95 protein-coding genes and 1 riboswitch (1 of these 96 running past the window's edge) are annotated in these 115343 nt (G+C 70.8%); of the genes, 45 read left to right on the top strand and 50 right to left on the bottom strand.

Going from position 1 to position 115343, the window contains the following annotated elements; genetic code table 11:
* Positions 1 to 2: 2 nt before the first annotated feature.
* A complete protein-coding gene (locus IPJ78_12085; protein ID MBK7907290.1) occupies positions 3 to 1694 on the top strand; it encodes a hypothetical protein in 1692 nt (563 codons plus the stop codon).
* On the opposite strand, the gene IPJ78_12080 is transcribed toward IPJ78_12085, so the two are convergent.
* The gene (locus IPJ78_12080; GenBank protein MBK7907289.1) at positions 1691 to 2476 is read right to left on the bottom strand and encodes a HAMP domain-containing histidine kinase; all 786 of its coding nucleotides are present in this window, start codon (positions 2474 to 2476) and stop codon (positions 1691 to 1693) included. The two genes, IPJ78_12085 and IPJ78_12080, sit on opposite strands and share 4 nt — an antisense overlap.
* Before the next feature lie 221 nt (positions 2477 to 2697).
* On the opposite strand from IPJ78_12080, the gene IPJ78_12075 reads away from it, so the two are divergent.
* From IPJ78_12075 to IPJ78_12065, 3 genes are read left to right on the top strand one after another with little or no spacing between them, the layout of a single operon-like run.
* A complete protein-coding gene (locus tag IPJ78_12075; GenBank protein ID MBK7907288.1) occupies positions 2698 to 3408 on the top strand; it encodes a TonB family protein in 711 nt (236 codons plus the stop codon).
* Between the two features lie 55 nt (positions 3409 to 3463).
* Positions 3464 to 3838, top strand: coding sequence for a cupin domain-containing protein (locus tag IPJ78_12070; protein ID MBK7907287.1), 375 nt, complete (start codon positions 3464 to 3466; stop codon positions 3836 to 3838).
* Positions 3839 to 3840: 2 nt separating this feature from the next.
* Positions 3841 to 4629 (top strand): SDR family oxidoreductase, encoded by a 789-nt coding sequence (locus IPJ78_12065; protein MBK7907286.1) that lies wholly within the window; start codon positions 3841 to 3843, stop codon positions 4627 to 4629.
* Between the two features lie 13 nt (positions 4630 to 4642).
* Here IPJ78_12065 and IPJ78_12060 read toward each other — a convergent pair whose 3' ends face one another.
* Entirely contained in the window at positions 4643 to 6040 is a 1398-nt protein-coding gene (locus IPJ78_12060; protein MBK7907285.1) for an alpha-L-fucosidase, read from the bottom strand.
* Positions 6037 to 8613, bottom strand: a complete 2577-nt coding sequence (locus IPJ78_12055) for a glycoside hydrolase family 3 C-terminal domain-containing protein (GenBank protein ID MBK7907284.1) — start codon at positions 8611 to 8613, stop codon at positions 6037 to 6039. The genes IPJ78_12060 and IPJ78_12055 overlap by 4 nt, the downstream gene beginning before the upstream one ends.
* 187 nt (positions 8614 to 8800) lie before the next feature.
* Between IPJ78_12055 and IPJ78_12050 the strand changes: the two genes are divergently transcribed.
* From IPJ78_12050 to IPJ78_12025, 6 genes are all read left to right on the top strand, one after another.
* The gene (locus tag IPJ78_12050) at positions 8801 to 9478 is read left to right on the top strand and encodes a hypothetical protein (protein MBK7907283.1); all 678 of its coding nucleotides are present in this window, start codon (positions 8801 to 8803) and stop codon (positions 9476 to 9478) included.
* A gap of 253 nt (positions 9479 to 9731) precedes the next feature.
* Positions 9732 to 10676: a c-type cytochrome gene (locus IPJ78_12045; protein MBK7907282.1), complete on the top strand. Its 945-nt coding sequence runs from the start codon at positions 9732 to 9734 to the stop codon at positions 10674 to 10676.
* Positions 10677 to 10685: 9 nt separating this feature from the next.
* Positions 10686 to 11972 (top strand): sulfite dehydrogenase, encoded by a 1287-nt coding sequence (soxC, locus tag IPJ78_12040; protein ID MBK7907281.1) that lies wholly within the window; start codon positions 10686 to 10688, stop codon positions 11970 to 11972.
* Between the two features lie 2 nt (positions 11973 to 11974).
* On the top strand, positions 11975 to 12565 hold the full coding sequence (locus IPJ78_12035; protein ID MBK7907280.1) for a cytochrome c: 591 nt from the start codon (positions 11975 to 11977) through the stop codon (positions 12563 to 12565).
* Between the two features lie 23 nt (positions 12566 to 12588).
* Positions 12589 to 13122 carry a YeeE/YedE family protein gene (locus tag IPJ78_12030; protein ID MBK7907279.1) on the top strand — a complete coding sequence of 178 codons (534 nt, stop codon included), beginning with the start codon at positions 12589 to 12591 and terminating at the stop codon, positions 13120 to 13122.
* Between the two features lie 2 nt (positions 13123 to 13124).
* Positions 13125 to 13667 (top strand): YeeE/YedE family protein, encoded by a 543-nt coding sequence (locus IPJ78_12025; protein ID MBK7907278.1) that lies wholly within the window; start codon positions 13125 to 13127, stop codon positions 13665 to 13667.
* 112 nt (positions 13668 to 13779) lie between these two features.
* Here the strand turns inward: IPJ78_12025 and IPJ78_12020 are convergent, their stop codons facing one another.
* Complete coding sequence (locus IPJ78_12020) at positions 13780 to 15099, bottom strand: outer membrane protein transport protein (protein MBK7907277.1); 1320 nt, start codon at positions 15097 to 15099, stop codon at positions 13780 to 13782.
* A gap of 55 nt (positions 15100 to 15154) precedes the next feature.
* Positions 15155 to 16210: a hypothetical protein gene (locus IPJ78_12015; protein ID MBK7907276.1), complete on the bottom strand. Its 1056-nt coding sequence runs from the start codon at positions 16208 to 16210 to the stop codon at positions 15155 to 15157.
* Positions 16211 to 16337: 127 nt separating this feature from the next.
* Between IPJ78_12015 and IPJ78_12010 the strand changes: the two genes are divergently transcribed.
* Entirely contained in the window at positions 16338 to 16700 is a 363-nt protein-coding gene (locus IPJ78_12010) for a helix-turn-helix transcriptional regulator (GenBank protein ID MBK7907275.1), read from the top strand.
* Here IPJ78_12010 and IPJ78_12005 read toward each other — a convergent pair.
* The 6 genes from IPJ78_12005 to IPJ78_11980 form a co-directional block, all read right to left on the bottom strand.
* Positions 16678 to 17751 (bottom strand): oxidoreductase, encoded by a 1074-nt coding sequence (locus IPJ78_12005; GenBank protein MBK7907274.1) that lies wholly within the window; start codon positions 17749 to 17751, stop codon positions 16678 to 16680. The genes IPJ78_12010 and IPJ78_12005 overlap by 23 nt on opposite strands.
* A gap of 55 nt (positions 17752 to 17806) precedes the next feature.
* A complete protein-coding gene (locus IPJ78_12000) occupies positions 17807 to 20230 on the bottom strand; it encodes an ABC transporter permease (GenBank protein ID MBK7907273.1) in 2424 nt (807 codons plus the stop codon).
* Positions 20231 to 20312: 82 nt separating this feature from the next.
* Positions 20313 to 20903 (bottom strand): N-methyl-D-aspartate receptor NMDAR2C subunit, encoded by a 591-nt coding sequence (locus tag IPJ78_11995; protein ID MBK7907272.1) that lies wholly within the window; start codon positions 20901 to 20903, stop codon positions 20313 to 20315.
* A gap of 46 nt (positions 20904 to 20949) precedes the next feature.
* Positions 20950 to 22212: a hypothetical protein gene (locus IPJ78_11990; GenBank protein MBK7907271.1), complete on the bottom strand. Its 1263-nt coding sequence runs from the start codon at positions 22210 to 22212 to the stop codon at positions 20950 to 20952.
* A gap of 1 nt (position 22213) precedes the next feature.
* The gene (locus IPJ78_11985; protein MBK7907270.1) at positions 22214 to 24421 is read right to left on the bottom strand and encodes a carbohydrate binding family 9 domain-containing protein; all 2208 of its coding nucleotides are present in this window, start codon (positions 24419 to 24421) and stop codon (positions 22214 to 22216) included.
* The gene (locus IPJ78_11980; GenBank protein ID MBK7907269.1) at positions 24418 to 25188 is read right to left on the bottom strand and encodes a dimethylargininase; all 771 of its coding nucleotides are present in this window, start codon (positions 25186 to 25188) and stop codon (positions 24418 to 24420) included. The genes IPJ78_11985 and IPJ78_11980 overlap by 4 nt, the downstream gene beginning before the upstream one ends.
* Positions 25189 to 25314: 126 nt before the next feature.
* Between IPJ78_11980 and IPJ78_11975 the strand changes: the two genes are divergently transcribed.
* From IPJ78_11975 to IPJ78_11945, 7 genes are all read left to right on the top strand, one after another.
* The gene (locus IPJ78_11975; GenBank protein ID MBK7907268.1) at positions 25315 to 26649 is read left to right on the top strand and encodes an aminotransferase class III-fold pyridoxal phosphate-dependent enzyme; all 1335 of its coding nucleotides are present in this window, start codon (positions 25315 to 25317) and stop codon (positions 26647 to 26649) included.
* The gene (locus IPJ78_11970) at positions 26646 to 28124 is read left to right on the top strand and encodes an aldehyde dehydrogenase family protein (GenBank protein MBK7907267.1); all 1479 of its coding nucleotides are present in this window, start codon (positions 26646 to 26648) and stop codon (positions 28122 to 28124) included. The genes IPJ78_11975 and IPJ78_11970 overlap by 4 nt, the downstream gene beginning before the upstream one ends.
* Before the next feature lie 53 nt (positions 28125 to 28177).
* Entirely contained in the window at positions 28178 to 28975 is a 798-nt protein-coding gene (locus IPJ78_11965; protein MBK7907266.1) for a CoA transferase subunit A, read from the top strand.
* Positions 28972 to 29709: a CoA-transferase subunit beta gene (locus IPJ78_11960; protein ID MBK7907265.1), complete on the top strand. Its 738-nt coding sequence runs from the start codon at positions 28972 to 28974 to the stop codon at positions 29707 to 29709. The genes IPJ78_11965 and IPJ78_11960 overlap by 4 nt, the downstream gene beginning before the upstream one ends.
* A gap of 100 nt (positions 29710 to 29809) precedes the next feature.
* Positions 29810 to 30823 (top strand): hypothetical protein, encoded by a 1014-nt coding sequence (locus IPJ78_11955; protein ID MBK7907264.1) that lies wholly within the window; start codon positions 29810 to 29812, stop codon positions 30821 to 30823.
* A gap of 104 nt (positions 30824 to 30927) precedes the next feature.
* On the top strand, positions 30928 to 32265 hold the full coding sequence (locus IPJ78_11950; protein MBK7907263.1) for an acetyl ornithine aminotransferase family protein: 1338 nt from the start codon (positions 30928 to 30930) through the stop codon (positions 32263 to 32265).
* Positions 32262 to 33599 (top strand): amino acid permease, encoded by a 1338-nt coding sequence (locus IPJ78_11945; protein ID MBK7907262.1) that lies wholly within the window; start codon positions 32262 to 32264, stop codon positions 33597 to 33599. The genes IPJ78_11950 and IPJ78_11945 overlap by 4 nt, the downstream gene beginning before the upstream one ends.
* 49 nt (positions 33600 to 33648) lie before the next feature.
* Here the strand turns inward: IPJ78_11945 and IPJ78_11940 are convergent, their stop codons facing one another.
* Entirely contained in the window at positions 33649 to 35199 is a 1551-nt protein-coding gene (locus IPJ78_11940) for a M20/M25/M40 family metallo-hydrolase (GenBank protein ID MBK7907261.1), read from the bottom strand.
* Positions 35200 to 35252: 53 nt separating this feature from the next.
* A complete protein-coding gene (locus IPJ78_11935; protein MBK7907260.1) occupies positions 35253 to 36584 on the bottom strand; it encodes a DUF3472 domain-containing protein in 1332 nt (443 codons plus the stop codon).
* A gap of 70 nt (positions 36585 to 36654) precedes the next feature.
* On the opposite strand from IPJ78_11935, the gene IPJ78_11930 reads away from it, so the two are divergent.
* Both IPJ78_11930 and IPJ78_11925 read left to right on the top strand, forming a co-directional pair.
* Positions 36655 to 38712, top strand: coding sequence for an FAD-dependent oxidoreductase (locus IPJ78_11930; GenBank protein MBK7907259.1), 2058 nt, complete (start codon positions 36655 to 36657; stop codon positions 38710 to 38712).
* Positions 38713 to 38728: 16 nt separating this feature from the next.
* Positions 38729 to 39304, top strand: coding sequence for a DUF1211 domain-containing protein (locus tag IPJ78_11925; GenBank protein MBK7907258.1), 576 nt, complete (start codon positions 38729 to 38731; stop codon positions 39302 to 39304).
* A gap of 18 nt (positions 39305 to 39322) precedes the next feature.
* Here IPJ78_11925 and IPJ78_11920 read toward each other — a convergent pair whose 3' ends face one another.
* Together IPJ78_11920 and IPJ78_11915 are read right to left on the bottom strand one after the other, a co-directional pair.
* On the bottom strand, positions 39323 to 39751 hold the full coding sequence (locus tag IPJ78_11920) for a hypothetical protein (GenBank protein MBK7907257.1): 429 nt from the start codon (positions 39749 to 39751) through the stop codon (positions 39323 to 39325).
* A gap of 53 nt (positions 39752 to 39804) precedes the next feature.
* Positions 39805 to 42297, bottom strand: coding sequence for a GcvT family protein (locus IPJ78_11915; GenBank protein ID MBK7907256.1), 2493 nt, complete (start codon positions 42295 to 42297; stop codon positions 39805 to 39807).
* Between the two features lie 100 nt (positions 42298 to 42397).
* Here IPJ78_11915 and IPJ78_11910 point away from each other — a divergent pair, with 100 nt between their 5' ends.
* From IPJ78_11910 to IPJ78_11895, 4 genes are all read left to right on the top strand, one after another.
* Entirely contained in the window at positions 42398 to 43876 is a 1479-nt protein-coding gene (locus tag IPJ78_11910) for an NAD(P)/FAD-dependent oxidoreductase (protein ID MBK7907255.1), read from the top strand.
* An 86-nt stretch (positions 43877 to 43962) separates the two neighbouring features.
* On the top strand, positions 43963 to 45771 hold the full coding sequence (locus IPJ78_11905) for a M28 family peptidase (protein ID MBK7907254.1): 1809 nt from the start codon (positions 43963 to 43965) through the stop codon (positions 45769 to 45771).
* Between the two features lie 108 nt (positions 45772 to 45879).
* Positions 45880 to 47019 carry a PAS domain-containing protein gene (locus IPJ78_11900; protein ID MBK7907253.1) on the top strand — a complete coding sequence of 380 codons (1140 nt, stop codon included), beginning with the start codon at positions 45880 to 45882 and terminating at the stop codon, positions 47017 to 47019.
* Positions 47016 to 47387: a response regulator gene (locus IPJ78_11895; GenBank protein MBK7907252.1), complete on the top strand. Its 372-nt coding sequence runs from the start codon at positions 47016 to 47018 to the stop codon at positions 47385 to 47387. The genes IPJ78_11900 and IPJ78_11895 overlap by 4 nt, the downstream gene beginning before the upstream one ends.
* Here IPJ78_11895 and IPJ78_11890 read toward each other — a convergent pair.
* Entirely contained in the window at positions 47347 to 49551 is a 2205-nt protein-coding gene (locus IPJ78_11890; protein MBK7907251.1) for a M28 family metallopeptidase, read from the bottom strand. The genes IPJ78_11895 and IPJ78_11890 overlap by 41 nt on opposite strands.
* Positions 49552 to 49629: 78 nt before the next feature.
* Here IPJ78_11890 and IPJ78_11885 point away from each other — a divergent pair, with 78 nt between their 5' ends.
* Positions 49630 to 51399 (top strand): CocE/NonD family hydrolase, encoded by a 1770-nt coding sequence (locus IPJ78_11885; protein MBK7907250.1) that lies wholly within the window; start codon positions 49630 to 49632, stop codon positions 51397 to 51399.
* Here IPJ78_11885 and IPJ78_11880 read toward each other — a convergent pair.
* Together IPJ78_11880 and IPJ78_11875 are read right to left on the bottom strand one after the other, a co-directional pair.
* Positions 51396 to 52403 carry a site-2 protease family protein gene (locus tag IPJ78_11880; GenBank protein ID MBK7907249.1) on the bottom strand — a complete coding sequence of 336 codons (1008 nt, stop codon included), beginning with the start codon at positions 52401 to 52403 and terminating at the stop codon, positions 51396 to 51398. The genes IPJ78_11885 and IPJ78_11880 overlap by 4 nt on opposite strands.
* Position 52404: 1 nt before the next feature.
* Entirely contained in the window at positions 52405 to 53058 is a 654-nt protein-coding gene (locus IPJ78_11875; protein MBK7907248.1) for a hypothetical protein, read from the bottom strand.
* 260 nt (positions 53059 to 53318) lie between these two features.
* Between IPJ78_11875 and IPJ78_11870 the strand changes: the two genes are divergently transcribed.
* From IPJ78_11870 to IPJ78_11860, 3 genes are read left to right on the top strand one after another with little or no spacing between them, the layout of a single operon-like run.
* Entirely contained in the window at positions 53319 to 56546 is a 3228-nt protein-coding gene (locus IPJ78_11870; GenBank protein ID MBK7907247.1) for a glycosyl hydrolase, read from the top strand.
* The gene (locus tag IPJ78_11865; protein ID MBK7907246.1) at positions 56543 to 58036 is read left to right on the top strand and encodes a hypothetical protein; all 1494 of its coding nucleotides are present in this window, start codon (positions 56543 to 56545) and stop codon (positions 58034 to 58036) included. Before IPJ78_11870 ends, IPJ78_11865 begins: the two co-directional genes overlap by 4 nt.
* An 8-nt stretch (positions 58037 to 58044) precedes the next feature.
* Positions 58045 to 58437 carry a hypothetical protein gene (locus tag IPJ78_11860; protein ID MBK7907245.1) on the top strand — a complete coding sequence of 131 codons (393 nt, stop codon included), beginning with the start codon at positions 58045 to 58047 and terminating at the stop codon, positions 58435 to 58437.
* Positions 58438 to 58473: 36 nt separating this feature from the next.
* On the opposite strand, the gene IPJ78_11855 is transcribed toward IPJ78_11860, so the two are convergent.
* Together IPJ78_11855 and IPJ78_11850 are read right to left on the bottom strand one after the other, a co-directional pair.
* Positions 58474 to 59907: an amidohydrolase family protein gene (locus tag IPJ78_11855; GenBank protein ID MBK7907244.1), complete on the bottom strand. Its 1434-nt coding sequence runs from the start codon at positions 59905 to 59907 to the stop codon at positions 58474 to 58476.
* A 2-nt stretch (positions 59908 to 59909) separates the two neighbouring features.
* On the bottom strand, positions 59910 to 62918 hold the full coding sequence (locus tag IPJ78_11850; GenBank protein ID MBK7907243.1) for an amidohydrolase family protein: 3009 nt from the start codon (positions 62916 to 62918) through the stop codon (positions 59910 to 59912).
* Between the two features lie 247 nt (positions 62919 to 63165).
* A riboswitch (cyclic di-GMP riboswitch) is annotated at positions 63166 to 63256 on the top strand.
* An 80-nt stretch (positions 63257 to 63336) separates the two neighbouring features.
* Here IPJ78_11850 and IPJ78_11845 point away from each other — a divergent pair.
* A complete protein-coding gene (locus IPJ78_11845) occupies positions 63337 to 64845 on the top strand; it encodes an Ig-like domain-containing protein (protein ID MBK7907242.1) in 1509 nt (502 codons plus the stop codon).
* A gap of 80 nt (positions 64846 to 64925) precedes the next feature.
* Here IPJ78_11845 and IPJ78_11840 read toward each other — a convergent pair whose 3' ends face one another.
* Together IPJ78_11840 and IPJ78_11835 are read right to left on the bottom strand one after the other, a co-directional pair.
* Positions 64926 to 67010, bottom strand: coding sequence for an aryl-sulfate sulfotransferase (locus IPJ78_11840; GenBank protein MBK7907241.1), 2085 nt, complete (start codon positions 67008 to 67010; stop codon positions 64926 to 64928).
* On the bottom strand, positions 67007 to 67660 hold the full coding sequence (locus IPJ78_11835; protein MBK7907240.1) for a hypothetical protein: 654 nt from the start codon (positions 67658 to 67660) through the stop codon (positions 67007 to 67009). The genes IPJ78_11840 and IPJ78_11835 overlap by 4 nt, the downstream gene beginning before the upstream one ends.
* 92 nt (positions 67661 to 67752) lie before the next feature.
* Here IPJ78_11835 and IPJ78_11830 point away from each other — a divergent pair, with 92 nt between their 5' ends.
* Together IPJ78_11830 and IPJ78_11825 are read left to right on the top strand one after the other, a co-directional pair.
* Positions 67753 to 69615 (top strand): ABC transporter ATP-binding protein, encoded by a 1863-nt coding sequence (locus tag IPJ78_11830; GenBank protein MBK7907239.1) that lies wholly within the window; start codon positions 67753 to 67755, stop codon positions 69613 to 69615.
* A gap of 79 nt (positions 69616 to 69694) precedes the next feature.
* Positions 69695 to 70348, top strand: a complete 654-nt coding sequence (locus IPJ78_11825) for a hypothetical protein (GenBank protein ID MBK7907238.1) — start codon at positions 69695 to 69697, stop codon at positions 70346 to 70348.
* A 58-nt stretch (positions 70349 to 70406) separates the two neighbouring features.
* Here the strand turns inward: IPJ78_11825 and IPJ78_11820 are convergent, their stop codons facing one another.
* From IPJ78_11820 to IPJ78_11795, 6 genes are all read right to left on the bottom strand, one after another.
* Entirely contained in the window at positions 70407 to 72524 is a 2118-nt protein-coding gene (locus tag IPJ78_11820; protein MBK7907237.1) for a TonB-dependent receptor, read from the bottom strand.
* A gap of 84 nt (positions 72525 to 72608) precedes the next feature.
* Positions 72609 to 73571 carry a hypothetical protein gene (locus IPJ78_11815; GenBank protein ID MBK7907236.1) on the bottom strand — a complete coding sequence of 321 codons (963 nt, stop codon included), beginning with the start codon at positions 73569 to 73571 and terminating at the stop codon, positions 72609 to 72611.
* A 44-nt stretch (positions 73572 to 73615) separates the two neighbouring features.
* Positions 73616 to 74380, bottom strand: coding sequence for a DUF1080 domain-containing protein (locus tag IPJ78_11810; GenBank protein ID MBK7907235.1), 765 nt, complete (start codon positions 74378 to 74380; stop codon positions 73616 to 73618).
* 68 nt (positions 74381 to 74448) lie between these two features.
* The gene (locus IPJ78_11805) at positions 74449 to 75192 is read right to left on the bottom strand and encodes a response regulator transcription factor (GenBank protein ID MBK7907234.1); all 744 of its coding nucleotides are present in this window, start codon (positions 75190 to 75192) and stop codon (positions 74449 to 74451) included.
* A 16-nt stretch (positions 75193 to 75208) separates the two neighbouring features.
* Positions 75209 to 76261 carry a histidine kinase gene (locus IPJ78_11800; GenBank protein ID MBK7907233.1) on the bottom strand — a complete coding sequence of 351 codons (1053 nt, stop codon included), beginning with the start codon at positions 76259 to 76261 and terminating at the stop codon, positions 75209 to 75211.
* Positions 76258 to 76878 carry a hypothetical protein gene (locus tag IPJ78_11795; GenBank protein ID MBK7907232.1) on the bottom strand — a complete coding sequence of 207 codons (621 nt, stop codon included), beginning with the start codon at positions 76876 to 76878 and terminating at the stop codon, positions 76258 to 76260. Before IPJ78_11795 ends, IPJ78_11800 begins: the two co-directional genes overlap by 4 nt.
* Before the next feature lie 143 nt (positions 76879 to 77021).
* Between IPJ78_11795 and IPJ78_11790 the strand changes: the two genes are divergently transcribed.
* Both IPJ78_11790 and IPJ78_11785 read left to right on the top strand, forming a co-directional pair.
* On the top strand, positions 77022 to 77732 hold the full coding sequence (locus IPJ78_11790; GenBank protein ID MBK7907231.1) for an ABC transporter ATP-binding protein: 711 nt from the start codon (positions 77022 to 77024) through the stop codon (positions 77730 to 77732).
* The gene (locus IPJ78_11785; GenBank protein ID MBK7907230.1) at positions 77725 to 80085 is read left to right on the top strand and encodes an FtsX-like permease family protein; all 2361 of its coding nucleotides are present in this window, start codon (positions 77725 to 77727) and stop codon (positions 80083 to 80085) included. The genes IPJ78_11790 and IPJ78_11785 overlap by 8 nt, the downstream gene beginning before the upstream one ends.
* A 199-nt stretch (positions 80086 to 80284) precedes the next feature.
* On the opposite strand, the gene IPJ78_11780 is transcribed toward IPJ78_11785, so the two are convergent.
* The 11 genes from IPJ78_11780 to IPJ78_11730 form a co-directional block, all read right to left on the bottom strand.
* Positions 80285 to 80467 carry a transposase gene (locus tag IPJ78_11780; protein ID MBK7907229.1) on the bottom strand — a complete coding sequence of 61 codons (183 nt, stop codon included), beginning with the start codon at positions 80465 to 80467 and terminating at the stop codon, positions 80285 to 80287.
* Positions 80446 to 81516 carry an IS256 family transposase gene (locus IPJ78_11775; protein ID MBK7907228.1) on the bottom strand — a complete coding sequence of 357 codons (1071 nt, stop codon included), beginning with the start codon at positions 81514 to 81516 and terminating at the stop codon, positions 80446 to 80448. Before IPJ78_11775 ends, IPJ78_11780 begins: the two co-directional genes overlap by 22 nt.
* 544 nt (positions 81517 to 82060) lie before the next feature.
* The gene (locus IPJ78_11770; protein ID MBK7907227.1) at positions 82061 to 82447 is read right to left on the bottom strand and encodes a RidA family protein; all 387 of its coding nucleotides are present in this window, start codon (positions 82445 to 82447) and stop codon (positions 82061 to 82063) included.
* A gap of 245 nt (positions 82448 to 82692) precedes the next feature.
* Positions 82693 to 83712, bottom strand: a complete 1020-nt coding sequence (locus IPJ78_11765; protein ID MBK7907226.1) for a hypothetical protein — start codon at positions 83710 to 83712, stop codon at positions 82693 to 82695.
* A 198-nt stretch (positions 83713 to 83910) separates the two neighbouring features.
* Positions 83911 to 85371, bottom strand: coding sequence for an NAD-dependent succinate-semialdehyde dehydrogenase (locus IPJ78_11760; protein MBK7907225.1), 1461 nt, complete (start codon positions 85369 to 85371; stop codon positions 83911 to 83913).
* A 10-nt stretch (positions 85372 to 85381) separates the two neighbouring features.
* The gene (ggt, locus tag IPJ78_11755) at positions 85382 to 87097 is read right to left on the bottom strand and encodes a gamma-glutamyltransferase (GenBank protein ID MBK7907224.1); all 1716 of its coding nucleotides are present in this window, start codon (positions 87095 to 87097) and stop codon (positions 85382 to 85384) included.
* Between the two features lie 66 nt (positions 87098 to 87163).
* Positions 87164 to 88447 (bottom strand): hypothetical protein, encoded by a 1284-nt coding sequence (locus IPJ78_11750; protein ID MBK7907223.1) that lies wholly within the window; start codon positions 88445 to 88447, stop codon positions 87164 to 87166.
* Positions 88448 to 88450: 3 nt separating this feature from the next.
* On the bottom strand, positions 88451 to 89551 hold the full coding sequence (locus IPJ78_11745; protein ID MBK7907222.1) for a hypothetical protein: 1101 nt from the start codon (positions 89549 to 89551) through the stop codon (positions 88451 to 88453).
* A gap of 144 nt (positions 89552 to 89695) precedes the next feature.
* Positions 89696 to 92461, bottom strand: coding sequence for a TonB-dependent receptor (locus tag IPJ78_11740; protein ID MBK7907221.1), 2766 nt, complete (start codon positions 92459 to 92461; stop codon positions 89696 to 89698).
* A 58-nt stretch (positions 92462 to 92519) separates the two neighbouring features.
* Positions 92520 to 93494, bottom strand: coding sequence for an S-adenosyl-l-methionine hydroxide adenosyltransferase family protein (locus IPJ78_11735; protein MBK7907220.1), 975 nt, complete (start codon positions 93492 to 93494; stop codon positions 92520 to 92522).
* Positions 93494 to 94078 carry an oxidoreductase gene (locus IPJ78_11730; GenBank protein ID MBK7907219.1) on the bottom strand — a complete coding sequence of 195 codons (585 nt, stop codon included), beginning with the start codon at positions 94076 to 94078 and terminating at the stop codon, positions 93494 to 93496. The genes IPJ78_11735 and IPJ78_11730 overlap by 1 nt, the downstream gene beginning before the upstream one ends.
* A gap of 97 nt (positions 94079 to 94175) precedes the next feature.
* Here IPJ78_11730 and IPJ78_11725 point away from each other — a divergent pair, with 97 nt between their 5' ends.
* The gene (locus IPJ78_11725) at positions 94176 to 95522 is read left to right on the top strand and encodes an alpha-L-fucosidase (GenBank protein MBK7907218.1); all 1347 of its coding nucleotides are present in this window, start codon (positions 94176 to 94178) and stop codon (positions 95520 to 95522) included.
* Here the strand turns inward: IPJ78_11725 and IPJ78_11720 are convergent.
* Both IPJ78_11720 and IPJ78_11715 read right to left on the bottom strand, forming a co-directional pair.
* Positions 95506 to 96147 (bottom strand): lysoplasmalogenase, encoded by a 642-nt coding sequence (locus IPJ78_11720; protein ID MBK7907217.1) that lies wholly within the window; start codon positions 96145 to 96147, stop codon positions 95506 to 95508. The two genes, IPJ78_11725 and IPJ78_11720, sit on opposite strands and share 17 nt — an antisense overlap.
* A complete protein-coding gene (locus IPJ78_11715) occupies positions 96144 to 97415 on the bottom strand; it encodes an alpha-hydroxy-acid oxidizing protein (protein ID MBK7907216.1) in 1272 nt (423 codons plus the stop codon). The genes IPJ78_11720 and IPJ78_11715 overlap by 4 nt, the downstream gene beginning before the upstream one ends.
* Positions 97416 to 97503: 88 nt before the next feature.
* Here IPJ78_11715 and IPJ78_11710 point away from each other — a divergent pair, with 88 nt between their 5' ends.
* From IPJ78_11710 to IPJ78_11700, 3 genes are read left to right on the top strand one after another with little or no spacing between them, the layout of a single operon-like run.
* Positions 97504 to 99222 (top strand): D-aminoacylase, encoded by a 1719-nt coding sequence (locus IPJ78_11710; GenBank protein MBK7907215.1) that lies wholly within the window; start codon positions 97504 to 97506, stop codon positions 99220 to 99222.
* Positions 99219 to 100730, top strand: a complete 1512-nt coding sequence (locus IPJ78_11705) for a D-aminoacylase (GenBank protein MBK7907214.1) — start codon at positions 99219 to 99221, stop codon at positions 100728 to 100730. Before IPJ78_11710 ends, IPJ78_11705 begins: the two co-directional genes overlap by 4 nt.
* A gap of 18 nt (positions 100731 to 100748) precedes the next feature.
* A complete protein-coding gene (locus IPJ78_11700; GenBank protein MBK7907213.1) occupies positions 100749 to 101870 on the top strand; it encodes a beta-lactamase family protein in 1122 nt (373 codons plus the stop codon).
* A 22-nt stretch (positions 101871 to 101892) separates the two neighbouring features.
* Here the strand turns inward: IPJ78_11700 and IPJ78_11695 are convergent, their stop codons facing one another.
* Positions 101893 to 102453, bottom strand: a complete 561-nt coding sequence (locus IPJ78_11695) for a Uma2 family endonuclease (GenBank protein ID MBK7907212.1) — start codon at positions 102451 to 102453, stop codon at positions 101893 to 101895.
* Between the two features lie 94 nt (positions 102454 to 102547).
* Positions 102548 to 103444, bottom strand: a complete 897-nt coding sequence (locus IPJ78_11690; GenBank protein MBK7907211.1) for a dienelactone hydrolase family protein — start codon at positions 103442 to 103444, stop codon at positions 102548 to 102550.
* A 139-nt stretch (positions 103445 to 103583) separates the two neighbouring features.
* On the opposite strand from IPJ78_11690, the gene IPJ78_11685 reads away from it, so the two are divergent.
* The gene (locus IPJ78_11685; protein ID MBK7907210.1) at positions 103584 to 105926 is read left to right on the top strand and encodes a carbohydrate binding family 9 domain-containing protein; all 2343 of its coding nucleotides are present in this window, start codon (positions 103584 to 103586) and stop codon (positions 105924 to 105926) included.
* Between the two features lie 3 nt (positions 105927 to 105929).
* On the opposite strand, the gene IPJ78_11680 is transcribed toward IPJ78_11685, so the two are convergent.
* Positions 105930 to 106328 carry an ACT domain-containing protein gene (locus IPJ78_11680; protein ID MBK7907209.1) on the bottom strand — a complete coding sequence of 133 codons (399 nt, stop codon included), beginning with the start codon at positions 106326 to 106328 and terminating at the stop codon, positions 105930 to 105932.
* Positions 106325 to 106819, bottom strand: a complete 495-nt coding sequence (locus tag IPJ78_11675) for an asparaginase (protein ID MBK7907208.1) — start codon at positions 106817 to 106819, stop codon at positions 106325 to 106327. The genes IPJ78_11680 and IPJ78_11675 overlap by 4 nt, the downstream gene beginning before the upstream one ends.
* A gap of 122 nt (positions 106820 to 106941) precedes the next feature.
* Here IPJ78_11675 and IPJ78_11670 point away from each other — a divergent pair, with 122 nt between their 5' ends.
* The 3 genes from IPJ78_11670 to IPJ78_11660 are packed head-to-tail and all read left to right on the top strand — an operon-like array spanning position 106942 to position 108719.
* Entirely contained in the window at positions 106942 to 107124 is a 183-nt protein-coding gene (locus IPJ78_11670) for a hypothetical protein (GenBank protein MBK7907207.1), read from the top strand.
* Positions 107125 to 107128: 4 nt separating this feature from the next.
* A complete protein-coding gene (locus IPJ78_11665; protein ID MBK7907206.1) occupies positions 107129 to 107644 on the top strand; it encodes an RsmD family RNA methyltransferase in 516 nt (171 codons plus the stop codon).
* Between the two features lie 40 nt (positions 107645 to 107684).
* Complete coding sequence (locus IPJ78_11660; GenBank protein MBK7907205.1) at positions 107685 to 108719, top strand: amidohydrolase family protein; 1035 nt, start codon at positions 107685 to 107687, stop codon at positions 108717 to 108719.
* 9 nt (positions 108720 to 108728) lie between these two features.
* Here IPJ78_11660 and IPJ78_11655 read toward each other — a convergent pair whose 3' ends face one another.
* A complete protein-coding gene (locus IPJ78_11655; protein MBK7907204.1) occupies positions 108729 to 110342 on the bottom strand; it encodes an amidase in 1614 nt (537 codons plus the stop codon).
* 72 nt (positions 110343 to 110414) lie between these two features.
* Between IPJ78_11655 and IPJ78_11650 the strand changes: the two genes are divergently transcribed.
* Both IPJ78_11650 and IPJ78_11645 read left to right on the top strand, forming a co-directional pair.
* Entirely contained in the window at positions 110415 to 111359 is a 945-nt protein-coding gene (locus IPJ78_11650) for a ring-cleaving dioxygenase (protein MBK7907203.1), read from the top strand.
* Positions 111360 to 111366: 7 nt separating this feature from the next.
* Complete coding sequence (locus IPJ78_11645; GenBank protein ID MBK7907202.1) at positions 111367 to 112020, top strand: phospholipase; 654 nt, start codon at positions 111367 to 111369, stop codon at positions 112018 to 112020.
* A 22-nt stretch (positions 112021 to 112042) separates the two neighbouring features.
* On the opposite strand, the gene IPJ78_11640 is transcribed toward IPJ78_11645, so the two are convergent.
* Both IPJ78_11640 and IPJ78_11635 read right to left on the bottom strand, forming a co-directional pair.
* Positions 112043 to 112297 (bottom strand): zf-HC2 domain-containing protein, encoded by a 255-nt coding sequence (locus tag IPJ78_11640; GenBank protein ID MBK7907201.1) that lies wholly within the window; start codon positions 112295 to 112297, stop codon positions 112043 to 112045.
* A complete protein-coding gene (locus tag IPJ78_11635) occupies positions 112294 to 112890 on the bottom strand; it encodes a sigma-70 family RNA polymerase sigma factor (protein ID MBK7907200.1) in 597 nt (198 codons plus the stop codon). Before IPJ78_11635 ends, IPJ78_11640 begins: the two co-directional genes overlap by 4 nt.
* Before the next feature lie 82 nt (positions 112891 to 112972).
* Here IPJ78_11635 and IPJ78_11630 point away from each other — a divergent pair, with 82 nt between their 5' ends.
* Together IPJ78_11630 and IPJ78_11625 are read left to right on the top strand one after the other, a co-directional pair.
* Positions 112973 to 113683: a sulfite exporter TauE/SafE family protein gene (locus tag IPJ78_11630; GenBank protein MBK7907199.1), complete on the top strand. Its 711-nt coding sequence runs from the start codon at positions 112973 to 112975 to the stop codon at positions 113681 to 113683.
* Positions 113683 to 114201 (top strand): TlpA family protein disulfide reductase, encoded by a 519-nt coding sequence (locus IPJ78_11625; GenBank protein ID MBK7907198.1) that lies wholly within the window; start codon positions 113683 to 113685, stop codon positions 114199 to 114201. The genes IPJ78_11630 and IPJ78_11625 overlap by 1 nt, the downstream gene beginning before the upstream one ends.
* A gap of 66 nt (positions 114202 to 114267) precedes the next feature.
* Here the strand turns inward: IPJ78_11625 and IPJ78_11620 are convergent, their stop codons facing one another.
* Together IPJ78_11620 and IPJ78_11615 are read right to left on the bottom strand one after the other, a co-directional pair.
* Positions 114268 to 114987: a molybdopterin-dependent oxidoreductase gene (locus IPJ78_11620; protein MBK7907197.1), complete on the bottom strand. Its 720-nt coding sequence runs from the start codon at positions 114985 to 114987 to the stop codon at positions 114268 to 114270.
* A protein-coding gene (locus IPJ78_11615; GenBank protein MBK7907196.1) for a cytochrome b/b6 domain-containing protein crosses the window boundary here: on the bottom strand, positions 114984 to 115343 show its end. The gene runs 411 nt beyond the window's last position; only the last 360 of its 771 coding nucleotides appear in the window; its start codon lies off the right edge, out of view — the gene reads right to left on this strand; its stop codon occupies positions 114984 to 114986. Before IPJ78_11615 ends, IPJ78_11620 begins: the two co-directional genes overlap by 4 nt.

Raw genomic sequence — 115343 nt, 5'->3', positions numbered from 1 at the left:
TGATGGACGCCCGGCTCGAACGACTCCACGCGCTGCGCGGGACGTTCGGGCCGGCGAGCGCGCGCGAGCGCGGCGCACTGCTGCGCGCGCTCGCCCGGACACGATGGACGCGCGCCGACGCGCTCGCTGCCTGGCACGACGAGCTCCTCTTCGTCGCCGCCTTCCCTGACACCGCGACGAACCTCCGCCTCGCCCGCGCCGCGCTCGCGCGGATCGCGACGCGCGTACGGGCGCTCCCCGCGCGACAGCGCGACGCGCTGGCCGACTCGGGGATCGCCGGCACGGTGACGAGTCACACGTTCATGTATGGTGCCGCACGCTGGCTCGCGGCACACGACGAGGATGTCGCCTTCGCCTGGGAGCGTCCGGCGGACGCCGAGGCGATCGATCCGCTGCTGCGCGCGCAGCTGACGCCGGTCGAACAGGACCGCTTCGATTCGACCGAGGTCTCCACGCTCGACTGGCTCGCCGAGGCGTCGGGCGTGCGCGGCCCGGAGGCACCGGGGGCGGGGCGCGCGATGGCACGCTGGCTCCTGCGCGACCCCGGGGCCGGTGATGCCGCGCTGCTCCGCACGCTGTACGACGACGCCGCCCCGCCGCTCCGCTGGAGCATCGGCGACTCGCCGCGGTCGAGCTCGCGCGGCCATCTCGACGTGCGTCCGGTGCTCCGCCACGGGTTCCGCGCGCTGCCGCGGGATCCCGTCGCGCTCATCGCGACGCCGCTGCCGGGGATCCGTCGCGCGCACGGCGCGGAAGCGGCGCGTTGGCACGACGCCGCGCTCGCCGCGCTCCTCTCGCGCACGCGCGAGGTCTTCCCCACCATCTACGCGAACCACGCCGAGATCATCCTCGCGCCGCTCGGCGAGGGCGTCACGCTCTGCCTCCTCGGCGCCGCGCGCGAGGACCGCTCGGCGCTCGAAGCCAACTACGGCTACGTCATGTTCTCCAACGGCGTGCCCATCGGCTACGGCGGGGTCACGCCGTTCGGCGCGCAGGCCAACACGGGAGCGAACGTCTTCGAGAGCTTCCGGCGGAGCGAGGCGCCGTTCCTGTTCGCGCAGGCGCTGCGCGCGTTCCGCACCCTCTTCGGCGTGACACGGTTCGTCGTGAACCCGTACCAGTTCGGCGCAGGGAATGACGAGGCGATCGCGTCCGGCGCGTACTGGTTCTACGACCGGCTGGGCTTCCGGCCGCAGTCCCCGCGGCTCGCGACGCTCGCGGCGCGCGAACGGACGGCGATCGCCGCGGACCGGACGCACCGCTCGAGCGTGCGGACGCTGCGCGCGCTCGCGAGCGACGACGTGATCCTCACGCTGCCAGACGCGACGGGCGATGGTCCGCTCCCCGAGCGCCTGCTGATCGACGCCGGACGGCTCGCCACGCACGCGCTGTCGGGTGTGACCGCGGGCGAGCGCGCCGGTTGGCTCGAGAATGAGGCGCGCGCGCTGAAGTCGCGATGCGGCGGGGGCGCGGCGCCCCTCACGCGCGCGGAGCGGCTCGGCGCGATGCACCTCGTGCCGTTGCTCCTCGCGCTCGCGCCGCGCATCGCGCGGTGGTCATCGTCGGATCGTGCCGCGCTGTGGGCACTCGTGGCATTGAAGGGCGGCGCGCAGGAACGCGACTTCGCGCGCGCCGCGGCGCGCCTGCCCCTGCTCTGGGACGCGCTCGCGCGCGCCGTGCGCGCGGCGCGCTAGGAGCGGAGGACGCCCGCCGGCCAGGGCTGTTCGGCCGCGATGGGGATCGTCACGCGAACGAAGCAGCCATGGGCGGCGTTGCGGCCCAGCGTGAGCGAGCCGCCCAGCGCCTGCGACGCGAGCGCGGTGAAGGCGAGACTCAATCCGGAGTCGCTCGCGGCAGCGCTCGCATCGGTCCAGTCGAGCGGCGTGTCGTAGCGCGCGTAGAGCGCCGGCTCGAAGTCCACGCCGGCGTCGGCGACCGTCACCGCGAGCATCGCGGGCCCTTCCGCCTCGAGCCGCACGACGATCGCGCTCTCGCGCGGGGCGCGCCGGATCGCGTTGGCGAGCAGGTTGTCCACGATGCGGCGCAGGAGCCGATGATCGAGGCGCACGCGCAGCGCGTCGCTCGGGAGATGCATCGCCAACTGGAGGTTGCGCGACTTGGCGATGAGCGCCTGCGCTGCGACGGCTTGCTCGATGGCCTCGGCGGGATCGTCCAGCTCCGACGACGTGACGAGCCCGCCGCGCTCGAGCTCGCTGAAGCGCGAGAGCGTGTCGATCATGCTCTCCATCCGCTCCGCCGCCGCGCCGATCAGGTCCACACGCCGGCGCTGCACCGACGGGAGCTCCTCGGTCCGCAGCAGGTCGGTGGCGAGCATCATCGTGGCGAGCGGATTCCCGAGGTCGTGCACCGTGAGGCGACGCATCGTCTCGGAGGCCGAGAGCGCCGTGTGATACCGATCGGTCCGCTCGCGTTCGCCGCGGATCTCGCGAGCCACTCCCACCATGTCATTCAGCACGTTGCCTCCGAGGTGATGCGTTCAGCTCCACTGTCTGAGACCTAAGCAATGGCGGTCCGCCCGGTGGCGCCACTCACCCGCCACAGAGTGACATCAAGTCCTAATGTGGGCGTGAGCGAAGCTTCATCCGGCCGTCATGGTGGCGAAGGGTGGCGATGCTAGCGTGCTCCTCGAGAGGCACGACGGACCTCCCGTCGCGCGCCCAGACCCTCGGAGGAACCATGCTGAGACAGTTGCTCGAATCGCGGCCGCAGCGGACCCGCACGCGCTCGGCGGCCATCCTGTCCCTCGTCGTGCACGCGACGATCGTCGGGTCGGCGGTGGCGGGCACCGCCACCATGGTCCAGCCGTCCCCCGACGCGACCATCATCGAGGACATCATCTTCGTGCCGCCGCGTCCGGAGCCCGCGAAGCCGAGCGCGCCGCGGCGTCCGACGCCGCCGGTCGCGCCCGATGCTCCGCAGGTCCCCGGCCCGGTGGTCGTCGCGCCGGTGGAGGTGCCTGACGGCGTCGTGCCGCAGGACCCCGCCACGCCGACCACGGGCGAGCCGGTCTTCCAGGTGCCGAGCCTCGGCGGTGACGGCGGCACCGACTCCACCGCGTTCGATGGGACGGTCGGTACCGGGAACGAGCCGTACTTCGCCGACGAGGTCGAGAAGGCCGCGCGTCCGCTGGGCCGCCAGCGCGAGCCGCGCTACCCCGACCTGCTGCGCACGCAGCGCGTGGAGGGGCAGGTGATCGTGGCCTACGTGGTGGACTCGCTCGGCCGCGTCGAGCCCGCGTCGGTCCGCGTGGTGGAGTCGGCGCATGCGCTCTTCGAGCCGGCCGTGCGACAGGCGGTGTTGGCGACGCGGTTCCGGCCGGCCGAGTGGCGGGGGCGGAAGGTGCGGCAGCTCGTGCAGCAGTCCTTCGTGTTCACGCTCATGCGGTGAGGTGCGGGTCGGTGGGTGGGATGTGGCGCGTGGCCGGATGGGCTACATTCGGCGCATGACCACTCCCACCCACCAGTACAAGCGCTGGAGCGAGGTCCCGCTCGAGACGGTCACCGACCAGATCTCGCGGAAGCTCGTCACCGGCCAGGGCATGATGCTCGCGCAGGTGTTCCTGAAGAAGGGGGCGATCGTGCCCAAGCACCAGCACCACAACGAGCAGTTCACGTACATCCTCGAGGGCGGTCTCCGCTTCTACATGGGCGATGACGGCGCCGAGGTGATCGACGTGATGGCGGGCGAGGTGCTGCACATCCCGTCCAACGTGTGGCACAAGGCGGAGGCGCTCGAGGACACGCTCGACGTGGACATCTTCAACCCGCCCCGCGAGGACTGGCTGAACCACACCGACAACTACTTCCACAAGAAGTAGCGATGGATCTCGGACTCCGCGGCCGCGTCGCCTTCGTCGCGGCCGCCTCGCAGGGACTCGGGCGCGCGATCGCCGAGGAGCTCGCGCGCGAGGGTGCGCGCGTGGCCGTCTGCGCGCGCACCGAGCGCATCCATGAGGTCGCCGCGGCGATCGCGGCGGCGCATGGGGTGGAGACGTTCGCCACCGTCGCCGACGTCTCGGTCCCCGCGGACGTGACGCGCGCGGTGGGCGAGGTGCTCGCGCGCTTCGGGCGGATCGACGTGCTGGTCACCAACGCGGGCGGCCCGCCGCCGGGTCCGTTCGAGTCGCACGCGCCCGAGGCGTGGGCGAAGGCCGTCGCACTCAACCTCGACAGCGTCGTCAATCTCGTGCGCGGCGTGCTCCCGGGGATGAAGGAACGGCAGTGGGGCCGCATCCTCAACGTCACGTCGATCGCGGTGAAGCAGCCGGTGGATGGGCTGATCCTCTCCAACAGCGTCCGCGCCGCGGTCACGGGCTTCGCGCGCACGCTGGCGAACGAGGTCGCGCCCTTCGGCGTGACGGTGAACAACCTGCTGCCGGGTTACACGCGCACCGAGCGGCTCGATGGGCTCGCCGAGCACAACGCGAAGGCGAAGGGGATCACCCGCGCGCAGGCGTTCGACGCGTGGGAGCAGCAGATCCCGATGGGGCGCGTGGGCGAGCCGGCGGAGTTCGCGGCGCTCGCGGCCTTCCTCGCGTCGGAACGGGCCAGCTACATCACCGCGCAGAGCATCGCGGTGGACGGAGGATGGATTCGCGCGCTGCTCTAGCGGCGCGCGGAGATCACGTTCCGGCGTAGCAGCGGAGCGAGACCGGCTCGGGGAGTTCGGTCCAGTCCTCGAGCGTGAGCCGGAACCGCGCCACCCGCTGCGGCGCGATGCGCACCAGACGCTTGTACCCGATGGTCGTGCCGCGCGCGACCTCGCGCCACCCGTCGCCGTCGTGCGCGTCGAGCCGGTACAGCGCGACGCGCTGTCCGTCGGCGACCGGTTCGGCGAGCTCCACCACGCCGACGGTCGCCGGTGCGCGCAGGACGTGCTCCTGCATGCGCATCCGCAGCGCCTCCTGGCGCGTCGTCACGCGCGCACCAGCCGCGAGATCCCGCGCGAAGAGCGCATCGAGTCGCGTGCGCATCCCGCGCAGCGCCGCGACATCGGCGTCCGCGAGCAGCCCGCGCCGGTCGGGCGGGACGTTGAGCAACAACTTCGAGTTGCGGCCCACCGACGAGAAGTAGAGCTCCACCAGGTTCTCCGGCGTCCGCACCCTCGCGTCCTCGGCCGGATGGTAGAACCAGCCGGGACGGATGGAGACATCGGTCTCGCCCGGGCGCCACACCGCGCCTTCACGGTCTCCCGACGTGAGCGAGCGCATCACGTCATCGCCGGAGACCCCGGGACGCGTGACGATGCGCGGATCGACCGTCGACCAGTTGGTCGTGCCGGCGACACCGGACTCGTTGCCGATCCAGCGGACGTCCGGCCCCGCGTCGGAGAACATCACCGCCTGCGGCTGCAACTCGCGCACGAGCGCCCAGGTGCGCGGCCAGTCGTACTCCTGCCGCTTCCCGTTGGGCCCTTCGCCGTTCGCGCCGTCGAACCAGACCTCGTCGATGCGGCCGTACTGCGTGAGCAACTCGGTGAGCTGCGCGTAGTAGACCGCGTTGTAGCGCGGCGTGTCGCCGTAGGTGGGGTGGTTGCGATCCCAAGGCGAGAGATAGAGCCCCGCGCGCAGCCCCTCCGCGCGGCAGGCGTCGACGAACTCGCGCACCACATCGCCCTGGCCGCCACGCCACGGGCTCGACGCGACCGAATGCGCGGTGGTCTTGGTGGGCCAGAGGCAGAAGCCGTCATGATGCTTCGCGGTGAGGATCATCATCCGGAAGCCGGCGGCCTTGGCGGTGCGCGCCCACTGCCGCGCGTCGAGCGCGCTCGGCGCGAAGATCCGCGGGTCCTCGGTGCCATCGCCCCACTCGCGGTCGGTGAAGGTGTTCACACCGAAGTGCAGGAAGAACGCGAGCTCGTCGCGCTGCCACTGCAGCTGGCTCGCGGTGGGCCGTGGCCGCGGGGACTGCGCGAGCCCGGTCGCGGCCGGACGTGGCGCGGTCGCGCGCGCGGCGCGCGGCAGGCCCAGCGCGGCGGCAGCGAGCGTGGACTTCAGCAGATCGCGACGATCGATGCTCATGGCAGCGTGAACTCCCCTCGGAGACGGATGTCCTTCGATGATGCACCGACCATGACGCGGAAGAGGCCGGGTTCGACCATCCAGCGCATCGACTCGTCGAGCAGGCGCAGGTGCTCGGCGGTGAGGACGAACTCCACCTCCTGCGTCGCATCGGGCTCGAGCGTGACCCGCGTGAATCCCTTCAGCGCGATCAGCGGCTGCGAGACGCTCGTGAGCACGTCGCGCAGGTAGAGCTGCACGACCTCGCTGCCGGCACGGTATCCCACGTTGCGGATGCGCGCCCGCACGCGGACACGCGCCGAATCGCCGGTGCCGGTCGCGTCGATGCGCAGGTCCTCGTACGCGAAGCGCGTGTACGTGAGTCCATGCCCGAACGGGAAGAGCGGCTGCCCGGTCAGGTCGAGATAGTCATCGCCGCGGCCCGTCGGCTTGTGGTCGTACGTGAGCGGCAGCTGGCCTTCCTCCATCGGGAAGGTGATCGGCAGGCGTCCCGACGGATCGGCGTCGCCGAAGAGCACGCTCGCGACGGCCGGTCCGCCCTGCTCGCCCGGGTACCAGGCCATGAGCACCGCTCCCACCTCCTCGAGCCAGGGCGACATCGTGACCGCGCTCCCGCCGATGATCACGACCGTCGTCGGGACGCCGGTCGCCGCGACGGCGCGGATGAGCGCCTCCTGGTGACCGGGCAGCGCGAGGCGCGCACGATCGCGGAACTCACCCTCCTCGATGCCGGCGACGATCACCGCCACATCGCTCGTGCGCGCGATCGCGACCGCCTCGGCGATCCGCGCCGCATGGTCCTGCGGTACGCCCGCGTCCCAGACGAGCTTCACGCGCGCATTGCCAGTGCTCTCGAAGTAATCGAGCCGGATGGCGTGCCGGCTACCGGGTGCGAGCGTGATGGGCACGAGCCGCGCGCCGAAGGAGCGCTTCTCCCAGGCATCGATCACCAGGTGGCCATCGATCCAGAGGCGGTAGCCGTCGTTGCCCTCCACGCCGATCCGCGTGAGCCCGCTCGCGGGCGCGATGAGGGTGCCGGTCCAGCGCACCGAGTACCAATCATATGGTATGCCCTGTCCGGGCGAACTGAGCGTCCACCCGAAGTCGACGCGCTCGTCGGTGCGGGTGATGCGCGGCGCGCCGGTGAAGGCGTTGTCGGCCCAGTACTCGCCTTGGAGCCCACGCCGCGTGGTGGTGCCATCCTGCCACTCGAGATTCGCGGACGGCACTACCATATGAGTGGGAGCGAGTCTCGTCGCGCCGCGGGCGAAGCGCACCGCGGTCTCCCGCCCGGCCCGTTCGCGGATCGCATCGAGCACCGAGACCGGCGCGATGCCGGTCCCGGAGTAGCCGCCGAAGCGCACGGTGTCGGCGTCGGACCCGATCACCGCGATCCGGCGGATGCCCTGCTCTATGGGGAGCGTGCGCGGCGTCCGCATGTCGACCGTGGCGGGCACGCCGCCGCTGCGTGCTGCGGGACCTTGCCCCGCGAGCGGCGCGTTCCGCAGGAGCACGAGCGACGCCAGCGCCGCCTCACGCGCGATGGTCCGATGCTCGGCGCTGTTGGCCCAGTACGCCGCCGACTCGGGGTGGATGCGCGCGTCGTCGAAGAGCCCGAGGGCGATCTTCTGCCGCAACACGCGCAGCACCGACGCGTCGAGCAGGCTGTCCGGGACCACGCCGTTGGTGATGGCACGGAGATACGGACGATGCTCGGGATACGACGACTGGAAGATCACGTCGAGGCCGGAGCGGAAGGCGTGCGCCGTGGCGGTCGCGGTGGACGCCTCGGTGCGCGCGAGGACCGTCGCCCCCGCCGTCGCCGCCGCGTCGGAGATGATGAACCCCGGGAATCCCCACGCGCCCTTGAGCACGTCGGTCATGAGCATGCGACTCTGGGTCGCCGGTGACCCATCGACCGTGTTGTACGCCGTCATCACGGACCGCGCGCCCGCCTGCTGCACGAGCGACCGGAAGGGCGGGAAGAGCCGTTCTTCGAGGGCGCGCGGACTCGCCTCGATGGGATACGAGTCGCGCCCGCCCTCGCCGACGTTCGCGATGAAGTGCTTGGGCGTGGTGATGATCCCCATCGTCTCGAACGCGCGCACATGCTGGCGCCCCATCACGCCGGTGAGGTGCACATCCTCGCCGAAGGTCTCCTCCGTCCGCCCCCAGCGCACGTCGGTCGCGAGGTTCACCACCGGCGAGAGCACCATGCGTATGCCGCGGCTCCGCGTCTCGCGCGCGGCGGCATCGTGCACGCGCCGCACGAGCGCCGAGTCGAACGTGGCGGCGAGGCCGATCGCCTGCGGGAAGACCGTGGCGCCTTCACGCATCAGCCCGTGCAGGGCCTCGTCGAACGGGATGATGGGGATCCGGAGGCGCGACCGTTCACGGAACCAGCGCTGGATGGAGTCGACGCGTGCGGCATGCGCGCGCGCCGCGTCCCGCGCCGGGATGCCCGGCCGCGCACCGATCTGCAGCCCGAAGATCCCGCGCGAATAGTCGTACGACGCCGAGTCGAGGTCGCCGGGGATCATGAAGAGCTGCCAGAACTTCTCCTCGCGCGACATCTCGGCGAGGAGGGCGCGGGCATCGCGACCCTGCGCCGCGAGAGGGGCGCCGGCGGCGAAGAGGACCAGGAAGAGGGCGCGGATCGTGGCAGGACGCATCGCGGGAATCTGCCCGCTGGGGGCACACCTTGCCACACCGGGGGTAGGAGGCGAGCGTATTGGTCGCCATCCACCCTTCGGAGGTATCGTGCGTCTCCCCGCTCTCATCTTCACCGCGGCACTCATGGCATCCGCCGCGGCGCCGCTCCAGGCCCAGGACGCCGATCGCTCCGTCGCCAACGGCGGCATCCGCGTCGCCGGCTGGCAGGGTCGCGTCGACCGCCGCCCCACCTCGCAGGGCAAGACCATCAATGACTCCCGCTTCGCCTCCGAGAACGGCGCCTTCCGCATCTCGGTCGGCCCGGCCGGCAACTTCTGGAACCCGGCCAACACCGCGCGCGGCGACTACGACGTGATGGCGACGTTCAAGGAGCACAAGATGGCCGCGAGCCATCCGCACTCGTACGGCATCTTCATCGGCGGCGCGGACCTCACGTCGGAGACCGAGACGCTCATGTACTGCATCGTGTACGGCAACGGCACGTACGCGATCAAGACCTTCCACGGTGCGAAGGTGACGGAGCTCGTGAAGCCGACGGCGCATGACGCGATCCACAAGGCCGATGCGAATGGCGAGTCGACCAACTCCGTCGGCTGGCGTGTGCGCGGGGGCCAGGCCTCCTGCCTGGTGAACGGACAGGTCGTGAAGACCCTCGAGCGCGCCGAGTTCGTGGCGGCGGACCGGTTGACGTCGACGGACGGCGTGTACGGGATCCGGGTGAGCCACAACCTCGAGCTGACCGTGTCGGGCTTGATGAAGCACTGAGATCGGCGGCGCTGCGGTTCGGGCGATTCCGTTCCGCATGACCAGCACGACCGGCACGACGACAGGGGCACAGGGAACACGGGGGCACATCTCCCTGAGCTCCCTGTGCCCCTGTGGTTCCAGCCGACGCCGTCGCCGCGTCCGTCGTGGTCGGCCACTCACGCCTTGCCCAACCCGGCTCCAAGTATTACCGTATCGGAGTATAGAGGATTGAACCCGCCCCGCTCTCCCCCCCGAACGAGCAGGAGCTCCTGTGCGCGCCCGTCTCCTCATTGTCCTCGCGGCCGTCACCACCGCCGCCTGCGGCCCCAAGGCCGCCGAGACCCCCGTCGTCGCCGACGCCAAGGCCGTCACCTTCGTGGAGTCCGCCTGGACACCGCTCCGCGAGGCCGACATCCCCAACGATTCCATGGGGGCCTCCATCAAGCGCGGGCTCTACCTGCTCCGCTTCAGCCCGGAGAGCCTGCCCGCCTACGCCACCGGCAGCCTCCGCTGCACGAGCTGCCACCAGGATGACGGCCTCAAGCTCACGGCGGCGCCGCTCACCGGCTCGCATGCGCGCTTCCCCAAGTACATGCCGCGCTCCGGTGCCGTCATCGCGCTCGCCGATCGCGTGAACTACTGCTTCACGCGCTCGCTCGCCGGCAATGCGCTCCCGGTCGAGAGCCGCGAGATGACCGACATCCTCGCGTACCTCGCGTTCATCTCGAAGGACATCCCGGTGGGCACCAAGATCGCCGGCGCCGACGGCCTCATCTCCGAACCCGACACGCTCGCCGGCGACGCGGCCCGCGGTGCGGCGCTCTACACCAGCAAGACCTGCATCACCTGCCACGGCGCGACGGGGGCCGGCAACGGTCCCATCCCCGCGCTCTGGGGCCCCGGCTCCTACTCGGTGGGCGCCTCCATGACGCGCCTCGAGCGTGCCGCGAGCTTCATCCGGCACAACATGCCGCAGACGGCGCCGGGGACGCTCACCGCGCAGGAAGCCTTCGACCTCTCGGCCTACATCAATTCGCAGCCGCGCCCCGACTCGCCCGGGAAGGAAGGCGACTGGCCGATGGGCGGCGCCCCCGCGGACGTCCCGTACGACACGAAGGGCCACAAGGCGTTCAATCCGCCGCCGCTCCTCCCGCGCGCGAATCCGCGGGGTGCACTCGTCCCGAATCCGCCTGTCGTCGGCCGCTCGAATCGGTAGGTTCTCCCGATGACCGACTCCCTCCCCCCAGAGGACGCGCGCACCGCGCCCCTCCCGCTCACGCGCCGCGACCTGCTCGCCGGTGCCGTGGGCACGCTCGGCGGCGCCGTGCTCGCCGGACTCCCGCTCACGCTCGACGCACAGGGCGCCACCGAGGCCGCGGCGCGCCCCGTGGTCCCCGCGGACGCGACCAAGCTGCAGGGTGGCGCAACGACGCCGCTCGGCGCACGCAGCGCCTTCGAGACGCCCACGCGCGCCCCGTACGGCGAGACCACGGGCTCCTCGCTCACGCCGTTGCAGGACCTCGCCGGCTCCATCACACCGAGCGACCTGCATTTCGAGCGGCATCACGCCGGGATCCCCGCCCTCGATCCGGCGCGGCACACGCTCACCATCCACGGACTCGTCGACAAGGCGCTGACCTTCACGCTCGACGACCTCAAGCGGTTCCCGCAGGTCGTGCGCCCCTACTTCATCGAGTGCTCGGGCAACGGCCGCGCATCGTTCCGCGATCCCAAGCCCGAGATGACCGCGCAGAAGGTCGCCGGCATGGTCAGCACCTCGGAGTGGACCGGCGTGGCGCTCTCGACGCTCTTCCGCGAGTGCGGCGTGAAGCCCGAGGCCAAGTGGTTCCTCGCCGAGGGCGGCGACGCCTGTCTCATGACGCGCTCGGTGCCGATCGAGAAGGCGTTCGATGACGCGATGATCGTGTGGGCGCAGAACGGCGAGCCGCTCCGCCCGGCGCAGGGGTACCCGATGCGCCTCCTCCTCCCCGGTTGGGAGGGGAACATCAACGTGAAGTGGATCCGTCGCCTCGAGCTCGGCACGCAGCCCTGGATGACGCGCTGGGAGACCTCGAAGTACACCGACCCGCTCCCCAACGGCACGGCGCGCCGTTTCACGTTCGAGCTCGATGCGAAGTCGATCATCACCACGCCGTCCGCCCCCGACAAGGTCACGAGCCGCGGCTGGCACGCGGTGAGCGGACTCGCCTGGAGCGGACGCGGTCGCATCACGCGCGTGGAGGTGAGTGCCGACGCCGGGAAGAACTGGCGCGACGCGGAACTCCTCGGCCGGTCGGAGCCCAAGTCGACCGTGCGCTTCCAGCACATGTGGGAGTGGAACGGCGGCGAGTCGGTGCTGCTCAGCCGGGCGACCGACGAGGCCGGCTACGTGCAGCCGACGCGGCGTGCGCTCATCGCCGAGCGCGGACTCGGCACCGACTACCATTTCAACCAGATCGTGGGTTGGAAGGTCGCCGGCGACGGCACCGTCACCTTCCACGGGGAGACCTGAGCATGCGCGCTTCGCTCCTCCTCACGCTCCTCGCGATCGCGGCCTGCGGTGGCGGCACCGCGGAGCGGTCCGCGACGACGTCCGCGGTCGACACGGGCCGACGCTACGGCATCGGTCGCCCGGCATCCGATTCGCTCGTGCGGGCGATGGACACCGACATCGGCGCCGATGGCGCCGAGCTTCCTCCCGGCAAGGGCACCGTCGCCGAGGGCGGCGTCCTCTACAAGGCGCAGTGCGCCATGTGCCACGGCCAGAATGGCGAAGGGATGGCCCCGGCCTTCCCGCAGCTCACCGGGCGCCCCGCGGCGGCCGAGGAATTCCGTTTCGCCAACGACCCCAAGCTGCCGCACACGATCGGCAACTACTGGTCGCACGCGACGACACTGTTCGACTACATCAAGCGCGCGATGCCGCACACCGCGCCCGGATCGCTCACCGACGACCAGGTCTATGCGCTCTCGGCGTACCTGCTCGCGGTGAACGACGTGATCGCCGACGATGCGACGCTCGATGCGGCGGCACTGCGCGCCGTGAAGATGCCCTACGCGGACCGTTTCGTGCCGGATGATCGCCGGCCCGGCGCCGCGCGATAGACTCCCCCAAGCAGGAGCTCCTCATGCAGTCCGACGCACCAGTCGCGATCCCCGTCGCGCCCAAGACCCCCTGGGTCTTCTACGGGGTCCTCTTCGGCATCCTCGGCGCCATCTCCATCATCGTCTGGGGACCCATCGGCGTCTCAGGCACCTACCCGCGCTTCATCGGCGCGCTCTTCCAGGTGCTCGACCCGAGCTACGCCGAGGCCAATCCGTATCTCAAGCGGATGGGGTCGCTCTTCAAGCCGGAGAGCTTCCTCGTCGTGGGCCTGCTGATCGGCGGGTTCCTCGGCGCGCGGCTCAACCGCGAGAAGGCACCCAAGTGCGAGATGGCGCATCCGGGCGAGACCACCAAGGCCAAGCGCTATCGCGATGCGTTCATCGGCGGGTTCCTGATCGTCTTCGGCGCCCGCGTGGCCGGCGGCTGCACCAGCGGCCACATCATCTCCGGCATCACCCAGCTCTCGGTGAGCGGGTTCATCTTCGCCATCGGCGTCTTCGCGACCGGCATCCTGTCGGCCAAGATGCTCTCGGGCCGCCGCGCGGCAGGAGCCTGACCATGCTCATCCCCATCCTCTCCATCCTGATCGGCGTCGGCATGGGCTTCTTCATCCAGCGCGTGAAGGCCTCGAGCCCCGCGATGATCACGAAGAACCTGCGCCTCGAGAACCTCTCGGTCATCAAGTTCATGGCGCTCACGATCGCCGTGGGCATGATCGTCACGTATGGCATCTCGACCTTCGCCCCGCAGATCCTGCACCTCGACGTGAAGCCGACCTTCGTCGTCGGCGTGCTCCTCGGCGGCCTCATCTTCGGCGTGGGCTTCGGCATCGGCGGCTACTGCCCGGGCACCTGCGTCGTCGGCATCGGCGAGGGGCGCACCGATGCGATCGCGGCGATCGGTGGCGGCGTGGTCGGCGCGCTCGTCTTCACGCTCGTCTACACGACGCTCATCGATCCGATCGTGAAGATGGCGAACTTCGGGAAGATCACCCTCGCGGACGTGCTCCACGTGAACCCGTTCGTGATGGCGCTGATCGTCGGCGCGATCTTCCTCACGGTCATCAAGCTGCTGCCGACGGACGTCAAGAAGGCCGGCTGACCCTCGCGCGCCGACCGGCGCCAGCACGTCGCACGAGCACGAAGCGCCCGGCGGATCGCTCCGCCGGGCGCTTCGACGTTCCCTGCCGGGGGTCCGGCGACCGCTCAGCGCCTCACTTCGCCGGCCGGAAGGTGAAGCCGACGAGGAGCGACGTCTCCGACATCGCGCTCTTCACCGTCGTCCCCGGCACCGCGGTCGGGCGATACATCGCGCCCTCGATCGAGTTCTCGAGCGCCTTGTAGGCCGAGATGTTGAGCTCGACGCCATTGGCGATGGCGAATCCGATGCCACCCGTCAGGTGGTGCTGCACGACGGCGGGCGCCGGGATGTTGAACATCGACTGCTCGTCGGGGATGGGATTGCCCGAGTAGTTGTATCCGCCGCGGAGCGTCAGCCGGTCGCTCGGCTTGAACTGCAGGCCGGCGGCCACGACGGCGATGTCCTCCCAGCCGAAGCCCCGCACCGACCCGTCCGCGTCGTATCCCTTCTCCTCGAAGCCCTTGGTGCTGCCGTACGTCACGTACTTCGCATCGAGGCCGAACTCGAGCCGGTCGCTCGGACGCAGGGAGACGCCCACACCGTAGATCGCGGGCACGTCCATGCGGAAGGCGACGGTGCGCGCCGTGCCGTAGTTCGGCAGGTTCGGGTTCGCGTGCGTCATGGTGAACTCGAAGTCGCTGAACATCTGCGGCGACGTGTAGGCGAGGCCGAGCGCCACGGTGGGCGTGAGCGCGTACTGCAGGCCGGCCTGGAACCCGAAGCCGAACACGGCATCGGCGGCGGCCGCGCTCGGATAGAACGACCGGTCATCGGCGGTGCCCGGCGTGAGGTCCACGCCCGGATCGTAGTCCGGCGCGGCGATCGGCATCGGATCGACGGCGAGCGACGACCAGTCGATGTTCGCGGCGAGACCGATGCTCAGCTTCTCGCCCGCCTTCCACGCGATCGCCGGCGAGATCTTCATGAGCTGGAAGTTCGAGTAGACGCTCCCGAAGCCGTTCGGCCGCGGCATGAGGATCGGGTTGGCCGGGTCCGCCGCGTAATTCACGCCGAATCCGCCGATGCCGAGCCCCGCGAGCCCGATCACGACGCCGTTGTCGAGGCGCGTGCTGAAGCCGAAGGCGGGGATGGGCGTCCAGTCCGCATCGCTCGTGGTGCTGCCGCTCATCGGGCCGAAGCTCGACGAGACGGTGCGCTCGGGCTTCATGAGCTCGAAGCCCATCTCCAGGTTGGTGCCGTCGAACGCGGCCAGGCCGGCCGGGTTGGTGAAGAAGGAGCCGAGGAGGCTCTGGTTGGAGGCGATGCCGATGCCGCCGAGCGCCGAGTTCACGGCGCCGACGCCATGGAGGAGATGCCCGTCGGTCGCGCGCGCTTCGCGCGGCACGGTGACGAGCGTGAGGGCTGCGAGGGCCAGGATCGATGGGAACCGCATGTGTCGGACCTCCTGCTGCCGGAACGGCGTGAATGGGAGGGAGCCGATGGCGCTCTCAGGGGCCACCGGGAGAGTGAGCGAGTCGCTTGAGTTCGCGCGCGAGTGCCGCGGCGAACGTCTGGTCGGGCGGGAAGTGACGATCGAACTCCGCGTCGAGGCCTCCGTCCGCGGTCGTCGCGGCGCGCGCATCGACCCGACGGATCCAGAACGCCCGATACGCCGCGGCACGCGACGGCAGGCGCACGTCGAGGAGCGCGGCGCCGCAGCGTACCGCGGCGAGACTCGCGCGCCGCGCGGCGCGCGGGTCGCGCGCATCGAGGCGCGCCGCCTGGGACGCGCGCGTCACCGCGGGAAAACAGATCTCACGCGTGAAGGCATGGAGCGGGGCCGCCGGATCGGCATCGTCGGGGAAGCTGCCGACCGCGACGAGATTGTCGCGGCGGTCCGCCGTCGCCGCGAAGATCCGCCCTTCGGGGCCGATGCCCGGCGCGATGATGAGCCGGCCGTCGTCGAGCGATTCGAGGCGGAGCCATGGCGCGAGCGCCGGGCCGAACTCGTCGTCGAACAGCCGTTGCCAGCTCGCGAGTCGCGCCGCGTCCGGCACGGCCGGGACGGCGCGCCGGAGCGCATCGGCCAGCGGCGGCAGGAGGTCGCGGCGCCTCGCGGGCGTGAACGCGCCCCGGAGCGCACCGGTGAGGAGCGTCGCGCGCGCCGACGGCGCGCCGTCACCGGCCGCGCCGAGGAGGGCGGCCGCGAGCGCGGCCCGATCGGCCGACGGATGGTAGAGCGGAACGAAGTGGAGGATCTCCCCGTCGCGAGTCCCGGCGAGGGCGAGTGCGAGCGCGCGGAGCGGCGCGGACTCGCGGGGAGCCGACGCGCGCGATGCGGTGAAGTCGAGCGCGCCGGCGCCCCCGAGCCGCAGATCCGCGAGGAGCGCGAACCAGGCGAGCGCCGCATCCGGTGCCACTACCGTCCAGCGGGGAGCGATCGATCGCGCCGTCGCGCCCGCGGAATGCTCCTGCGCGACCGCGGGCGCGGGCGCGGCGGCCGCCACGGCGCCGCAGACGATCGCCGCACCAGGGAGACGCAGGAGGAAGTCTCGGATTACCATATGCCCTATACTGCATACAATCAGGAATCCGGGCCGGCAATGGTGGAATGACCGACATCCGCAGGGGGAAACCTCCCCGGCGCCGCTACCTCGCGCCTGCTACCCCGCCCCCGCTACCTTACGAGCCATGGCCCTCAAGGTCCGCCCTTCCGTCAAGCGCGCCGCGACCCCCGAACTCCTGGCGATGATCGCCGGCCGGTTCCGCGCCCTCGCCGAACCGGCACGACTCGGCATCCTGCACGCCCTGGAGCATGGGCCGCTCACGGTCACCGAGCTCGTCGCCAAGACGGGACTCGGGCAGGGGAACCTCTCCAAGCACCTCCAGCAGCTGCACGCCGCCGGGTTCCTCTCGCGCACGCGCCGCGGGCTGTTCGTGCACTACGCCCTCGCCGACGACGACGTGCTCGCCCTCTGCGAGATCATGTGCGGGCGGCTCGAGGACGACCTCGCCTCCGCCCGCGACACGCTCACCAGCCGTCGAGGCGCGTGACGCGACCCTGCGTGCCGACCGCCCAGCCGGTGCGGCGCGAGGAGAAGCCGACCGACCAGTAGTTGAGCGTGTCGATCGCGACCCACGTCCGCCCGTCGTCGCGCGTCCACGCGCTCCCGCTCGGACCGACCGCCACCGCCGTCGGAGTCCGAGCCGCCGGGACCCAGCTCCCGCCCCACGTCCCGACCTTGAACGCCGGCGCGCTGCGCGGGACCCAGGTGTCGCCGCCGTCCTCCGTCACCGCGATGAGCGTGTCTCCCTGCCGGACCTGGTAGCCGCCGCCAAGCACCATCCCGTGGCGCGCATCGCGGAAGATGACCGACTGCGTGCCGCTCCCTTCCCGCGTGGTGATGGGGAGAGTCTCCAGCGCCCAGGTGCGTCCGAAGTCCACGGTGCGGATGAGTCGCGAGGCGGCCGGGCTGTTCATCACGATCCAGGCGCGCCCTGACCCGTGCATGGCGATGCAGGTGCCGCTCGCCGCGAAGCTCCCCTCGTTCGCCTGCGCCCGCGGCAGGCTCGACGGCGCGATGCGCGTCCAGTGCGCGCCGCCGTCGTCGGTGCGCAGCACCGCCATCTCGGTGCCGATCGCGTCCCCGATCGCGAGGCCGCGGCGCGCATCCCAGAACTCGAGGCAATCGTAGAACGCGTTCGGGTCGGGATTGGTGAACTGCCGCGTCCAGGTCGTGCCGCCGTCATCGGTTCGATAGATGCGGGACATTGCCCCATTGCCGATGCTCAGCACCCAGGCGGTGCGCGCATCGACGGCGTGGACGTCGCGGAACTGGAGCGAGTCGGCGCCCGGCACGCGCATCGCGGTCCAGTGCGCACCGCCGTCCGTCGTGCGGATCACCGTGCCGCGCGCGCCGCTCGCCCAGACGACCGAATCGTCCACCGCGTGCACGGCGATGAGCAGCTGCGTGGTGCCGCTCGACTGCGCGGTCGCCGCGACGGTGATGGGCGCGGCGGTGGCGGCGGGGCGGGAGCAGGCGACGCCGGACGCGGCCCAGAGGGCCGCGGCCAGCAGTCGCGCGGAAATCGGTCGGAGGGACATGCGGGGCCTCGAGTGGTGGCCCGGCAAACTTACTCCCTCCCGCCGCCCGACGCGGCTATTCGGCGCGCATCGCGTCCGAGGGATCGATGCGCGTCGCCCGCCGCGCCGGCAACAGGCAGGCGAGCGTGCCCGTCGCGGCGAGCGTGAGCGCCACGCCGCCGAACACGAACGGATCGTGCGGCTCGACGCCGAACAGCACCACCTGCATCAGGCTCGCCACGGACCAGGCGAGCACGAGCCCGATCGTCAGGCCGACGAAGAGCTGGCGGAACCCCTGCCCGAGCAGCAACGCGACCACGTCGCGCGCCGTCGCGCCGAGGGCCATGCGGATCCCCACCTCGCGCGTGCGGCGGCCCACGGAGAACGACATCACCGCATACAGCCCGATGCTCGCCAGGAACAGCGCGACCGCGCCGAACAGCATGAACATCGTCCCGAACACCCGCACGAACCAGAGCGGTTCGGCGACCGCCGCGTCGAGCGTCATCGGCCAGTAGATGGGGAGATCGGGATCGAGCGACGCCACGGCCTCGCGTACCGGGTCGGCGAGGACCAACGGGTCTCCGCCGGTGACACGCGCTGCGACGTACGCGAAGCTCGACGGCGCCTGCGCGAACGGGCGGAACACCACGGACGGATATCGGTCCTCCGGGTCCCCGCTGAAGACGTTCGGCACGACGCCGACGATCGTCAGCCACGGATCGGTGGTCTCCGCACCGCCGAGCCGGATCCGCGCGCCGAGCGCCGGCCGTCCCTCGAGATGCTGCTCGACGAACCGCTCCGTGACCACCGCGACCGGGAGCGCCTCGAGGCGGTCGCTCGCCTCGAACAGTCGGCCCTGCCGGAGCGGGATCTCGAGCGCGCTGAAGAAGCCGGGCGAGACCGCGCCGACATCGACGACGGGTCGATCGCGATCGGTGGCGTACTCCTTCCCCTCGACGGAGAGCCGGTTGCCGTTCAGGCCCTGCTGCGCCCCCGGGAGCCCTGACGCGATCGCGGCCGCTTGCACGCCGGGCATGCCGGCGACCCGCTCGCCGAGCTGCTCGAAGAACTGCCGCTGCCGGATGGTGTCGGTGTACGCGGCGGGGAAGCCGACGCGCGCGGTGAAGACGGAGGCCATCGTGAAGCCGGTGTCCATCGTCCGCGTGCGACTGACGCTCTTGGTCATGAGGCCCGCCGCGACGAGCAGGCCGCAGGAGAGGGCGATCTCGAACACGATGAGCGCCTTGCTGATGCGGCCGATCTGGAACGACGACGCGCCGCGCGACTCGTCCTTGAGCACCTCGGCGATGTCCGGCCGCGAGGCCTGGATGGCGGGGATGAGCCCCGAGAAGAGCGTCGCGAGGAGCGCCACGCCGATCGCGAACGCGAGCACGGGCGGGTGGAGGCCGATGGAGATGAAGAACGGCGGCTGCGTGCTCGCGATGGCGCGGTTGAAGCCGTCGATCCCGAGCTTGGCCACCACGATGCCCAGCGTGGTACCGAGCAGCGCGAGCACGAACGCCTCGGCGAGGAAGATCCGGACGATCGCGCCGCGCGACGCGCCGAGGGCGGCGCGCACACCGACCTCCTTGGACCGATGCGCTGCCCGGTCGAGCAGCAGGTTCGCGACGTTCGAACAGGCGATCAGCAGCACGAAGAAGACGGCGCCGAGCATCGTCCACAGCAGCTGCCGCGGCTCGGGTCCGATGAAGAAGTCGGTGAAGGGCGCGACGATCGCCGCGTGCCCCTTCCCCGTGGCCGGATAGGTCTCGCCGAGCCGCTGGAGGATGGTGTTGAGTTCGGTCTCGGCCTGCGTGCGCGTCACGCCCGGCTTCAGCGTACCGGCGACCTGAAGGGAGAGTCCCTCGTCGCGCCCGCCGACGAGCGGATCGGTCTGCATCGGCAGCCAGAGCTGGTCATTGTTGGGCCAGGCGAAGCCGTCGGGCATGACGCCGACCACCTCGAACGGGACGCCGTTCACGCGGATGGTCGTGCCGAGCACGCCACGGTCGCCGCCGAAGCGGGTCTGCCACATGTCGTAGCCGAGCACCGCGACCTTCGCGCCGGTGGGCGTGTCCTCTCCCGGCAGGAATTCGCGACCGAGCAGCGGGCGGACACCGGGCATCGCGAACGCCTCCACGGTCACCCACGACCCCGAGTACCGCTCGGCGCGCTCGGTGCCGCTCACGTTCATCGTGCCGCCGGTGTAGCCGCCGAATCTCTCGAACGAGGTCTGTTGCGCGGCGAGGTCGCTGAAGTCCGCGAGGTCGAACGGGGCGCGGTTGATCTCGCGCTCGGGATTCCGGAGCGCGACCGCGACGATGCGGTCGGCGTCCTCGAAGGGCAGGCCCTTCAGCATCGCGCCGTAGATGATGGAGAACATCATCGTCGTGAGGCCGATGCCGAACGTCAGCGCGATGGTGGAGACGAGGACGAGACCGGGGGACTTCCGCAGGGTGCGGAGGCCGAGCTGGATGTCGCGGGTGACCTGGGCCATGCGGCGGACCGGAGAGGGTGTGCCTCCGGTACGGTCGGCCCCAGGGGCCGGGTTTCAGCTGTGGCGAACGGACACGAACGGATCAGAGTCGCGAGAGCGACCGCGCGAGGTTCTCGCGCGCCAGCTGCTCATCGTGATCGAACGCCCCGCTCACATAGATGCGCGGACGGGCGAGGAACGCCTCCAGCACGGCGCGTCGCTTGCGCCGGAACAGCGGACCGGGGACCCATGCGTACTCCTCGCGCACCTGTCGTTCGTACTCGTCGAACCGCGCCTGCGCCGCCGCGAGGATGCCCAGATCGACGTCGACGAGCAGCGCCTCATCCGGCGTCGCCGGCGGCTCCACGTGGCGCGTGGCGAGGATGAGGGCGCGCACGCGCGCGATCGCGTCGGCGGGGACCGCGTGCGCGCGCATCGCCTCCTCGGCGAGGTCGGCGCTGCGCGCCTCGTTGTCGGCGGCGAGCGGGTCGTAGACGGCGTCGTGGTACAGCAGCGCGAGTTCGACCTCGTCGGCCCGCTCGGCGCGGGCGCGGACCGCCGCGAGGCGCGCCAGGCATTCATCCAGATGCTGGCGTGTGTGATAGCGCCGGTGCGGTTCGTCGTAGCGCGCGAGCAGCGCGATCAACGCGGCCGACCAGTCCTGTCCCATCGACTCCATTCGCGCTCCCTCCACGCAGCCTCCGATCCGGATCCGGCGATGGCGCGCCGGCGCGCGTGGCTCAGCGATGCCGTTCGTGACTCCGCCGGATGAGCGGTCGCGACACCCAGGTCCCGATCACGACGCCGATGACCGCGACGCCGACGAACAGTGCTCCCGTGTCGCCGGGGAACGCCAGCGAGGCGACGCCGAGCGTGGCGAACAGACCGGAGGCGATCAGCAGGCCACGCCGCTGCGTCCCCGGCGCGCACGCGAACCCCGCGGCGGTCGTCAGGCTCGTCAGCCCTACCGCGGCCGCTGCCCCGAGCGCGGCGCCCCACGGCGCGAGCAGTCCGGTCGCACCGAGGAGGAGCGCGACGCCGAGGGTCGCCCCCACGGCGAGCGCGCCGCGTCGCTCGTCGCCGCCGATGAGCCGGCGGCCCTCCGCCTTGGTGAGCAGGGCGAGATTGAGCAGCGGGTCCGCGAGCCAGGTGAGGAGGACGAAGCCGAAGTAGAGCCAGATGACCGGCGTGATGAACGGCGCGAGTGACGGATCGGCCTGCGCGACGCCGCGCAGCACCCGCGTGCCGAGCACGCCGCCGATCAGCACCGCCGTCTGGGTCCCTGGCGGGAGCGACTGCAGCCAGAAGAAGAACCGCAGCAGCAGCGTGTAGCCCGGGTACCGTGCCTTGAGCGCGAGGACGAGTCCCTCCTTGGCCCACGGATCGGACGGGTCGAGCGCGAGCGCATCGCGGAACTCGTGCTCCGCCTGCCGCGCCCGGCCGCGGTGCAGCAAGGTCCACGCGCGACCCGCGCGCGCCGTCGCGATGTGCGGGAAACGCTCGGCGAGCTGGTCCCACTCGGCCGGATCGAGCCGCGCCGAGCCCTTGGCGCGGGACTCGAGCGCGGCGATCCGGAGAAAGGCCGCTTCGGCGTTGTGCGGATCCTCCGCGAGCACGTACTCGGCGCGGGCGATGACCTCGTCCCATTGGCCGAGCAGCGCGCGGGCCCGCGCCTCGATCACGACCGGCTCGTGGTCGTCCGGCGCGAGCGCATGGGCGGCGCGTGCTCGGGCGATCGCCTCGGTCGGCTCACCCGCCGCGAGCGCCACCCGCGCGAGTGCCAGCAGCGGCAGGTGGTCCTCGTCGTCGAGCGCGTGCGCGAGCTCGGCCGCGCGCTGCGCGTCGGCGAATCGGCCAGCCTCGAGGAGGAGGAAGGCGCGCAGCGCGTGCAACCGCGGTTCGTCGTTCACCTCGGCCAGCACGAGGTCGAGCGCCGCGAGGGCCTCGGTGGTACGCCCGTCCTGCGCCATCTCGATGATGCCGTCGATCCCCTGGTGTTCCACGTCAGAGCCGCCGCAGGTAGGTCACTTTGAGTCGCAGGCCCCGCGCCTGCAGGCGCGAGAGTGACGTCGGGTCGCCGCGCGACTCGTTGAGCACGAGGAAGAGGTCGCTGCCCGGCTTGAAGATGTACTGGAAGCGGATGTTCGCCGAGACGTCGCGATCGAGCCCGCTGTACTGCACGAGCGCATTGAGGAACATCTGCGTCGTGAACGCCCAGCTCACGCGGGTGGAGAAGAGGTCGGCGACGAGCGCCCCCGAGGGGACGTCCACCCAGCTGCGCGTGGCGCTGAGGTTGACCCCGAGGTGCCGCCCCGCGCGAGCGGTGACACCGGTCGTGATCCGGCTGAGCGTGCCGCCGAACGTCTCGTTTCGTTCCCCGTCGACGTTGAAGGTCACCGGGAGCCCGGGGTCGCTGATCACGAAGAAGCCGGTGACGTTGTCGTCATAGTCGCCCGCGGGCACGGCCAGCGAGTCCGCGAGGTCGAACTCCTCGTCGATCCGCGTGAAGCCCTGCCGTCGGTAGACGGTGATGTTCTCGCCGCTCCGGAAGACGAGGTCGATCGCGTTGGCGAAGCGCCAGTCCTGCAGCACCGCGTCCGTGCGCGCGATGTAGTCGCCGAAGGTGAGCCAGTTCACGTTGCGCAGCCCGAGCGCGGTGGGGCGCCAGGTGACACGCGTGTTGCCGCCCGTCTGCTGGATGCCCGTGCGCGTGATGAAGCCGAGCTGCGCGTCCGCCTCGGGGTCGATCCGCAGGTGCTGCAGGTTGAAGCCGTAGCGCCCCGTGTTGGTGCTGGCCGCGAGGCGCTGGGCACCGCCGTCCCCGCCGGGACCGAAGGTGGTCGTCTGCGCCGCGAACCCTTGCAGGTTGAGCGCCTGCGTGGGCCAGAAGCTGAAGTCCACGCCGCCGACCGTGTTGTAATCGGAACCCATCCGTCGGTCGGTGAGCATCCCGCCGATGTAATTGTTGCCGCCGATGTCGCGCTTGGCGCGCAGGACGTTGTAGGTCGTGCGCCCCTGGTCGAAGGCCGAGTCGGTCATCATGGTGAGGAGACCGACGGTCTGGTCCCCCACGCGCCCGGTGAGGCGCGCGCCGCCGAGCACCGGCACGGGCCCGTCCTCGGCGATGCCGATCTGCCGCGAGAAGAACATGAGGAAGGGCGGCGGGCCGAAGAGCTCGCGCGCGCCGAACTCGAAGACGCCGGCGTTCTCGAGGAAGAACTCACGCTTCTCGGGGAAGAAGAGGGAGAAGCGCGTGAGGTTCACCTGGACGTTGTCGGCCTCGACCTGCGCGAAGTCGGTGTTGACGGTCGCGTCGAGGACGAGACCGCCCGTGACCTGCGCCTTCAGCTCGCCGCCCACGCCGCGCCGCGGCGTGTCGCCGAACGCGCCGGAGAGCGAGTCCCGTTCGGTGTCGTTGCCGAGGAGCACGTACGGCCGCAGCTCGACGTTGCCGCCCGGTTTCGGGAGCCCCTCGAGACCCTGCAGATGGCCGGCGAGCGAGACGCGGGCGAAGCCGCCGCCCGCGCGCGTCCATCCCCGCCAGAGGACCTCCTCGTTCTTCCGGCGGATCATCCGGTAGATGTTGAAGCCCCACTCCGGCTCGCCCGGTCGGTAGCGCAGCGAGCGGAAGGGGATCGCGAACTCCGCCGTCCATCCGTCGGCCGTGCGCGTCGCCGCGACGCGCCAGATGCCGCGCCAGTCGACGTTGAACTCGCGTCCCTCGTCGGTGAGCAATGCATCGAACTCGGCGCCGTTCGCGTTCGTCGCGAGCACCATCGCGTTGCGATGGTCGTGCATCCCGTCGAAGAGCAGCGCCACGGCGTCGTCGCCGGCGAACTGCGGCGTGCCGTCGAAGTCGGCGGACATGACCCTGTCGCGCTCGAGCATGCGCGCCACGACCGCCGCGGGATCGGAATCGTAGGCGTGCACCGCCACATAGAGCGTGAGTGCGTCGTACACGACGCGCACCTCGGTGCGCTCCGTCGCCGCGACGCCCTCGAGGGGTTCGCGCTGGCGCAGGTCGTCGATGGGCGTGGCGAGACGCCAGGCCGCGTCGTCGAGCCGGCCGTCGAGCGCGGGGCCAGGCGACCCGTTCGGGATCCGCGCTGCCGACAATTCCGGCGTGGTCCCCGGCGCGCCCGCAGGCCCCTGCGCAGCGAGACCGGTCCCGGCGAACAGCGCGGCGCAGACCGCGCGCAGGACCGATCTCACGCGCGCAATACCAGCGAGCAGCAGGTCACCGCGCCCTCGGCCTTCGCCAGCTCCGATGCCTCGACCGTCGTCACGTCGGCGCCGTGGGCGCGCAGGCGCGCAAGGGTGCGCGGATGGTCGGCACCGTACAGGAGCCGCTCGCCGATCCGCAGCACGTTGGCCCCCATCGGCTCCGTCGGATCCACCATGATCACCGCCGCCGGCGCGAAGGCCGCCGCGTCGACCCACGCCGGGTTCACGAGCACGGTCGTGTCATCTATCGCCGTCACCGCGGTCTTGAGGTGCAGGCAACCGGTCACGTCCACCGCGGTCACGGTGTAGCCGTGCGGCGCGAGTGCCGCCTGCATCTGGCCGATCCCCTCGTCGTTGGTGCGCCCCGTGCGCCCCACGAACACGCGGCGGCCGACCACGAGCACGTCCCCGCCATCGAGCGTCCCCGGCGCGACGATCCGCGCCAGCGGACGCAGGCCGGCCAGCGCGCCCGCCACCGCGTCGGTCTCGGCGCGCCGCGACTCTGCCCCGGGGCGCGTGATCACCGCGACCTCGTCGAACACCACCGCGGTGTCCTCGATGAAGACCGAGTCGGCGTGCTCCGGCGCGGGCTCCACCCGGCGCACGTCGCAGCCGAGCGCGCGCAGCGTCGCCTCGTACGCCTCGTGCTGCGCCTCGGCGCGCGGGACGCTGATCGGCGTCCGGTCGAGGTGCGTGAGTTCGCACTCCGCCAGGCGGGGCGAGATGGCGCGGGTGAGCGCGATCCGGGTGGTCATCAGCGGGGGGCGGCGCAGGGCATCGGGCCAAGCTAGGCGGGCCGGGATGCCCCCGCAACGCGCGCGCACCGTCGCTGCGCGACGGGACAACATGGCCGCCCGCACGACGCGCCGTATATTCTCGGCATGCACTCCCGTCTCCCCGAACGCGAGACGGTCCTCCACAGCTGGACGGTGCAGGACCGGTGGGACGCGCCGACCGTCGTCGGGGGCGAGGGCGCGCACTTCATCACCGCCGATGGGCGGCGGATCCTCGACCTGAGCAGCCAGTCGGAATGCTGCCATCTGGGGCACCAGCATCCGCGCGTCGTGGCGGCGATCAAGGCGCAGGCGGATCGCCTCTGCTACATCGCCAATGCGTGGGGCTCCGAGCCACGCGCGCGCCTTGCCGAACTGCTCCTCGAGAAGAGCGGCTTCGCGGGCGGCCGCATCTTCTTCACGCTCGGTGGCGCCGACGCCAACGAGCACGCGGTGAAGTTCGCACGACAGGTCCGCGGGCGACCGCACGGGCTCGTGATCGCCCGCGATCGCTCCTATCACGGCGCCAGCTACGCGACGATGGCGCTCTCCGGCGATACGCGGACGCGGGCCCTCGCCGATCCGGCGGCGCATCGCGTGATCCATGCGCTGCCGCCCTATGCCTACCGTTGCCCCTTCGGCACCCACGACGACGATGCGTGCGGGCACGCCGCGGCGGCGCACGTGGGCGAGCTGATCGCGCGCGAGGGCGCGCACGAGGTCGCCGCGGTGCTCATGGAGCCGGACTCGGGCACCAACGGCATCGTGCCGCCGGACTCGTACTGGCCGGCGTTGCGCGCCGTCACCCGCGCGCACGGCGCGCTCCTCATCGCGGACGAGGTGATGAGCGGCTTCGGGCGCGTGGGCGAGTGGTTCGCCTGGCAGCGCCATGGGGAAGCGGGCCGACCGGACCTCATGACGCTCGCCAAGGGACTCACCGGCGCGCACCTCCCGCTCGGGGCGGTCGTGCTCTCGGCCGACGTCGCGCGGGCACTCGAGCACGAGATGCTCTACACCGGGCTCACGTACTGCGGCCATCCGCTCTCGTGCGCCGCAGGGGTCGCCGCCGTGCAGGCGTACGAGGACGAAGGGCTCATCGCGCGCTCGCGCGCCTTGGGACGCACGATGTTCGAGTCGTTGCGGGCGCTGCAGCGGCGGCACGCGGTGATCGGCGACGTCCGCGGCGGGCGGGGCCTCTTCGCGGTCGTCGAGCTCGTGCAGGACCGGGCGACGCGCGCGCCGCACGCCCCGTGGCCGGGCGCGCCCGCCCCGCTCGCGGCACTCGTACGCGAGGGTCTCGAGGCAGGGGTCGCGTTCGCCACACGAGGGAATCTCCTCCTCCTCGCCCCCCCGTTCGTCATCGCCGAGCGCGACCTCGCCGACGCGCTCGCGCTGCTCGACCGCCTGCTCGCCCGCCACTTCCCGTCCGCGGAGGCCGCATGACCCCTGATGCATCGTCCGACGCCTTCGTCCGGCCGCTCTCGGCGGCGGAGAATGCGAAGTTCGACGCGGCGCTCGCCGACGTGCGGAAGCGCTTCGGCAGCAGCTACGGCCTGATGATCGGCGGCGAGGACGTCGAGACGCACCGCGCCCGCACGAAGCACTCGCCGAGCGACCGCGGGCTCGTGCTCGGCCACTTCGCCGCCGCGACCGAGTACGAGGTGGATCTCGCCATCGCCGCGGCCTCGGCCGCGTTCCCCGCCTGGGCAGCGACCGCCGAGTCGGAGCGGCGCGGCGTCGTCCGCCGCCTGCTGGGCAAGATCGAGGCCCGCGCGTTCGAACTCGCGGTGATCGTGGCGCTCGAGTCGGGGAAGACGCGTCGCGCCGCGATCGAGGAGGTGTGGGGGGCCGCCGAGGTGATCACCGCCTACTGCGACGAATGGGCGAGCCACGGGTTCCTCGCGCCGGGTCGCACGCCCAGTGCGCCGCCGCGTCCGATGGTGCCGCACGGGGTGTGGACCGTCTTCTCCCCGTCCTACCATCCGTTCGGGCTGGCCGCCGGGCCTGTCGCGGCCGCACTGCTCGCCGGGAACACCGTCGTGCTCAAGACCGCCGAGGAGACGCCGTTCTCGGCGCGACTCCTCGCCGAGATGCTCCGCGCGTGCGGCGTGCCCAAGGGCGTGTTCAACCTGATCTCCGGCGCGCCCGAGGACATGGGCGACGCGATGTTCAACGACCCGCGCATCGACGGCACGACGTACGCCGGGGCGCGCCGGGCCGGAGAACGACTGACGACGATCATGCACGTCTCGCATCCGCCGCGGCCGATCGTGGCCCGGCTCAACAGCACCGCGGTGCACATCGTCACCGCACACGCCGACCTCGATGCCGCGGCGCGACGGATCACGATCGCCGCGTTCGGCCTCGGCGAGGACCGGGCGCACGCGCCGACGCATCTCTTCGTTCATCAGGACATCGCCGACGCGCTCATCGAGCGCCTGACCGCCGCGGCCGCGCGGGTCCGCATCGGCGACCCGCTGCTCCCCGACACCGACATGGGGCCGATCCCCGCGGCCGAGGACTACGCCGACTTCCGCACGGTGACGCACAAGCTGCACGCGTACGGCGCGCGGGTCCTCTTCGGCGGGCACGTGCTCCACGAGGGTGGCCACGGCGCGGGCAACTTCGTGGCGCCCACGCTCGCGGAGGTGCCGACCAACGAGCACCCCTGCTGGTCGAGCGAGGTGCTGCTTCCCGTGATCATGCTGCGTCGCTACCGCATGCCGGACCGCGCGGTGGCGACGATCGCCGAGCTGCCCGGCACGCCCACCGTCGAGGTGCACGGCGACGCGGGCGAGGTCGCCACGTTCCTGACCTCGGTCGCCAACACCACCAAGCGCGAGTATCCGCCGCCGGTGCTGTCGTTGCATGCGGAGCTGGCGCAGTACCTGCACCCGGCACCGCAGGATCCCGCGTGACGGCGGCGCTGGTCCCGTTGCGCGAGGCGATCGCCCGGCACGTGCAGGATGGGATGACGGTCGCGCTCGAGGGCTTCACGCACCTCATCCCCTTCGCGGCCGGACACGAGATCATCCGGCAGGGGCGCCGCGACCTCACGCTCGTTCGCATGACCCCCGACCTCATCTACGACCAGATGATCGGCATGGGATGCGCGAAGGCGCTGACCTTCTCGTGGGGCGGGAATCCCGGCGTCGGGTCGCTGCATCGCCTGCGTGATGCGATCGAGCACGCGTGGCCACACGCGCTCGCGATCGACGAGCACAGCCATGCCGGGATGGCGGTGCGCTACAGCGCCGGCGCGGCCGGCCTGCCGTTCGGCACGCTGCGCGGCTACACCGGCACCGACCTCCCGGCGGCCAACGCGACGCACATCAAGTCGGTCACCTGCCCCTTCACCGGCGAGGTGCTCACGGCGCTCCCCGCGCTCACGCCCGACGTGACGATCCTCCATGCGCAGGCAGCGGACCGCGAGGGGAACGTGCTGCTCCGCGGGATCGTCGGCGCGAGCCGCGAGGCGGCGATGGCGGCGCGCACGCTCGTCGTCACGGTCGAGCGAGTGGTGGAGACGCTCGACGCGCCGATGAACGCGTTCGTGATCCCCGGCTGGCAGGTGGCCGCGGTGGCCGAGGTCCGCGGCGGGGCGTATCCGTCGTATGCGCTCGGGCACTACGCGCGGGACAACGCCTTCTACCAGGCGTGGGACGAGATCGCGCGGTCGCGCGACACCTTCACCGCCTGGATGACGCGACACGTGCTGGGCACGGCGACGCATGCCGAGTTCCTGCGGAGCGTGGGGGTGGCGGGATGAGCGCCTACACGCCCGACGAGATGATGACCATCGCCGCCGCGCGGCGGCTCGGGAACGGGGCCGTCTGCTTCGTGGGGATCGGCCTGCCGAGCGCGGCGTGCAACCTCGCGCGCCTCACGCACGCGCCGGACCTCGTGCTCATCTACGAGAGCGGCACCGTGGGGACGCGGCCGACGGTGCTGCCGCTCTCCATCGGCGACGGCGAGCTCGCCGAGACGGCGCGGAGCGTGATCCCGTTGCCCGAGATCTTCACGCACTACCTGCAGCGCGGGCGCGTGGACGTCGGCTTCCTCGGCGCGGCGCAGGTCGATCGCTTCGGCGACCTCAACAGCACCGTCATCGGGTCGTACGATGCGCCGACGGTCCGCCTGCCGGGATCGGGTGGCGCTCCGGAGATCGCGGCGCATGCGAAGTCGGTGTACGTCGTGATGAAGCAGTCGGCGCGGACGTTCGTCGAGCGGCTGGACTTCAGGACGAGCAAGGGCCGGACGCGGGCGCTCATCACCGACCTGTGCGTGATGGAGCCGGAGGCCGCGTCGGGCGAGCTGGTGGTGACCGCGACCTATGAAGGGACGACGGTGGAGCAGGCGCGGGCGGCGTGCGGGTGGCCGCTGCGAGCGGCGGCGGCGGTGGGGACGATCGCGCGGCCGACCGACGAGGAACTGCGCGTGCTGCGGGACCTGCAGGCGCGCACGAAGGCCGCGCACGCGGTGTCGGTGCGACTGACGCTCTGACGCGATCGACGGATCCGACCGAAGGACGGTTCGTCCCGCGCCCTGTGCTGGTCGGCCCGGCGCCCGCACGCGCCGAGCGCGAGCGGTCATACCGTACGCGATGCGCGCTGCGTCGGGATCCTCGCCCGTCCGTATCGGTCTCGCGACGACCGTGATCCTGCTCGTGGCGTGCGACGCGCCGACGAGACTCGACGCGCCTTCGCCGCCGCTGCCGTACGGGCAACTGGAACCCCGTGGCATCGTGCGGCTCGCCGCCGGCGACTCGGCGCGGTTCACGTTCGTTCGGATCGATCCGACCGACGGCAGCCGCACCACGATCGCGGGCGCGGCGTTCGCAAGCTCCGATCCCGAGGTCGCGACCGTCGACGCGCTGGGTCAGGTGCGATCCACCGGCGAGGGATACGCCCGCATCGTCGCGCGCACCGACTCCTTCGCCGACTCGGTCTGGGTGCACCGGGCGCTCGAGACGGCGCCGGCGGAGGTGTTCGACCTCGAGTTCGCACCCAGCGTCCCTGAAGCGCGCCGTCGCAACGCTCGACGCGCGGCGCGGCGTTGGGCAGAGCTCCTGCACGACTCGCTCACGACCGTTTCGCTCGACGTTCCGGGCGGCACGTGCGGCTCTGGCGTGACGTGGCCGACCGACATCCGCGACGAGGCGCGACGCCTGCGCGTCCTCATCATGACGTCACCGATGTCCGTGGCCGCGGGCTCCAGCGTGTGCGTCCGGCGCGCCGTCGGCATCCCCGCACTCTCATTCATCCTCGTGAGCACCGACCCGGTGAACGCCGTCATCGACGACGCCTGGTGGGACCGGATCTTCCTGCACGAGTTCGGGCATGCGCTCGGGCTGGTGGCCGACCTGACCGTCCCCCCGGGTGGTCAGCTCGCAAGTCCGGCCATGCTCATCGGATTCCGCCACGACCACGGGCGAAACGGCGTCCTCTCGTACGATCAGCGGGCACACTGGATCGGCTTGCGGGGGGACATCATGGACGGCGAGACGGGGACCAATGCGGCGGTGATCGGACGGACCACCCTGGGGCGACTGTTCGACATGGGCTATGCGGTGCGCCTCCAGCAGAGCGGACCGCTGGATCTCGCGCGCATCCCCTGAGCCGGCGAGCCAGCGCCCGCTTCGGCGCCCCGGGACTGCTGGTGAAGCGCGGCTGGGCGCGCCACCTTTCCGCCGAGGTCCAACCGTTCTCCCGGACGCCCCGCATGCACTCCCCGCATATCAAGACCGAACTCCCCGGCCCCAAGGCCAAGGCCCTCATCGCGCGTGACGCGGCCGTGGTCTCGCCGAGCTACCCGCGCGACTATCCCTTCGCGATGTCGCACGGCAGGGGCGCCGAGGTGTGGGACGTCGACGGCAACCGATTCCTCGACTTCGCCGCCGGCATCGCCGTCTGCTCCACGGGGCATTCGCACCCGGAGGTCGTGCGAGCGATCACCGAGGCGGCGCAGGGCTTCCTCCACATCTCCAGCGACTACTGGCACGAGAAGCAGGTGCGGCTCGCCGAGCGCATCGCCGAGCTGAAGCCGATGGGCGACGAACCCGTGCTCAGCTTCATGTGCAACTCCGGCACGGAGTCGGTCGAGGGCGCGCTCAAGCTCGCGCGCTACGTCACCGGGCGTTCGCGCTTCATCGGCTTCCTCGGGGGCTTCCACGGTCGCACGATGGGCTCGCTCGCCTTCACGAGCAGCAAGTACACGCAGCAGCTCGGCTTCTTCCCGACCATGCCCGGCGTGACACACGTGCCGTACCCCAACAACTATCGGCCGATCTACGTCGGGGACGATCAGGGGAAGGCGACGCTCGACTACATCGAACACGTCCTCTTCACGCACAACGTGCCGGCGAAGGAGGTGGCGGGGATCCTCATCGAGCCGATGCAGGGCGAGGGCGGCTATGTGGTCCCGCCGCCGGGCTTCCTCCAAGGGCTCCGTGCACTCTGCGACCGGCATGGCATCCTGCTGATCTTCGACGAGGTCCAGTCGGGCGTGGGGCGCACCGGGAAGATGTTCGCCGCGCACCACACCGGGGTCGTCCCCGACATCATGACCCTCGCCAAGGGGCTGGGCTCCGGCATGCCGATCGGACTCGTCGTCGCGAAGAAGCGCCACATGGAGCAGTGGAAGCGCGGCGCGCACGGCAACACGTATGGTGGGAATCCCGTGTGCTGCGCGGCGGCGATCGCGACGCTCGACCTCGTGGAGCGCGAGTACATGGCGAACGCCGCCGATGTCGGCGCGTACTTCATGCGCCGCCTGCGCGAGTGGCAGTCGCGCGAGCCTCGCATCGGCGAGGTGCGCGGACACGGGCTGTTCATCGGCATGGAGCTCATCGCCGGCGCGGGGGACAAGACGCCCGCGCGCCAGCTCTGCGACGACCTCGTCACGCGCGCCTATCACAACGGCCTGCTCCTCCTCTCGTGCGGCGCGAGCACGCTGCGCTTCATGCCGCCGCTGCTCATCACGCCGGGCGACGTGGACGAGGCGATGACGATCCTCGAGGCGAGCCTCGCCGAAGTGACCGCCGCCGGGACGCGCGCATGAGCACCGCGGCCGGCGCGATCCCCTCGACGCCGGTGCGCGCCCGCAAGATGGGCATCTGGACCGCGACGGCACTCGTCGTCGGCAACATCGTCGGCGCGGCGATCTTCATGCAGCCGGCCTCGCTCGCGCCCTACGGCTGGAACGCCGTCACCGCGTGGATCCTCAGCCTCAGCGGGGCGCTCTGCCTCGCGTGGGTCTTCGCGAAGCTCGCCGCGCGCTTCCCCACGGTCGGTGGCGCGCACGCCTTCATGGAGATGGGCGTCGGCAAGGACCTCGCCTTCCTCGGTTCGTGGGGCTACCTCGTCTCCATCTGGGCGGCGAACGCGGCCATCTGCATCACCGGCACCTCGTACCTGACGCGGCTCATCCCGGCGCTGCGAGCGATCCCGGGGGCTGAGCTGGTCGCGAGCCTGTCGCTGCTCGTCGCGCTGACGTGGAGCAATGCCCGCGCGATGGGCGGCCGCATCCAGCTCGTCTCGTCGGTGATCAAGCTGCTGCCCTTCGCGGCGGTGATCGTGCTCGCGGCCTGGACGCTGTTCGACCAGGGCTTCGCCGCGGTCACGCCGGTGACCGCGGTGCCGGTGACGCCGGCGACGACGCTCGCGGCGATCGGCATCACCTTCTACGGGATGCTCGGGCTCGAGAGCGCCGCCGTCCCGGCCGACGCGGTCGACAAGCCCGAGGTCACCGTCCCGCGCGCGACGATGATCGGCACCACGCTCAGCGGCGTCGTGACGATCTTCTCCACCTGCGCGGTCGCGTTGATGCTCCCGCTCGATGTGGTGGTGAACTCCAAGGCGCCGGTCGCCGACTTCATCGGCGGCTTCATGGGGAACGGCGCGAGCCTCTTCGTCGCCTTCTGCGCCGTGGTGAGTTGCTACGGCTGCCTCAACGGCTGGATCCTCATCGGCGGGGAGATGCCGGCGGCGATGGCGGCGCGCGGGGCGCTCCCGCCGTGGTTCGGGGCGCGGAACTCGCTCGGCGTGCCGTCGCGCGCCCTCATCCTCGGCGCCGCGATCACCGGCGTGCTGCTCGTGCTCGCGAACTCGCGCGCGGGGGTCGCCGCGTTCAACTTCGCCGCGCTGATCGCGACGGCGACGAACCTCGTGCTCTACCTGTTCTGCGCCATCGCCGCGATCCGTTTCATGGGCGACGGCCGGCTCGCGCGCACGCCGGGACTGGTGCTGTGCGCGGCGGGCGCCGTGCTCTTCGCGCTCTACGCGCTCTACGGCAGCGGCTGGGAGCCGCTCGCCTACGGCACGGGATTGATCGCGGCGGGGTGGCCGCTGCACCGGCTGTCGCAGCGGCTCGCCCGCCCGGTGACCACCGCCTAGCCGTAGGTCGCGGGTCGCCTCGCCGCCCCTCCCCTGCCCGTGGCGCGGGCTACGGCCGGCCCTTCCGCGGGATGCGCTCCGCCGCCATCGCCGCATGATAGACATACGACGCCATGATCGTCGCGTTCTTCATGAGGTCCTCGGGCTGGATCCCCTCGAGGTAGTCGAGGTTGGTGTGCCCCGCGGTGCCCGGCGTGCGGTCCTGCAGGAACTGGAATCCCGGCAGTCCCGCGTCGTCGAAGGGGATGTGGTCGGTGCTGCCCACGCTCTGGTTGGAGACGGTGGTCATCCCCAGGTCGCGGAAGGGCGCCATCCACGCGGTGAGCATGGCGCGCGCCGCCTCGTTCCCTTGCAGGTAGATGCCGCGGTACTGTCCGGCGCCGTAGTCCTGGTTGAAGTACGCGGACAGCAACTCGTGATCCGCCTTCACGCCCACGCGTGGGTCGCGCGGGTCGCCGAAGTGCTGCCGCACATAGGCGCGAGAGCCGAAGAGCCCCTGCTCCTCGCCAGACCAGAGGGCGATGCGGATCGTGCGGCGGGGCCGGACCCCGAGCGCTTTCAGGATGCGCACCGCCTCGAGCGCGACGGCGGTCCCCGACGAGTTGTCGCTCGCGTTGGGGCTGCCGTGCCAGGTGTCGAAGTGCGCCCCGAGCATCACGACGCCGGCCTTGGGATCGGTGCCGGGGATCTCGCCGACGAGATTCACCGCCTGCTCCACGCGGTCGCCGATGCGATTGCGGATCTCCACCTCCACCTTCACGGGAAGGCCACGCTTGAGGAGGCGGTACATCCGGTTGTAGTGCTCGGGCGTCACTGCGAGGAGCGGCACCGAGGCACGCATCCCCTCGGCGCTCCAGCCGTCGTCGCGCGAGCCGGGGCGCGAGTAGCCGGGGACGATCGCGAGCCGGTTGCCGTCGGTCTGCATCGCGACCGCCACCCCCTCGCTCTTGAGGAAGGCCATGCGCTCCACCGCGGTGATGAGCGCCGCGTTGCGGATCGCCCGCGCCGGCGCGGGGCGCACCGGGACGATCGCGACGCGCTCGAGGGCGGCGAGTTGCTCCTCCGTGTAGCGCGGGACGCCGTTCGTGAGCGTCGCAAGGTCGATGACCGCCGGATTGGAGATGAGCACGGCCTTGCCGCGCAACGTCCCGCGGACCGCCTCGAGGTCGTCCCGCGTCTGCAGGTCGACGATCGTCGCCTCGGCCGTCACCTTGCCGGCGGTGCCGGAGGTGTGCGCGACCGGGTACGCGGTCAGCGGCGTGTAGTCGGGTTCGAGCAGATGCGCGGAGACGTATTCGTTGTCCCAGGTGACGCCGTAGTCCATGTACGGCTCGCTCGCCACGTTCGCGAGCCCCATGCGCTTCATCTCGTCGAGCGCCCAGGCCTGCGCGCGCTGCATGTCGCGCGACATGGTGAGACGCGCGCCGAGGACATCGACGATGTACGACTCGTACTCCATCACCTTGGAGCGCTGGAGCCCTTCCTCACGGATGCGGGCGACCATCGGCCAGTCGACGGGGACGGTCTGCGTGAAGGCGGCGAGGAGCGCGACGAGCGCGATGGCCGCGGCGAGGCGGAGGGGCTTCGGGGTGCGTGGCATGCGGGGAAGGTCGCGCACCCCGTCGCCCGGCGGAAGCGGATGGCGATCGTCGATCAGCGCGGCAGGTCGATCGCCGGCGGCGCGCCGGTCGCGGGACGCGTGAAGGCCGCGCCGGGCGGCGTCGCGCCGGAGACGAAGCCGCCGTGGCGGAGGAAGAAGCGGCCGTCCTCGACTCCCATGGTTCGGTCGAAGCGGTCCGCGCGCCCCGTCACGTCATGGCTGAACGTCGCCGTCGTCAGCTCGCGCCACTCGCCGCTCGCCAGGCGGATCCACGCCGGCCCGAAGCGCGCCTTCCGTCGCAGGTGCCCCGTCTCGCCGCCGAAGTTCTCGCTGAACGAGTAGAGACGCCGCAGGCCCTGGCCGTCCTTCGGCGCGCGGAAGCTGGCGATGAGCATCCACCGCTGTCGCTCGGGGTGGAACCAGTAGCCCGAGTAGATCGTGTGCGTCCCGTGCAGTCGCGCCGTCACGAAGAACCGCTGCGTGGACCCGGTCTGCCAGTCGTACACGAGATGCGAGTGGCCCCCGGTCCCCTCGTTGCCGAACACCTCGGCCACGACCCCGTCGCCCTTCCCGAGCAACTGTGTCTGGTCGTCCGCGGCGACGGTGCTGCGGTCATCGGCGTTGGTGCCGTTGCCGGCGTCCCAGACCGAGAAGATGATCCGTCGCTCGGTGGGGGAGTTCACCTGCATGCCGAAGTAGCCGCGCGCGAAGCCGGTCGCCATGTAGTACGTCGTGACCGGGTCGTCGACGGCGATGATCTCGTTGTAGAAGCCCGTGATCACCTCGGCACTGTCCACCGGGTAGCGCAGATGCACGCTCGCCGCGTTGCGCCGCGGCACGAGGTTGAACTGTGCCGAGTCGGCGGGGGCGCCCTCGAGGAGGAGCGCGAGGACCTTCAGGTCGCGCGTCGTGGCGGGCTGGCGCACGGACAAGGCGAAGCGCACGTAGCCCGGCGCCCCCACCGGGAGCGCTCCGACCGACACGCGCGCTGCCGCGCCCGTCCCGCGGACCGTGATCTCACGGGCGGTTCCCGCGGCGCGCGGCCACGCGCCATCGGCGGGCTCGTCGGTCGCCTCGAGCCGCAGGGTGACCTCCTGGCCGGCGGGTGCCTGCAGTTCCAGCGAGGCTGTGACCGTCCCCGCGCTCGTGAACGCGCCGAACCACTGCAGGCTCGTGCCCGCGCGCGCGAACGGCGCGACCTCGCCGTTGCGGGGGAACCGCACCGACCCCGGATCGGGCGCGATGTACGCGGTGGCGGCCGGCACGCGGATGGTGCCGGCGGTGGGCGCGGCCGCGAACACGGAGGCGAGCGCCGCTGCGACGAACGCGACGCCGAGCACGCGCTTCGCGACGCGCGCCGGTGGGAGGACGAGGGGGTTGGCCATCGGATGCAAGGTGCGACGGGACGGCGCTGGGCGGAAGCGGTACGCCGGTGCGGCGCCTATCTTCTCCCCCATGCCGCGCGACCCTCGCTACGACATCCTCTTCGAACCGGTGCGCATCGGGCCGGTGACCGCGCGCAACCGCTTCTTCCAGGTGCCGCACTGCAACGGCATGGGGCACCAGATGCCCGCGGCCCACGCGGCCATGCGTGAGGCGAAGGCCGAAGGTGGCTGGGCGGTGGTGAGCACCGAGGAATGCGAGATCCATCCGAGCAGCGACCTCACGCCGTACGTCGAGGCGCGACTCTGGGACGATGCGGACATCCCGGCGCTCGCACTGATGTGCGAGAAGGTCCATCGGCATGGCGCGCTCGCCGCGCTCGAGCTCACGCACAACGGCCCCACGGCGAGCAACCTCTACTCGCGCGAGGTCGCGCTCGCCCCGTCGCACCAGCCCCTCAAGTACCATCATCCGCATCAGGCGCGGGCGATGACGAAGCGCGACATCCGCGAGTACCGGCGCTGGCACCGCGAGGCCGCCCTCCGCGGGCGCACCGCCGGCTTCGACATCATCTATGTGTACGCCGCGCACGATCTGCCGCTGCCCATGCACTTCCTGCAACGGCGGCGCAATCAGCGCACCGATGAGTACGGCGGGTCGCTCGAGAACCGCGCGCGCCTGCTGCGCGAGGTGATCGAGGACACGCGCGATGCGGTCGGGGACCGCTGTGCCGTCGCCGTGCGCTTCGCGGTCGAGGAACTCCTCGGCGCCGACGGCATGTCGGTCGCCGAGGCACAGGAGGTGTTCCACCTGCTCGGCGAACTCCCCGACCTGTGGGACGTGAACGTGGCCGCCTGGTACAACGACTCCATCCCGTCGCGCTATGCGAAGGAGGGACATCAGGAGCCGTACGTGGGATGGGTGAAGCGCTTCACCACCAAGCCCGTCGTGGGGGTCGGTCGCTTCACGTCACCGGACACGATGGTGGACCAGGTGCGGCGCGGCGTGCTGGACCTCATCGGTGCCGCGCGCCCGAGCATCGCCGACCCGTTCCTGCCGCGGAAGATCGAGGAGGGACGACTCGACGACATCCGCGAGTGCATCGGCTGCAACATCTGCGTGAGCGGCGACATGACGATCACGCCCATCCGCTGCACGCAGAATCCGACGATGGGCGAGGAGTGGCGGAAGGGGTGGCATCCCGAGGTGATCGCGCCACGACGCCAGGAGGCTCGGGTGCTGGTGGTGGGCGCCGGCCCCGCCGGGCTCGAGGCCGCGCGCGCCCTCGGGCAACGCGGGCTCGACGTGCATCTCTCCGAGGCAGACCGGGAGCTGGGCGGACGGGTGCTGCGTGAGGCACGGCTGCCGGGGCTCGCCGAGTGGATGCGCGTGCGCGACTGGCGCGTGTCGCAGATCGAGAAACTGCGAACAGTGACCGTCTATCGCGAGTCGCCGATCACGGAGGCGGAGGTCTTGGAGTTCGGCGCGTCGCACGTGGTGCTCGCAACCGGCGCCGTCTGGCGACGCGACGGCTTCGGACGATCGAACGGCGGTGCGATCCCCGGGTTCGCCGAACGAGCCCTCACGCCCGATGACCTCATGGCGGGCAGGGTCCCGACCGGCGAGGTCGTCATCTTCGACGACGATGCGTTCTACATGGGCAGCCTGATGGCGGAGCTGGTCGTGCGCGCCGGCGGCACCGCCACGATCGTCACCCCGGACGACACGGTGGCGACCTGGTCGTCGAACACGCTGGAGTACCGCCATCTGCAGAAGCGCCTGCATGCGCTGGGTGTCCGGCAGGTGGTGTCGAGCAACGTGCGTGAAGCGATGGCCGGCTCGGTCACGCTGGAGCACGCGTGGACGGGGGCGCACCTGCCGCTCGCCTGTGATGCGCTCGTGAGCGTGACCGCGCGCCTGCCTCAGGACGCGCTGCATGCCGCGCTGCTCGCGCGCGAGCACGATTGGACGGCAGCGGGCGTCCGGTCGGTGGAGTGCATCGGCGATGCGCTCGCCCCCGGCCTCATCGCCCACGCGGTGTATGCAGGCCACCGCTACGCGCGCGAGTTCGGCGAGCCCGTGCGCGACGTGCCGTTCCGGCGCCACCTGCCGGTCGCGACCACGGACTGACCCCGGAGGAGGATCGATGGAGAGCAACCGACTCGAGGCGTTCAGCGATGGCGTGCTGGCGATCATCATCACGATCATGGTGCTCGAGCTCAAGCCGCCGCACGGCGCGGACTGGGCGGCGCTGACGCCCCTGCTGCCGGTGTTCACGAGCTACGTGCTGAGCTTCGTCTATGTCGGCATCTACTGGAACAACCATCATCACCTGATGAAGGCGACCGACCGGATCGGCGGGGGCGTCCTCTGGGCCAACCTGCACCTGCTCTTCTGGCTCTCGCTGGTGCCGTTCGCCGCGGGCTACCTCGGCGAGAACCACTTCGCCGCCGCGCCGACGGCGTTCTACGGGATCATCCTGCTGATGTCGGGGCTCGCGTACTCGATCCTCGTCCGCTCGCTGCTCGGGCACCACGGCGCCGATTCGGCGCTCGCGCGGGCGATCGGCCGGGACCGCAAGGGCATGCTCTCGCTGTTGCTCTACGCCATCGCGGTGGCCGTGGCGTTCCTCGCGCCCCTCGTCGCGAACCTGATCTACGTCGCCGTTGCGATCATCTGGCTCGTGCCGGACACGCGGATCGAGCGCGAACTCACGCGCTGACGGACGCTGCGCGGCAGGTCACGCCAGCCAGTACTGGTACCACCGCCGGAAGTCGCAGGTCGGCTTGGGATCCTGCCCCCATCGATGCGAAACGCGGCAGCGGTTGGGCGACCGGCTCGCGTACGCGACCTCGGCGTCGAACCCGGTCTCCGTCTCGCGCATGTAGCGCAACTCGACACCGCGGGTGAACGGGAAGTCGCCATCGTGCGCGAGACTGTCGAGGAAGTAGCCATGCGCGGTGCGTTGCGACTCCTGCATCTTCACGATCTGCCTGAGTTCGACCCGCATGGCGACACGGTACATGTCCTGCACGGTCTGGCAGGCGCAGGTATCGCGGGCGGTCGCGAAGAGGAGCAGAAGCAGGAGTGGCAAGCCGAGGAGCGCCGGTCTCACGAGCGGTGAGACGACGGCGTGCACCAGGTCGGCGACGTCCCTGAGGATCCGCATACGACCCACAGGAGGAGCAACTCGCGTGCCGCGCGGCTCCGCGCGCCGTACCGCTACGCCCGGATCCGCTCCATCGCCGGGTCATACATCGGCTTGAGCGACGCGACCATCGGGTAGCGCGCTCCGGCGATCTCGACGTCCCAGGTGCCCGCGCGCAGCCACTCCTCGGTGATCGGCTCCGCGGCGCGCTCGATCATGGCGAGCCCCACCGCCCCGCCGAGGGTGTGCCCGTACGACGCCGCGCGCACGTACCCCATCTCGACGCCATCCCGCCGCACCACCTCGGCGTGGAACAGCAGAGGCTCCGGGTCCTTCACCAGCACCTGCACCAGCTTCTTCCGGACGCCCGCCGCCTTCTTCGCCAGCACCGCCGACTTGCCGATGAAGTCCGGCTTCGTCAGGTCCACCGCGAATCCCAGTCCCACCTCGAGCACGCTGTCCGTGTTGTCGATGTCGTGCCCGTAGTCGCGGTACGCCTTCTCCATGCGCAGGCTCGCGAGCGCCTTCAGTCCGGCGTGGCGCAGCCCATGCGCCTTCCCGGCCTCGACAACGAGATCGTACACGTGCACCGCCTGCTCGCTCGGGATGTAGAGCTCGTAGCCCAGCTCGCCCAGATAGGTGATGCGCACCAGCAGGACGCGGGCGAACCCGAGGTCGATCTCGCGCGCCGTGCGGAAGGGGAAGGCCGCGTTGGAGAGGTCGGCCGTCGTCAGCGACTGGAGCAACGCGCGCGAGCGCGGCCCCTGGATGTTGATCTGGGCGTACGCGCTCGTCACGTCGGTGACGAAGCAGTGCGCCTCCGGGGGCGTGTGCCGCCGCATCCAGGTCTCCACGTGCCGGTGCGCGTTGTCGGCCGCGACCACGAGATACTGATGCCCGACGTTCCCCGCGCCGAAGGTCGGGTCGAGCTTGGTGACCGTGAGGTCCGCCTCGAGCGTGCCGCCGTCGTTCAACCACTGCGTGTAGGTCGTGCGGCCGCTCTCGCCGTCCACCGACCCGGCCGAGATGTGGTCGAGCACGCGCCCCGCATCGCGTCCCTGCACGAGGAACTTCGACATGAACGACATGTCCATGAGGATGACGCCCTCGCGGCACGCGTCGTGCTCGGCCTTCCAATTCGCCCAACTCGCGGGACGCCCGAACGTGAACGGTTCCTGGCCGGGCGTCGACCCGTCGGGCGTGTACCAGTCAGCCCCTTCCCAGCCACTCACATCCTTGAACCAGGCGCCGCGCGCCACGAGGCGCTCATGGATCGCCGAGCGCTTGGCGCCGCGCGCGGTGAGCATCGAGCGGTTGGGGTAGTGCGTCTGGTAGACCATGCCGAGCGACTCGACCGTGCGCGTCCGGCGGTACTCGGGATTGGCCTGGTACTTGTGCAGCCGATCGAGATGGAAGCCCGTCATGTCGCAGTCGGGCCGCCCCGTGAGCATCCAGTGCGCCATCGCGCGCCCGACGCCACCGCCGGTCAGGATACCGATCGAGTTGAGCCCCGCGGCGACGAAGTAGTTGCGGAGCTCCGGCGACTCTCCGAGGCAGGGGCGCAGATCGGGCGTGAACGATTCGGGCCCGCAGAAGAGCTTCTTGACGCCGGTCTGCATCGAGATCGGCACGCGCTTCATCGCGGTCTCGATGTACTGGCCCACGCGATCCCAGTCGGGCGGGATCTCGCCGAAGGCGAAGTCCTCGGGCACCCCCTCCAGCTTCCAGGGCGCGCAGATCGGCTCGAACAGCCCGATCATGAGGCCGCCGCCCTCCTCGCGGAAGTAGCCGTAGGAGGCCGGATCCTCCAGCACCGGCCACGACTTCGACACGCCCGCGATCTCCTCCGTCAGCAGGTAGTAGTGCTCGGCCGCCTGCAGCGGGATGGTCACGCCCGCCTCGGCGCCGAGCTGTCGCCCCCAGGCGCCGGCGCAGTTGATCACCATCTCGCACGCGATATCGCCCTGCGCGGTGCGTACGCCCGTCACGGCGCCGTGTGCGCGCAGCAGGCCGGTCGCGGCCACGCCCTCGAGGATCGTCGCGCCCTGCTGCTTCGCGCCCCGCGCGAGCGCCATCGTCACATCCACCGGATTGACGCGCCCATCCTCCTTCACGTAGAAGCCCGCGAGGATGTCGTCCGTCCGCGCGACGGGGAAGAGCTCCTGCACCTCGCGCGCCGAGATCTCGTGGACGTCGACGCCGCAGTAGCGATTGAAGGTCGAGACGCGACGATACTCCTCGAGACGGTCCGCATCGATCGCGCACTCGATGAACCCGACCGGCATGAAGCCGGTCGCCTGTCCCGTCTCGGCCTCCAGTCGCGCGTAGAGGTCGCGGGTGTACTTCCGGAACTCGGTCGAGGTCTCGGAGGTGGACCCGAACGTCACCATGAGGCCCGCCGAGTGCCAGGTCGTGCCCGCGGTGAGCTGGTGCCGCTCGAGGAGCACGACGTCGCGACAGCCCATGTGCGCGAGGTGGTAGGCGACGGAGCAGCCGATCACCCCGCCGCCGATGACGACGACGCGGGCGTGCGAGGGAACGGACGACGCGGGAGCGGAGGACGACATGAACTGAGCCTCGGACGGCGGGGGCGGGATGGCGTGCCTGATGCTACGCGAGGCGGGAGGACCTGACCAGTGCCCCGTGGTGTGGCATCTTTCGGCGCACATGCCCACCCGCCCCGCTCACCCGTCGCGCGACCACCGCGTCCTCATCATCGGCAGCGGGTTCGCCGGCATCGCCATGGCGGTGGCGCTCCGCCGCGCCGGGCACGAGGACTTCGTGATCCTCGAGCGCGCCGCCGCGCTCGGCGGCACCTGGCGCGACAACCGGTATCCGGGCTGCGCCTGTGACGTGGAGAGCGCGCTCTACTCGCTGTCGTTCGCGCCCAATCCCGACTGGTCGCACACGTTCGCGCGCCAACCGGAGATCGAAGCGTATCTCGTGCGCGTCGCGACGGAGCACGGGATCCTGCCGTTCATCCGGTTCGACGAGGAGGTCACCGGCGCGCGCTGGGACGCCGCGGCGGAGCGCTGGGTCGTGACGTCGACGAGCGGCACCTGGCAGGCGCAGTCGGTGGTGATGGCGAACGGCGCGCTGAGCGACCCGATCGTCCCGGACCTTCCGGGGCTCTCGACCTTCGCCGGCCCTGCCTTCCACACGGCGCGGTGGGATGCGCGGGTCGCGCTCGAGGGGAAGCGCGTCGCGGTCATCGGCACCGGCGCATCGGCGATCCAGGTCATCCCGGCCATCCAGCCGCAGGTACGGCACCTCGTCGTGGCACAACGCACGCCGGCGTGGGTGCTGCCCCGCTGGGATCACGAGGTCCCCGCTTGGCGGCGCGGCCTTTACCGCGATTTCCCGTTGCTGCATCGGTTGGTCCGCGGGCTGCAGTACGTGGAGCACGAGCTGCTCCTGCACCCGTTCCGCCACGCGGGGGTGCGCCGACTCATGGAGCGCGTCATCGGCCTCCACCTCCGGCGACAGGTGCGCGACCCCGCGTTGCGCGCCGCGCTCACCCCGCACTACGGCATCGGGTGCAAGCGGCTGCTGCTCTCCAACGACTACTACCCCGCGCTCACGCAGCCCAACGTCACGCTCGTACCGCACGGGGTCGCGCGCGTGGAGCCCGACGGCATCGTCACCGGCGACGGTGCGAAGCACCTCGCCGACATCCTCGTGCTCGCGACCGGCTTCCGCGTCACCGACCCGATCCTCGCGCCAGTGATCGTCGGACGCGAGGGGCGCTCGCTCGCCGAGGCGTGGGCGGGGAGCCCCAAGGCGTACATGGGCACGACGGTCGCGGGCTTCCCCAATCTCTACATGCTGATGGGCCCGAACACGGGACTGGGCCACTCCTCGGTGCTGATGATCGCCGAGGCACAGGTGGCGCACGTCATGGGGGCGCTCGCGTTGCTCGCGCGGCGCGGCGCGCGAGCCATCGAACCGCGCGCGGAGGCGCAGGCGCGATTCGTCGGCGAGATGGACGCCGGGCTCGCGGAGACGGTCTGGATGCAGGGCGGGTGCACGAGCTGGTACCTCGACCGGACCGGGCGCAACGCCGCGCTGTGGCCCTACGGACTCGGACGCTTCCGTCGCACGGTGGGACGGGTCCGCGCCGAGGACTACGTGACGACCCCGGCGTGAACGGGCGCCGGGCTGAACGCCGCGCGGAGTCGCGCCGTAGATTGAGCGAGTACGTTTCGCCCACAACACCACACTCTGGAGCACGCATGCGAACCTTCGGGCTCGCCCGCCTCACGCTCATCGCGCCGCTGGTCGTGGCGCCCCTCGTCGCGTCGGCGCAGGCGCCGCGCACCAACCGGTACGGCAATCCGCCGACGATGCGCCCCGCGCCGACCGCGGCCGCGATCACGGCGCGTGACCTGCAGATCCGCCTCTATCAGTTCGCCGACGACTCGATGCAGGGTCGTCAGGTCGGCCGAGTCGGCAACAAGAAGGGCACCGACTACATCGCCGCCGAGGCCAAGCGTCTCGGCCTCGTCCCGATGGGCGACAACGGCGGCTACTTCCAGGTGCTGCCCTACCATGTGCGCAAGTTCACGTCGAGCTCCCGGCTCACGGTGAACGGCAATCCGCTGGCCTGGAACACCGACTTCGTCGCGATCCCGGGCCAGCGCGCACCGCGGGCGATCGCGAACGTCGAGGTGATCTTCGGCGGGACGATGGGCGACACCACGACGCAGATCAGTGCGGCGGAGGCGGCGGGGAAGTTCGTGGTGCTGCTCCCGGCGCCGGGGCGCCGCGGAGCGGGCCAAGGGCCGGCGCAGCAGGCGTTCGGCGGCGGGCGGCCGGGCGGTCCGGCGGCGCCCAATCGGTTCGCGGACGCCGTGGCCATCGCGACGATCGACCTCGATGACCTGACACCCGCGCAGCGGGCCGCGCTCAATGAACCGACCGTCGCCAGCCAGCTCGGCGGCGGCCGTGGGGCGCCCCCTGGCGCCGCCCCGGCCACGGTCGATTCGATCGCGCTGCTCCGCACGCAGTTGCTCGCGCTCCAGCCGCAGGCGACGCTCCGCCTCACGCGCGAGGCGGCAGCGCGGATGTTCAGCCGGGCCCGCATCGATGGCCTCGCGGCCGGCACACGCGGCGGCACGGTCAACGCCTCGCTCGACTTCGTCGAGCTGCCCACCGAGTGGGCGCGCAACGTCATCGGCGTGATCCCGGGATCGGATCCGGTGCTCCGGAACCAGTACGTCATCATCGGCGCGCACAACGACCACGTGGGCTTCGCACCGCCGGTGGACAAGGACTCGCTGAAGGCCTTCAACGACCAGCGCATCCGTTGGATGCTCGCCAACAACATGGCGCAGCCGACCATCGACGTGCTGCAGACGTTCAAGGTGAACATGGACAGCATCCGCCGCGTGCATCCGGTGGCGCGGCTCGACTCGATCAACAACGGCGCCGACGACGACGGATCCGGCTCGATGGGCGTGCTCGAGGTCGCGGAGGCCATCGCCACGATGCGCGTGAAGCCGAAGCGCTCGACGCTCTTCATCTGGCACACCGGCGAGGAAGGCGGTCTGGTCGGCTCGGCGTTCTTCGCGCGCAACCCCACGGTGCCGATCGACTCGATCGTCGCGACGATCAACGTGGACATGATCGGCCGCGGCCGCGCCGAGGACCTGCCCGGCGGCGGCGACGACTTCGTCGGCGTGATCGGGTCGTTCTTCGACTCCAAGGACCTGGGCGACGCGGTGCAGTCCGTGAATCAGCGACAGGCCACGCCGCTCAAGCTCGACTACAAGTTCGATGAGCCGATCAGCTGGGCGGGCTACAACAACCTCTACGGCCGCTCGGACCACATCAACTATGCCCGCGAGGGCGTGCCGATCGCGTTCTTCTTCACCGGCCTGCACGGGGACTACCACCAGCGCAGCGACGAGGCGGAGTTCATCGACTATCCGCACTATGCGCGGATCACCACACTGCTCCGCGACCTGACGGTCGAGGTCGGCAACGGGCCGCGTCCTCGCCTGAATGGCACCAAGCCCATGAAGCCGAAGCCGATCCCCTGAGCAGGAGCGGATGCTGGATCGGTGAATGGATGCGCGCAGGACCATACGGGGGGCGCCGATGCGGCGCCCCCCGTATGTTCTCGGGGTCTCGACCTCCGCGAGGGTTCGTTGGGTCTCACCCAGATCTTCCTCGACTCGCTCACGAACGAACAGCTGCTGCAACGACTCGATCTCGCGCTCGAAGGCGCGAACCTCGGCATCTGGGACTGGGACCTGCGCGACGACTCGGTCCAGTTCGATCGCCGGTGGTGCGAGATGCTCGGTCTCGATCACGCCACCACGCCGATGGTGCTCGGCACCTGGTCCTCCCGCGTGCATCACGAGGACCTCGACGGCTGCTATCGCGACATCGCGTCGCACATCGAGGGCCGGACGCCGCGCTACGAGAACGTGCATCGCATGAGGCACACCGACGGCGAGTGGCGGTACATCCTCGACCGGGGCCGGATCTCCGGCCGCGACGCCGACGGCCGCCCGATCCGCTTCACCGGCACGCATTTCGACATCACCGAACGGGAGCGCGCGCGGCACCAGGTGCGGCTCGAGGAGGAGTCGCGGAGCGCGACCCTTGCCCGGTTCGCCGCGACGCTCGCGCACGAGCTCAACACGCCGCTGCAGGTGATCAAGGTCGGCGGCGACCTCCTCGCGACCGCCGTCGAGGACGATCCCGCGCAGCCGGAGTCGGTGCGCGACAGCGTGCGCGCCATCCGCGAGATGGGCCGACGCGCTGGAGCGATCACGCGCGCCCTCCGGACGCTCGCGCGCGATGCGCGGCACGACCCGGAGGAGCCGGCTCCCGTCGCGACGACGCTCATGCTCGCGATGGATCTCTCACGCTCTCGCTTCGAGAGCCGCGGCATCGCGCTGACGGTCGACGACCGGACGGACGGCGCCTCCGTCGCAGGCCGTCCCGCCGACGTCCTGCGCGCCGTGCTGCTGCTCCTCGACAATGCGTTCGACGCCGTCGGCAGCGACGCTCCATGGGCGCGACTCGAAGCCGAGCGCGCGGGTGACCGCATCGTCCTGCGATGCAGCGACGGGGGGCCAGGTGTCGCGCCCGATGACGTCGCGAAGCTCGGTGTCCCGTTCTTCTCGACCAAGCCACCCGGCCTCGGGGTCGGCGTCGGGCTGAGCATCGTGCGCTCCATCATCGAGCGCGGCCGCGGGGAGTTCGCCTACATCGCCAACGCGCCACACACCACGTTCGAGCTGCGGCTCCCGCTCGCGACGGTCGGGACCGTCCAATGAGCCTCCCAACGCGCGTGCTCGTCGTCGACGATGAGCCGATGCTCGTGAATCTGCTGCATCACTTGCTCGATCACGCCGGATTCGAGGTCACCACCGCCGCGAACGGCGCCGAGGCACTCACCCTCGTGCGCGCGCGACCGTTCGAGCTCGTCCTCAGCGACCTCATGATGCCGGTGATGGACGGCACGGCGCTGCTCGAGGCCGTCCAGCGGGAGGCCGACCCGCCGCCGGTCGTCATCCTGACCGGGTACGGCGATCAGGCCGACCCGGTGCTCCGCGCGAATGGCGCACGCGAGGTGCTCGGCAAGCCGATCTCCCCGGCCGCCCTCATCGCGGCGGTGCATCGGCACGCGCGGCCGCGCGCGTAGCCGCTGCGGCCGCTTGCAGTCGTGCGGCGAGCACGGTGACCTGCGCACGCGCGCGCGCCCAGTCCTGCGCGTCCACCGCCTCCTGCACGCCGGGGAGCGTCATGGCGGCGTAGGTGTACTTGGGCGCGTACAGGACATGCTTGAACCAGGGCCGACCGGGGATGCCCTCGGCGCTCAGCAGGGACTGCTCCACCCGCCGCATCGCCTCGTTCATGCGCGCCAGCCGCGCCGTACGGGCGGCACTCGGCGCCTGCGCGAGCGTCGTGCGCAGCGCCGTCTCCAGGCGCACCGCCTCCGCGCGCCATGACGCCTCGGCGGCACGCGCGGACGCGAGGTCCACCTGCCCCGCCACGCCCGGTACGGCCGCGAGCGCGTCGAGGAACCCGCGCACCCGATCCGCATAGAGCCCGAAGTCGTGCGGATAGTGTTCCGCGTTGGCCAGCCGCAACGCCATCCGGCCCCACACGTCGCCCATCGCGGTCATGTAGCGGTAGCCGGGGTCGCCGAAGTGCTCCATCCAGTAGGCGTCGTCATAGATGGAGTGATAGACGCCGTAGTCGCCGCCGAAGGCCATCTCCACCACGGGCAATCCGAGGAAGTTGAGGAACACGGTGTAGTCCGAACCCGAGCCGAGCGCATTGCCGGGATAGTCGATCGGTCGCGACACGTTGGCGGCGCGCGTCGCACCACCACCGATCACCGCCGCGCGCTCCGACTCGATCGCCTTCCCCCAGCTCTCGAGCACGCTGCCGCTCCGCCCCGGGTCGCGCACATCCCGCACCGTCTCGGCCACGAGAACGTTGAGCGACGCGATCGCGCCCGCCTCGAAGTCGGGACCGCTCGTGGAGCCGTCGACGTTTAGGTACGCGATCGCGTTCTGCCGGAGGTCTTCGGCGAACTGTTCGCCCCATTCCGTCGACCCGGTCAGGTGCCACTCCTCCGCGTCCCAGCTCGCGAAGACGACCGAGCGCCGCGGCCGCTTCCCTTCCCGCGCGAGACCGCCGAGCACGCGCGCGAGCTCGAGTTGCGTCGCGGTGCCCGACGACGGATCGACCGCGCCGAACACCCAGGCGTCGCGATGATTGCCGAGCACGACGTACTTGTCCGGTTCCTCGCTGCCGAGGATGCGGCCTTCGACGACCCAGATGGGCCGTGTCGCGCCGTCCATGTCGACCTTCACGCGCACCGTCGCCGGCCCACCGCCCACGTGATAGGTGAACGGCATCGCCCCCTGCCACTCGGCCGGTGCCACGGGCCCACCGAGCGCGCGGAGGAGCGGCGCGGCATCGCGGTACGACATGGGCACCGCGATGATGCGCGGGATCTGCGCGGACTCCCGCTCGTCGATCCGCGGCACGCCCGGGATGGAGGGGACGCCGGGGGTGAGGGGATCGCCCGCATACATGAAGTCATAGGAGAGCGCACCGCGCTGGATGTGACTCTCCGGTCCCCACGGTCCATCGGGGAAGGTGGCCCCCTTCGCGAAGCCGTCCTGCGCCGGATCGGAGTAGATGATGAGCGCCTTGAGTCCGCGCCGCTCGGCAGTGAGCGCCTTGAAGCCGCGATAGCTGTACGGCACCGAGTAGCGCACGATCGCGATCTTCCCCTTGAGGTCGATCCCCTGCGCCTCGAGCCAGTCGTAGTCCGCGGGGTTGCCGCTCGATGCGTACACGAGCTCGCCCGTGACGTCGCCCGAGGCGGACATGCCGAGGTAGGTGAGCCCGGGATCCTGCGCCGTGTGCGGGTCGGCGAGGTAGGCGTCCTCGCGCAGGGACGCGACGTAGCGCGTGGGGGCGACCATCTCCACGCGCACCTCACGCGGCCAGGGGAGGAGCACGTCGTACCGCCGCAACTGCACCTGCTCGAGGCCGTAGGCCTTCCACTTCTCGGCGAGGAACTGCGCCAGCTCGTAGTTGCGCGCCGAGCCCGCCGGGTGCGGCTGGTCGGTGAAGTGCCGGAAGAAGGCGCGCACCGAGTCGCGGTCGAGGCGCGCCGCGAGCGCCTCTTCGACTGAGCGCTCGGCGGCCGCGGCGGCGGGTGAGAAGCCCCGCATCGCGGTCGCGGGCTGCTGCACGAGGTTCGGCCGGGCATCCGCGGCCGCAGCAGCGAGCGCGACGACGGCGATGACGGCAGGGAGGAGCGCCAGCGGGAATCGGCGAGGCATGGTCGGTCCGGTGAGGGACGCGGAGGGCCGAGCGAACCCGGCGTCCGTGTGGCATCTTGCGTGGCAGGAAGATGCAGCGTGCCGGACCGCTCCGCTCCCCGCCTCATGGCCCTCGCCCCGTTCCTCTCGCTGGTCGCGCTACTGCAGGTCGCCGCCCCGGCCGACACCGGCTGGCGTGTCGACCACGACGTGGCCGTCCCCATGCGCGACGGCGTGTCGCTCCGCGCCGACCTGTATCGGCCACGCGAAGGACGTGCGTTCCCGGTACTCGTGTACCGGACGCCGTACGACAAGCGCGAGGTGGTGATCGACTACACGACGGTGCAGCACGCCGTCGCGCGCGGGTACGCGGTGCTCGTGCAGGACGTCCGCGGCCGCTACGCCTCCGACGGCACCTTCGAGGCCTACCGGCAAGAGGGACGCGACGGCTACGACACCATCGAATGGGCGGCGGTGCAGCCCTGGTCGACCGGCGCGATCGGGATGTTCGGGCTCTCCTATCCGGCCGCGGTCCAATGGCTCGCGGCGATGGAATCGCCGCCGCACCTCAAGGCGATCGTGCCGGCGATGAGCTTCGCGAGTCCGCGGCAGTTCTTCTATTCGGGCGGGGCGTTCGACCTGAGCTGGGCGTCATGGACCTGGATGAACATCGCACCGGACCTGCGCCGACGGCTCGGTCTCGCGGGAGCGCGCACCTACGCCGAGGCGGATTCGACCTGGGAACGCGAGGAGGCGCGCGTGCTCGCGCAGCGTCCGTTGCTCGACCTCCCTGATTTCCGGCCGATCGCGCCCTGGTACTACGAGTGGATGCGACACGAGCCGAGCGACCCGTGGTGGGATTGGGCCGAGCTCTCTGGGCGGTACAGCCGCACGACGGCGGCCGTGCTCAACCTCAGCGGATGGCATGACGAGGCCTACGGCCCGAACGGCGCCACGCGCAACTTCATGGGGTTGGTCGCGGCGCGAGGGACGGCCGCCGCGCGCACGGCCATGCGCATCGGGCCTTGGGTCCACGGCGTCGACGCCACCGCGCGCACGCGCAGCGGGGAACGCGAGTTCGGGCCCGACGCGGCGATCGACTACGACGAGGTGATCCTCCGCTGGCTCGACCATCATGTGCGCGGGATCGACAACGGCGTCGACCGAGAACCACCGGTGCGGGTCTTCGTCATGGGCGCGAACCGGTGGCGCGACGCCTCCACTTGGCCGTTGCCGGGCATGGCCGCCGAGACACTCTGGTTCGCGCCGAGTGGCGCGCTCACGGCACGCGCGCCGAGCACACCCCGCGCCGCGAGCAGCTTCGTTTCCGACCCCGATGATCCGGTGCGCGATCCGTTCGACGCGCGGTACGGTGCGCACGACTTCCGCACGCTCGCCGCCCGCAACGACCTCCTCACCTTCGAGACGGCGCCGCTGGCCGGGCCGCTCGAGGTGATCGGTGGCATCACCGTCGAACTCCACCTCGAGACGGACGCGCGCGACGTGGACGTCTACGTGAAGCTGCTCGATGTCGCGCCCGACGGCACAGCGTACAACCTGATGTCGCCGGGGCTCGAACTGTTGCGGGCGTCGTACCGCGAGCCGGAGCGGGGCCGTCAGCTGTTGGAGCCGGGACGCACCTACCTGCTCCGCCTCGGCGACCTGATCACCGCCAACGAGTTCGCCGCGGGTCACCGCATCCGCGTCCAGGTGATGGGCGCGTTCCAACCGCACTTCTCGCTCAACCTGCAGACGGGAGCGCACGTGAACACCAGCGCGGTCGCGCAGCGGGCGCGGATCACCATCCGCCATGACCCGGCGCATCCATCACGGCTCGTGCTGCCGGTCCGGCCGCGCGACGGGCGCTAGACCGTCTCGAGCGCGGCCAGCCAGGTCAGGACCGCGATCAGCCCGAGGAAGTTCGCCAGCGTACGCGCATCACCACGGCCCGTCTCGCGTGCGAACGCGCGCCAGATGGTGACCGCGAGCGGCAGCAGGATGAGCTGCACCCCCGACACCTGCCACGCCACCGCGAAGGCCGCGACGACGGCGAGCCGTTGCGCGCGATTGAGCACCTTGATACCGTGCGAGCCGTCGAGCCCGAAGAAGGGGATGAGGTTGAAGAGGTTGATGAACCCCGTCAGCTCGGCGATCGCCATCCAGGTCGCGCTGCCCGTCCACTTGGCCGCAGCGAAGGCGGCCACGCCCGCGCCCGCACCCCAGATGGGGCCGGCGAGGCCGACATAGGCATCCTCGCGCGGATCGGAGACGCGCTTGGAGTACGCGACGAACGCCCCGAGCCCCGGCACGAACATCGGCGCGCTCGGCTTGATGCCCAGGCGCAGCAGCGCGGCGACGTGCCCCATCTCGTGGATGTAGATGCTCACCACGAGTCCCAGCGCGAGCGGCCAGCCGAACGCCGCCCAGTACACGCCGAAGAACCCGAACATCGAGATGAGTGTCGGGAGCTTCGTGAGCCCGAGCAGCAGGAACTTCCCCTTGGTGAGTAGCAGCACGGCCACCGCGCCCACGCCGCCCGCCCAGCGCTTGTACCAGGGCCCCTGCGGCGGTGGTGGTTCGCCGCCGAGGTGCGGATCGGCGTCGGCGATGCGGGCGACGAGCGCTTCGAGCCTTGCCGTGATCACCGCATGCTGCTGCGTGGTGGCCGGCAGGAGGGACAGCGCCTCCTCCCACGCGCCGCGCGCCTCACGCAGCTTCCCGGCGCGCTCCGCCGCCTCTGCCGTCGCGGCGACTGAGCGCAACCGGTCGGCGTGGACGAGTGTCTGGCAGGCCGGGCAGGCGAGCGCGCTCGCGGCGAGCTCGGTCCCGCACGTCGCGCAGCGACGGGCGGTGAACGGCGGGGGAGCGGTCATCTCAGGTCGCGGCGGACCCGACGCGGAACGGGCCTTCGAAGACGACGCTCGGCTGTCTCGCCTGCTGCCAGGCCTGCATCATGCCGAAGCCGATGATGAGTGCGCTGAGGAACCCGCCCGTCGCGCCGTCGAAGATCGCCGAGATCGGCTGCAACAGCGCCGCGACGATGATGCCTGCGAGTGTGAGTCCCGCGCGGACGCCGCCCTCGTAGAGGAACGGGAAGTACGCCATCGCGACGGAGACGTAGACGAGCAGGGCGCCGATGACCTGCAGCACGCGGCCGCCCCGACCGTCCGCGCCGGCGCGCAGGGCCTTGCCGATCATCCAGCCCGAGAGGATGGAGACGAGGCCGATCTCGAGGTTCGCGAAGCGGATCACCGCCCAGTAGACGAGCGCCCCCGCGAGGGTCGCGACGAGACCGAACACGAGTGCCTTCGCGATCGTCGCCGGCGCCGTCGCCCCCCCGGCCGCGAGGGCGAGTACCGCGCGACACGCATCGCACACCGGTTCGCCATTCGCGGTGTGGTAGCTCTCCGAGATCGGGCGCCGGCAACTCGCGCAGGTCACTCCCGCGCTTCCGCCGACGCTCACGGGCATCACGGGGATCGCGCGGTCGAACGACAGGGCGTCGTCGGTCTCAGGTCGGTCGGTCATGGCGCCGGGGAGGGGTGGACCGCAATGTCGCTCAACACCGCCGCACGCGGTACTCCGCGAAGCGCGCCCCGCACCGTGTGGGGCGCTGTTCGTCCCGCGACCGCACCACCACGAACCGGCGGTCGAGCGTGCGCTCGCTCTGGCGTGCGTACTTCGAGGAGTGGCACGCCGCCGATCGCGAGGGCCATCCCCAGGAGACCGAGGGCGAGTCGCATGGCTGGAAAGTGGTGCGTCCGGCCCCGGCGGGGCAATATTCCCGCATGACGAAGACTGCCCTGCTCCGTTCCGGCGCCGCGCTCGTCGCGGGCGCCCTCCTGCCGCTCGCCGCCGCGCAGGCTCAGCGCGCCCGCCCCGCCGCACCGACCGCCGCGCCGCCAGCCGCTCCCGCGTACGACCCCAGCCTCTACGTCTCGGGCACCGCCACCGCCCCGCTCTTCAAGTCGCTGCGCTGGCGCAACGTGGGACCCGATCGCGGCGGACGCGTCGACGCCGTCGTCGGCGACCTCGCCAAGCCCTTCCTCTTCTACATGGGCTCGGTGAACGGCGGCGTCTGGCGGACCACCACCGGCGGCCAGACCTGGCAGAACATCACCGACGGCAAGACCGACATCTCCTCGGTCGGCGCGATCACCGTCGCCCCGAGCGACCCGAACGTCATCTACGTCGGGACCGGCGAGTCGCAGCTGCGCGAGGACCTCACCTTCGGCACCGGGATGTACCGCTCCACCGATGCCGGCCAGAGCTGGCAGCACCTCGGCCTCGTGGATGCGCAGCAGATCACCGACATCATCGTCGACCCGCGCGATGCCGACCGCGTCTACGTCTCCGCCATCGGCCACGCCTTCGGCCCCAACCGGGAGCGCGGCGTCTTCCGCACGCTCGACGGCGGACGGACGTGGAAGCAGGTCCTCTTCGTCGACGACTCGACCGGCGCGCAGGACCTCGCGATCGATCCGGCCAATCCCCGGATCCTGTACGCCTCGTTCTACAAGTTCCAGCGCACGCCCTGGTCGATGCTCGCCGGCGGCGGCCGGAGCGGCCTCTGGAAGACGACCGATGGCGGCGAGACCTGGACCGAGATCTCCCGGAACCCGGGGATCCCGCGCACGCCGCTCGGCAAGATCGGCATCGACGTCTCCCGCGCGAACCCGCGCCGCCTCTACGCGAGCATCGAGGCCCCCGACTCCACCGGCGGCTTCTTCCGCTCCGACGACGCCGGGGCGACCTGGGAGCGCATGAACGACGATGCGCGCATCTGGGTCCGCAACTGGTACTACTCCACCGTCACCGCCGACCCGAAGGACGAGAACACGGTCTACGTGATGAACCTCTCCGTCCTCAAGTCGATCGACGGCGGCCGGACGTTCACCGAGATCGACGCGCCGCATGGCGACATGCACATCCTCTGGGTCGACCCCAATGACCCGCGGCGCATGATCCTCGGCAATGATGGCGGCGCGACGGTGAGCTTCGACGGCGGCGTCACCTGGTCGAGCCAGCACAACCAGCCCACCGCGCAGTTCTATCACGTCAACACCGACGACCAGTTCCCCTATCGCATCTACGGGGCCCAGCAGGACAACTCGGCGATCTCCATCGCCTCGCGCAGCGACTACGGCGCGATCGGCGAACGCGACTACTTCTCCGTCGCCGGCTGCGAGAACGCGACGATCGCCATCGACCCGCGCGACCCGAACATCACGTACGGCGGGTGCTACCTCGGCCAGTTCTCCCGCTACGACCATCGGGCGCGGCAGGAGCGCGACATCTCCGTCACCGAGATCAACTGGGACGGCTACGCCGCGAAGGACGTGCGCGAACGCTTCCAGTGGACCTTCCCCGTGCTCGTCTCGAAGCACGATCCGCGCACGCTCTACGTGACCTCACAGCACGTCTGGCGCTCGCGCACCGAGGGCGCGAGCTGGGAGCGCATCAGCGGCGACCTCACGGCCAACGACCCCGCCACGCTCGGGCGCACCGGCGGCCCCATCCACGGCGAGATGACCGGCGCCGAGTGGTACGGGACGATCTACGCCTTCGCCGAATCGCCCGTGCAGAAGGGCGTCCTCTGGGCCGGCTCCGACGACGGGCGCGTGCACGTCTCGCGCGACGAGGGCGCCACCTGGCAGGACGTCACGCCCCCGGGGTACGGCCGCTTCACGCGGACCGCGCACATCGATGCGTCGCCGCACGACGCGGGAACGGTCTACGTCGCGGCCAACCGCTACCAGCAGGACGACTTCGCCCCGTACCTCTGGAAGAGCAGCGACTACGGGCGTACCTGGACGCGGATCGTCACCGGCATCCCGCGCACCGCCTACACGCGTGTCGTGCGCGAGGACCCTCGGCGCCGAGGACTGCTCTATGCCGGGACCGAGTACGGCGTGTGGGTCTCGCTGGATGACGGCGCGACCTGGCAGCCGCTCCAGCTCAACCTCCCGCGCGTGAGCGTGCGCGACCTGCGCGTGCAGGGGAACGACCTCATCGCCGCGACCCATGGACGCGCCTTCTGGGTGATCGACGACCTCTCGCCGCTGCGTCAGCTCGCCGACAGCGTGCGCTCGCGGCCGGCGCATCTCTTCCAGCCCGCCACTGCCGTGCTCTTCGGTGCGGGCGGCGGCGGGAGCTTCACCGGGGCCAACCCGCCATCGGGTGTCATCGTCGACTGGCACCTCCGCGACCTCCCCGCCGCGAAGGCGCGCCTCGAGTTCACCGACGCGCAGGGCACCGTGCTGCGCCGCTTCGCCAGCGCGGACTCGGCGGTGCACGCCGACAGCCTCTCCTTCGCGCCCGCCGACTCCATCGTCCCGCTGCGGCGGGGCACGAACCGCTTCGTCTGGAACCTGCGCTCCACCGCGGCCCCGCGCCTGCCGAACACCGTGATCGACTACGGCACCCTGCGCGGTCCGTCCGTTCCCCCCGGCGAGTACGGCGTGCGGTTGATCATCGGCGCAGACACGCTCGCGCGCCGCTTCACCGTCGTCGCCGATCCGCGCGTGACTTCGACGCAGGCCGACCTCGTGGCACAGTACGCCGCGGCCCGCCGCACGATCGACCGCCTCCAGTCGGTGGTGGACCACGTGAAGCGCGCCGAGGACCTGCAGGCGCAGCTCACCGACCGGGCCAAGCGGGCGGCGGATCCGGCCGTGGTCACGATGCTCACCGACTCGGCCAACGCGGTCCGCAGGAAGATCGAGGCGGTGCGCGCCGAACTCTACGAGGTCGGGTGCCACGTCGACCAGTGCACGCTCGACATGCCGACCAAGCTGTACAACAAGTACATCACGCTCAACATGCAGCTGCAGTCGGGGGCGTACGCGCCCACGAAGCAGCACGGGGAGATCTACCAGACGCTCACGACGCAGCTCGATGCGCAGCTGAAGGAGCTCGAGCGGATCGAGAGCGACGAACTGGCGCGCTTCAACGCGTTGCTGGAGCAGCACGGATTGCCTGCGGTGCACGTGCCGGCGCGGAAGCCGATCGCATGAGGCGGCCTGGGACCTCGACGCTGGCCCTCGGGCTCGGCGCCGCGTGCGCGCTGGCGCTCGCGGGCGTGTCGACCGCCGCACCTGCGCAGGGCGTCGATCCGATCCTCGTCCGAGGACGTCGCGCCGACGTCCTCGTGCACGCGCCCGCCGCGCGCGATTCGGCCTTCGATGCCGCGCGGCTCGCTCACCTCGTCGCGGGGTGCCGGCTCGCGATGGAGATCCACCCCGCCGACAGCGCCGATTTCGTCTCGCGCCCCGCCCCACCGTTCCCGCTCGACGTCTGGCAGGTGCGCGACGCGGTCGTGCTCATGGTGCTGCCGGCCGCCGAACGACTGGTGGATTGCGACGACCCGCGCACGCAGGCCGCGCTCGCCCCCGTCCGCGGGCTCCGCGTCACGCTCGACACGACCTACTCCGACAGCCGCGACATCGGCGAAGTCATCGTGCGCCGCGGCGAACAGGTCCTCCGGCCGATGGTGGTGGAGCGCCACGCGGTGCGGCGACTGGGCGCAGGTGGCTTCCGCACCCCGCGCGACGCCTACCTGCGGCTCGCGTTCGATCGGGCGACGCTCGACCCCGGGCCAACGGGCGTCAGCGATGACCTCACCGTAGAGGTGCGCTCCCCGAGTGGCGAGGTCGGTGAGCGGATCGCCCTGCCCTGGGTCGCGGTGCGCGTCGCCTGGGAGTCTTCGCTCGCGGCGCGCCCCGTCCTCGGGGCGACCGTCGTCGCGCCGGTCGCACTGCGTGCTCCCGCCGATCCGCGCCTGGGCGCGCTCCACTCCGCCTACGGCGCCGGCGAGCAGGAGCGCGTCGTGCGGCTCGCCGTACCGCATTTTCTCGGCGCGCCGACGAACGAGGCCGTGAGGCGCGACGCGCGCCTGCACGCGACGCTCGCACTGCTCGCGCTCGGCGACACCGCCTCCGCACGCGTCGTGGGCGCGACGCTGCTCCAGGACGCTCCCTGCCTGACGTTCGATCCGGGGGCCGCCGAGGGGGCACGCACCGTGCTCGCCGCGTTGCGCCGCCCGACGGCGCGTTGCGAGGCTCAGTCCACCCGCCGCACCCTGCTGCGCGGCGCCCTGCTCCCCGGCTTCGCCCGCCCCGGCTCGGGGGCGCGCATGGACTCGCGCGTGCTGGTGGGGCTCACGGCGATCGGCGCAACGGTGGCTGCCGTGCGGCTCCACGACATCGCGCACGAGCACTACGGCACGTATCTGGCGTACCAGGCGCGATATGTCGCGCCGAGCGAGATCAACTCCGACATGCAGAAGCTCCACAGCAAGGCGGAGCAGGCGCGTCACGCGTCGGTCGCCGTCGGGACGATCGGCGCCGCGGTGTGGATCGGGCAGGGATTGCTCGCGCTCCGCCGCGAGCGGGCCTTCGCCGCCGACCTCGCCGCCGTGCAGGACCTCGGCCGCGCGCGCGTCGCTCGACTCGCCCCGAGCGTGGGTCCCTCCGCGCTCGGACTCACGCTCTCCTTCAGCTGGTGAGGCGCCCCATGCGACCCTCGACCCCCGCGCGTCGGCACCACGCCATGCGGGCCGCGCTGTCGCTCCTCGCGACGGCCGCGCTCGCATCGTCGTGCTACGACGGCCCGTTCGCACACGCCAATCCCAACGATCCGGCGGCACGCTTCACCATGCGGCTGGAATCGGATCGCGACACCGTCTCCCCGGCGCATCCGGCGGTGCAGTACTCATTGGTGACCGAGCCGGCCTTCCCTGGATACGCACCCATCTGGTCGGTGAGCATCGATACGATGATCGTGCACGTCGAGAACGGCCGCTTCACGCTCAACGAGCCGCCCGAGGTGTTCCAGACGGTCCAGGTGACGGCGCGCTACATGAGCCGCTCGGTCACGACGTCATTGGTGATGGCTCCGACGCCGTAAGGCACGACGTCGGAGCCACCCCGATGGCGTCACCACTCACATCGCGATCCGCCCCATCTGCTGCCGGATCTTCTCGAGATACTTCTTGAAGAACTGCTTGTGGATGTCGTTCATGTCGATCTCGCGTCCCTGGATGTACGACTGCTCGACGTTCGAGGTCATGTCCAGCGGCGTGCCGGTGGTGATGAGGAGCGTGGCCTGCTTCCCCACCTCGAGCGAGCCCACCTTGTCGGCGATGCCCATGAACTCGGCGGCGTTGATCGTGACCGCCTTCAGGGCCTCCTCCTCGGGCAGGCCGAAGGCGACCGCTACCCCGGCCTCCCACGGCAGGCGATAGCTGTAGAGGCCGCCCGAGCCACCGGCGATGGCGAATCGGACTCCGGCGGCGAAGAGCTGCGCGGGAGCGTTGTACCGCCCGTCATACCCCTCGGAGTTGCGGTCCGGCGCGGCCATCGTGGACGTGAGGATGACCGGCACGTTCTCCGCCTTCAGGCGCTCGGCCACGTGGATGGCGTCGCGTCCGCCGCGGATGACGAGGCGCACGCCCTCCTCCTTCGCCCAGGTGATCGCGTCGTTGATCTGCGCGACGCCCTCGGCGGCCACCACCACGGGGATCTCGCGGTTGAGCGCCGGGATCATCGCGGCGTAGCGCGTGTTGGTCGTCACCGTCTGCCCCGCCGCCACGGCGTCGCGATACGCGCGCGCCTCGGCGAAGTAGTCCTTGATCGCCTGCACCTGCTCGGCGTAGGTCTTGGGCGCGGGCTGCGGACGCCCACCGAAACCGCCCGGGGGGCCACCGCCGCCGAACCGACGCGGCCGCGCGTTCGGGTCGGGCCACGCCACGTTGAGCGCCGCGGCGCCCTTCATCGACATCTCCTCCCACGTCCATCCCTCGAGGGACATCGCGGACGAGAGCCCCGAGATCACGCCACCCTCCGGCGTGCTGAACGCGACGAGCACCCCGGCGGAACGCGTGGTCCCGATGTGCCGGCTCTCGGCGTTCACCGCGACCTCGGCCCGTACGTTCGGGTTGAAGTCGCCGAGCTCGGTGATGTCGTTGGAGACCTCGACCGATCCGATCTCCGTGATGCCGACGGTGCTGTAGGCGTCGACGAGTCCCGGGTAGATGTGCTTCCCGGTCAGGTCCACCACCTTCGCCCCACGCGGCACCGCGATCTCCGGGCCGCCGATCGCGGTGATCTTGCCCGCCTCCATCACGATCGTGCCGTTCTGGATCACACCTTTGGTGACGGTATGGATGGTGGCCCCGCGCAGCACCACCGGCTGCGTCTGGGGCGCCGTCGGCGTGAGGACCTGTGCCGCCGCGCGCGTCGGGGTCAACAGGAGCGGGGCGGCACTGGCGAGTGCGAGCGCCATCGCGCCGGACGCGATGCGGTACAGCCGTGGCCGCCCTGCGCGGCGCGTCGTGCTCTCGGTCCCGGTCATGGTCGGTGTCATGGTGAGGGTCATGGTCAGTCGTGCTCCGGCGCACGGCCACGGGCCGGGCCCGCGCCGGTCGGCGCGTCCGGGGTGCCGGCGGAGAGGATGGCCTGGAGCAGCTGCGCCCGCTGCGTCGCGATCTCGGTGCGGAGCCGCGCGTCCTCCTCGAGCGAGAAGTACTTGCGGCCATCCACCCACGTCTGCTCGGCGCGCGTGAACTGCGAGAGCGGGTTGCCGCTCCAGATCACGAAGTCGGCGTCCTTGCCGGCCTCGAGCGAGCCGACGCGGTTGTCGATCGCGATCGCCCGCGCGGCCTGGTTCGTGACCGTCGAGAGGGCCTGCACCTCCTCGACGCCCGACCGCAGGAGCTTGCCGGCCTCCCAGTTCATGCGCGTGGAGATCTCCGCGTCGTCCGAGTGCAGCGACGTCACCACGCCCGCCTCCATGAGGAGGCGCGCGTTGTACGAGGTCGCATCATACGATTCGAGCTTGAACGCGCCCCAGTCGCTCCAGACCACCGCGGCGACGCCGGCGTTCTTGAGCTCGGTGGCGATCTTGTACGCCTCGACGCCGTGCTGCAGCGTCTGGATCCGGAAGCCGAACTCCTCCGCCAAGCGCACGAGCGCGAGGAACTCGTCGGCGCGATAGCCGTGCGACGACACGAGGAGCTTCTGGTTCAGGATGTCGAGGATCGCCTCCATGCGGAGGTCGCGACGCGGCGGGATGCCCTTCTTGTCGGACGCCTCCCAAGCCTTCCATTCCTTCTCGTAGTCGCGCGCGGCGAGGAAGTGGTCGCGGATGATCTCCTGCACGCCCATGCGCGTGTTCGGATAGCGGTTGGGGCTGCGCTTGGGGTTCTCGCCGAGCGCGAACTTCACCGTGCGCGGCGGGTTCTCGAAGCGCTGCTCGTCCGGCAGCATGCCCCAGCGGTTCTTCACGTAGACGTTCTCGCCGCCGATCGGATTCGCCGAGCCGTGCTTGACCATCTGCATGGTGAGACCACCGGCGAGCTGCCGGTACATCCAGATGCTGTTGTGCGTGAGCACATCTCCCATCCGCACTTCCGGGACGATCGCGAACCCGCTCTCGTTCACCGAGGTCACACCGGTGTGCGAATGCGGATCGATGAGGCCCGGTGTCACGTGCTTGCCGGTCGCGTCGATCACCACCGCGCCACGCGGCGCCACGAGCCCCTTGCCCACCTGCACGATCTTGCCGGCGCGCACCAGCAGGTCCGCGTTCTCCATCCGCCCCTGCGGTCCCTGGGTCCACACGGTGGCGTTGCGCACGAGGACGACGGCAGGCTGCTCGGGGATCGACGCGCGGCCGTACTCCATCATCGGGCGGATGAACGGCAGGTCGATCTGCGGGACGCGGCGCGCGACGGTCCCGCGCGCCGGTCCTTCGTAGACCTCGGTCCGCTTGCCGCGGAACGCCGGGTCGGTGCCATTCGGGAGCGACGTCCACCCGAAGACCTCCTCACCGCTCACCGAGCCGGACATGAGGACGGTCCCCTCGTAGCCGAGCTGGTCACCGGCGAACGTCACCTCGAGACGTCCCGTCTCGGCGATCACGCGGGCCGACGCGAGGTTGATGGCGCGACGCCCTTCGCGTTCGATGCTCCCGCGGATGCGGTTCAGCGGGCCTTCGAGGACGAGCGTGGCATTGAAGCCATCCGCATCGGTCGAGACGATGGCCCAGGTGCCGCGCGGATCGACCTGCGGCGGCCGGGTCACGCCGTAGCGCGCGCCCTGCACCCACACGTCGCGGATGGTGGCATCCTGCGTGAAGAGGTCCCCGTCCGTGACGATGAGGTTGGCGACCTTGCCCACCGCGATGGTGCCGTGCGTGCGCTCGATGCCGAGCCAGGCGGCCGGCACCGTGGTGAGCGCGGCGAGCGCCTTGTCAGGGGCGAGGCCGCGCGAGACGGCGACGCGGAGGTTGGGGAGGAACTGCGTGAGCGTGGAGAGCCCGTCCGTGGTGAGGGCGAACGGCACGCCCGCCGCGGAGAGCTGCGCCGGGTTGGTCGGCGCGAGGTACCAGTGTCGCATCTGCGCCAGCGAGACGTTGAGCGCCAGCTCGGGGCTCGACACGTCGGGCGCGTCCGGGAAGTTGAGCGGGACGATCAGCGGCTGCGTGCGGCCCTTCAGCACGTCGATCAGCCGGTACTCCATGCCGTTGCCGCGGAACCACGGCGTGAGCTTGTAGTCCTTGGCGAGCGTGAACGCGCGGAGGTACTCCTCCTCGCTCTCGGTCTGGAAGAGCACCGCCTGCTTGCCCTGCACCGCGGCGGCGAGCGCCCCGAGGGCCTCGCTCCGCTCCGGCGGCAGCACCGAGCGGCCGCTCGCCTCATACGCGGCGTTGGCGCGGATGTACCACTCGGCGTCCATGAACGTCTGTCGCATGAGGGCGACGGTCCCCATGCTCGAGTTGGGATACATCCCGCCGAGCTGGAAGGAGCGGTTGAAGCCGACGGCCTGCAGCAGGTCGGCGCGCAGGACGCGCTCCCGCACGCCGGCGTCGCTCAGGTTCACCACCGACGCGGTGCCGCGGAAGATGCCCTGCTTGGGCACCGCGAGGGCGGCCCCGAAGCCGAGCGAGCGCAACGCCACGCGCCGGGTGGAATCGTCCTTCATGCTCGCGGTGGTGCTGAACCAGGCGCGCACCTGCGGGTTCCAGTGCGTCGGCCCGACATCGCCGCCCTGCGGCACCGCGTCCATGCCGAGGTCGGCATGGGCGTCGATGAAGCCCGGGTAGATGGTCTGGCCCTTGAGGTCCCAGATCCGCGCGCCGGCCGGCGGCCGCAGGTTCTTCCCCACGGCGGTGATGACGCCGTTCCGGATGACGACGGTGGCGCTGTCGAGCACCTGCCCGGGTGACGTGACGACGCGTGCGCCGACGAGGGCGTGGAAGCCGGTGCCGGCGTCGCGAAGCCCGGTCACGGGCTCGGTGCGCGAGGATTGCTGGGCGCCGAGTCCGCCGGCCGACAGTGCGCCGGCGAGCAGGAGACCGAGGCTCAGGAGCGTGCGGGAAGCTCTCACGAGGTACTCCGTGGGAGACGGCCGTTGCCGCAGGACGGCCGTCGAGGGAACGAGAGGACTGGCGCCTGCATCGCCTGAACGCGCGTCGTGCGTGACGCGACTTATAGAATGGGCTTACGGACCGGGGGACGCAAACGCTGGGGGGAGGACGTCGATATCACTTTGTGCCGTCTCCCCTCCCGAAGCGCCCGGGTCGCGGCGAGCATTCCCTTCGTGCGGCGCGTTCCTCGCCGCGCGAACTCGTACGCGCTGCCCAGAGCAAACCCGTCGAAAGGCGGGGACGCAGAGCCACGGGGCTTCGCCGTCGTCATCGACGGCATGCCAGCCGGGTCGCCAGCCTCCTCGACCAGTACGCTGGTCACCCGCTGGCGGCCCCGCATTACGGGACCTCCGGCGGGCCACACCCCCGGAGGTCCTCATGCCGTTCAAGCACAAGTTGTCGCGCCGCCTCGCGGCGCTCTACGTCACCTGCATCACAGCGCTCGCCGTCGGGTGCGCTGACGCCCCCACCAGCAACGCCGATGCGGTGCCGACGCGCTCCGAGGCACTGGATCCCGCGCTCGCGGTGAGCACCAGCAGCGCGATCGGCCAGCGCATCTCCGCCGACAGGTGGGTGCAGGTCTTCTCGCTGGCGTCGCGGCGCTCGCGGCAACTCGGCAGGCAACGCGGCGGCGCGCAGGGCACGATCGTCGACGGCCCGAGCGCGATCACCAGCACCGACCCGTATCCGCTCTTCCTGGTGAACTTCGACTCCGGTGTGGACGGCTGGGTCCTCGGCGCCTATCTCAGCCTCCTCGCGCCGCTCCCCGCCCCGACACCCACTCCCACCCCGACGCCGACGCCAACGCCGGCGCCCGTCGCGAGCATCACGCTCACGCCCGCGAGCGCGACCGTGGCGATCGGCGCGACGCAACAGCTCGCCGCGACGCTCCGCGACAGTGCCAGCACCGTGCTGACCGGGCGCACCGTCACGTGGACAAGCACCAACAACGCCGTGGCGACCGTGAGTGCGAGTGGCACCGTCACGGGCATCGCGACCGGTACCGCGACCGTGTCGGCCTCGAGTGAAGGGCGATCGGCGACGGCGGCGATCACCGTGCCCGCGCCGCCCGCACCACCGGGCGTGAGTGCCGCGAACTTCGCATCGCGCTGGGGGACGGCGACGGGGGCGACGCAGAGCGCCTTCCTCGACACCGGCAGTCCGACCCCTTGGGGCTTCGTCTGCTGCTCCAGCAACACCAACACCACCGTCACGACCGCGGCCGCGCTCGGCCTGCAGCAGTGGCCGGCCGGCAGCAACGTGTACCGGGTCGGCGTGCAGAGCGGGACGGGCATCCAGACCCACCAGCTCGTCGCCGACCTCGGCGCACCGACCGCCAACAGCCATCGGTACTTCCGCTACTACCTGCAGGTCGCGTACGGCGACGATCACGGCTCGGCGTCCGAGAGCAGCATCGAACACGGCGTCGAGACGTCCCCCTCGACCTCCGGCGGCGGACGCGGGCTCAACATGTACCGCCTCCCGCGCAACGACGGCACGTGGTTCCCCGCGTTCCGTGACATCGCAAGCGGCTGGCGTTACGTCGCCTCCGACCTGCGGCTCGCGAAGAACCGTACGTATCGCCTGGAGTGGCATGTGACCTATCTCGCCGCCACGTACAGCCTGCAGATCCGCATCTATGATGGCGCGGGCGTGCTCGTCGCGACCGAGAACGACTTCTTCCAGTACGTCCCCACGCGCAACACCGCGGCGCGCCTCGGCGCGGCCCAGTTCGCGTACGCGGCGGCGGACCATCGGTTCTTCCGCGTCGGCACCAACGGACCCGGGTCGAACTTCCCGCTCGCCAACCTCCGCACCGACAACCTCTTCCTCCACGGCGCCGTCGCCGTCTGCGCGACGGGCTGGTGCGGTCCGGTCACGCCGTAACACGCTCGCGGATCGTATTGAACGCGCGGGGGCGCGGCACCAGGTGCCGCGCCCCCGCGTGCCGCGCATCCACTGCGATGCTATGGCCGATCGAACGCCCCGACCTCCTCTCCCAACAGCGACGCCACCGGCGTCACGCGATACAACCGTGTCAGCTGGTTCCCGAACGTGAGTCGCCATACCGGAACGCCGGACGGCGTCACTTCGACCGCCGTGATCGGCCCCGTCGACCCGTTGTGCCCGGCGAACATCCCGAACAGCACCGCCGTGTTGCCGTTGGGCAGCCGTCGCGCCGAGCCCACCAGCGCCGCATAGATCTCCGGCACGTGCCGGTACTCCCAGACCTTCGTCGCCGTGTCGTTGGCGAGGTCGAGCTGGTACTCGATCGCCCGCGAGTAGCGCACGCCGGCGCGCTCGTAGCCGTTGTCGAACACGAGCACGCGCCCGTTCGTCGGCTCCGACACGTAGTGTTGCCCGAGCGGCCGATCCTCTGGTGCGAGACCGAGCGACCCGACATTCCCGCCCAGACGCCACTCGAGTGATTGGAAGTCCGCGGCGATCGAGATCACCTGATCGGCGTTGCGCAGCGACATCACCACGTTGTTGCGCGGCCCGATGCTGAGGCCGTTACCGTGCAGCCAGTTGCCCGGGACCGACCGCGCGCCGCGCAGCGTGCTCCAGTCGAGGAAGTCGAACGCGCTCCATCGCTTGGTCACGGTCCCCGTTTCCGGCGACCACTCCCAGATCGACTCCCCCACCACCGAGTCGGGGGCGACGAAGCGCGTCTCCATCGCGATGAAGAAGAGCGTATTCGCCGGCGTCGGGATCACGTCATGGTGGATCGTCCCGTAGGGACGCGGCACCGCCGGGGTCGGCTGCGGCAGCGTGTGCACCGTCGTCCCGCCGAGCGTGCGCTCGACAAGGCCCGAAGCCGCCTCGAGCGTGACGATGTTCCCGTTCGCACGCCGCGTCGCGCCGAAGAGCGACCCGACGGTCGGCAGCCAGCCCACGACCTGCCCCTCCTCGATCATCAGCAGCCCGGCGAACTGCGTCGCCCCCACCACCTCGATCAGTGCCACGGGCAGGCTCGGGGTGCCCGTCTGATTGATCGCGATCGAGCGGATCACGGTCGGCAGCGTGTCCGTCGTGAAGCCGGCGGTGCGGACCGCGCCCGTCCCGGTGAGGGCCTTCGCCTCCACGACGTACGCCCTCTCCGGTCGCAGGCGGGGCAGCAGCAGGCGATGGATGTACGCGCTCGAGTCGGCGGTGCGCGTGAGCACCGGCGTGCCCGGCGCGCCCCAGGTCACGCGGAGCGCTGCGGGCGTGCGCATGACGACGGTCACCTGCTTGACGAGCGGGAGCGATGTCGAGTCGATCACCACCGACACGACGTCGCTCGGCGACTGCGGACCGGACGGGTCCGTGCACGCGACGGGGAGGAGCGCGAGCGAGAGGAGGAACGGGACGACCCAGCGCGTGCGGGCACGGTACGCCGTCCACTCGGGGAACCGTGAGAGACTCGCTTCCTTCATGATCATGTTCACGCTGAAGACGCCCACCCACACCCACGCCAGGATCACCACCGGCAGCCAGTGCCACACGAGCAGCGCGAAGCTGCCGTAGACCATCATCTCCCCGAGATAGTTGGGATGCCGCACGTATCGGTGCATCCCGTCGACGATCAGCCCCGGCCGCGCGCGCAACGTGAAGTACTTCTGCGCATCCGCGGCGATCATCGTCACGCAACCGAGCACGCAGAGCGTCGTGCAGAGCGCGAACCAGGCCGCGTCGGGCAACGGGTACCGCGGCACCGAGACGCCGGCGATGAGCAGCCAGGCGATCAGCCAGTAGGGGCCGAGCACCAGCAGGAACGACATCAGCCCGCCGCCGATCGTCACGCGCGTGCGCCAGCGCGGATCGGGGAAGGCGACGTCCTTCAGCAGCCACACGAGCCCGTACGACCCGTGCAGCGCGAGATAGGTCCACGCCGCTGCGCTGGTGTTGTCGTACCACCACATGCAGAGGCCCACGAACGCGAACGTCCCGGCCTTCTGCGCGTTGATCACCCACGCGAGCGTCCAGGGACGCGGGCCGCCGAGGAAGTCCTCCGAGAGATGCGTCGTGAGGCGGCGCATCGCCACCGCCCAGCCAGGGGCCCGGCTCATCGCACCAGGTGGTACGCCGCGATCGACACCAGCGTCACCGTCAGCAACCCGGTCATCACGCTGACGCCCCGGTACAGCCGCGCGAGTGCCGCGTACTTGTTCTGGTTGATCCCCGAGAGGATGTGCAGCTGGTCGGCGAGCTCGGTCGTCAGGTTGTCCATTCGCAACTCGTCCCACACGCGCCGGTACTCCGCGCGCGGCCGGCGCACGATGTCGCCGTGGAACAGCATCCGCATCGACGCCCCCGGCTGCACCACGGTCGGCAGCACGTCCGTCGGCGCGGCCCCGCGGGGCCGCAGCGCCTCGATCGCCTGGAAGATGTACCACACCGTCACCGCGACGTAGATCACCACCTCCGCCGTGATCGCCGCGCCCCAGACGCCGTCGCGGGGCAGCACCGCCTCGCCGCCGCGCACCACCACGACCAGCGCGACCGCGTTGAGCACGCTGATGATCACGAGCGCGAACCGGGCCTTCCGGTCGGCGAGCTCGATGAGATCCTGCGTCATCTCCACCGCGTTCTGCATCGCCCGGTAGCGGAACGCCGGCTCGAGCAGGCCACGCTCGGCCTCGAGCCGCCGCGCGTCCTTCTCGCGCTTCTTCGCGTCCTTGTCGTCGAGCGGGTCGGGCGGGAGCAGGGCGTCGGTCATCGGGATGGTCAGGGTGCTGGAAGATGCCGCGAGCGGCCCGGTGAAGCCACCCGTAGATTCCCGCCCAGCCGCCCTTCCCCCGCCCCGCCCTCGTGACCGCCGCTGCCCCCACCGCCGCGCCCGCCGCTGCGGGATCCCGCGCATCGACCCTGCCGCCGGACTTCCGCAGCCGCCTCCAGCGCGTGCGACGGAACCTCCGCAAGGGACTCGAGCTCGCGTGGGGTGCCGGGCCGCGCGAGCTCATCAAGTTCACCGTCCTCGGGATGGTGAGCGCCACGGTGCAGCCGGTCACGGTGCTGCTGGGATCCATGCTCGTGAGCCGCATCGCCGGTGGCTCGGCCGCCGCGGTCACGTTCGGCGATGTCGTGCCGATCATCATCGGCCTCTGGACGGTCAGCGCCGTGCAACGCGCCATCGGCGCCTACCAGGGCTACGGACGCGACCTCTTCGTGCGCCGCGTCCAGCTCGAGGCGGAGCGCCGACTGCTCCGGAAGGCGTCGACCATCGACGTCGGCCACTTCGACAACTCCGACTGGCACGACCGCCTGGCGCGCGCCAAGCGCGACGTCTCGTGGCGCCCCGGCGACCTCACCTGGTCGGTGCTCGGGCTCTCCGGCAACATCGTCACCATCCTGCTGATGGCGGGCATCCTCGCGAGCCTCAACTGGACCCTCGTCCTCCTCGCCCTCGTCGCGGCGGTGCTCTCCCTCTTCCTCGAGCGGCGCAACACCGTGCGGATGTACGAGTACTTCTACCAGGAGACGCCGGAGGAACGCGAACGCGAGTACCTCGGCAACCTGCTCGTCGAGGCCAAGAGCACGAAGGAGATGCGGGCCTACGTCCTCTCCGACCACCTGCTCGGCCGGCACCGCAGGCTGTCCGAGGAGCTGCTGCAGAAGCGCAGCGCCATGTACCGCGCCGGCGCCAACACGTCGATGATCACGGGACTCGTGACCGGCACGAGCCTCGCGCTCGCCTACGCCTTCGTCGCCTGGCGCGGCGTGCACGGCCAGATCGACGCCGGTGGCATCGTCCTCGTCATCGGTGCGTTCGGTGCCGTGTCGGGCACGCTCGGCTCCATCTCCTCCACCTTCGTCGCCGTCGACCAGCACACCACCTTCCTCGACGACTACTTCTCGTTCCTCGCGATCGAGCCGCTCGTCCCCACCCCCGCCGATCCCAAGCCGATCCCCGCGCGCCTCGAGCAGGGCATCGAATTCCGCGAGGTGACGTTCCAGTATCCCGGCGGCCACGCGCCGGCCGTCGATGGCTTCAGCCTGACCATCCGCAACGGCGAGCTCCTCGCCCTCGTCGGCGAGAACGGCGCGGGGAAGAGCACCTTCGTCAAGCTGCTGCTGCGCTTCTACGATCCCGACCGCGGCAGCATCCACCTCGGCGGTGTCGACCTGCGCGATGTCGCTCCCGAGGTGCTGCGAGAGCGGATCGGCGTGCTCTTCCAGGACTTCGCGACCTACGAACTCACCGTGCGCGAGAACGTGCGGATGGGCCGCCCCGGTGCCGTCGAGGATGACGCGCGCGTGCAGAAGGCGCTCCGCGATGCGCGCGCGGAGGGACTGGTGAGCAAGTTGCCGTCCGGCCTCGACTCGCGGACCGGGCGGCTCTTCGAGGGCGGGCATGACCTGAGCGGCGGCGAGTGGCAGCGCCTCGCCCTCGCGCGCATCATGTACCGGGACGCCGACGTGTGGATCCTCGACGAGCCCACGAGCGCGCTCGACCCCGAGGCCGAGGCGGCGGTCTTCGAGGAGCTCAAGGCGAACCTCAAGGGACGCATCGGCATCGTCATCTCCCACCGCTTCTCGACCGTGCGCATCGCCGACCGCATCGCGGTGATCGACGACGGTCGGGTGCAGGAACTCGGGACCCACGAGGAGCTGCTCGCGGCCCGGGGCCGGTATGCGCGGCTCTTCGAGTTGCAGGCCGCCGGGTACCGCTGAGCGATTCAAGCGCGTCGGCCCGGCGGTCGATACTCAATCGTCGGGCGGATGTACCGCTCGCGACCGACTCGAGCCCCGCATGTCCGCGATCCCCTACTACCCCGACGAGACCACAGAGGCGAAGGCCCTGCGTCGGCGGGAACGCGCCCTGCAGCGCGCCGAGGAGACGGCGGGCCCGATGGAACCGGAGCTCCGTTTCCGCGTGCTGCACGCGATGCTCAAGATGGAGACCGACTTCCTCGACCTCGCCGACAAGAAGGCGCGGTTCGCCCTCGTGATCATGAGCGCGCTCAATGCGATCGCGCTCGTGCTCGTGATGCGCGGCGGCGAGGTCCTCGGCCAGGCGACCCTCTGGGGGATCCTCCTCCGCGTCGAAGTCGCGGCGTACTTCGTCGCGACGGTCGTGTACATCTGGCACGCGATCGAGGCGCTCCGCCCGCGCGGGCAGCGCGGACACCTCGCACGCACCCTGCCCGACGCGATCGTCCCGGCCGCCTCGATGCGGGTGCTCTTCCATTCGGACATCGCCGCGCGCGATCGCGATGCCTTCCGGGACCTCTGGACCGGCCTCCGCCTCGACAACGTCACCGCGGAGCTCTCCGACCAGCTGCACATGGTGTCGTGCATCAACGTGCTCAAGTACCGCGCGCTCGGCCGGCTCTATACCGGCGTGGGGATCATGACCGCGCTGCTCACCGCCGCGATCCTGACCGTCGGCGCCAGTCGGATGTGAACAGCGGGGGGAGGCGCAGTGCGCCGCCCCCCGCCGACGATGCGTGCCCGAGGCGCGGTCAGCGCGACCGGCGGATGCTCACCCCGACGACGACCGACCGCGGCAGCCCGCCCTCGTAGACCAGCGGCGCCCCGGCGAGCAGGTCGGGATTGATGAATGCGCTCCCCACATACCGCGCGTCGGTGAGATTCTCGACCGCGAGCGAGGCGCGGACCAGCAGGCCCCCCGCGAGCGCTCGCTCGCCGGCCAGCGACGCGCGATAGACCGTGAAGCCCGGCACCTCGACCGCGTTCCGGTCGTCGGCGAAGTAGTCGTTGTTGTGCTGCGCGCCGAGCTCGACGGTGAACCAGGAAGCGGCGGGCGGCTGCCACTGCACCGAGGCGTTGATCACGCGCCCCGGGAGCCCCGCGACGGCGTTGCCATCCAGCACCGCGCTCGCGCCGGGTACGCCGAGGTAGGTGGAGTCCACGACGTAGCGGTCGTAGGTGTTCTTGGAGAAGGTGGCCGCGAGCCGGGCGGTCACGCCGCCGGCGAGGTAGCCCGTGGTGCCGAGCTCGAGTCCGCGCCGCGACACCTGGCCCGCGGTGAGGTAGAAGCGCCCGCCGTTGTAGGGCTGCGGCTCGCCATCGATCGAGACGTCGTACAGTGCCGCGTCAACGAAGAGCCCGCGCAGCACGCCGTCACCCAGTTCGACGTAGCGGCGCACGCCCGTCTCGAGGGTCGTGGAGCGGACCACGTCGATGAGCGGATTGAGGGCGGTCAGCGGGCCGGGCAGACCCATCGCGGGCGGATCGGTCTCGTTGCCCGCGGGGATCTCGACCCCGCGCCCGAAGCTCGCGTACACCGTCGTGCCATTCTGCGCGCGCCACGAGAGGCCGCCGCGCGGCGAGACCTGCGTGAAGCGCTTGGACGCATCGAGCGACGGCGTGATGAAGTCGCGATAGAAGTAGCTCAGGTCGTCGAAGCGACCGCCGACGACCAGGGTGAGTCGAGGCGAGAGCGCGACCTCGTCCTGCACGAAGAGGCCGCCGTTCTGCGCCGCCTCGCCCTTGTTCTGCTGCAGCGTCGGACCGCGGCCCCCGGCGACGAGATCGTAGAACTGGATCGCCCCGTCCTGGTACGCGAAGTCTCCACCGACGCGCAACCGGTGCTGCACGCCACCGGTCGCGACGCGCGCCCCCCACGAGGTCGCGCCGCCGACGTGATAGCGCGTGAAGTCGCGGAAGGTGTTGCGCTCGGAGCGTTGCAGGTACTTCGGGTTCACGAACAGCATCGCACTCACGTCCTGCCGCTCGCCGATCGGCTTCTCGAGCGTCACGCCCAGGCGCATGAGCCGGTTGTATCGGCGTTCGTCTCGCGCGAGGTAGGTCGCGTTCGCCTGCTGCGGATCGGCGTCGTACTGCGCTGGCGTGAGGGGCCCGGGGATGCGGAAGAGGTTCGCCGCGGCGGCGAGCTGCACGCCCACCCGCCCGCCCCCATCCAAGGGGACCATGATCCCGCCCACGGCCATGGTGCGGTTCGCGTCCGAATGCGCCCGCCAGCCATCGAACGTCGTGCGCGCCACCGAGAGCCATCCCTTCCCCGCGCCGAGCCGCGTCCCGGTGCGCGCGATCGTGCGCTGGAGGCCGAAGCTCCCGGACTGTTGCGTCACCTCCGCGAAGTCGCGCGTGAACTCGGGCATCGTGCTGAGACTGACGATGCCGCCGGCGGCATTGCCCCACGCGGCCGATCCGTTCGAGCGGAGCACCTCGATCCGCTCGACCGTCGCGAGATCGATGTGATCGAAGGCGGTGCGGCCGTCGGGCTCCGTCTCGGGGATCCCGTCGAGCAGGATGCGGATGCCGCGCGACGTGCCGGCATTCGATCGATCCCCCGCGCCGCGCGCGCCGTACCCACGGATGGTCAGGCGGATGTCGTGCGTCCCGAAGCGCGACTGCGCGAAGACGCCCGGGATCTGCTGCAACGCCTGGTCCATCCCCAACCCGCTCCGGCCGGCCCAGCGCTCTGACGAGATCGTCGAGACCGCGAAGGGGATCTGCGAGAGGCTTCGGCCCTCGCGCGTCGCGGTCACGACGACGGTGTCGAGCTTGGCGCGCGAGGAGTCCTGCTGGGCTGCCGCCGTCAAGGTCGGGAGAACCCCGGCGAGTGCGAGCAGAAAGAGGCGGAGACGGATCATGTCCAGCATTGTGAGGGGGGTCCAGACGGCCCGGCGTTCATTATACGTTCATGTTCCCCGGCCCGCGACCCCCCGAACACGATCCTAGACCTTCATCGTCTCGTCCAGCCTCGAGATATCCATGGAGAGGATCCCGTCCTCGCCGGGCGGGTCGAAGATGTTCGTGAACTTCGCCCCCCATTCCACCTCCTCCGCCTTGTACGACGTCCGCGCATGCACCGTCGTCGCGAAGGTGTCGTCCACCCCGCTGAGCAGCAGGAGGAACTCCGCGTTCCGCTCCACGAGCTGGTCGATCGACAGACCCCAGAGCGGACTCTCCTTGGTGATCGGGTGGACGATCGTCCACGCGAGCGGGAAGAAGGTCACCTTCGCCCGGTCCAGCGGGAGTGGGCGGTAGCGCCGCACCTGTTCGCCGTTCACCTGCTCCACGTAGCTGTACGAGAGGGAGGCCGTGAGCTCGATGAGCTCGTTCTTGCGGCGGTTCGCCATGCGGATCATCAGCGCGAACCCGCCCTGGAAGGGCGCGACGACCGCGCGACGGCTGAAGGTGACCGCGGCCGTCGGCCGCGCGAACCGCGCGAAGAACAGGCCGGTGATCAGCGCCTGGGCGAGCACGCCCACCAGCGCCTCGATGGTCATGAGCCAGTGGGCCGGCAGGCCGCGGGGCGCGATCGTCCCGTAACCGATGGTCGCGAAGGTCTCCACCGAGAAGAAGAACGCGCGCGTGAAGCGACCCGCCACGGTCGCCGTCGGGTCGCCCACCAGCGCATCCGCGCCGCAGAGCCAGAAGGCGCCGGCGAAGGCGAGGTTGATGCCGAGATAGATGACCACCACCCAGCCGAAGAAGGCTGGCCACCGCGTGACGAGGGCGGCGTGGTAGAGGCTCACGACCTCGCTCCACGGCAGGCCGGTGCGGCGCACGTTGAACGAGCCGTCGGCGTTGAGCAACCGGCGGCTGTTCGTCGACACCACCGCGCCGAAGCCGAGGTCGCCCTTCTCCTCCGGTCCCTTCGGCGTCGGGATCGCGGCGTAGTTCATCGTCTGCATCGGCTACGTCTCGGTGCGGGTCATCGTCCGGGTCATCGGCCGGGTCAGCGCGGGAGCGGCTGCACCCAGATGTTGCGGAAGCGGACCGGGTGCCCATGGTCCTGCAGCGAGATGGGCAGCTCGTCCGCGTGCGCGAGGTACGGCGTGCGCACGCGATGCGAGGTGGGACCGAGCAGCGCGACGTCGTCCTGCACGAGCACGCCGTTGTGCCGCACCGTCAGGCGCGCCGGCGTGAGCAGGACCCCCGTCGAATCGAACCGCGGGCGACGGAACTCGATGTCGTAGCTCTGCCATTCCCCGGGCGGGCGCGCGACGTTCACGCGCGGCGGGAACTGGCCGTAGATCGACGCCGCCTGCCCGTCGGCGTAGGTCTCGTTGCGGTACGAATCGAGCACCTGCACCTCATACGTCTGCTGGAAGAAGACGCCGCTGTTGCCGCGATCCTGTCCCGTTCCGCGCGGCGGGGCCGGCGCGGCCCACTCGAGGTGGAGTCGCACGTCGCCGAAGCCGACGCGCGTGCGGATGCCGCCAGTATTGGGCACCACCTCCATCGCGCCCTCGACGATGCGCCAGGGCGCGGGCTGGCCGTCGCCGGTGGTCCACCACCCGAGGTCGCGGCCGTCGAAGAGCACGATCGCCCCGGCCGGTGGCGCCACGGGCAACCGCTGGGCGGGCGCGACCTCCACGGACGGCTTGGGGCGGTCGAGCGAGTGCTGCGGCCAGGTGGTCGGGGCCTGCGCCCCGGCGGAGGCGAGCGGGGACAGGCTCGCGAGGACGAGCGCGACCAGCGGCGTACGGGCACGGGACATCGGGCGGACCTCGAAGAGGGAGCGCGGCGCGGCGACGCCTAAGGATAGTCGCCCCGTGGCGGCCCTGTTCAGAGGCCCAGTCGTCGCAGTTCGGTCGCCCGCGCACGGCTCACGGCGAGCCGCGTCCCGTCCCGCAGCTCGGCGGTCATCCCGCCCTTGCCATGCCGCCGGAACGCGACGACGTGGTCGAGGTTCACCAGGTGCGTGCGATGGATCCGCACGAAGCGCCGCGCATCGAGCTTCGCCTCGAGATGCGCGAGCGGCAGTGAGAGCACGTGCCGCGCCCGCTCCGCGTGCGCGATCACGTAGTCCCCGTCCGCCTCGAACCAGGAGATGCTCGCCACCGGCACGGGGACGATCGCCCCGCCCACGCGCACGAACACCCGCATGAGCGGCCCCTTCCCGAGCGTCTCGCCCAGCCGGTCGAACGGCGCGACCGCCGCCTCGTCGCCGAGCGCGCCCCGCACGCGCTCGAGCGTCTGCGCGAGGCGTGACGCGCCGAAGGGCTTCAGCAGGTAGTCCACTGCGCCGAGCGCGAACGCGGCCACCGCATGCTCGGCGTGCGCGGTCGTGAAGACGATGAAGGGGCGATGCGTGAGCCGCGCCGGGACGTCGGTGCCGAGGAGGCCGGGCATCCGGACATCGAGGAAGACGAGCTCCGGCCGGAGCCGGTCGATCGCCTCGACCGCGGCGGTGCCGCTCGCGGCCTCGCCGAGCACCTCCACCGCACCGGTCGCATCGAGCATGCGCCGCAGGCCCGCGCGCGCGATGGGCTCGTCGTCGGCGATGACGACGGTGAGGCGCGGGGTCATCGCGTGCGCACCCACGTCACGCCTCGTCCGCGCGCGCGAGCGGCGCGCGGAGTGTGGCCGTGAACCCGGCGCCCGGCCGGCTCGCGAGCGTGAGCGACGCCGCCGCACCGTACAGCGCCGTGAGCCGATCGCGCAGCCGGGACAGCCCGGTCCCTTCGCCCGGCCGCGAGAGGTCGGCACCGGCGCCGTCGTCCTGCACCTCGACGACGAACGTCGTTCCCTCGGCGCGCCCCCGGATCGAGATCGTCGTCGTCCCTTCGCGCGGGGCCGCGCCATGGCGCACGGCGTTCTCCACCAGCGTCTGCAGCGCGAAGCTCGGCAACAGCACCTCGTCGAGCGTCACGGGGATCTCGCGCTGCACCACGAGCCGCTCGGCGAAGCGCATCTGCTCCAGTTCGAGGTACCGGTCCACGAACGCGCGTTCCTCGGCGAGTGGCACGAGGTCGCGCCCCTCGGCGGTCGCGGTACGCAGCAGGCCGGCGAGCCGCTCGGCCGCTTCCGCAGCGCGCAGCGGCTCGACGGGGATCAGCTGCACCACCGTGTGCAACGCATTGAACAAGAAGTGCGGATTGAGCTGTCCACGCAGCGCGGCGAGCTGCGACTGCGCCGCGGTGGTCTCGGCGCGCGCCGCCCGCGCCGTCGCGCGCACCGCGTACGAGACGCCGGCCACCGCGATGTACAGCCAGACACCGATGCTCAGGAAGGGGACCACGCCCGCCGGCCGGATCAGGAAGAAACCATCGCGCACCACTGCTTCCAACGCGCTCGCGAGGAGCAGCCAGGCGACCGAGAAGACCGCCGCGCCCGCGAGATGGAGGAGCACGAACGAGAGTCGCACCGGACGCGGCCAGGGGAAGCGCTCCGTGAGCTTGAGCACCGGCCAGCTCAGCAGCGCCGCCGCGCCGATCGCGCGTGCCGCGATGGAGAGCGCACTCCGTGCCGACCCGCCGTGCATCGCGAGGATCATCGAGCCGTAGAGCCCCCACACGGGGAGCCAGCCGATGAGGAGCTGCGCCCAGATCCACCGGCGGACCGGCGGCACCGCCTGCCCCCCGTGTTCCGGATTCACCGTGGCGCGCTCGCGGAGACCCGGGTCGCCTCGATCCGCAGCACCGCCTCGTCCCAGCTCCGCTCGCCATCGTACGACCGGTCGGTCTGCGACTTGAACCCGTTCGCGGTGATGTCATAGAAGCGGACGCGGCTGATCACCGGCTTCCCCTCGGGATCGCGACTCGCACCGCGGAGCACGACCTCGCCCCCGCGGAAGGTCCCGTTCGCGGTGGTGAAGCGGCCACGATAGACGTCAAGCGTCGTCTGCGTCCACTTCCCCTGCGCCGCGTCGAAGAGACGCATGGTGTGCGTGAGCGAGGCGGGGTTCCCCGATGCGTCGATGATGCGCAGCTCGTCCTCGACGCCGAAGCCGTCGAAGGCACGCCATCCCTTCCAGGTGCCGAGGAGCTTGGGCTGGCCGTGGATCCGTGCCGCGAGGCTGTTGACCTTCGGCATGACCGTCACCTCGAAGGAACCGACGAGGAACGCGAACTGCTCGGCTTCCCCTGGCGCCATGGAGGCAGGGCGCGCCGTGGCAGCGGCGCCGCCCTGATGCTGCTGTGCGCGGACGAGCTCGCCTCGGAGCGTGACGAGGAGCAGGGACAGGACGAGGATGGGAATGGAACGCGCGCGCATCGTGGGTCTCCGGTGCAGGAATGTGGGTCCGATGAGGCAATGAAAGCCAGTCGCGCGCGCGCGTGGGGCCGTGCGTCGCCCAATGGGGCCGCGGACCCGACGAACGGTGCCCCGCGGAGCGTCCGCGGCCGCACCGTTCCTCCATGACATCCATCCCCGCGACCACTCCGCTCATCCGCCTCCGCAGCGTCACCAAGAACTATCCCGGCGCCGCGGTCCCCTTCACCGCGCTCGACGCGCTCACGCTCGACATCGCGAGGGGCGAGTTCCTCGCGGTGGTCGGCGAGTCGGGGAGCGGCAAGTCCACGCTGCTGAGCCTCCTCGGTGGCATCGACCGTCCGAGCGCGGGCGAGGTGCATGTGGGCGAGACGGCAGTACACGCGCTCGCCGAGTCACGGATGGCCGCCTGGCGCGGCACGGCGGTGGGGATCGTCTTCCAGTTCTTCCAGCTCATCCCCACGCTCTCGGCGATCGAGAACGTGATGCTGCCGATGGACCTCTGCGACCGCTGGCCATCGCACGAGCGGCCCGAACGGGCGCGCGCACTGCTCGCCGAGGTCGGCGTGGCGGACCAGGCGGACAAGCTGCCGTCGCGGCTCTCGGGCGGGCAGCAGCAGCGGGTGGCGATCGCGCGAGCGATGGCGAACGACCCGCCACTGCTCCTCGCCGACGAACCGACGGGGAACCTCGACTCCCGCACGAGCGAGCAGGTGCTCGAGCTCTTCGGGCGGATCGTCGCCGCGGGGCGCACGCTCGTGCTCGTGACGCATGCGCCCTCGGCGCTGCGACACGCGACGCGCGCGATCACGCTCGCCGACGGCCGGCTCGTGCAGGACGAGGCGCGTCGTGCTTAGCCCGCGCTGGCGCAAGGCGCTCGGCGACCTGCGCGCGCACCGCGGGCGGACGCTGCTCGCGACGCTCGCGATCGCCGCGTCGCTCGCGGGCGCGGGAACGGTGCTCAACGCCTGGGCGCTCGTCCGCGTGGCCACGCGCGAAGGCTTCGACGCGAGCGACCCGCCGGCGGCAACGCTCACGATGGATGTGGTGCCGCCGGACCTGCTCGCGCGGGTGATGCGCGTGCCGGGCGTGCGGCTCGCCGAGGCGCGACGCGTGGTGGCCGCGCGCATCGCGATCGACGGGACGACGTATGGGGCGCGTCTCTTCGTCTCGGACGACCCGTCGGCGCAGCGGATCGGCCGCCTGCGCGGCGAGACCGGCGACTGGCCGCCGCGCGACGACGAACTCGTGATCGAGCGCTCGTCGCTCGACTTCTCGGGGGCGGCGCTCGGCACGACCGTGCGGCTCGGCGTGGGCGACTCGCCGGTGCGCGGGGTCCGGGTGAGCGGCATCGCGCGCGACGTGACGCTCGCGCCGGGGTGGATGGAGCACGTCGTGTATGGCTTCGTCTCGCGCGGCACGCTCCGCGCGATGGGCGTGCCGGACGCGCCGGACGAGGTGCGCATCGTCGTCGCCGACCGGTCGCTCGACCAGGCCGGTGTGCGGCGCGTCGCGCTCGCGGTGCGCGACACCATCCGCGCCGGCGGCGGCGTGGTCCGCGACATCGACGTGCCCGTGCCCGGCGAGCACGAGCATGCGGCGCAGATGGACTCGCTCCTCTTCACGCAGGGCGCCTTCGGCCTGCTCGCCCTCCTCTGCGCCGCCCTCCTCGTCGTGAACCTCATCACGGGGATGCTCGCGACGCAGGTGCGCGAGATCGGCATCCTCAAGACGCTCGGGGGGAGCACCGCGCAGATCGCGCGGCTCTACCTCGGCGTCGCGGCCGCGCTCGGCGTCGCCTCGGTGGCGCTGGCGTTCCCGGTCGCGGTCGTCGCGGGACGCGCCTACGGGACGCTCAAGGCCGACCTGCTCAACTTCGACCTCAGCACCACGTCGCTGCCCGCGTGGGTGATCGTGCTGCAGGTGAGCACCGGCGTACTGCTCCCGGTGCTCGCGGCGGCGTGGCCCGTGCGGCGCGCCTGCGCGATCCCCGTCGCGGAGGCGCTGCGCGACGTGGGCATCACGGAGAGTGCCGCCGCGCCGGCGATGCTGCATCGCATCGGCGGCGTGCACCGGCCATTGCTCCTCTCGCTTCGCAACGCCTTCCGGCGACGCCAGCGGCTCGTGCTCACGCTGCTCACGCTCGCGAGCGCGGGCGCCGTGTTCCTCGGCGCGCGGAACCTCCGGCGCGCGGTGCTCGGCGCGACCGACCTCATGTTCGCCGCGCAGCGGTACGACTTCTCGTTGCGCGTCGTCGCGCCCGCCGATCCCGACTCGCTCGTGACCGCGGCGCGCGCCACCGACGGGGTCGCGATCGCGGAGGCGTGGACCGGCGCGACGGCGTACATCGACCACGGCGACGGCCTGCCCGGCGACGGCATTCCCGTGACCGCGGCCCCCGCGGGCAGCGCACTGCTCGCCCCGCCGCTGATCGCTGGGCGCCCGCTCCGTGCCGACGACACGCGCGGGATCGTGATCGGTCGCGCGTTGCTGCGCCTCGAGCCGACGCTCGGGGTGGACTCGATGCTCACACTGGACATCAACGGCACGCGCGCCGCGTGGCGGGTCGTCGGCATCGTCGAGGGTGGTGCCTTCCCGAGCATCCATGCGACGCGTGACGCGATCATGGCGCTCACCGGCACCGGCGTCTCGACGATCGTCGTGCGGAGTGCAGGGCGCGGCGAGGCGAGCCAGCTCGACCTCATCCAGCGCCTGCGCGCCGACCTGCGGGAGCGCGGCCATCTCGTGGCGTCGAGCTCGCGCGTCTCCGAGGCGCGGCGGGTGCTCGAAGACCACCTGCTGATGGTGGTGGAGATGCTCGGCGCGATGGGATGGCTGATGCTCGTCGTGGGCGGGCTCGGGCTCGGTTCGACGATGGCGATCGCGGTGATGGAACGGACGCGCGAGATCGGCGTGCTGCGCGCGATCGGTGCGCGCGACGGGACCATCATGCGGCTCGTGATCGTGGAGGGCGTCGTGATGGCCGTGCTCGGCTGGCTCCTCGCGTTGCCGCTCTCGGTGCCGGTGACCGTGGCGCTCGGCGAGGCGTTCGGGCGGATCATGGTGCCGGTGGCGACGCGGCTCCGGCCAGAGGCGAGCGCCGCGCTGGCGTGGCTCCTGCTCGTGGTGGCGATCGCCGTGCTCGCGAGCGCCTGGCCGGCGCGGCGGGCGGCGCGGGTGCCGGCGGCGCGGGCGCTCAGCTACGAGTGAACGGAGGTCCGCGTCTCATCTCCACACCCCTCAGAGGCGTATCGCCGCCCGGACGGAGTCTCGCACAGGCCCACGCCCACGACCAAGCGAGTCCACGCGCCTGTGAAGGGCGTTCGGCAGCTTGCGAGGTGATCTCAACAGCTGCGACGTGCCTTCGTGGGGCCTGTGCGGATTTCTGTGTGTGAGGCCGGTGCGGTAATCAGGCGTGATCCGTGAAGCGACTGCCGAAGAGCATGGCGAGGTACGGCATGGCGGCCTTCCAGGCGTGATTCCCGCGCCGCCACTTCCGCGTGATGTTGCGGAGCGCGAGGTAGAGCAAACTGGTCGCGGCCTCATCGGTCGGAAAGTGGCCGCGCGTCTTCACGATCTTTCGGAGCTGCATGTGCAAGCTCTGATCGCGTTTGTCGTGTAGAGGAGCTGCCGGATGGCCGGCGGGTACGCGAAGACCGGGGCGACGTGCGGCCAGTGCCGGCGCCAGAGCGCGACGATTGCCGGATACTTGGTCCCCGCCGGACTCGCCGCGAAGGCCTCGAGGGCGGCGAGCGCCGCCGCCTCCGTGGGCGCGCGGTAGATCGTGCGGAGGGCCGCCGCCAGCGGCTTCCGCTCCTTCCAGCTCACGAAGTTGAGGCTCTGCCGCACGAGGTGCACGACGCAGTGATGCACCTGCGCCTGCGGGAAGACCGTCGTGATCGCGTCCGGGAACCCGACCAGGCCATCGACGAGGGCGATCAGGATGTCCTCGACCCCGCGGCTCTTGAGCTCCGTCATCACGCGGAGCCAGAAGCTGGCCCCCTCGGTTTGCTCGATCCAGAGGCCGAGCACGTCCTTGTGCCCGTCGCGATCGACACCCAGTGCCAGATAGACGGCCTTGTTCCGGACCACGCCTTCGTCGCGGATCTTCACGCGCAGCGCGTCAAAGATCACGACGGGGTAGACGCGGTCGAGCGGCCGCTGCTGCCAGGCGGTCACCTCCTCCATCACTTCGGCGGTCACCGCACTGATCACGCTCGGCGAGACCTCGACCTGATAGAGCTGCTCCAAGTGCGCCTGGATCTCGCGCACCGAGACGCCGCGCGCATAGAGCGACAGCACGTTCGCGTCGAACTGCGGCAGCCGCCGGACGCCGGTCGGCACGAGCTGCGGCCGGAACGTGCCCTCGCGGTCGCGCGGGATCTCGAGCGGCAGCGCCCCGGACTCGGTCAGCACCGTCTTCGGCGTCGCCCCGTTCCGGTGATTCGCCTGCCCCGCCGGCTTCTCCTCCCCCGGCGCGTACCCGAGATGCTCGGTCAGCTCGCCCGCGAGAATCCGCTCGGCGATCCGCTTCTGCATGAACCGGAAGAGCGCTGACAGGTCCTCCGGCGTCTTCGTCTTCCCGATCAGCGCATCCATCGCCGCGGGGTCGAACTCAGGGAACTCCTTCGGTCTGGCCATCTCCCCTCCTCAGGGTGAGTATGGCCTCACACACAGAATCCCGTACAGGCCCCCTTCGTGGACTGCCAAGCGAGTTCAACTGACTGCGAAGGACGTCGGACAGACTGCGAAACGCAACTCACGGACTGCGAATCGTGATTCTTGTACTGCGACGCGACCCCTCCGCGCTGCGACGCGACTCCTCCTCGCTGCGACGCGACTCCTCCTCGCTGCGACGCGACTCCCACTCGCTGCGACGCGACTCCTCCTCGCTGCGACGCGACTCCTCCTCGCTGCGACGCGACTCCCACTCGCTGCGACGCGACTCCCACTCGCTGCGACGCGACTCCCACTCGCTGCGACGCGACTCCCATGCCCTTCGACGTGCCTCCACCCGCCCTGGGCAGATCGCCCCCTCACCGGAGCACCGCCACCACGCTCGGCCGCGGCACGCCGACCATCTGGTTTCACACGATCCGAGGTGCGAACTCGCCGGAGCAGCGGGGTGTCCGCGCGGCTGGGGCGATATGAAACCGACGCTCGGACCTCACGGCGCGCTGCATACTCACACTGACTGCTTCATCGCGGTCACTTCGATCTCGATCTTCATTCGTGGATCGAGCAGCTTGGCCGAGATCATCATGGCCGCAGGGCGCACGTCCCCGAGGTACTTCTTCAACGTGGGCCAACACAGTTCGAAGTCGTCGCCGTTCGGCAAGACGTAGGTCACCCTGACCGCGTCGGCGAGGCTAGCACCTGCTTTCCGCAATGCTTGATCGATGTTCTTCAGACACTGCTCGGCCTGAGCGGCCACTCCGTCCTCGATGGTCATCGTTTCGTAGTTGAATCCGGTCGTGCCGGAGACGAATACGAATGGCCCCTGAGCGACTGCACGGGAATAGCCGATCCGTTCTTCGAACACTGATCCGGAACTGATGAGTTGGCGAGTCATGCTTGTGTGCGGGACGCACGGTGGATTGTGAGGGTGAATCAGGTACTCGAAGCAACAGCCTTGTCGTACGCCTCTGCCGGGCACTGGAATCCCAGCGTCTGCCGCAGGCTTCCAATGAGGTGATCGGACACCGCGTCCTACTCCCGCCGGGAAACGTTGGCGATCGGTTCGACTATGGGGAAGTACTGCTGCCGCGAACCGTTCGTGCTCTCGTTGCTCCCGCGGTGCGAGCACGGTCGTCGAGGTCAGCGAGCGCCCGCGATGCGCCTGACCCGCTCGCGCCACGCGGCCGCGACCTCCGGCCACGGCCGATGCAGCAGCCGCTCGAGCACATCGCGGATGCCGTGCCCCGGCGCCCGCAGATAGTCCCGGACCGCGTCGCTGCCGCCTGCCTCATGCACCATCTCGGCGAGGACGGCACCCGCCGCGTTCCGGATCTCGGAGGGAACGCTCATGTCGTCCAGCACCCTGTCGATGTCAATCTGCGGCTGGGCCGACAGGAGCGAATCCAGGTGACGGACCGAGCCCGGGTAGTCGCGTCCTGCCGTTCCCCCGAACCACGTCGGCACACCCTCCGAGGCGAGCAGGGAACTCCCGCTGCTGCGGACGATGGGAAGCAGCACCACGTGCGCGATCTCGTGGCGGTACTCCACGCCGAGGACGGGGTCGCCCGAGAACACCTGGAAGTTCACGGGCTTGGCGAAGCCGCCCTCGCCGAACCGTCGGGGGAACACCACGCCGATCGTCTCGAGCGCCTCATCGACGCTAGTGGTCGAGTAGTAGTCGAGGCGTGGCGGAGGGGCCACTTGGAAGGCCGCTGCGAGCGAGTCCAGCGACGAGGCGGAGCGCGTCGCGCCCGCGTCATCGAACTGCAGGCTCGGGGAGATGTGGAACGTCACCCGCCCCCGTGTCGCGCGCCGCCACGAAGCCGTCTTGTACGTCAGCGCGTTGGCGAGGACCCAGCGCGCGCCGTCGCGCCGCGCATAAACGGTCATCGTGAGCTCAGGCGCGGTCGTGGAGTCCCGGGTCGTGGCCCCCGCCGGCCAGAACCTCGTGACGATCTGGTACGCCGTATCCGCGAGGGCGCTCACCGGCGTCACGCTCACGACCTCGGGAATGGCGCCATCCGCGAGATAGAAGCCCGCCAGGTCGTACATCGACCACATCTTCTGCTCCGTCGCGTCCCACAGCGGCGAGGGCTCGCCGGCGTATCGCGCGTACTGTCCCTTCTTGGAGGCGAGGTACTCATCCCACGTACGGCGCACGGCGAGTTCGGACCGAGGCGATGGTCGAGATGAGCAAGCCGACAGGACGACTGACAGCGCGCACACCAGAAGGGGACCGTAGCTCGGCGTCCAGCGGCGAGATGCGCGACTCAAGGTTCGATCTCCGTGTAGAGGCCTTCCGTCACCCTGACCCGGCGCTGGTCCACTCGACCCGAGCGCCTGTCTCACGCCCACCACTCACCCCAGCCCGCCCATCGCCACGTACTTCACCTCGAGATACTCCCCGATCCCCTCCCTCCCGCCCTCCCGCCCCACCCCGCTCTCCTTCACCCCGCCGAACGGCGCCACCTCCGTCGAGATCACCCCTTCATTGATCCCGACCATCCCGTACTCCAGCGCCTCCGACATCCGCCACGCCCGCGCGAGGTCCCGCGTGTACGCATACGCCGCCAACCCGAACGGCGTCGCGTTCGCCACCCGCACCGCCTCCGCCTCGTCACGGAACGTCATCACGGTCGAGACCGGACCGAAGATCTCCTCCCCCGCGATCGCCATCCCGGCGTCCACCCCCGCGAGCACGGTCGGCTCGTAGAACGTCCCTCCGAGCGCGTGTTGCGAGCCGCCGCACACCACGCGCGCGCCGCGCGTCACCGCGTCCGCCACGAGCCGCTCGACCTTCTCCACCGCGCGCACCGAGATCAGCGGCCCCTGCGTCACCCCCGGTGTCGTCCCGTCGCCCACGACAAGCCCGGACACGGCCGCTGCGAGCTTCTCCGTGAAGACCGCCGCGACCGACTCGTGCACGAGGAACCGGTTCGCGCAGACGCACGTCTGCCCCGCGTTCCGGTACCGCGAGGCCACCGCCCCCGCGACCGCCGCATCGAGGTCCGCATCGTCGAACACGAGGAACGGCGCGTTGCCGCCGAGTTCGAGCGAGACCCGCTTCACCGTCGTCGCGCACTGCGCCATCAGCTGCTTCCCCACCGGCGTCGAGCCCGTGAAGGAGAACTTCCGCACGAGCGGGTGCTGCGTGAGCACGAGCCCCACCTCCTGCGCGCGCGTGGACGTGACCACGTTGAACACGCCCGCCGGCACGCCGGCGCGGTGCGCGAGCTCGGCCAGCGCGAGCGCGCAGAGCGGCGTCTCGGCCGCCGGCTTCACCACGAACGCGCACCCGGCGGCGAGCGCGGGGCCGGCCTTCCGCGTCAGCATCGCCACGGGGAAGTTCCACGGCGTGATCGCCGCCGCGACGCCCACGGGCTGGCGCAGCGCGAGCAGGCGCCGACCCGCGACCGGCGTGGGGATCACCTCGCCGTAGACGCGCTTCGCTTCCTCGGCGAACCACTCGAGGAAACTCGCGCCGTACGCGACCTCGCCGCGCGCCTCGGCGAGCGGCTTGCCCTGCTCGCTCGTCATCAGCAACGCGAGATCGTCCTGCGCGGCCATGATGAGCTCGAACCACCGCCGGAGGACCGCCGCGCGCTCCTTCGCCGTGCGCGCGGCCCACGCCGGCATCGCGTCGGCCGCGGCGCGCACCGCGGCCGTCGTCTCCGCGGCGCCGAGATCCGCGACCTCGGCGAGCGTCGCGCCGGTCGCCGGGTCGCGGACGGTGAAGGTCGACGTACCGCCGATCCACGCCCCGCCGACGTACGCGCGGTCGCGGAGCAACGCCGGGTCACGCAGGGCGATCACTTTCATGCGTCGCCGCTCACGGGCTCCGGGGGGCGCGCGCGCCGGAATCGGGACTGCGATGGTCGTTCGCCGCCCGCGCGGTCTTCGACGCCGCATCGTACAGGATGCTGTGCGCGTCGCCCTGCGAGTTCGGCTTCTCCATCTTGATCGCGTGCCCCATCGCGCGCAGCGCGGCGAGCACCTCGGGCGTTGCGGCGCCCTCCTCGAAGGAGGCGGTGTCGGGCATCCACTGGTGATGGATGCGCGGCGCATCCACCGCGGCTCGGACCCCTTCGCCCAGCGCGGTCACGCCGAAGATGACGTTGAGCACCGTGTTGGGAATTGTGCGGCCGCCCGGCGAGCCCGTCACCAGTCGCAGTGCGCCGCCCTTGGTCACGATGGCCGGTGCCATCGAGCTCAGCATCCGCTTCCCGGGCGCGATCACGTTCGCCGGGGTGCCGATCGCCCATCCCTGGTCGGTGTAGCCGGGCTTCTTGTTGAAGTCGCCCATCTCGTTGTTGAGCAGGAAGCCGGCGATCACCACGCCGGAGCCATAGCCGCCCTCGAGCGTGTAGGTGCTCGAGACGGCGTTCCCCTCGGCGTCGATCACGCTGAAGTGCGTCGTCTGCTTCGACTCGGCGGGCGTCACGATGTCCTTGCCGAGCTCGAGCGAGCTCGACGCGTGGAGCGTGTCGATCGACGCCGCGAGCTCGCGCGCGTACTCCTTGCTGATCAGCCGCTCGAGCGGGATGTCGCTGAAGGCGGGGTCCCCCAGCCAGCGCGCGCGGTCGACGTAGGTGCGGCGCGCGACCTCGAGGCGCAGGTGCAGCGTGCGCGCGTCGCCGCGCGACATCCGCTCCACGCCGAGTGCCTCGAGCTGGTTGAGCGTGAGCAGCGTGACCATGCCGCCCGAGCTCGGCGGACCCATCACGATCAGCTCATGCCCGTTGAAGGAGCCGCGCAACGGGGCCCGCTCCACGGCCTCGTACGCGGCGAGGTCGGCGCGCGAGATGATCCCGCCGTGCGCGCGCATCTGTGCCTCGATCGAGTCGGCGATCCATCCGGTGTAGAACGCGCTCGCTCCCGAGTCGGCGATGGCGCGCAGCGCGCGCGCGAGCTGCGGGAGCTTGAGCGTGTCACCGGCGGCCCACTTGCCGCCGCCGGGCTTGCCGTACGCCGCCACCGACGCCGGGAAGGGCGCGAGGAACTTCTCCACCGCCCAGTTCAGCTCCTCGGCGAACAGGGCCGAGACGGCGAAGCCCTGCTCCGCCTGCAGCACGGCGGGCATGACGACGTCCTTCCACGGCAGCTTGCCGAACTTCGCGTGCGCCATCGCGAGCCCGCGCACGGTGCCGGGCACGCCGGGCGAGCGCCACCCGCTGTCGGTCGCGGCCCACGCGATCTCGCCCTTCGCGTCGAGATACATCGTCGGCGTGGCCTTGAGCGGCGCCTGCTCGCGGTAGTCGAAGGTGGTCGCCGATCCGTCGGCCATGCGCACGACCATGAACCCGCCGCCACCGATGTTGCCGGCCGCCGGGTACGTCACGGCGAGCGAGAAGGCGGTCGCGACGGCGGCATCGACGGCATTGCCGCCCTTGGCGAGCATCGACGCGCCCGCCTCGGACGACAGATGGTGGGCGGAGACGACGACGCCGGTGGACGAGACGAGCTCGTCCACCGGCGGTGCCGCCTCAGGGGTGCTGCCGCACGCCGCGGCGAGGAAGAGCGCGGCGACGAAGGGCTTCTTCAGCATGGCGAGGGGGGCGAGGGTGACGCGGAGAATCTACCGCGCCACCCGCCACCCTGTCGTTCGCGTCGGTCAGTGCCCGCCGAAGCTCAGCGTGAGGCCGAGGCCCGTGTCGTTGCGGCCGTTGGCCTGGAGCAACTGGCCAGCGACCTGGAAGTTCACGACGCCGAACTCGAGGCCGAGTCCGCCGCTGTAGCGCATGCCGTCGCCGATCGACGTCACGCCGGCCCGCAGCGGCACGAAGGGGATGAGGCGCAGCTCCGCGCCGACGCCGACCTGCGTGCTCGGGCCGAGGTCGATGCCGTCACCGAAGCGCTGCCGGAGGTCGGCAGCGAGCGTCAGGCGACGCAAGCCGCTCCACGCGACGCCGAGGGCGAGCGTCGGCGTCGGCTGGGCCGCCGCGATGCGCTCCTTGAGCGACTCCTGCAGCGCCGGTGCCGCCGAGGAGAGCGGCACCAGTGAATCGGTGAACTCGCTGTTCGAGCCCGACTGGAAGGTCGCCTCGATCGGCAGGTAGTAGAGGTTGTCCGTCTTCCACGCGAAGGTGCTCACGAGGTCGTGGATCACCGCCGACCCGCGGAGGTTGCCCACCTTCCACGAGGCGCCCACGTCGAAGCCGAAGCCGGTGCCGTTCACCATCTCCGCCGTGTCGGTGACGACGAGCGGCGCGTTGATGTTGAGCGCGAGCGGACTCGCGGTGATGGTGGAGCCGTTGTCGAGCATCGAGGCGGCGGCATGCCCGAGCACGTACTTGCCCGTCACGCCGATCGCGAAGTCGCCGATGGGGACGATCGGGAGACGGCGCCCGTACGCGACGGCGAAGGTCGTCGTCGCGTTGGCGTCGAGCGAGAGATCGGTCAGCGTGAAGTCCTCCGGCTGGCCGGTGCGTCCCGAGTTGCCGAAGAAGAGGAGCGACATCATCGCAGGGGGCAACACGCCGTCCGTGCGCAGCGTGCTCGTCGCGGTGAAGGCGAAGCGGCCGATGGAGAGCGCGAGCGGCGTGAGGTGCACGTCACCGCCGAGATCCTGCCCCCCGTTGTCGATCACCTTCTGGAGCCAGGCCTCGCGCACCTGCTGCGGGACGACCACGCCTTCGTAGTCCGCGAGGTCCTTGAGGGTGACGGGGCCGGTGCCCATGCCGAGCTGCGGCGAGAGGGCGAGGGAGAAGCGTGAGTTGCCGTCGAGTCCGAGGTTGGCCGGATTCCAGGCGGCGGCGTTGAAGTTGCGGGCGAGGGCGGTGTAGTTGCCGCCCATCGCGGTCGCGGCGGCGGAGGCATTGCCCTGCGCGCCGGCTGCGGGGGCGAGCAGGAGCGAGAGCGCCGCGAGGCCGAGGAGGCGAGTCGAGGAGGTGATCATGGCTCAGCCCCCCACGTTGACGACGACCTGGATGTTGCTGCGCATCACGATGCGCGACGTCGGCGTGACCGTCGCGGTGTTCCCTGCTCCGGTCCCGTTCGCCGTCCCGGAGACCGTCATGTTCACGCCGGTCTTGCCGACGAGCGACTGCAACTCGGCCTTGCTGAGCGTCACGGTGGTCGTCGAGGTGGGAGTGGCGGGGATGACGATCGCCTTGCTGATGCTCACGAGCGGCTGCCCGGCCTGCGCGGGCGCACTCAGGACGACGTTCAACGACGCCGTCGCCGTGAAGGGGTTGCTGACGTCGAGGAGGATGCTCCCGCCCTCGACGCGATCGGCGAAGTCGATGTCCTCGAGGTCGTACGCGCTCGGCGCGGTGCTGATCGCCTCGTTCAACACCACGACCGAGACCTGCGAGACCGTCAGGTCGACGACGGAGGGCGAGATGCTGATCGCGTTGCCGGCCGCGAGGTTCGCGGTGCCACCCGCCGGCACGTCGAACGACGCAGAGACGGCGAAAGACCCGGTGTAGCTGCCGGCGGGGATCGGGACCGAGAGGAAGCTCGTGAAGTTGTTCGCCATCGCCTGCGACGCGCCGGTGAAGGTCGTCGTCGTCGAGCTCGCCCCGTTGGTGATCGTCACCGTGAGCGTGCCGTACGGCGCGCTCGCGCCGTTGGGGCGCAGCGGATCGAACCCGAGGGTGTTCTGGATCGCGAGCGAGAGCGAGCCCGAGACGACGGTGCCCGAGGCGACGGTCGCCGGAAAGGCGACGGTGCGCGAGAGCGCCGCACCGCTCGACGTGAACGCCGGCACCGGCGCGTTCACCGCCGCGCCGGACTGGCACGCCGGCTGGCCGCAGAGCGTGCCGAGCGTGGTCGAGAAGTCGGCCGGGTCGGCCACCGACACGAGGAACGCCGTCGCGGTGCCGTTGAAGGCGACGCCGGCGGGCAGGATCTGGGTCACCGGCACGGTGACGGAGTCGCCCGGCACGGTCCACGACTGCTGGAAGATCGGCGCGGACGACGGGAGGTCGCAGGCCGCGAGCGCCGCGAGGAGGGCGAGCGGCAGGACGCGCGGGGCGCGTCGCAGGGACGACGGAGGCATGTCGGGGACTGGGGTCGAGTTCGGGCGCGCGGTCGGACGACCGCCCGCCGCTGGGATACCGGCTACATATGGTATACTCGCCACCCCGCCCCCGGGTCACGGTGTGCACCCACCAGGGGTGTCACACCGTGACGGGGGTCACGTTCACGGCATGTCGAACGACATCTGGGCGCGCGTGTACACGAACCGCCCGTTGTACCCGAACGGTGACGCGCCCGCCCACGGGAAGATCCCGTAGCCGTTGTCGAGCGTGTTCTGCTCGGGGAAGGTGTCGAACAGGTTCCGCACACCCAGCGTCCACTTCACGCCGCCGAACTGGCGGCCCACTTCGGCGTCCACCAGCGTCCGCGCGCCGAACGTCTGCTCGCAGGTGCCGCAGAGCCCGGGCGCCGAGTTGAACTTGCCGTAGTACGAGGTGCGCAGCAGCACGCTGTTGTGGCCCTGCGTGTAGTCGGCGGTCACCGTGCCGCGCCAATCGGGACGCTCGCGCTCGATCTGGATCCGCATGAACATGTCCACCAGCTCGGCGCCGGTGCCGTTCAGCTCGGCGGGGTTGTCCCGCTGCCCGACGATCTCGTTCGTGGTGTAGTTGATGCCGGTGTTGAGATTGAACACGCCGGACATGCCGACGGCACGGCGGTAGTTCGCGGTGATGTCCACGCCGTTGGTGCGGGTGTCGACGATGTTGGTGAAGTACTGCCCCGCCTCGGCCTGCACGCCATTGGCCTGCAGGATCGCCTCGATCGCCGGACCGCCGAGGAAGCCGGTGAGCAGGATGCGGTCGTTGAGCGTGATCGAGTAGCCGTCCACCGTCATGGTGAAGCGGTCGGACGGGCTCCACGCCATGCCGGCACTCAGGTTCACCGAGGTCTCGGCCTTGAGGTCCTTCGAGCCGAGCGCGCGCGCGGCCGGGTCGTCGGTGGGGAAGATGCCGATCTCGAACGGCACCTGCTGGCCCGTGCCCGTGTCGAGGCGGAAGCTCGTGATGCGGCTGCCATAGTTGCTCTGCGCGAGCGACGGGGCGCGGAAGCCGGTGCTCGCCGCGCCGCGCAGCACGAACTGCTCGGCCACCTGGAAGCGGAGCGCGAGCTTGGTGCTCAGCTGCGAGCCGAAGTCGCTGTAGTTCTCGAAGCGGGCCGCCACGTTGGCGAGGATGCGCTGCGTGAGGTCGGTCTCCGCCTCCGCGTAGGCCGCGATGTTGTTGCGCGTGGCCTCGACCGCGGTGGAGGGGAGGAAGCCGCTGAAGACCTGCGAGCCGCCGGGGGCGGGATCGCCGAACTGCGTGAGGTGCCCGCCCTGGATCCACGAGGCGCGCTCGCCGGCGATGAGCTCGAAGCTCTCCTGGCGGAGCGCCGCGCCGAAGGCGAGCGTGAGCGGCGAGGGTAGCGACGTCTGCACCTGTCGCGACGCGTCGAAGGTCACCTGCGTCTCGTTGCCGCGCAGGCCGCCCGCGTAGAAGCTCGTCTGGTTGGGGATGCCCGGATCGTCCGCGTTGCCGAAGATGCCGTCGAGGCCCGGCGCGCAGGCGGTGACGAAGCACGGACCGAGGGAGGTGTTGAGCGTGTTGCGGAGCTTGTAGTCGAACTCGCTCGCACCCGACGAGAGCGCCGCATCGTAGGTCCACGGCCCCGCCTCACCCTTGAACCCCGCGGCGAGCGACCAGTCCACCACGTCCGGCCGGAACTCAGGGAGGAAGCCCCTGGGGTACTGCGACGGCCAGTTCCGCTCCGAGAGACCCTGACGGTAGAAGCCATTGCCCGTGCCGACGCGGTTGGAGTACCCGCCGAAGGCATAGAAGCTGCGCGTACCGGCATCGTCGAGCGGGAGGCGGAAGTCGGCGAAGAGGATCTTGTCGTCGGCCAGACCGTCGCCGAGGCGGTGGTTGGGCTGATCGACGGCGTTGTTCTTCTGCAGGATGTTGCCCTTGGAGTCGACCACGTCCGCGTCCCCGGGGACGATCTGGTCTGCGGCCTCGGGCCAGGCGCGGTTGGTGCGCTGGCGATTGCGGACCTCGGCGAAGAGCCCGAGGGAGCCGCGGCCGACCTTCACGCCCCATCCGCCGTTCACGTTGTACGTGTCACCGTCGTCGGGATAGTCGCCCACCACATACCGGCCGAAGTCGGCGTTGACGAACGGCGCGAACTCGCCGCGCTTGAGCTGCAGGTTCACCACGCCGGCGATCGCGTCGGAGCCGTACTGCGCCGCGGCACCGTCGCGCAGGACCTCCATGCGATCGATCGCGCTCGACGGCAGCGCGTTCAGGTCGACGCCGGTCGATCCCGCCGGCATGCCGAAGGCGAAGGTGTGGACCAGCGACGTGCGATGGCGGCGGACCCCGTTCACGAGCACCAGGGTGTGGTCGGGCGAGAGTCCGCGCATGGTGAAGGGCCGCACGATGTCGTCGGCGTCGGTCACCGACTGCCGCGGGAAGTTCACTGACGGCGAGACGGCCTGGAGGATCGCCGAGAGCTCGGTCGTGCCCTGCTTCTCGATCGTCTCGGCGGTCACCACGTCCACCGGCACCGCGAGCTCGTCAGCGGCGGTGTGCTGCGCACGGGAGCCGGTCACGACCGCGGCCGCGAGCTGCTGCGAGGCGCGGTTGAGCGTGAAGTCCTGTGTCGCGGTCTGCCCAGCGGTCACCGTCACCGTCGCGGTCATCGGCGCGAACCCGATCACGCGCGCGCGCACCGTCCACTGGCCGGCCGGCACGCCGACGAGCTGGTACGTGCCGGTCCCCGTGGTCTGCGCGCGCACCTGCGTGCGATCGACCGTGAGGATGACACCGGCGATAGCGGTGCCGCTGGAGTCGCTCACCTTGCCGCGGATCATGCCCGCTTGGGCGTGCGCGACGGTGGCGGTGACGAGGGTGGCGATCGCGACGAGCGCGCGAGCGCATGAACGGTGGAACATGCGGCCTCCGAGGGCGCGTGGGGTCGCCTACGTTAGCGCGAACCCGGCCCTGCCGCCATCAGTCGCTCGGCGGCCCTCGCACTTCGCGCCGGTCCACTCCCCGCCAATGGACGCGGATGGTCCAGGCGGGTCCGGCGCCCACGCCGAACCGCTCGGCGTAGCTCCCCTGATTGAGCGCGACGGCGAGTTCGAGGAGACTGTTCAGGTAGGCGACCGGCTGCCCCACCGCCACCTGGCCGAAGCTCTCGACGAAGGGCACGGCGGCGATCCGCGCGCGTTCGGTCCCCTCTTGCGAGACGACCACCTCGAGCGTGTCGCCCACCCGCCACCCCATCGAGTCGAGCATGGCGGCGGGGATGTTCGTCCAGAGGTTGCCGTACGGCCGGTCGATCATCGCGACCATGCCGTGGAGCGCGTTCCCCTCGCGCCGCGCGACGGGTACGGGGAGCCGGACCATCTCCGTGCCGCGCGACGGCCCCACGTCCTCGAAGCGCACCTTGCCCGCGGCGAGGCGCGCGCCGACGTAGGCGAAGACGTCTCGCCCGTGGAAGGTGTGCGACCGCTCGGAGCCGGGGAGCCGCTGGCGCGCGAGGTCGATCTCGCGCACTTCCACCACCTCGTCGGCGATGAGGGTGAGCGTGCCGTTGTCCGGCGTAACGATGAGGAGGCCGCGGCGCGTGCGCGCGACGACGCCGAGGCGCGCCGTGCCGACGCCCGGATCGACGATGGAGACGAAGACCGTGCCGGCCGGCCAGAAGGGCGTCACCTGCCGCAGCCGGTACGCGCCCTCCCAGATGTCGAACGGTTCGATCTGGTGGGTGAGGTCGTGGACGCGGAGCGACGGGTCCACGCCGGTGGCGACGCCCTTCATTGATGCTACGGCGCCGTCCCGCGTGCCGAAGTCAGACTGCAGCACGAGCGTGCCCCGCACCTGCGCGGCCGCGGGGCGAGCGAGGACGGCCACGCCGCCGAGCGAGAGGCACACGAGGAGCGCGGCGGCCGCGCGCCGCGCGCGGCCGCCGAGAGCGTGCATCACTTCTGCTGTTCCTTGAACACGGTGTCGATCGCGATCCCGGACGCGAGGATGAGGGCGGTGAGCGAGGCCGTCGCCTTCGGGTCCTCCACCGCGACCACGTAGGTGTCGGCGTTGGTGAACAGCTCCTTGCCGATCCCGGCCCACTTCTTCGCGATCGTCCCGACCTTCCGCCCACCGGTGAGGAACTGGAAGTTCCACCCCACGAGGTTGCCCTTCACCTCGCCCACGGTCTCGCCGGAGGCGTTGAGCACGAAGAACCCGCCACCGAACGAGAAGAACTTCGAGCGGAGCACGCCGAGCTGCTTCCCCGCCCCGTCGGTCACCTTCACCAGCGCGCGGATGAAGGTCGGGCCGCGCGAGAGGGTGATGACCGGTGCCCCGCCCTCGCGCTCGGCGATCACGACGGTCGTGGGCATGAGACGCTTGCCGAGCAGGAGCCGCAGTGTCTTCACGAGCCCCGAGATGCGCTCCTGCGCGATCCCGATCGTCGCGCCGGACTCGGCGTCGAGGATGTCATAGGTGTCGCTCAGCTTCATGAACGCGACGCGTTCCTTGATCACGAAGGTGCGGCGGTCGAGCACGGGGGGGGCTCCGGGTGAGGGTGGCCAGAACATAGCACGCGGTCGGCGGGCTGTCCTGCTATGTTCTGGACGCACATCCCACCGGGGTCGCCACGTGATGTCCGCTGCTGCGCTCGCTCCTGCCGCCGCTCCCGCCCGCTCGCGCACCATCCTCGCGCTGGCGCTGGCAGCCGGTCTCCTCGTGCCCGCCCCCGCGCGCGCACAGGCGGGCTACGTGCCGAGCGCCGAGAATCTCGCGGCGCGCGAGTGGTACCAGGATGCGAAGTACGGGATGTTCATCCATTGGGGCGTCTGGAGCGTGCTCCAGGACGCGGAATGGGTGATGAACAACCGCGGGATCACGGCGGCGGAGTTCGAGCAGCTGCCGCCGCTGTTCGACCCCAAGCGCTTCGACGCGCGCCAGTGGGTCGCGACGGCGAAGGCCTCCGGGATGCGCTACATCACGCTCGTCACGAAGCACCACGATGGGATCGCGCTCTGGGACTCGAAGGTGAGCGACTGGAACGTGGTGAAGCGGACGCCGTTCGGCCGCGACATCGTGCGGGAACTCGCGGAGGAGTGTCGCCGCCAGGGGATCAAGCTGTTCCTCTACTATTCGCAGCTCGACTGGCACCATCCCGACTACTTCCCGCGCGGGCAGACGGGCGCGACCGCCGGACGGCCGATGGCCGGGGATTGGCCGCATTACCTCGACTACATGGATGCGCACCTGACCGAGCTGCTCACCGGCTTCGGGCCCATCGGCGGGATCTGGCTCGACGGCCTCTGGGACAAGCCGACGGCCGACTGGCGACTCGACCGCACCTACGCGCTGATCCACCGCCTGCAGCCGTCGGCGCTCATCATCCCCAACAACCACGAACCGCCACGGCCCGGCGAGGACGTGCAGACGTTCGAGAAGGACCTTCCCGGCGCGAACTCCGCAGGGTTCAACACCACGACCATCGGCGCGCTGCCCTTGGAGACCGCACAGACGATGAACGACTCGTGGGGCTTCCGGCTCCACGACCGCGCGTGGAAGTCGTCGCGGCAGCTGATCCGCGAGCTCGCCGGCGCCGCGGGTCGCGGCGCGAACTATCTGTTGAACGTGGGGCCGCGCCCCGACGGCACCTTCCCCGACACGGTCGTCGCGACGCTCGCGCAGGTGGGGCGCTGGCTCGACGTGAACGGCGCGAGCATCTACGGCACGCGCCCCGGACCGCTCACGCCGCGCCCGTGGGGGGTGACGACCCAGAAGGGCGACACGGTCTTCGTGCACCTGCTCGAGGGAACGGATCGCGTGGTCGCGCTGCCGGCGCTCACGCGCCGCGTGGCGCGGGCCTACTTGCTCGACGGCGGCGCGGCCGTCACCGTGGCGAACACGGCCGAGTCAGTCACGCTCACGCTGCCGCGTCGCGACGCCGCGACACCGGATCAGGTCGTCGCGCTCATCCTCGCGCGCTGAATCGGCCGGGACCCGCCACCGAACGCGCGATGCACCACTGCGCGAGCCAGTACGTCCCGAGCACGAGCGCCCGGTCCCCGCCGAACGGCCCCATGAACCGCCCGACGGCGAGCGCGCTGTCGGACACCAGAAAGCTCACGGCGCCGAGGGCCGCGAGCTCGGCCCCCGGCGAACGGCCCCATCGCGCGAGCGCCTGCCAGCCCATCGCGGCGATGACCATGACGTACGCGGCGACGGGGAGTCGCAGCGCCCCGAGTTCCGGCCAGAGGGTGGCGAGCATCGCGAGCGCGAACACGCCCACGGGCAGCGCCGACGCGGGACTGCGAAGTCCGCCGCCCGCGCCGGCGAACGCGGCGATGTACAAGAGGTGCGCGACGAGGAAGCTCGCGAGCCCGGCGATGAACCGATCCCCCGGCAGCATCAGGAAGACGTCGCCGGCCAGCGAGGCGACGAGGCCCGCGGTGACGAGCGTGCGATAGCGGGGCGAGACCGGGTTCGTCGCGCGCACCGCGATCGCGATCGTGATGAGCGTCGCGAGCGGCTTCGTGACGTAGATCAGCACCGGGAGGTCCAGGTACTCGCCCGCGATGCACGCGAGGGCGAGCGCCAGCAGCAGCGCGCTCATGTCGCCCGCATGACCGAGTCGGCGCCGATGTCCGCCAGCGCGCGCGTGCCGCCGATCGCCATCACCGTGCGCAGCTCGGCCTTCAGCAGCCGCAGCACGCGCGCCACGCCCGCCTCGCCGAAGGCCCCGAGCCCCCACAGGTACGGCCGCCCGATCCCGACCGCGTCGGCCCCGAGGGCAAGCGCGGTGAAGACGTCGGTGCCGCGGCGCACGCCCGAGTCGAGGATCACCGGGACGCGCTTCCGCACCTCACGCGCGATCTCGGGCAGGCAGTCGATCGCGCCGCGCCCGCTCTCGTCGGCGCGGCCCCCGTGGTTGCTGACGACGATGCCGTCGGCGCCGCGGGCGATGCAGTGCGCGGCATCCTGGGCGGTCACGATGCCCTTCACGAAGACCTTCATGGGCGTCGCCGCCTTGAGCTTCTCGACGAAGTCCCAGGTGAGCATCGGGATGTTGAAGTCCGAGTCCTTCATCTCGACGCCGTCGAACATCGGCTTGCGCGCGAACTGCGTGTTCATGCTCCCGTAGGCGTCGCTCTGCGCGTGGCACTGCGAGCAGTCGCGCCGGTCGCGCTTGATGAAGCGCTGGATGCTGATCCGGTTGCTCGAGACGGGGAGATCCACCGTGAGCACCACCACGGGGCAGCCCGCCCCCTCGGCGCGACGCAGCAACTTCTCGGTGATCTCCCAGCGCGACGTGGGATAGAGCTGGTACCAGATCGGTGCGCCACGCGCCGCGGCGACGTCCTCGACGGACGTCGTCGAGACGGTCGAGAGCATCATCAGGTGCCCCTCCGACTTCGCCGCCCGCGCGGTGGCCAGCTCGCCATCCGGATGGAAGGCGCGCTGGCTCCCGGTCGGCATGACGATGATCGGCGTGTCCATCGCCGTTCCCGCGACCGTGGTGCGCATGTCGATGTCGGTGACGCCGACGAGCCGTCGGCTGCGCAGATGCCAGTGCGAGAAAGCGGACCGGTTGGCGCGAAGCGTCACGTCGCCGTCGACGCCGGTGGCGATGTAGCCGTAGTGCGCCGGCGGGAGCGCCTGCTGCGCGGTCACGCGGAGGTCGAAGACGTCGAGCGCCTTGTCGGCGCTCGCCACCAGCTCCCCCAGCTCCTGGTCGGGCTCGCCGAGCGAGCCGAAGCGATCGGCGGCGGCGGGCGCGTCATCGCCCTCGGCGTCGCACGCGGTGCCAGCGAGGGCCGCCAGCAGCGGACTCGCGGCGAGGTACTTCAGCAGGGCGCGGCGGGCGGCAATTGGCTCGGACATCGACTGCTCCGTGTGGTCGGGTCGGGGGTGCCACGTGCGGACCGAACTTACGGCGGTATCTTCTCCGTCACCACTCAGCCCCCGACCCATGCTCACGCGCCTGCGCTCCGCCATCGCCACGCTGTTCGTCCTGTCCTCGGCCTGCGTTCCGCGCGGAGCGGTCGCGCCGGCGCCCGCCGCCGCGGCCGGCGACGGGTACGATGTGATCATCGAGAACGGCCGCGTGGTGGACGGCACCGGCGCGGCCTGGTACTACGGCGACGTGGCGCTGCGCGGCGACCGCATCGCGGCGATCGGACCCCGGGGCGCCTTCCACGGCGCCCGTGCGGCGTCTCGCGTGGATGCGACCGGACAGGTGGTCGCGCCGGGGTTCATCGACATCCAGGCGCATTCCATCGAGCACTACATGGTCGGCGACGGCCGCGCGATCTCGATGGTCACGCAGGGCATCACGACCGCGATCCATGGCGAGGGGTCCTCCCTCGGCCCGATGAACGACCACCTGCTGCGGTCCGAGGCGGACACCGCGTCCCGACGAATGCTCTCGCAGTTCACGGGGCCGCACGGTTTCGGGAAGTGGCTGGAGTACATGGTGGCGCGCGGCACGTCGCAGAACGTCGGCTCCTTCCTCGGCGACGGCACCCTCCGCGTCTATGCGAAGGGCGAGGAGGAAGGTCCGCTCTCGCCCGCCGAGCTCGACTCGATGCGCGCCGCCGTGCGGAACGCGATGGCCGACGGCGCCTTCGGCCTCGCGAGCGCGCTCATCTATCCGCCCAACACCTACGCGAGCACCGAGGAGCTCATCGAGGCCGCGAAGGCGATGGCCCCGTACGGCGGTGTGTACATCACCCACATGCGCTCCGAGGGCGACAAGTTCCTCGAGGCGATGGACGAGGCGATCCGCATCGGGCGCGAGGGTGGCGTGCCGGTGGAGATCTACCACCTGAAGGCAAGTGGTCCGCGCAACTGGTACAAGATGCCGCTCGCGATCGCCAAGATCGATTCGGCGCGCGCGGCCGGACAGGATGTGCAGGCGAACATGTACCTGTACCCCGCCGGCGGGAACTCCTTCGCGAGCTGCATCCCGCCCAAATACGCCGCGGGCGGCCGCCTGATGGAGAACCTGCGGAACCCCGCGCTTCGCGCGACGATGGTGGCCGAGATGCACGCGGTGGACGCCGGGTACGAGAACCTCTGCGAGATCGCGACGCCGGCGAACGTCATGGTGGTCGGCTTCCGGCAGGAGGCCAACAAGCGCTTCGAAGGCAAGCGACTGAGCGACATCGCCTCCGCGCTCGGCAAGGACTGGGCCGAGGTGATCATCGACCTCAATGTCGAGGAGTCGCTCGGACTGGGCGAGCTGCTCTTCCTCATGAGCGAGGACAACATGCGGCTGCAGCTGCGCCAGCCCTGGATGAAGTTCGGCACCGACGCCGGCTCCTCCGATCCGGCGACCGCGCGCGGGATGGTGCACCCGCGCACCTACGGCAACTTCCCGCGCATCTTCGCGCGGTACGTCCGCGAGCAGCAGGTGATCACCCTCGAGGACGCGGTGCGGAAGGCGAGTGCCGCGGTGGCGACCCGGCTCTCGCTCAATGACCGTGGCGTGCTGCGCGCCGGCCTCAAGGCCGACGTCATCGTGTTCGACCCCGCCACCATCCGCGACAACGCCACCTTCGAACAGCCGCACCAGCTCTCGACCGGTGTGCGGGACGTGTTCGTGAACGGCGTGGCGGTGCTGCGGAACGGCCAGCACACCGGTGCCAAGCCCGGAGTCGTGGTGCGTGGGCCGGGGTACCGGCCGTGAGGCGCCTCCTCGCCGCGGCCGCGCTGGCCGCCTGCGCCTGTTCGTCGGGGCCCGCGGGCACGATCATCACCAACGTCCGCATCATCGATGGCACCGGTGCGCCCTCCATCACGGGCGCGGTGCGCTTCATCGGCGACTCCATCGTCGCGGTCGGCGACGTCCAGCCGGCACGCGGTGATTCGGTGATCGACGGCGGCGGCCTCGTGCTCGCGCCGGGCTTCATCGACACGCACTCCCACCACACCGGTGACCTGCTCGACATGCCCGAAGCCCTCGGCGCGGTGAGCCAGGGGATCACGACGATCGTCGGCGGGAACGACGGCGGGCAACCCTATCCATTGAAGGACGCGTTCGACACGCTCGCGGAGGTGCAGCCGTCGATCAACGTCGCCTACTACGCCGGGCACGGCGACCTGCGCTCCCTCGTGATGGGCGAGGACTTCAAGCGCAAGGCGACGGCAGCCGAAGTGGACTCGATGGCGAAGCTGCTGCAGCAGGAACTCGACGCGGGCGCGCTCGGACTCTCGACCGGCCTCGAGTACGATCCGGGCATCTATTCGGATCGCGCCGAGGTGCTGGCACTCGCCAAGGTCGCGGCGGCGGCACGGAGCCGCTACATCAGCCACATCCGCAGCGAGGACCGCTGGTTCTGGGACGCGATCGACGAGGTCATCGCGATCGGGCGCGAGGCGAAGCTGCCGGTGCAGATCAGCCATGTGAAGCTCGCGATGGTCCCGCTCTGGGGGCGCGCCGATTCGCTCATCACGCTGCTCGAGGCGGCACGCGCGGCCGGGGTCGATGTCACGGCCGACATCTATCCCTACCCGTACTGGCACTCGACGCTCACGGTGCTCTTCCCGGAGCGTGACTTCTCCGACCGTGCCGAGGCGCAGAAGGTGTTGCGGGAGATCGCGAAGCCGGAGGGGCTGCTCATCGGACGCTTCGCGGCCGACACGAGCTATCAGGGACGCACCGTCGCCGAGCTTGCCGTGCGACGGAAGGAGGACCCGGCGAGCACGCTGATGGGTCTCATCCGCGAGTCGATCGCCTACGAGGACGCGCATCCCGGCAGCGGCGGCGAGAGCGTCGTCGCGACCTCGATGGACGAGCCCGACATCGTGCGGCTCATGCAGTGGGAGCACACGAACTTCTGCTCCGACGGTACGCTCGACGGTGCGCATCCGCGCGGCTTCGGCTCCTTCCCACGTGTGCTCGGCCGCTACGTGCGCGAGCAGCGGGTGATGCCGCTCGAGCAGGCCATCCGCCAGATGACGTCGCTCTCGGCGGCGCATGTGGGGCTCACGCGGCGCGGGACGATCGCGCCAGGGAACTACGCGGACCTCGTGCTGTTCGACCCGGCGACGGTCATCGACAATGCCACGCCGAAGGCGCCGCATGCGGTGAGCACCGGGATCGTGCGCGTGTGGGTGAACGGCGCGACGGTGTGGGCGGACGGAAAGACGGTGCGCAGCCGGTCGGGGCGCGGGCTCCGGCGGCAGGAACAGTAGGGCCACCTGAGGTCACTCATGCCAACGCGTTCCTGTTTCACGGCCGCGATGTTCGCGGCATCGCTCCTCCCGGCGGCCGCCGTCGCGCAGGCCGCCGCGCCGTCCGATCCGCCCGCCACCTGGGCGGCCGTCGATTCCTTCGTCCGCGCCGAGATGGTGCGGCAGCGCGTCCCGGGGCTCGCCCTCGCGGTGGTGCGCAACGGTACGCTCGTGCGCGCGCAGGGCTACGGCGTCGCCTCACTCGAGCATCAGGTCCCCGTCACCGCATCGACGGTCTTCCAGTCCGGTTCCGTCGGCAAGCAGTTCACCTCGGCGCTCGTGATGCAGCTCGTCGGCGAGGGCAGGCTGAGCCTTGACGACCGCCTCTCGAAGTTCTATCCGCGCGGTCCGATCGCGTGGCGCGACGTCACGATCCGGCACTTGCTCTCGCACACCGCGGGCATCTCGGAGCGGTTCTACGAGACCGTCGACCTCCACCTCGAGTACGCCGACAGCACCATCGTGCGCTTGATCGGCGACCAGCCGCTCGATTTCGCACCCGGCAGCAAGTGGAGTTACAGCAATCCGGGCTACCTCCTGCTCGGCTACATCATCCAGCAGGTCACCGGTCGATTCTACGGCGACCTCCTGGAGGAGCGGATCTTCGGTCCGCTCGGCATGACCACCGCGATGATCATCGACGAGCCGAGCATCGTCCCCAACCGGGCGGCGGGATACGAGGCCGACAGCGGTCGGATCGTCAACCAGACGTGGGTCTCGCGGAAGTTCAACACCACGGCGGACGGGAGCCTCTACCTCACGGTGCTCGACCTCGCGAAGTGGGATGCGGCGCTCTACGGCGACCGCGTGCTCCCGGCGTCGGCGCTCGCGCAGTCATGGACCCCCATCCGCCTGAACGACGGATCGACGCATCCCTACGGGTTCGGATGGGCGCTCGGCAGCGTGAACGGCCACCGGATCATCGAGCACGGCGGCTCGTGGCAGGGCTTCAAGTCGTACATCGCGCGATACGTGGGCGACGGGCTCACCGTGATCGTGCTGATGAACTTCAGCGAGGCGCGGCCCGCGGAGTTCGCGCACGGGATCGCCGGCGTGCTGGATCCGCGACTGAAGCCCTCGGCCGCCCCCGGGCGGCCTTGAGGCGCGTCGACGGCGCGGCAGGTCAGCGCGCCGCGTCGTCGAAGAGCGCGGGCAGGTCGATGGACAGCGGCGCGATGCCCGGGGCGGGCAGCCAGACGAGCGCATCGTGCAGGATCTCCGGGCGCTCATCACCGGGTCGCCAGCGCTCGACCAGGCGCGCGTCGCTGTCGACGATCCAGTACTCCGGCACTCCCTCGCTCTGGTAGATCAGGCGCTTGCGGTGCCGGTCCGCGCGCGCGGTGGAGGGGGAGAGGACCTCGACCGCGAGGAGCAGCGACGTGACCTCCGACCACGCGCGTGGCGGACCGCCATCGCGCCACGGCACGACGAAGAGGTCGGGCTGCAGCAATCGTCGCGGCGAGAGGACGATGTCGGCAGGGGACCATCGCGTCCAGCCCAGCCGGTGCGCCCGCACATGCTCGCGCACTCGCGCGTACAGCGCGTCGAGGACCGCCTGATGCCCCCAGCTCGGCGAGGGCGTCACGAACAACTCGCCGTCGAGCACCTCGTGGCGATTGCCGTCGTCCGGCAGCGCGAGCGCGCGCTCGACCGTCCAGTCGGGATCGGGGACGTGCACAGGCATGGCCATACGGTACGCTCGGCTCGGCGGGGAACGCAACGGGACATGCGCCGATGATGGGGGTCGCGTCGCGATCCCCATCATCGGATCCCCGCGCTCAGTTCCCCAGCTTCGCCCGGAAGAAGGCGATGGTCCGCGGCCAGGCCGCCGTCGCCGCCGCGAGATTCGCCTCCGAGCCCTCCTGCCCGCGCAGGAAGCCGTGTCCGGCGCCGTCGAAGATCTGGTACTCGTACGACTTGCCGAGCCGCTTCATCGTCGAGTCGGTGGCGGGGATGGTCGCGTTGATGCGCGCGTCGCTGCCACCGTAGAGGCCGAGCACCGGCGCCTTGATGTTCGCCATCTGTTCCGGCGTCGGCGGCGAGCCGTAGTACACGACCGAGGCCGCAAGACCGGGCGCGTGCGTGGCGTGCAGGAAGGAGCGGGCGCCGCCCCAGCAGAAGCCGACGATCCCGTACTTCGGGAGCGCGGCAGGCAAGCCCATGCCATATCGCGCCACGGCGTCGATGATCGCGTTCGCCATCTCGGGCGTGACCTTGCCGATCGCGGCGCGCCCCGCGTCCTGCGTCGGGTCTGCGGTGAGGTCCCCGGTGCGGAACATCGTCGTGAGATCGGGCGCGATGCCGATGAAGCCGTCGGCCGCGAGCTGGTCGGCGACGTTGCGCGTCCAGGTGTTGATGCCGGTGTTCTCGTGGATCGCGACCACGACCGGTGCCTTGGTCGAGCGTTCCGGGTAGACGACCCACGCCATCACGCTGTCGGTCGCGTTCACCTTGATGGCGACCCACTCGGCGTGGCGCGGCGAGGACTGGAGCCGTGCGGCGGCCGTGGTGGCGCCGGCGGGGATGTTGGGCTGCTGCTGGAAGCCCTCCATGGGTGCCATCGCCGACATGTCGTGGTCGGCGTGCTCGCTCGCGGCGGCGGGCTGGACCCGGCCGGCGGCAAAGCCGACGCCGGCCGCGGCGATCACGCCGGCGGTGATCAGGAAGGTGCGCATCGGTCCCTCGAGTGGTTGGATGGAAGACGTGCCAAGTTGTCCTCGCGAACAGGGTGCCGCCAGAGCGTCAGCATCGCCCGCACGGCCCGCCGGCGCGATATTCCCGCATCCCACCCCGTCCGCCCGCCCCCGGAGCTCGATGTCCTCGCACCACTCGCGCGCGCGCGCCCGCGCGCTCCGCCTGCTCGTCCTCATCGCCTTCCCCGCCATCACGCGGGCGCAGACCCCCGCTGCGCGGGGCGACGACCCGCCGGCGCCAGTCGCACCGGCGGTGATCGCTCGCGACACCGCCGGGCGCGCCACCGTCCGTGCCATCAAGCTCCCCGCTCCGCTCACGCTCGATGGCGTCCTCGACGAGGCCGTCTACACCAGCGAGCTCCCCTTCGACGGCCTCATCCAGGTCGTCCCCGCGTACGGCGCGCCGGCGAGCGAACGTAGCGACATCTGGGTCATGTACGACACGGAGCACATGTACGTGACCTGCCGCTGCTGGGATGCGGCGCCCCCCGAGCAATGGGTGGTGAACGAGCTTCGCCGCGACACGGGCGGCCTGCGCAACAACGAGCACTTCGGCGTGCTCTTCGACACCTTCCACGACCGGCGCAGCGGCTTCGCGTTCTACACCAACCCGCTCGGTGCGCGTGCCGACTACTCGATCATCGACGAAGGCGGGTCCAACACGGACTGGAATCCGGTCTGGACCTCGCGGACGGGACGCTTCGAGGGCGGTTGGATCGTGGAGATGGCGATCCCGCTCAAGTCGCTGCGCTTCCGGGCCGGGCGCGACCAGCAGTGGGGGATCCAGATCCGTCGCTCCATCCGGCACAAGAACGAATGGACGTACCTCACGCGGGTGCCGCAGATCCTCGCGGGACCCCAAGCCCTCAACCGCGTCTCGGCGGGCGGCACGCTCGTCGGGCTCGACCTGCCCGAGGCCGGGAAGAACCTCGAGCTCAAGCCGTACGCCCTCGCGCGCGTCGCCACCGACCGCGTGCGCACGCCGGCGGAGAACGACGTCCTCAGCACCGCCGTCGGCGGTGACCTCAAGTACGGCCTCACCCCCAACCTCACCGCCGACCTCACCGTCAACACCGACTTCGCCCAGGTCGAGATCGACGAACAGCAGGTGAACCTCACGCGCTTCAGCCTCTTCTTCCCGGAGAAGCGCGAGTTCTTCCTCGAGGGGCGCGGGATCTTCGACTTCGCGCGCGGTGGAACGGGGGCGACGGGGAGCACCGCCTCCTCCGACGTGCCCACGATGTTCTACACGCGGCGCATCGGCCTCAACAACGGCGGCGTGATCCCCATCGACGTGGGCGGCCGCCTCACCGGGAAGCTCGGCCCCTACGCCGTCGGGCTCGTGCAGATCGGTACCGCGGAGAACACGAGGGCCACCACTCCACCGACGAACTTCACGGTCCTGCGCCTCAAGCGCGACATCCTGCGGCGCAGCTCCGTCGGCGTGATGGCGACCAACCGCTCCGTCGCGACGTCGGGCATCGGGTCGAGCGCGGCCTTCGGCGTCGACGGCGCGTTCCTGATCTCGCAGACGCTCACCGCCAACGCCTATTGGGCGCGGACGAAGCTGACCGGCGCCGCACCGGGCACGGGCACCGATGACGCGAGCTACCAGGCACGCCTCGACTACAGCGCGGACCGATACGGCGCCGTCGCCGAGCACCTCGCCGTCGGCGCCGACTTCGACCCCCAGATCGGGTTCCGCCGCCGCGCCGACATCCGGCGCTCCTACGGCCAGCTCCGCTTCAGCCCGCGCCCCACGGCGCGGTTCAAGGGCGTGCGCAAGTTCACCTGGACCACCTCGGGCGAGTACATCGAGAACGGCGCCGGCACGGTCGAGACCCGCATCTGGCTCGGCCACTTCGACACCGAGTTCCAGAGTTCCGACAAGTTCGCGATCGACGTCACGCGCGACTACGAGTTCCTCCGGCAGCCCTTCACGCCGACCGGTTCCACCGTGGCCATCCTCCCCGGCGGCTACGACTTCAGCGACATCGCGGTCTCGTACGAGTTCGGTGCGCAGCGGCGCGCGGCCGGCACCGTCCGCCTCCAGGGCGGGCAGTACTACGATGGTACCATCAGCAGCATCACCATCGGCCCGAGCAACTCCTTCTCGTCGGCGCGCATCGCGATCCTGAAGCAGCTTGCGGTCGAACCGACGTTCGCTGTCGTCCGTATCGAACGGCCCACCGCGGCGTTCACCACGAGGCTGGCTCGGGCGCGCATCGACTACGGCTTCACGCCGCTGATGTTCGCGAGCGCGCTGTTGCAGTACAGTTCCGCCGACCGCGCGTTCAGCACCAACCTCCGCTTCCGATGGGAGTACGCGCCCGGGAGCGAGATCTTCCTCGTCTACACCGACGAGCGCGACATGACCGCCGACCGCTTCGTCACGCCGACGACGGTGCGCGGGCTCAAGAACCGCGCCTTCATCATCAAGGTGAACCGGCTCTTCCGGTACTGAGGTCTACGCGCCGCCCGCGACGCGCTCGAGGGCGGCGATCGCGTCGGCGGCGCGCGCGTGCGGCACGAACAGGTGATCGTGCCGCAGCGCCGCGACGACGTTGCACGGGATCCCCTCGGCGGTCAGCGCCGCGCTCACGGCGGCCGTCAGTCCCACCGCGTCGAGCGCCGAGTGCACCTCGAGGGTGATCCAGGCCATCGCGTCGTCGCCATCGAGGCCGAGCGCGCGCGCTTCGACCACCGGCAGCACGACCGAGCGCCCCTCGCGCTCGTGAAACCAGGCGATCGCGCCAGCCGGCACGCTCGCGTGCTCAGGCAGGGCGCAGAACACGAACACGCCCTCGTTGAGACGCGGCCGCATCTCCCGCAGCAGCCGCACGAGGTCCCGGACCGGTCCGCTCACGCGCCCTTGATGGACTCGAACACCCCGAGCTCGCGGTTCTTGCGCACGTCATCCCACGCGAACCAGCGGCCGTTCATCGCCACGTAGATGCCGGCGGGCAGGACCTGAGCGAACGAGAGCGCGCTGCCGAGGTTGAACAGTCCGTCGGATGACCCGAAGGCGAACGGGACCATGGCGCCGGTGAGCACGATCGTCTTGTCCCGCACTTCCGCGGCGAGCGCGCGCGCCGTCTCGACCATGGTGTCGGTGCCGTGCGTGATCACCACTTGCCGCTCGGCGCAGTCGCGCGCCGTGGCCACGATGGCGGCCCGATGCACGTCCTGCATCTCGAGGCTGTCCATCATCATGAGCACCTGCACCGCCACGTCGAGCCGGCAGCGGCCGCGCTCGAGGACCTGCTCGACGTGGGTGTCCCCGAACGTCAGGGTGCCCGCGAGCTCGTTGTACTGCTTGTCGAAGGTGCCGCCGGTGACCAGGACGCGGATCGTCATGGCGGCGAATCTACCCGCTGGAGAGCGCACGGTCGAGCGCGACCCGTTAGCTTGCAGGGGTACGCCCGCGATGCCTGCCGCTCCGGCCCCGCGCCCTTCCCCCGCAGCGCCGAGGTTCCCAGGTGGCACGCAAGCCCAACTACGATTTCGAGAAGCGCCGCAAGGAGCTCGACCGCAAGGCCAAGAAGGATGCCCGCGCCGAGGAGAAGAAGGCACGCAAGGAAGCGGGCGGCGAAGGTGGCGCGCCCATCATGACGCTCGAGGAGATGGGGCTCCCGCCGCGGGTCATCCCCGAGGGCGAGTAGCGCGGTGCGGATCGTCGCCGGCAAGTTCGCCGGACGCGACCTCGTCTCGCCGAGCGACTTCCGCGTCCGGCCGACCGCCGAGCATGTGCGGGCCGGCCTGCTCGACCTCCTCGCCGCCGACCTCCCCGACGCGAGCTGCTGCGACCTCTTCGCCGGCACCGGCGCGCTCGGCCTCGAGGCCATCTCGCGCGGCGCGCGGCGATGCGACTTCGTCGAGACGCGGCCGTCGAGCCTCGCGGCCCTCAAGTCGAACGTCGTGAAGTTCCGGCTCAAGGAGCGCACGCGGATCTTCAAGAAGGATGCACTCCCCTTCGCCGGACAGCTCAACGAGGGCGCGTACGACCTCGTCTTCTGCGATCCCCCCTACGAGTCGCGCATGCTCGACCGGGTGATCGAGTCCTGGCAGGCGCGCCGGTTCTCGAAGGTGCTCGCGGTGGAGCATGCGCGGATGCACAAGTTGCCGAAGGGAGCGCTGACGCGCACCTTCGAGGACACGTCGATCACGATCTATCGGCTCTAGTCGGCGGAGAGCCGATCCTCCTCTCCGTGGGGATCCCAGCGTGCGGACTCGCATCGCCTCTACCATCGGCCTCCTCGCACTCCTGGCCAGCGCTTGCGCCGTCCCGGACGGCCCGTCGGCCTCCGTACGCCTCACCGACCATCACGTCCATCTCCTCGGGCCGGATGTCATGCGGGACTGGCGTGCCGTGGGCGTCACGTTCTCCCGCCCGGACTCGATCTACACGTCGTTGGGCGCGCTGCTCAGGGAACGCCCGGACACCAACGTCTCGGTCGTTCTCGTCCCTATGGCGCACCTGTACGGCAACACCGAGTTCTCCGGCGCGCTCGGGATTCCCGACTCGACGGTGCGGACGCGCGTCCGCCGCGAGAACGACCACGTCTCGGCGGAGGCACGGCGCAATCCCGGACGCGCCGTCGCGCTCTGCTCCGTACCGGCGATCGCCGTGTGGGCAGTCGACGAACTGCGCTACTGCATCGACTCGCTCCGCGTCGCCGGCATCAAGCTCCATCTCGCCAGCTCGATGGTCGACCTGCGCGACGAGGCGCATCTCGGCGCGCTCGCGCGCATCGCCGCGCTCGCCGTCGCGGAATCGCTGCCCATCCTCCTCCACGTCGATCCTCAGCGCCGCGGCCTCGACACCTCCGACATCCGCCGACTTGCGGACCGGATGTTCACGCCGCAACCGGATCTCCAGGTCGTCATCGCGCACCTCGGCGGGAGCGGCGGCTATGGCCCGTGGACCCGAAGTGTCTTCGCGTCGTTGCGCGATTGGCGGCAGCAGACCGAGAGGCGCGAGGAACGTCGGCGCCTGATACACTTCGAGCTCTCGGCCGTCGTGCTCGAGCGCGACTCGGAGGGGGTCCCTGCCACCACGCCGGAGGAGCGCGCACTCCTCGCCGCCGACCTTCGAGCGATCGACTTCGACCGTGTGGTCCTCGGCAGCGACTACCCGGTCTTCGATCCCGTACACGGCCTGGAGGTGCTACGCGATCTCGTGGGGCTCACCGCCGACGAGATCACGCGCATCGCAGCGCCGGCCGATCCGATCTTCCGCGATCGCACGCGGCGCTAGTCCGCCCGATCAGCGCAATGTCGGCGTGGTGGTCGGCGGCCGACGGTGCTTCGTCGCCTGCTCGTACGCATACGCGAACCCAAGCAGCTTGGGCTCACTCCACGGCTTGCCGAGGAACTCGAGCCCCGCGGGGAGTCCATCGGGTGAGAACCCCATCGGCACGGTGATCGCCGGCCAGGCGAGCGTGGGGCTCAGGCCGCGGTTGTCGCCGCGGCCGTACCCGTCGTTCGGGCGCGGGCTGGTGAGCACGTCGGGCGCGATCACCGCCGGCGGCGCGTCATACGTCGCGTAGATGATCGCGTCGAGCCGCTGGTCGGCCATCAGCTTCAGCATCGCGACGCGCAGCGCCTCGCGGTAGCGAAGCACGGCGCCGTACCCCGCCTCGTCCATCGTGCGTCCCACATACTCGATCAGCCCGCGCGCGCGCCAGGGATTCACGCCGCCGACGAGCAGGATCTCCTTGAACGTCTTCACCGGCGCGTTGGGGTGCTGCGCAAGGTAGGCATCGGTCGCCTGCTCGGTCTCGAAGTCGTTCCCGACGCGCGGACCCGGGACGATGGGCACCGCGATGGAGTCGACGATCTCCGCCCCCTGCGCCCGCAGGTCGGCGATCGCGCGCTCGAAGAGCGGGCGCACCTTCGCGTACTCGCCGGCGGTGAAGCGCGCGACCGAGTCGCGGCGCGCGGCCGCGGTGTCGGCGCGGGCGATCGAATCCCCCCGCGCGGTCCGGGCAACCGTCGTGTCGCGCCGGATGCGCAGGACGCCGATCCGCGCACCCTTGAGCGCGTCGGGCTTGAGCGACGTCACGTAGCTCGCCGGCGTGTTCCCCACACTGTACGCGGTCACCGGGTCGTTCGGGTCATAGCCGGCGATCACGTCGAGCACGCGCGCCGCGTCCGCGACGGTGCGCGTCATGGGACCCATCGTATCCTGCGTCGGGTTCGCCGGGAGCATGCCGAATCGGCTCACGAGCGGCAGCGTGGGGCGCAACCCGACGAGGGCGCTCACCGCCGCTGGCCCGCGGATGGAGCCCGAGGTGTCCTCGCCGAGCGCGACGAGTCCGAAGTTGGCGGCGGCCGCGCTCGCCGAGCCGCCGGACGATCCGCTCGGATTGCGCGTGGGATCGTACGCGTTGCGGATGATCCCCGCCGAGGAACTCACGTAGCGCGAGGCGAACTCGCCCATGGTCGTCTTCGCGAGAATGATCGCGCCGGCCTTCTCGAGCCGCTGCACCGCGGTCGCGTCCCGCTGCGGGACGAAGTCCTTGAAGAGCGCCGACCCGTAGGTGGTCGGCATGTCCTTGGTCTCGATCTGGTCCTTGATGAGCACCGGCACGCAGTGGAGCGGCCCGCGCGGACCGCGCGCGCGCAGGACAGCGTCGAGCGAGTCCGCCTCGGCGAGCGCGCGCGGGTTGACGTTCTGGATCGCGTTGAGCGCGGGCCCGGTCTGGTCGTACGCGGCGATGCGGTCGAGGTACGCCTGCACGAGCTGCCGGCAGGTGAGGCGACCGGCGCTCATCGCGGCGTGGACCGATGGGATGGTCGCTTCGAGCACGTCGAAGGACTGCGCGGCGAGCGCCCACGGGGCGACGACGAGCGCGAGCGGGAGACCGAGTCGGAGGATTCGCATCGTGCAAACGTACCGTTCGCCGACACGTCCGGCCATATTCCGCGCACCCTCCTCCCGAGCACCGGCATGGACGCCCTGATCACCGGCCTGCACCACGTCACCGCCACTGTCACTGACGCGCAGGCCGACCTCGACTTCTACGTCGGGCTCCTCGGCCAGCGCCTCGTCAAGAAGACGGTCAACTTCGACAACCCTGGCGTCTACCACTTCTACTACGGGAACGAGGCGGGCGAACCGGGGACGATCATGACGACGTTCCCGTACGGCGGGCTCGGCGTGCGCCCCGGCGCCAACGGCGCCGGTCAGGTGGACGTGACCACCTTCAGCGTGCCGGCCGGCGCGATCGACTTCTGGCGGAAGCGCCTCAGCGCGGCGGGTGTCCCGTTCGACGGACGCGAGACGCCGTTCGGGGAGGACGCGCTCCGGTTCGACGATCCCTCCGGGCTGCACATCCGGCTGATCGGCACCACGGACGATGCGCGCACCCCCTGGGTTCGGCCCGACATCCCCGCCGAGCAGGCGATTCGTGGCATCCACAGCGTCGCGATGCCGGTGCGCCTGCCAGCGCGAACGGTCGAACTCCTCACGGCGATGATGGACGCCACGAAGGTCGGTGAAGCCGAGGGGCTGCAGCGGTTCGCCATCGGCGGCACCGCGCGACCTGGCGCGATCGTCGAGGTCGAGGACGCGGGGGCGGCGCCCACCGGCCTCAACGGGCTCGGCACGGTGCATCACGTCGCCTTCGCCGTCGCGACCCCCGAGGACCAGCTGCGGATGCAGCGCGAGCTGCGCCGCATGGGCCTGCACGTGACCGACGTGATGGATCGACAGTACTTCACCTCGATCTACTTCCGCGAACCCAACGGGGTGCTCTACGAGATCGCGACGCTCCCGCCGGGCTTCGCGATCGACGAGCCGCTCGCCGAGCTCGGCCAGGGCCTCAAGCTCCCGCCCTGGGAGGAATCACGGCGCGGGCTCATCGAAGGACTGCTCCCCACGGTCACCTACTGATCCGCTGATGCCATCCACGGTCCCGCCGCACGCCGGCCAGCCGCTCGTCACCATCGGCCCGCCACTCGCCCGCGCGAAGGCGGTGATCATCATGGTGCACGGCCGCGGGGCCGCGCCGCGCAACATCCTCGAACTCGCGCCCCTCATCGCCGGCCGCGACATCGCCTGCCTCGGCCCCACCGCGAGCGGCGGCACCTGGTATCCGATGAGCTTCATGGCCCCGACCGCCGCGAACGAGCCGGGGATCACGTCGGGGATCAGCGTGGTGCACGGCCTCATCGACGACGCGATCGCCGCCGGCGTGCCGAGCGAGCGGATCGTGCTGCTCGGCTTCTCGCAGGGCGCGTGCCTCGCCGGCACGGCCGCGCAACGGCGACCGATGCGGTATGGCGGCGTGATCATGCTGTCGGGCGGACTCATCGGTCCGCCGGGCACGACCTGGAGCGCCGAGGGCGACTTCGCCGGCACGCCGATCTTCCTCGGCTGCAGCGACATCGACGCGCACATCCCCGAGCCACGCGTGCGCGAGAGTGCGGCGCACTTCACGCGGATGGGAGCGAACGTCGACTGCCGGATCTATCCGGGCATGGGACATCTCGTCGTCGAGGACGAGATCGCGTGGGCGAAGGGGCTCGTGGACGGGATTGCCGGCACGGACTGAGTCCGACCGGCGATCCCCCGCCTCACTCCGCCGCCGCCGCAAGGGCTGACACCACGCGAGACCGGAGTCCCACGAACTCATCAGGTGGCGACGGCGCGCGCCGCACCGCCTCGAGGAACGCCTTCGCGAAATCGTAGTGCGAGCGGCAATCCGTGCACTCGTGCAAGTGCCGGATCACGCGCTCCCGTTCGGACTCCGGAAGGGCACCGTCCAAATGCGGCCAGAGTCGCATCACGATCTCGGCGCACTCGCTTCGGCTGACTGGCAGGGTGATCATGGAATCTCCGTGATGGGGAGCGGTGCGGTCGCGAAGCCGCGATCGACGGCGTGCGCCAGCAGCGACTCCTGAAGCAGGCGCCGGGCGCGAAAGAGTCGCGAACGCACGGTGCCCAGAGGGATCATGAGGAGCTCGGCGATCTCCTCGTAGGTGAATCCCTCCACGTCCGAGAGCGTCACCACGTCGCGGAAGGCAGGCGAGAGTGCAGCGACCGCCTCGAGGATCGCCGGCCCGAGGTCGAAACGGTCGAACAGGTCGTCGAGCCCGACCGCGCGCGCCGCCAGATGCGTGTCCGCCGCGCCGAGCGCCTCGAGCGTCTCGTCCTCCACGGCCGTCACGCGCGCCTCGCGGCCCTTCTGCGCGAGGAACACGTTGCGGCAGATCGTCGCGAGCCACCGCTTGCAGTCGGAGCCGGGAGCGAACGTGTCCCAATGCCGCAGCGCTCGCAGGAAGGTCTCCTGGACGAGGTCGTCGGCGTCACTCGCGTCCTTCGCGAGCGCGCGCGCCACGCGCGCCACCGCCGGCAGGTGCGGCAGGGCGATCGCCTCGAACGTCGCGTGGTCGGCTGGGGGCATGCGGGCGGCGGCGGACACTCCCCTCACAATCGTCCGCGGCGGAAAGAGTTCCCGCGCGTGCGCCGGGAACTTCGTCCGCACCTCGGCGCTACTGGCGGCCATGCTCCCCGATCTCTCGCAACTCGGCACGACGCTTACGGCGTCGCCCCTGACCGCGCTCGCGGCCGTGTTCCTCGGCGGCGTGCTGACCAGCCTGACCCCGTGCCTGTATCCGATGATCCCGATCACCGTGGCGATCATCGGTGGCGGGGAGTCGACGACGCGCCTGCGCCGCATGCTGCTCGCCGCGACCTACGTGCTGGGCCTGGCCGGTGCGTATGCCGCCCTTGGCCTCGTGGCGGGCCTGAGCGGCACCCTCTTCGGGGCCACGAGCACGAATCCCTGGCTCTCGTTCGCGATGGCCAACACCATGCTGCTCGCGGCCCTCATGATGGCGGACGTGATCCCCGTGCCCGTCCCGCAGGCGTGGCGTGCGCGCGCCGCCACGCTCGGCGACGGCGGGCGCTTCACCGGCGTGCTGCTCATGGGGACCGCGTCCGGCCTCGTCGCGGCGCCGTGCGGTGCGCCCGTGCTCGCCGCGGTCCTCACGTGGGTCACGCGCACGCAGAGCGCGATGCTCGGGCTGCTCTACCTCTTCACGTTCTCCGTCGGCATGTGCTCCCTCCTGCTCGTCGTCGCCTTCGCGACCGACAGTGCCCTCCGGCTCCCCCGCGCCGGCCCCTGGATGCTCTGGGTGAAGCGGGCGTTCGCGCTCCTCCTGCTCGGCGTCGCCGAGTACTACCTCATTTCCATGGGACAACTCCTCGTATGATGCGCCGAACCGTACACCTGCTCACGCTCACGCTCGCGCTCACCCTCGTCAGCACCCAGTCCCGTCACCTCGACGCGCAGGAGGCGGGGATCAGCATCGGCACGATGGCCCCCGCCGCGATGGTCGAGACCCTCGACGGCCGACCGATGGACCTGGCGACCTACATCGGCAAGGGGAAGCCCGTCGTGCTCGAGTTCTGGGCGACCTGGTGCCCGCTCTGCCGCAAGCTCGAGCCGGCGATGCAGGCCGCGCGGACGCGCCACGCCGGGCAGGTCACATTCGTCAGCGTGGGTGTGTCATCCAATCAGTCCCCTGAGCGGCAGCGAGCGCACGTCGCGGCGAACGGGATGGGCGGCGAGTTCGTGTTCGATCGGCACGATGCGGCGACCAAGGCGTTCGCCGTTCCGCACACGAGCTACGTCGTGGTGCTCGACGGCCGGGGGAAGGTGGTGTACACCGGCGTGGGCGCGGAGCAGGACATCGAGGCGGCCGTGCAGAAGGGCCTCAGCGTCCGCTGAGGCCCGGAGACCAAGGTCGATCGTGGTGCAGGCGCGGCGCGCGAGGACCCGCGCTGCGCCCCGGGGTCAGGTCCCGCCGAACCATTCGTAGCCCGCGTTCGTCCAGTACCCGCCGTTCCGCTCGGGCAGGAACATGATACGGGTGAGGTACTTGGTGTTCTTGTAGCCGAGCTTGATCGGCGAGTGCACGCGCGCCGGCGCGCCGTAGGCAGGCGAGAGGTCGCGCCCGTCCTTCCCGTACACGATCATCGTCTGCGGATGCAGGGCGCTCTCGAGGTCCCAGCTCTCGTGGTACCCATCGTCGAAGCTCTCGAAATCCACGTATCCTGCCTTCGGGTCCGGCTGCGCCATCGCGGCGAGGTCGCGAACGCGCACGCCGGTGAACTCGGCGACCGCGGTCCACCCCTCGACGCAGAAGTGGTCGACGCGCTGCGTGCGACGCGGCAACCGCTGCAGATCGGCGAGGCTCAGCGTGAGTGGGCGGGCGACCATCCCGCCGACCTCGAGGCGCCAGGCCCCGCGCATCGCGGGATCCCAGACCGGGACCGCGTCACTGATGTGGTACGAGGGGAACGCGTCGCCCGCGATGCGGGCGCCCGGCGACCCGTGGTTCATGCTCGTGTGGCTCACCAGCGCCCGCTCGATGCGCTCGTTCTTGCGCTCCGCGTACCGGAGCAGCCGGGCCGCCTCGCGCGGCCCTCGGCTGTCGCACGCGGTGAGCGCGAGCGCGGCCGCGCTCAGGCCTGCGGCGCGGAGGAATGCGCGGCGGTCGGGGGGAGGCGTCATGCGTCGGGTTCCTGTGTCGGTGCGGCGGCGATGGAGGGGGCCGGCGCGGCGGACGACACCGTGGCCCCACGTCGAAGGAGATTGACGAACGGTCGCGCATTGCGCGCCTCCGGCGACCGCGACTCGTCGTACCCGCCGGTGATCATCCCTCGCAAGGAGAATGGATCGACGGCGAACACCATGAACACGTGCCCCAGCGCGGCGACGAGCAGCACCACCATCGCCATGAAGTGGAAGAAGCGCGCGTAGGCATATCCTCCGAAGAGCGCCGCGAGCCATCCGAGCGAGACCGGCTTCCAGATCGCGATGCCGGTGACGACGATGACCGCCGCCATCCAGGGCATGGAGAAGTACGC

This window comes from Gemmatimonadota bacterium (assembly GCA_016714015.1).
Lineage (GTDB): Bacteria > Gemmatimonadota > Gemmatimonadetes > Gemmatimonadales > Gemmatimonadaceae > Pseudogemmatithrix.
The sequence above is the reverse complement of the archived record's forward strand: the minus strand, read 5'-3'. Positions and strand labels throughout refer to the sequence as shown.

What these genes read in the sequence shown, in the direction of transcription:
- IPJ78_12085 (MBK7907290.1), top strand. Translation starts at nt 3, where the DNA reads ATGGACGCCCGGCTCGAACGACTCCACGCGCTGCGCGGGACGTTCGGG.
- IPJ78_12075 (MBK7907288.1), top strand. Translation starts at nt 2,698, where the DNA reads ATGCTGAGACAGTTGCTCGAATCGCGGCCGCAGCGGACCCGCACGCGC.
- IPJ78_12070 (MBK7907287.1), top strand. Translation starts at nt 3,464, where the DNA reads ATGACCACTCCCACCCACCAGTACAAGCGCTGGAGCGAGGTCCCGCTC.
- IPJ78_12065 (MBK7907286.1), top strand. Translation starts at nt 3,841, where the DNA reads ATGGATCTCGGACTCCGCGGCCGCGTCGCCTTCGTCGCGGCCGCCTCG.
- IPJ78_12060 (MBK7907285.1), bottom strand. Translation starts at nt 6,040, where the DNA reads ATGAGCATCGATCGTCGCGATCTGCTGAAGTCCACGCTCGCTGCCGCC.
- IPJ78_12055 (MBK7907284.1), bottom strand. Translation starts at nt 8,613, where the DNA reads ATGTCGCGCGAGGAGAAGTTCTGGCAGCTCTTCATGATCCCCGGCGAC.
- soxC (MBK7907281.1), top strand. Translation starts at nt 10,686, where the DNA reads ATGACCGACTCCCTCCCCCCAGAGGACGCGCGCACCGCGCCCCTCCCG.
- IPJ78_12035 (MBK7907280.1), top strand. Translation starts at nt 11,975, where the DNA reads ATGCGCGCTTCGCTCCTCCTCACGCTCCTCGCGATCGCGGCCTGCGGT.
- IPJ78_12030 (MBK7907279.1), top strand. Translation starts at nt 12,589, where the DNA reads ATGCAGTCCGACGCACCAGTCGCGATCCCCGTCGCGCCCAAGACCCCC.
- IPJ78_12025 (MBK7907278.1), top strand. Translation starts at nt 13,125, where the DNA reads ATGCTCATCCCCATCCTCTCCATCCTGATCGGCGTCGGCATGGGCTTC.
- IPJ78_12020 (MBK7907277.1), bottom strand. Translation starts at nt 15,099, where the DNA reads ATGCGGTTCCCATCGATCCTGGCCCTCGCAGCCCTCACGCTCGTCACC.
- IPJ78_12015 (MBK7907276.1), bottom strand. Translation starts at nt 16,210, where the DNA reads ATGGTAATCCGAGACTTCCTCCTGCGTCTCCCTGGTGCGGCGATCGTC.
- IPJ78_12010 (MBK7907275.1), top strand. Translation starts at nt 16,338, where the DNA reads ATGGCCCTCAAGGTCCGCCCTTCCGTCAAGCGCGCCGCGACCCCCGAA.
- IPJ78_12005 (MBK7907274.1), bottom strand. Translation starts at nt 17,751, where the DNA reads ATGTCCCTCCGACCGATTTCCGCGCGACTGCTGGCCGCGGCCCTCTGG.
- IPJ78_12000 (MBK7907273.1), bottom strand. Translation starts at nt 20,230, where the DNA reads ATGGCCCAGGTCACCCGCGACATCCAGCTCGGCCTCCGCACCCTGCGG.
- IPJ78_11980 (MBK7907269.1), bottom strand. Translation starts at nt 25,188, where the DNA reads ATGACCACCCGGATCGCGCTCACCCGCGCCATCTCGCCCCGCCTGGCG.
- IPJ78_11975 (MBK7907268.1), top strand. Translation starts at nt 25,315, where the DNA reads ATGCACTCCCGTCTCCCCGAACGCGAGACGGTCCTCCACAGCTGGACG.
- IPJ78_11970 (MBK7907267.1), top strand. Translation starts at nt 26,646, where the DNA reads ATGACCCCTGATGCATCGTCCGACGCCTTCGTCCGGCCGCTCTCGGCG.
- IPJ78_11965 (MBK7907266.1), top strand. Translation starts at nt 28,178, where the DNA reads ATGACGGTCGCGCTCGAGGGCTTCACGCACCTCATCCCCTTCGCGGCC.
- IPJ78_11960 (MBK7907265.1), top strand. Translation starts at nt 28,972, where the DNA reads ATGAGCGCCTACACGCCCGACGAGATGATGACCATCGCCGCCGCGCGG.
- IPJ78_11955 (MBK7907264.1), top strand. Translation starts at nt 29,810, where the DNA reads ATGCGCGCTGCGTCGGGATCCTCGCCCGTCCGTATCGGTCTCGCGACG.
- IPJ78_11950 (MBK7907263.1), top strand. Translation starts at nt 30,928, where the DNA reads ATGCACTCCCCGCATATCAAGACCGAACTCCCCGGCCCCAAGGCCAAG.
- IPJ78_11945 (MBK7907262.1), top strand. Translation starts at nt 32,262, where the DNA reads ATGAGCACCGCGGCCGGCGCGATCCCCTCGACGCCGGTGCGCGCCCGC.
- IPJ78_11940 (MBK7907261.1), bottom strand. Translation starts at nt 35,199, where the DNA reads ATGCCACGCACCCCGAAGCCCCTCCGCCTCGCCGCGGCCATCGCGCTC.
- IPJ78_11935 (MBK7907260.1), bottom strand. Translation starts at nt 36,584, where the DNA reads ATGGCCAACCCCCTCGTCCTCCCACCGGCGCGCGTCGCGAAGCGCGTG.
- IPJ78_11930 (MBK7907259.1), top strand. Translation starts at nt 36,655, where the DNA reads ATGCCGCGCGACCCTCGCTACGACATCCTCTTCGAACCGGTGCGCATC.
- IPJ78_11925 (MBK7907258.1), top strand. Translation starts at nt 38,729, where the DNA reads ATGGAGAGCAACCGACTCGAGGCGTTCAGCGATGGCGTGCTGGCGATC.
- IPJ78_11920 (MBK7907257.1), bottom strand. Translation starts at nt 39,751, where the DNA reads ATGCGGATCCTCAGGGACGTCGCCGACCTGGTGCACGCCGTCGTCTCA.
- IPJ78_11915 (MBK7907256.1), bottom strand. Translation starts at nt 42,297, where the DNA reads ATGTCGTCCTCCGCTCCCGCGTCGTCCGTTCCCTCGCACGCCCGCGTC.
- IPJ78_11910 (MBK7907255.1), top strand. Translation starts at nt 42,398, where the DNA reads ATGCCCACCCGCCCCGCTCACCCGTCGCGCGACCACCGCGTCCTCATC.
- IPJ78_11905 (MBK7907254.1), top strand. Translation starts at nt 43,963, where the DNA reads ATGCGAACCTTCGGGCTCGCCCGCCTCACGCTCATCGCGCCGCTGGTC.
- IPJ78_11895 (MBK7907252.1), top strand. Translation starts at nt 47,016, where the DNA reads ATGAGCCTCCCAACGCGCGTGCTCGTCGTCGACGATGAGCCGATGCTC.
- IPJ78_11890 (MBK7907251.1), bottom strand. Translation starts at nt 49,551, where the DNA reads ATGCCTCGCCGATTCCCGCTGGCGCTCCTCCCTGCCGTCATCGCCGTC.
- IPJ78_11880 (MBK7907249.1), bottom strand. Translation starts at nt 52,403, where the DNA reads ATGACCGCTCCCCCGCCGTTCACCGCCCGTCGCTGCGCGACGTGCGGG.
- IPJ78_11875 (MBK7907248.1), bottom strand. Translation starts at nt 53,058, where the DNA reads ATGACCGACCGACCTGAGACCGACGACGCCCTGTCGTTCGACCGCGCG.
- IPJ78_11870 (MBK7907247.1), top strand. Translation starts at nt 53,319, where the DNA reads ATGACGAAGACTGCCCTGCTCCGTTCCGGCGCCGCGCTCGTCGCGGGC.
- IPJ78_11865 (MBK7907246.1), top strand. Translation starts at nt 56,543, where the DNA reads ATGAGGCGGCCTGGGACCTCGACGCTGGCCCTCGGGCTCGGCGCCGCG.
- IPJ78_11860 (MBK7907245.1), top strand. Translation starts at nt 58,045, where the DNA reads ATGCGACCCTCGACCCCCGCGCGTCGGCACCACGCCATGCGGGCCGCG.
- IPJ78_11855 (MBK7907244.1), bottom strand. Translation starts at nt 59,907, where the DNA reads ATGACCCTCACCATGACACCGACCATGACCGGGACCGAGAGCACGACG.
- IPJ78_11845 (MBK7907242.1), top strand. Translation starts at nt 63,337, where the DNA reads ATGCCGTTCAAGCACAAGTTGTCGCGCCGCCTCGCGGCGCTCTACGTC.
- IPJ78_11840 (MBK7907241.1), bottom strand. Translation starts at nt 67,010, where the DNA reads ATGAGCCGGGCCCCTGGCTGGGCGGTGGCGATGCGCCGCCTCACGACG.
- IPJ78_11835 (MBK7907240.1), bottom strand. Translation starts at nt 67,660, where the DNA reads ATGACCGACGCCCTGCTCCCGCCCGACCCGCTCGACGACAAGGACGCG.
- IPJ78_11825 (MBK7907238.1), top strand. Translation starts at nt 69,695, where the DNA reads ATGTCCGCGATCCCCTACTACCCCGACGAGACCACAGAGGCGAAGGCC.
- IPJ78_11820 (MBK7907237.1), bottom strand. Translation starts at nt 72,524, where the DNA reads ATGATCCGTCTCCGCCTCTTTCTGCTCGCACTCGCCGGGGTTCTCCCG.
- IPJ78_11815 (MBK7907236.1), bottom strand. Translation starts at nt 73,571, where the DNA reads ATGCAGACGATGAACTACGCCGCGATCCCGACGCCGAAGGGACCGGAG.
- IPJ78_11810 (MBK7907235.1), bottom strand. Translation starts at nt 74,380, where the DNA reads ATGTCCCGTGCCCGTACGCCGCTGGTCGCGCTCGTCCTCGCGAGCCTG.
- IPJ78_11805 (MBK7907234.1), bottom strand. Translation starts at nt 75,192, where the DNA reads ATGACCCCGCGCCTCACCGTCGTCATCGCCGACGACGAGCCCATCGCG.
- IPJ78_11795 (MBK7907232.1), bottom strand. Translation starts at nt 76,878, where the DNA reads ATGCGCGCGCGTTCCATTCCCATCCTCGTCCTGTCCCTGCTCCTCGTC.
- IPJ78_11790 (MBK7907231.1), top strand. Translation starts at nt 77,022, where the DNA reads ATGACATCCATCCCCGCGACCACTCCGCTCATCCGCCTCCGCAGCGTC.
- IPJ78_11780 (MBK7907229.1), bottom strand. Translation starts at nt 80,467, where the DNA reads ATGCAGCTCCGAAAGATCGTGAAGACGCGCGGCCACTTTCCGACCGAT.
- IPJ78_11775 (MBK7907228.1), bottom strand. Translation starts at nt 81,516, where the DNA reads ATGGCCAGACCGAAGGAGTTCCCTGAGTTCGACCCCGCGGCGATGGAT.
- IPJ78_11770 (MBK7907227.1), bottom strand. Translation starts at nt 82,447, where the DNA reads ATGACTCGCCAACTCATCAGTTCCGGATCAGTGTTCGAAGAACGGATC.
- IPJ78_11760 (MBK7907225.1), bottom strand. Translation starts at nt 85,371, where the DNA reads ATGAAAGTGATCGCCCTGCGTGACCCGGCGTTGCTCCGCGACCGCGCG.
- ggt (MBK7907224.1), bottom strand. Translation starts at nt 87,097, where the DNA reads ATGCTGAAGAAGCCCTTCGTCGCCGCGCTCTTCCTCGCCGCGGCGTGC.
- IPJ78_11750 (MBK7907223.1), bottom strand. Translation starts at nt 88,447, where the DNA reads ATGATCACCTCCTCGACTCGCCTCCTCGGCCTCGCGGCGCTCTCGCTC.
- IPJ78_11745 (MBK7907222.1), bottom strand. Translation starts at nt 89,551, where the DNA reads ATGCCTCCGTCGTCCCTGCGACGCGCCCCGCGCGTCCTGCCGCTCGCC.
- IPJ78_11740 (MBK7907221.1), bottom strand. Translation starts at nt 92,461, where the DNA reads ATGTTCCACCGTTCATGCGCTCGCGCGCTCGTCGCGATCGCCACCCTC.
- IPJ78_11735 (MBK7907220.1), bottom strand. Translation starts at nt 93,494, where the DNA reads ATGCACGCTCTCGGCGGCCGCGCGCGGCGCGCGGCCGCCGCGCTCCTC.
- IPJ78_11725 (MBK7907218.1), top strand. Translation starts at nt 94,176, where the DNA reads ATGTCCGCTGCTGCGCTCGCTCCTGCCGCCGCTCCCGCCCGCTCGCGC.
- IPJ78_11720 (MBK7907217.1), bottom strand. Translation starts at nt 96,147, where the DNA reads ATGAGCGCGCTGCTGCTGGCGCTCGCCCTCGCGTGCATCGCGGGCGAG.
- IPJ78_11715 (MBK7907216.1), bottom strand. Translation starts at nt 97,415, where the DNA reads ATGTCCGAGCCAATTGCCGCCCGCCGCGCCCTGCTGAAGTACCTCGCC.
- IPJ78_11710 (MBK7907215.1), top strand. Translation starts at nt 97,504, where the DNA reads ATGCTCACGCGCCTGCGCTCCGCCATCGCCACGCTGTTCGTCCTGTCC.
- IPJ78_11700 (MBK7907213.1), top strand. Translation starts at nt 100,749, where the DNA reads ATGCCAACGCGTTCCTGTTTCACGGCCGCGATGTTCGCGGCATCGCTC.
- IPJ78_11695 (MBK7907212.1), bottom strand. Translation starts at nt 102,453, where the DNA reads ATGCCTGTGCACGTCCCCGATCCCGACTGGACGGTCGAGCGCGCGCTC.
- IPJ78_11690 (MBK7907211.1), bottom strand. Translation starts at nt 103,444, where the DNA reads ATGCGCACCTTCCTGATCACCGCCGGCGTGATCGCCGCGGCCGGCGTC.
- IPJ78_11685 (MBK7907210.1), top strand. Translation starts at nt 103,584, where the DNA reads ATGTCCTCGCACCACTCGCGCGCGCGCGCCCGCGCGCTCCGCCTGCTC.
- IPJ78_11675 (MBK7907208.1), bottom strand. Translation starts at nt 106,819, where the DNA reads ATGACGATCCGCGTCCTGGTCACCGGCGGCACCTTCGACAAGCAGTAC.
- IPJ78_11650 (MBK7907203.1), top strand. Translation starts at nt 110,415, where the DNA reads ATGGACGCCCTGATCACCGGCCTGCACCACGTCACCGCCACTGTCACT.
- IPJ78_11645 (MBK7907202.1), top strand. Translation starts at nt 111,367, where the DNA reads ATGCCATCCACGGTCCCGCCGCACGCCGGCCAGCCGCTCGTCACCATC.
- IPJ78_11640 (MBK7907201.1), bottom strand. Translation starts at nt 112,297, where the DNA reads ATGATCACCCTGCCAGTCAGCCGAAGCGAGTGCGCCGAGATCGTGATG.
- IPJ78_11630 (MBK7907199.1), top strand. Translation starts at nt 112,973, where the DNA reads ATGCTCCCCGATCTCTCGCAACTCGGCACGACGCTTACGGCGTCGCCC.
- IPJ78_11625 (MBK7907198.1), top strand. Translation starts at nt 113,683, where the DNA reads ATGCGCCGAACCGTACACCTGCTCACGCTCACGCTCGCGCTCACCCTC.
- IPJ78_11620 (MBK7907197.1), bottom strand. Translation starts at nt 114,987, where the DNA reads ATGACGCCTCCCCCCGACCGCCGCGCATTCCTCCGCGCCGCAGGCCTG.